Below are 114,672 nucleotides of genomic sequence, written 5' to 3' on the forward strand. Positions count from 1 at the left end.
GCGGTCTCCCCCGGGCGGGGCACCCCGCGCCCCGACCCGCGCGCCGCCGCGGGGGGCGCGGCGTGTGCCGCACCGGGGGGGGGGTGTCCCCGGGGGGCCCCCCCCCCCTGTGGGGGGGGGGCGCCCCCGTTGTACTTGCTGAACGCGGGTGTTGTGAACCTGTCTCCGGTTCGTGCAACCGTCCGGTTGTCAGCGGTGGAGAGCCGGGTTCACCCCTGTCCCCGCCGGCAGTCGCTCAACGCGTGCTCCGCCCTTGGCTCAGGCGGCGTGTCACCGTCACCACCGCTGCGTGCCGAGGTAGGGCTTCGCCTGCTCACCGAGTCGATGTGAGAGTTCGACCAGTTGGGCTTGCAGTTGAGGCATGTCGTCGGCCAGGTGGGCGACCGTTCGCAGTACGTCGGGGTGGAATCCGAAGCCGGCCTTCGCACGGTAGTTGGCTCGGCCGGCGTCGATGCGGTCGGCTCCGCTGGTGATGGCCCATCGGGCGGCTTCGCTGAGAAGCCAGGTGTAGGTCCTGCGGGCGCAGGGGTGGCGGTAATCGATTCCCGATGCCCAGAGGGACAGTGTGCCCCGGTAGAGCCAGCCGTAGAGGCCACCGACGAGCTCGTCGTTCTGGCGGGCCTGGAGGAGGACGGCTCCGGGAACGTCGGCGAGGACGTGGAAGTGGTCCGCGCCGTACAGGCGGGTTCCGTGGCGGTCGGCGGTGGTGTTGGCGAGGGCCGCGAACTGTGTCGCGAGGGGGTGTATGGCCTGTCCCGTCGCGGCCTCGAGGATCAGGCCCTCCTCGGTGCCCCGGCGCCAGATCCTGCGGGCCTCGCGCCGGGTGGAGTTGGGCATGCCGGCCCACCAGTCGTCGAAGGTGCGCCCGAGGTGCCTGGTGTGGGCGACGTCGGTGGCGAGGTCGAGGGTGTGGACCAGTTGCCCGTTCGCGGCTCTGGTGAGCGCGGTGGCCTGGTGGGGCCTGAGGCCGGGATGGACGACCGCGCACGCGTCGAGTTCCTTGGCCAGCGCGGTGCCGGCATGGACGGTGGCGGCGGCCATGGCGGCCCCTGTGGTGCCCGCGCCGTTGTACTGGGCGTGCGGGGAGCCCGCGTAGAGGACGGGTCCGGGCCAGATGGGCTCCATCCCGGCGTCCGCTTCCTGGCTGGCCCAGTAGGGGCTGCCGTTCGGGGGCACCAGGTAGAAGGAGACGGTCTCGGTGTGGACGTCCGCGGTGATCGTGGCGTGCCGGTGGTGGAGGACCTTCTCGGTGGTGACGGCCTGCCATGCCGTCGCCCACTGGCGGGTGCGCGAGGGGTGGCCGGGGGTGCGCGAGTCGGCGGGGGCGTCCTGCAGGCGGGTGTGCCAGTGGATGTCGGCCGTGAGGGGGCTGGTCATCGGGTGCGGACTCCGGGGGTGACGCGGTAGTTGAGGGCGGTGGCGGCGGTCGCGAGTCGTTCGCGGACCTGGGCGGGGTTCGACCCGGCGGCGACGAAGTGGGCGATCCGGTCGTCGATGCCGCCGTCGGGGGGCGGTGCGACGTGGTTTCCCGGGCGCTGCTCGAGGACGGCGCGTTCGATTCCGTCGATGTCGGTGGGGGTGAAGAGGAAGCCGGCCTCGGTGAGGGTCCCTGCGGTGGCGGGGTAGTGGAAGGCGACGCCGGCGCACTTGCGGCGGGTGGGCTCGAGGACGGGAGGCGTGCCGAGCGCGAGATCGACTGCGGCGGCGGCCATGTCGATGCCGGTCGCGAGGTGGACCAGGTGGGGGATCAGGTCGCCGCCGAGTCGGGGGTTGATCTCGATGATGCGCGGGCCGTGCGCGGTGAGGCGGACTTCGATGTGGGCGGCACCGTGGATGAGTCCGACGGCTCGCAGGGCGTCCTCGGCGACACGTGCGGCGGCTTGTTCGGCGCTGGTGGCCGCCGGGGTGATGAGGTGGCCGGTCTCCTCGAACCAGGGTTCCGGGCCGAGGCTCTTACGGGTGACGGCGACGATGTGGATGAGTCCGTGGTCGCAGATCGCTTCGATGCTCACCTCGGGCCCGGCGAGGTGCTCTTCGAGAAGCAGGCCGGTGCCGAGGGATGCCTGGGCGGCGAATGCCAGGGCTGCGGGCAGGTCCTGGGGCCGGTCGACTTTCACCACGCCGCGGCTTCCGGCGCCGGAGACGGGCTTGACGACGAGCGGGTAGCCGATCTCGGCCGCTGCCGCGGCTGTGGCGGCGGCCTGGTGGTGGGGGGCGACGCGGTGCCAGCGGGCGGAGGGCACTGCCGCCCGGTCGAGTGCGGTGCGCATCAGGCTCTTGTCGCGGCAGGCTGCGACTGCGGCGGGCGGCGGCCCGGGCAGGTCGAGGTCGTCGGCGATGCGGGCGGCGGTGAGGGCGGCGAACTCGTTCCACGTCAGGACGCCGCGTACGACGTACCGTTCGGCGACGAGCCGGACGGCGGCGCGGGTGCTGGCGAGGTCGGTGATGTCGGCGGTGGCGTGGCCGGCGAGGTAGGGCAGTTGCCAGGTGGGGGCGGCGGCGTCGAGGAGGACGAGCCGGTGGCGTCGGGCTGCCGCTTCGAGGGCGTAGCCGCGGTAGAGGCGGTCGCCTGCTCCGAGGAGCAGGACGCAGTCGGGGCGGCCGCTGGGGTTGGTCACGGGTTCTCCTTGGTGTCGGCGGGGCGGCGGAGGGTGCTCGGCGGGGTTCAGCAGGTGCCGGGTTCCGGGGCGAGCCAGTAGGCGGCGACGCCGAGCGCAGAGGTGAGGCTGTCGACCAACGGGGCTCCGGTATCAGCGAGTTCGCGGGCTGAGGAGGCCCCTCCGGTGTAGAGGACCACGCGGATGCCCGCGATCTGGGCGGCGAGCGCGTCGTCCGCTGTGTCGCCGATGGCGACGATGTTGCGTCTCGGGATGGCGAGGTGCTGGATGTGGGTGACCATCGCGCGGCTCTTGGTGCCACCGGTGGGGCCGAGGCGGCCGGAGATCTTGGTGAAGTAGTGGGCGATGCCGTGCTGGTGGAGTTCGTCGACGAGTTCCTGATGATGGTGGAGGGAGACCAGGGACTGCGTTCCTCCGGCCGAGCGCCAGCCTTCGAGGGCGTCGTGGGCACCGGGCATGAGGGTGGTGTGCTCGTGCTGGTATCGCCGGTAGGCGTCTTGGTAGGTGTGGTCGGCGAGTTCCCACTCGGCTCCGCTCAGAGGCCGGCCGATGAGTCGTGCGTAGAAGTCGGGCACGGGGATGCAGAAGGCGTCACGGTAGAGTGGGAGGTCGATGTGCGGCTGTCCGATCGCGGTGAGCGAGTCGTTGACGGCGAGGAGCCTCACGGATTGATCGTCAACGATCGTTCCGTTGAAGTCCCACAGGATGTGTGCCGGGCCGTTTCGGCGGGAGATCACTGGCGGTGTCCTTACGGAGTGGTCCGGGGCTCAGGGGTGATGGGCTGGGGGCCGCGAGCGAGGCGGCCGCGGTGAGCAGGGCGACGAGAGCGAAGCCCGCCGGAGCACCGGCGGTGTCGACGACGGGTCCTGCGAGCGCGCCGCCCGCTGCGGAGCCGAGGCCGATGGCCGCGATCAGCCAGCCGGCTGCCTCGGCGGCCGTTCCGCTGGGGGCGTGGTCGGCGCAGACCGCGAACGCGGCCGCCAGCGCGGGGGCGAGGGCCAACCCGGGCAGGAAGGCTGCGGCCGCTACCGCCGCAGGCGCCGTGTATGCCGCAGTGGCGACGGGCAGCCACCCGGCAGCACCGAAGGCGAGCAGGCGGCGAAGTCGTACGGCCGCTGGTACGCGCCAGGTGACGGCTGCTGTGGCCGTGCCGCCGATGAGGCTGCCGGCGCTGAAGGAGGCAAGGACGAAGCCCGCTTGCCCCGATGAACCGTGGGCCGTGGTGGCGGTGGCCGCGACAGCCTGGGCGCCGAGTGCGCCGCCGAGGAGGGCGAGCCCTACGTAGAGGGTCCGCAGACGGACGGAACGCAGCGGTCCGAGTGAGCCTCCGGTACGCCTGGCGGTTCGGTGGTGGAGGGCCGCGGGCGTGGTGGCGAGAGCGGTGACAGCTGCGGCTGATGCAACTGCGGTGGCGATGAGGACGAGTCCGGGCTGGGCGTGTTGGGCGGTGAGCGCGAGCAGCAGCGGGCCCGCGACGAAGACCACGCTCTGACTGGCTGCGTCCAGGGCGTAGGCGCTGGGGAGCAGGTCCTTGTCGACGGTACGGGGCCACTGGGCGCGCAGCACGCCTTCGACAGGCGGTGTGGCGAACCCGGCGAGGATCGCGGCTGCGGTCGCCGCGAGACCGACGCCGAGGAACGGTAGAGCTGTGAGTGCGGTGGTCGCAACGGCGGCGCAGCCGAGCAGCGGGGCGCGCATGCCGCGGTGGTCGGCCCAGCGTCCCAGGAGTGGCTGGCCCAGCGCGCATGCGATGCCGTAAGCAGCGGCGAGGCATCCGGCCCGGGTGTAGGAAGCCCCTGAGGTTGTGGCGAGAACGAGAATGGCGAGTGGTGCGACGCTGGTGGGAAGGCGCCCCATGAGAGCGGCGAGGATCATCCTGGGGACGTGCGGTGTGCACAGCACGCCGGTCAGGCCCGTGTGGTTAGTCCTGGTCTTGGTCGTGGGCGGTTGGTGGTTCATCGCTGGCTCCGATCGGCTCCGGGAGCAGGCGGGCTCTGCGGGCGGCTCTGAAGTCGGCCCAGGCCGATGGCGGCTGCGCCCGTGACCGCGGCATGGACGGCTGCGGCTGCAACCAGGAGGTAGGGCAGATGCTTGGGGTCGGTGCCGGCGGTCAGCAGGCCGCCGAGGGGCATCGGGAGGAGCAGGGCGAAGATCATCACTGCGACGGCGGCGCCGAACACGGACGGCGGTAGAAGGCGGACCCGGGTGGTACGGAGAACGACCAGGGCGACGCCCTCGGCGGCGGCCAGAAGCGCGAGCGCCGCGGTGAAGAGGGCGTAGGTGGGCGCAGCCGCTGCACAGGCTGTGGCAAGGGCTGCACCGGCGCAGACGGCCACGATCAGTCGGCGCGGCGCCACCCGGTCCAGAATCCGACCAGCGGCTGCGGCTGCGGCTATCGCTGCGGCTGCAGCCGCGCTCCAGGCGATGCCGACTGCTGCTGGGGACGTCGTCCAGGTGGCAACGAGCACGGGTGTTGCCGCCTGAAGAAGCGCGGCAAGGAGGTTCATCGACGCGAGGGCCGCCGTCATCCAGCACAGCACCGGCTGCTTCAGGACGGCCCGCACTCCGGCCCGCAGAGCTCGTGCCGGAGTGCCAGTGCTGCGTGCGTGCATGGGCCGGTGGGTCAGCGGCCAGGCGGCACCGGCTGCCATGGTCGAGAGGACCGCCACCATGGTGAACGCCCAAGCAGGTCCGGCGAGGAGCGCGGTGCCGGCAAGCAGAGGCCCCAGCAGGACGGTTCCCTGGTCGATCGCGGTCTGGGCCGCTTGGGCACGGGCACTCACTGCGACGGCGGCCCCGACCTTCTCCAACGTCAGGTAGCTGACCTCGTTGATCGCTCCGACAGCTGCACCTGCGGCGACGATGGCCAGTGGGCCGGCGCCCGTCATGAAAGCGGTGATGGTTGCGGCCGCCACCAGGACTCGGGCGCACGCGCTGGCGATGAGCAGTGTCCGCGGGTTGCTGCGGTCGATCAAGGCTCCGCCGCAGCTGATGGCCACGAGGCGCGCGGTCCACTCGAGGGCGAATGTGCTTCCGGCCCAGAGGGCGGATCCGGTGATCCGGAAGATGGCGACGGGGATCGCGGTCTGGGCCACGGACCCGGCCAGCGAGTCGCACGTTCTGATCAGGCCGATCTGGCGGGCGGTCCGCCGTGCGGCGGCGGCGCCATCCTGTTGGCCTTCGCTGTTCACGGCGGAGGGCATCACGAGTCGTCCGATCATCTGAGGGTGCCTGCTGCCACATCAGGCGCCTGTTGATCCACCCACAGGCGCTGGTGCTCGGACCGTTGCTGAAGCGTGGGAGGGACATGCCCGGCAGGTGTTGACGGGCGGCTCCTGCGGGCGGGTTCGTACCGCCGCAGCAAGATCAGCTTGAGCTCCCACGCCTGTGGATAAAGGTCGCGGTCGCACACCCATCTCAGATACGTAGAAAGGTTCGAGATTCTCAGCGATAGTTGGCCATTCTCAGCCGCAGTTGGCCGTGCAATAGCCTTCGCCTCTCCGGCCTGCACCGATGCACCAGGAAGGTTGAGAACAGGCGCGGTTGCGGCCAGCTACCCCTGTCAGCTCGACCCGCCGCCGGCTCCCGGCCCCGGTCGCCCGATCGAGGGTCCGCACGGCCACGGCAGACGGCGTCGCCCACCGCGCATCCGGACACTGTGGGACGGTAGGGACCATGTCCCCGAACGCGAACCGGCACCTGCAACCCGTCCCGGCCACCCGGCCGGTGGACGCCCCCGAGGCCCACGAGCTGTCCGGCCGCGACCGAGCAGCCGCCCTCGTGGATGAACTCCTCGCCGCAGCAGCCGAGTTGCAGTGCATGCCGGGCTACGTCAACGGCGACCACATGGACGAGTGGCATGTCCCCGCGAGCAAGCGCCTGCTGGAAGGCCTGGCAGAACTTGCCGCCGCGGTCCGCCGGCCCGAACTCGAGCTGCAACTGCGCCGGCTGGACAGCCCCCGCTGCTACCGCGATCCACACCCCGGGCGGCCGACGCGCGGCGTCCGGATCTGCGGACGCCCGGTCGACGCCTGGCACCAACTCTGCCCGGAGCACCAGGAAGTCGAGGACCGCGCTCGCGCGGCCCACCGCGCCCAGGCCGAAGCCCAGACTGAGCAGGCGCGGCTGCGACGCGCCGCGGAGAACCTGCGTGCCCTCCAGCGCCCCTGCCCCCGCTGCGAAGCCCGGCCCGGCAGCGGCTGCACCACCCGTAACGGCAATCCCTGCGACACCCACACCCCCCGCAAGCGGGACCGTCCGGCGACCAACCGGTAACCGAACCCCGATCTGCCGGGACAGCCAACGCTCCCAGGGGAGACCCCTCCGGCGCAGGCCAGCCCGAGCCGACGGATCAGCGCAGCCGGCCACCCGCAGAGATCCCCTGACGGACACGGCCGTCAAGTCCGCGAGTCCATTCTCACCCTTCTCGGGCAAAGAGGCCCGAACCGCGTCCTGGATCGGGCAGGATGACGCCATGCCTGCCCCGATCACCGCCCTCCTCCGATGCTCAGGCTGCGGGCGCAGCCACGCCGCGGCGAGCGATCAGTCCGAGTGGAACGGGGACTTCACCAAAGGTGTTCTCAGAGCGGTGACCTGCCCGGGGTGCCAGACCCCGGCGCAGTCGGTCGAGGCGCTGATCAACGCGGCGATGATCGACCCGAACACCATCAGCTACACCCCCGACGGGCGCGCACGGGCCCTTGAGCCGGGGATGTGGACCAGGGTCGAGGCCGCCTCCCACCCCCTTGTCGAGGACGATCCGGACGTCCACCTCGCCATGAGCGTGCGCGACGGCAAGCTGCTGATCTCCGTCGCTCGACACAGTGACGCCGCTCTCGTCTCCGCGCTCGCCCCCGGCCCCTGCGCGGACGTCGCCACGGCCGCGCTTACCGCAGCAGGCGCCACCCACACCGGACGACGGGTGACGGTCGCCGCCGAGGACGGCTTCCCGGCCGACACGGCGCTCCTCGTCGCCGACCACGCCACCCTCAAGGACCATGAGGACCGCGGCGAGCTGATCCTGCTCTTCAACCCCGATGTCGACCCGGCTCTGCTGCGCGCCGTCGCCCCCGACATCGCCGCCGCCATGCGCAGCCAGCTCCGCTCCACTGTCGGCACTCCGGACGGGCCCCGCAGCTTGCCCGGCCAACGGACTGACGGCACCGACCTGACAGCGGTGGGGCTGGCCACCAGCGGACCGGCCTGGCAGCAGTTCTGGTACGGCCCGGGCGACTCCGGCTTCGACCTGGAGGCCGGCCTGCGTGGCTGGACCGAGCGGGTCATGGCAGAGAGCGGCGCAACCGCCCTCCTGGCCACCCGGTACGGGCTGAACTGGGCTGAGCTGCCTGCCGACCACCGCGCGCAGCTCCACATCCCGGAGAGCGGCGACGGGCCCGGCCTCAGCCTGGCCACCCTGATGCTCGGCACCCGCGAGAGCGACTGGGAGTGGGACCGCCGCTTCGCCCGCGTCTGCCCCGACCGTCTCCCGTCCGACCTGCGCGGCCTCGTGCCCACTCACCTCAGCGCGCTCCGCTCCGGCCTCGTCCCTCCCGCTGCCTTCCAGCCCGACCGCCAGCGCAGCCCCGCCGCCCGCCTGGCCCACCGCGTTGCGGCGCTGGCCACCACCGCGGCCTACCTCGCCATCGACCACGCGCACTTCGTCCCCGCGAACCTCGCCCTCGACGTCGCCACCACCGCCGAGCCCGACCCCGGCACCCTCCGGGCGCTGCGCCTGCCAGGGCCGTGGAACCTGGTCCTCCACGAGCCGGTGCCGGTTCGGGCGATCAGCGCCGACGACGACGAGCTGGAGGTCATGACCGCCCACGGGGTGGTGCTGGGCCGCGAACAGGCCGTGCTCGGCGCGGTGCTCGCCGCTCACCCCGACCACACCGTCGACACGAGCATGGGCCTGGTCCTGGTCACCGACGTCGACGACCGCGGCACCCGCCGCTGGTACCTGCAGCCCGCCGCCTACGGCAGCCACCCCGCCGGCCGGCTCCTCTACTCCTACGCCGCCCAACTGGGCTTCGCCGCCTGGCTGAACGCGCCCGAGCCGCCTGCCCGCGGCACCTCTGGCAAGCCGGATTCCGCTAACCAGCTCAAGCGCCTGGCCAAGGACCCTGCCGTCAGGGCCGGCGCCCTGCACCGCATGCGCGTCCTCGACTACACGCCACCGCCGGCCGAGCCCGCCACGTCCCGGCCCTCCGGCGGCACCGGCACGCCGCTGAGCCACTCCGGCACCCGCCGCGCCTACTGGAAGCCCGGCGTGCGGATCGGCATCCGCGACGGCTCCGGCCGCAAGGTCGGCCCCGTCTACAAGGACGGCGCGATCGAGGGCGAGACCTTCACCCGGGAACGCCGGTGGATCCGCCGCCCCGACGCACGCCTGGACCTGCCCCCGCGTCCGGACCGCCACGTCTACGAGCTCACCGACAACCCGACCCCTGCCGACCACCGGCCGGCCGAGGGCGGCCGCGACCCCGACAGGCTCGCACCGTGACCGCCCAGCCCCCTCCCCCCCGAGGGCACCCTCCAACTGCCGGTCGACCCGGAAGCCACCGCGGGAGTCGACGCCTGGCTCAAGCCGTACGGCTGGTGCGTGGAACCCGATCCCGCGCAGGCCCGGCCCGGACACTTCCGCCTGCGCCCTCGCAGGACGGACCCCGACGACCATAACGGCGGCCTCACGCTGATTCCCGGGGCCACCATCCGCTGGACCGGCACCACCATCACCCGCGAAGCCACCACTCCCCCGGGCACCTCCGACCGCTGATCGCCTAGATCGGGAACTGGGCCAGCGTTACCCTCTGAAGGGGTTGATACAAGGTCACCAACGCTGTGCTGGGGGCGTCGCGCCTCTCGCACGAGAAGCTCTCCTGGCCGTTTTGCCGCGCCCGCAGCCGTCCGGCTGGCCTTACCTCCCGGTCCAGGTCGTCCTAGGTGGTGTTCGTTCGCGGTCAGGAGGTTGTTGGGAGGTCGGTCCACCGGATCCGGCCCGCATTCCGTCTCTCTGGCTCAGGTCACTCCAGTCGCAGAGGGGTTGGCCACTGCGCACCGCTTGCCTCGACTGCGGCGGTAGCCGCAGGGAACAGCCGTCCCGGCCACTAGAGTGGCACCGCACACTCGGCGCCACTCTGGCGGCTGTCCGATGCATCCGGTGCTGGGAGTCGGGCTGCGTGCGGCGTCCAGGGGTGCTCAGGCGATGGTGGCAACGATCCCGCTGCCGGCGAGGCTTCGGATGATCTCGGAGGCCGCGGGGACCGAGACGCCGGCCTCGGTGGCGAGGTCGCCGAGGGTTGCCACCGGATTCGCGAGCAGCGCGGTGACCACCGACTGCCAGCTGGCCGAAATCCCCCAGGTGCGGTTGGCGCCGTCGAGCACGAGCCCCTGCCCGGTCACGGACAGACGGGCGCGAGGCAGCAGGAGCCGGACCTGTTCGGTGCCCGTCGGTGCGGGAACCTGGGTAGGGGCCGGGGCGGGTATCGCGGTGGCCGCTCGGACCGGGGCGCAGCGGTCGCGGGCGGTGTAGTACCGGTCGAGGACTGCGGGGTTGTCCAGTGCGGCGGCGATCCGCTCCGCCAGGGCGGCGAGGTCGGTATCGGCGGTGGCAGCGCTGTGCGGCAGGTCGGCGCGCAGGACGTCGTGTTCGGGGTCGGTGGCGAGCCAGGTGAGCAGGTCGGTGGTGGTGTGGGGAGTGAGGGCGCAGGTGAGGTGGAGGGAGGGGCCGTTGGTGGCGGCGACCTCGTGCCACCAGCCGCGGGGGAGGTAGAGGACGTCGCCGGGGTGGAGGGTGAGCGTGCTGTCCGGTGGCCCGGCGGGGGCCGGGGCGTGGACGGCGTGGGTGGGCCAGGCGACGGTGGGCCGGGTGAGGGTCCAGTGCTTTGTGCCAGCTACCTGGAGGACGAGGACGGCGTGGTCGTCGAAGTGGCTGTTGAAGGCCTGGACCTCGGTGCGGGAGGTGTAGGCGGTGATGAGCACGTCGGTGCGCAGTTCGGCTTCGAGGACGGTTGCGAGGTCGCGCAGCGGTGGGTGGAGGTGGTCGATGGCGTCCAGGACCAGGGAGGCGCCAGCGTCGAGGAGTTCGGTGAGCTTGTCCGGTCGGATCTGGTGGCGGGTGGTGCCCGGCCGCAGGGTGAGGGGGGCGGTGTAGTCGGCCTGGGGCAGGAGGGCGCGGTCGCGGGCGAGTTGGAGCTGGGGCGGCTCGAGGTGGTGGTGGGTGAGGATGGCGTCGAGGTCGCGCCAGGCGAGCAGGTGCTCGGGCTGGGTGACGGCGGCGGGCAGGTGGTGCGGGCTGCTGCGGTCGGCGTTGACCGTCTCCAGGACGTGGTGGAGCCAGGCGAACGGTGCTTCGGTGGGGGCGGGTCGCCAGCTGGTGGTGGGCTGCGCGGTCACTGGTCTCCTCCGGAGGCGGTGGCGGGGATGGGAGCTGCGCACGCGGGGCAGGCCGGGTCGCGGGGGTGGGTGATGGTGCGGGTCCGGCCCGGCGTGAGCAGGTTGTGGATGTGGACGGTGCCCGGGGTGAGGGGGGTGGTGCCGGTGAGGTGGCTGATGGCGGCGTGTGCGGCATAGGTGCCGGACAGGGCCGCGGTGACGGCGCTGACGGGATGTCCGATCGCCTTCGGGAGGGCCTTGATGGCGTCGGCGGGGTCGGTGACGCCGAGGTCGTGGGCGCCGGCTTCGCCGGTGCGCAGGCACTGCCAGCAGGGTCCGCCGTGGTGGCCGGGCCGGTAGAGGGCGGTGCTGATGACGGGGCCGGTGTAGCCGCCGTCCACCCACGGGCGGCCGGTGGCGATGCTCGCCCGGTTGGCGGCCTGGCGGAGTCCGGCGGGCTCGTCGGCGCAGAGGACCAGGATGTCGGTGTCGGCCATGAGCTCGGCAATGCGCGTCTGGGAGGTGACCTGTTCGGCCTGGGCGGTGATGGCCACGTGGGGGTTTTGGGCGCGCAGCCGGGCGGCGGCCCGCTGCGCCTTGGGGTGTCCGATGTCGTCGGCGGTGAACAGGATTTGGCGGCCGAGGTTGGACTCCTCGACGGTGTCGTGGTCGACCAGGTGCAGGCGGCCGACTCCGGCGGCGGCGAGCAGGAGGGCCGCGTGGCTGCCGGCCCCGCCGGTGCCGAGGACCGTCACAGCGGCCCGGCGCAGGGCCAGCTGCACGTCCCAGGCGGGGCGGTCGGTCGGGTCCGTCCAGGACCAGAGTTCCACCGCCCGGCCGTAGCGGACGAGTTCGGCGGCCGTGAACTCGGCGGGCGGTGTGGCGGCGGCGTCGTCGAGGCGGCCGTTGGCGGCCAGGTCGGCGAGCAGGCGCAGGATCTGCTCGTCGGTGCGGTCCGGGTGGGCGGCGCGTACCGCGGCGCAGATCTGGGCGGTGGTGCGGGTGCCGTCCAGCTGGGTGAGCAGGGTCCAGCGCCATCCGGTGTGGTCGGGGATCTCGGCGGCCAGGCCGGGGATGCCGCCGCCGATGCGAACCGCTCCGGTGGGGGTCCGGTAGGGGGCGTGCTCGCGGCGGATGCGGGGTAGCTCCACGGGGTGCCTCTCGGTGGTGGGATCCGGACGCGGGACGGGCCCGGCAGTCTGCGCTGTCGGGCCCGTCGTGGTGTGTGGTACTGGTCAGCCGGAGACGTTGGTCAGGGCCGGGGTCTCGTCCTCGTGCAGCAGGCGGATGCCGGCCTCGGCCTCCTCCTCCGGGTCGACGGCGGTGACGGCGGTGTTCTGGGCGGCGTCCATGGCGGACTCCTTTCGTCGGTGAATTGCTGGGCCCTATCGAATCAGCCGACCTGGGGAATTGGCAAGTGATTCCCGGCCAGTTTCCAAAACCCCTTACCGGCCGATTGATTGCACGCTAAAGTGCGGTCCGGCCAATCCCGGAAAAACTGACCGGGGATGGCTTTACCGTCTGCGAAAGGAATATTTAGGCGTGTCTAAAATCGACCTCCGTGCCCTGGGACGACTCGTTCGGCGGGGCTTGGCGGCTCATCCGCCCGGCCGTCGGGTCCCCTCGGTCGAAGCTCTCAGCCGGCACATCAAGCGCCTGGCCGCGCAGGCGCCGGAGCTGTGCCGTCTGCGCCGGATCGGGACATCCCGGCGGGGCAGAGCGCTGGACCTGCTGTCGATCGGCCAAAGCGGCCGGGCTGTCCTCGTGGTCGGCGGCCCCCATCCGAATGAGCCGGTCGGGTACGCCACCATCGCGTTCCTGACGGACCTGGTGGTGGAGCGGCCAGAGTTGCGAAGCGGCGTTTCCTGGCACTTTCTTCCGTGTATCGACCCGGACGGGGCAGCACTGAATTCCGCCTGGACGGGCGAGGAGCCCGACCTGGCGTTGCAGCACCGCTTTTTCTTCCGGCCCGCGCTCGCCGAGCAGCCGGAATGGACTTTCCCGATCGCCTTCGGGGATGAGGTGTTCCGGTTCTCCCTTCCTGAGACCGATGCGCTGGCGGCCGTGGTCGACGAGCTGAGGCCCGCAGTCACGGTGTCGCTGCACAACTCCGACTTCGGGGCGGCCTTCTTCGTCCTGAGCCGCGACGAGCCGGACCTGGCCGTGGAGCTCTCAGCGGCCGCGGGCCTGTACGGGCTGAGCGGCGGGGCGGTGCCGACCGACACCCAGGACTGGGAACGGTGCGGCCCGGCCGCGTTCGTGATGCCGCCGGCCGACCGGCTGGTGATCCGCGGCCGCGACGGCGAGCGCCCTGGCCACGGTTCGCACCTGGGCCACTACGCCCAGCGGCACGGCACGCTGACCGTGATGCCGGAGGTCCCCCGGTGGCGGGTGGGTGCGACCATCCCCGGCGGGCGCCCCGCGCTGCTGCGAGCGGAGGCCGAACGGCTGGACACCCGGATGGGCGAACTCGCCGCTCTGCACCGGCTCGCCGGCAGCCCGACGCGGACAGCCTTCGGGCGGGCGCTGGAGGACACCTTCGCGGTGGCCTCCACGCTGGCCCGGTCGCTGGTCGAGCGCGCCGGAACGGGCCGGCCCGTCGCAGGGGAGGAGATGGCCGATGTGGTCTATACCCGCGTCCAACTCTCGCTTCGAGCCGCCGGAATGCTGTCGCGTGAGCTTGACGACCCGAGGGCCGCCGGCGTCGGGGGCCAATCGGCTCAGATAGAACGCCTGCTGACGACCTGGGCCGATGAGGCCCGACGCGACCTGGCGCTCGAGCAGCAGCGGCTGGCGGATCTGGTGGCGCTGCAGGCGCATGCGGCCCTCGCTGCGAGTCGGTGTTAGGCCCCGGCGGAGGATGACGCGCAGCCGCAGCGCTCCCTGCGCCAACTTCGCGGCCGGCTGCGCAGCACTTCGGTGGGGCGCGACGGGTGTTCCGCCGGGGCGCTGGAGCGGCATCCGGGCCGGGACAGCCCACCGTTGCCTCGGCCCGCTGTTGCGGTGGGACGCCACCTATACCTCCTTCGCAGCAGTCGAGTCGGGGCCGGTGCCAGCGGCAGGGGAGCGCCGCCGGCACTGGCACCTCGAGCCTGGCCCGGAACAGACGGCACCGCTACGCCGCCGATCCGCCACTTCCCCGCCACTTCCCCGCAGCTGCGGTTGGCGGACGCCATGGCGCATCTCGGATTTGGGACTTTCGCCCAGGTTTCATCAGGGGGCAGGGTAGGCCGGGCAGCTTGAAGTGGCGGTGAAGTGGCCGGACCGGCGCCCTGGCCACACCATCGCGTGCGGTGGATGCTGGGAGCACCACCACAGGACCGGTGTCCGACTTGCCCAATCAGGCCTGTTCGCGTGCGGCCAGCCGGTATCCTGTGGGACACCTTGATGGCCTGTCAGGCGGGCAACTCGCCCCGCCGATGGGGTAGTCGGTGGCGAGCGTGCCCGGTCGGTCGGAGCCGGCGCTCCCCGATCGGGTGAAGCGGAGTGTGGCCGGCAGGGCCTCTACCGGAGGGTCGTGAGATGACGCACAGGTTCCGTGAGGAGGTGCAGGCGCACCGCTGGCCGTACGAGGTGTTCTACAACCGGTTCCGGGCCGCAGCTCTCGAAGTGGCGGAGTCGGAAGGGGACCCGAGCATCGCGCAGGTATCGGTCTCCTCCCGCAGCTTCGAACGCTGGATGGCCGGTGATCTGAAGTCGCTGCCGCGGTACGAAACGGGCCGGGTCCTTGAGCACCTTCTGGGCATTCCGTTGAAGGTGCTGTTCGCGCGCGCCGACGATGCAGCGAGCGGCGTGGACGAGCAGCCGCCGCCGATGAGCGGCGGCGACCCTGCGGCTGCGGAGCTGGTGCCGGGGCGTACAGGAGCCCCCGATCCGGCCCTCGTGCCGCACTGGGCGACCCTGCTTCGCATCCTCGCCGAGGCCCACAACGCCATCGGGTCGGCGCACGTGCACCGGTCCGCGGTCACGGAGATGACGCTGATCCGCGGGGCGCGGCGCCAGGCGCGTGGTCACCTGCTGAGGTCTCTGCTCGGGATTGAGGCCCGGTGGGCCGAGTTCGCGAGCTGGACGGCCGAAACGCTCGGCGCGTCGGAGGACTCGGCGTACTGGCTCGACCGCTCCCTTCACCTAGCCAGAGAAGCGACTGACGGCACCATGACGGCCTACACCCTCATGCGCCAGGCCCAAAGCGCGATCGAGCGCCGGGACGCCGCGACCGCCAAGAGGCTTGCCGGCCTCGCCGTCCGGAACGGCGAGGGCGCCCCACGTGATCGCGCGCTGTCCGCGCTCCGCCTGGCGCAGGCCCTCGCTCTCAGCGGGGACGCCCATGGCAGCGAGAACGCTCTGCGCGCCGCCTCCCGTCTGGTGGATGAGGCAGACGAACTGGGACTCGACGACGACCCCGCCACCATCGGCCAGCACTGTCGGCAGGCGTACGTCCAAGCCCACCGAGGACACTGCCTCCTCCTGCTGGGGTGCCACGACCACGCTGTACGCACGCTGGAGGAGACCCTCGGCTCGTGGCCCCAGGAACTGCGGCAGGACGAGTACCTGACCCGGGCCTGGCTCGCCCTCGCCTACGCCGGCAGCGGGCGCGTCTGCGAAGCCGCCGCCACCGGAGCGGACCTCCTGAGCACCGCCCGCGGCTCCACCCGCGTCCTTCGCCACCTTCGCCAGCTCGACCGTTCACTGGCCTCCCACCCCGGCTCTGCGGCCGAGGTGGCCGCCTTCCGCACCGCAATGGCCACCTCGGCCCCCAGGATGTGAGCATGAACCCCCTCTCCAGCGCGACGATGACCGAGGTCCGTGACCAGGCAGCGACCGTCGCGGTCTTGCCCATCGGCAGCTTCGAGCAGCACGGCGCCCACCTTCCGCTGACCACCGACACCCTGGTTGCCAGCGGCATCGCCACCGCCGTGGCCTCGGAGCACCAACTCCTTCTCCTGCCGCCCGTGACGATCGCGTGCTCCCACGAGCACGCTGCCTGGCCCGGAACGGTGAGCATCAGCGCCAGCACCCTGATCTGCGTCGTGACCGACATCGCCCGCTCCCTGGAACGATCCGGCATCGACAAGCTCGTCCTGGTGAACGGCCACGGCGGAAACTACGTGCTCTCCAACATCGTCCAGGAGGCCAACGTCGACGGCCCGCGGATGGCGCTCTTCCCACGAGGCCAGGACTGGCAGTCGGCACGGCAAGCGGCCGGCCTGGAGAGCAGTGCCCACGACGACATGCACGCGGGTGAAGTCGAGACGTCGCTGCTCCTGCACCTGTGCCCCGACCAGGTGCGGGACGGCTTCGAGAAGGCCGACCACGTCGCGGATCGCCCACACCTCCTGGTCCACGGCATGGCCCCGTACACCGACAGCGGAGTCATCGGCCGACCCTCGCTCGGCACCGCCGAGAAGGGCGCCGCCGTCCTCGACACCCTGACCGCCAGCTTCACCGAGACCCTCGACGCGCTCACGACACCCCACGCCGCGCAGCGCTGACCCCACCCGGAGCGGAACAGCCAGATGGCCCAGACGATGATCCCCCGGATCAAGCAGCTCGCCGCCGAGGCCGGGTGGGGAACCTACGAGAAGTTCAGCATCCAGTACGCCTTGGCCGCGAAGCGGGCCGCCGTCCAAGAGGGGAACCACCGGCTCAATTCGGAGACCGTCCCGCGCCGCAGCTACGACCGCTGGCTCAACGCCGGGCTCAAGACCGCGCCGCGGGATGCGGCGTCGATCGTGCTCAGCCACATGTTCGGCATGCCGGCCGAGCGGCTTTTCGCGCTCGTCGAGGACACCCTCACCCCTGTGGTTGTGGAGGCGACGGGTCGCGGTGCGGCCCCCGGCGTGGAGTTGGACGACCCGCTGGAGATCATCAGCCAGGCTCGTGACCTCGTCTCCTCCAGCGTCCCCGACACCGTGATCGAGACCAGCTACATGGCGATCAACAGCGTCGTCGCACGGTACGAGAGCGCAGGCCCCCAGCACCTGGCCGCCGAAGTACGGCTGCTGCGCCGGATGCTGCACGGCCTGCTGAAGGGGCCGAGCGCGCCCCGCCAGCGGGCGGAACTGTTCCGGCTCACCGGCCAGTCCGCGGGCCTCCTGGGCTACATGGCTGTCAACGCGGGACAGCCCGATGCGGCACGCGCCTACAGCACGGAGGCCGATCTCCTGGCCGCCGCGGTCGGGGACACCGAGCTGCGCATATGGGCTCACGGCACCCAGTCGCTGGCGCTGTATTACCAGGGCCGCTACCGGGAGGCCGACGACGCGGCAAGGGCGGGTGTCGCCCTGGCCCCGGGCAACGGCCAGGCGATCCGCCTCCTGGTCAACGGGCAGGCCCGGGCACTGGCCAGGATGGGGCGCACGCGAGACGCCGAGGCGGCCATAGGCCGTGCCCTCGACCTGTCGGAGAGGTACCCGGTCCCGGACGGTCTGACCTCGTGCATCAGCTTCGAGCCGTACTCCCTGGCCCGGACGCTCGCGAACGCGATCACCGCCCACCTCTCCCTCGGGCGACCGGACGAGGTATTCGCCTACGCCCGCCAGATCCAGCCGCTGGTGGGCCAGTCCCAATCCGCCTGGAGCCGCGCCCTCGTAGGACTGGACGTGGCCACCGCGCACCTCCTCCAAGACCCGCCCGACGTGGAGCAGGCCATGCGGCTGGGAGTCCGAGCACTCCAGGCCGGCTCCGGTGCGCCGATCACCTCGGTGTGGAAGCGGGCCCAGGAGCTGTGCCAACAGGCCCAGCCCTGGCGCGGCGCGCGGGCCGTGGGGGACTATGCGGAGGAACTGCACCTGTGGCGCTCCCGCCCCCTGGCCGCCCAGATCGCCAGCGGCGCCCTCTGACAGCCTGCCCGCCGCAACCAAGAGGCCCCATGGACCAGCTCATCCCCGACACCAACTCCTTCCCCGCCGATCCGCCGTCCGACCTGGACGACGCGCTCGCCATCACCGACCACGACTGGGGTGCCTTCTCGGCGCTGACCCGGATGAAGAACCACTGGAACCGGACGGGCTGGGAAGACCCCAACCGCCGCGTCCTGTACTGGCTGCTCACCTTCGCCGGCCAGCCGGACCTGCTCGACCTGGTGCAGCGCTGCCAGCAGCCGCTCGAACCGCTGGGCCTCGACCTGATCGCGGCTGACGGCCTGCACGTCACCATGGTGCGCGTCGGAGACCGGCACCTGGTCTCGCCCTCTCGTGCACAAGATCTCGTCCGGGCCGTCGACGACATGGGCCTGCCCGCGTTCACCGTGCACGCCCATCCCCTCACCGGCTCCCGGGGCGCGGTCCGCTTCTCGCTGTCCCCGTGGACACCGCTGGTCCGCCTCCACACCGCTCTCACGCTGGTCGGCAGCTCCCATGGCGTGCCGGGCGGTTCCGACACCAGCAGCTTCCGGCCTCATCTCGGCGTCGCCTACAACCCCTGCGGCCGCGACGCCCGGCCCGTGATCGACACGGTCGCCCCGCTGCGCCGGCTGCCGCCTGTGGCCCTGAGGGTCGGCAGCGTCGACCTCGTCGAACTACGCCGTGAAGGGCGCAGCTACCGATGGGAGACCCTCGCCAAGGTCGCTCTCGCGGGCTCCGCCTGACGGCCGGCCGAACCAGTGACGCACGCTGCCCCAGCACCTGGTGGAGGTGCTGGGGCAGCGTCGCAGGCGCTGATGGGTCGGCTCAGGCCAGGGCGAGCGAACCGGCAGCCGAGAGCACGGCCAACTCGTCGCGCACGCTGCGGTAGACCTCCCCGACGAGGCCCAGATCACCCGCGCTCAGCGGAACTGCCAAGCTGTCGAAGTTCTCCGCAACCTGGCGACGGCTACTGAAGCCCGCGACCACGGCCGAATGCGGAGCTTGGCCGAGGCAGTACTGCAGGGCTGCGCCGACCACCGCCGCCGGGCCGCCCACCAACTGCGCGCGCAACCGGTCCAAGCCGGCCGAGACCACCGACCACGCCTGCGGGCTCAGCGCCGTCGCAGGGCCTCGGTCCCCGCCCCAGGCGAGGACTCCGCCCGCGAAGGGCGCGGCAAGAAGCAGCCCGATGCTGTTCTGCGCGGTGAAGGTGAACAGGTCCTGCCCGTCGAGCAACACGGTGGGGGTCAGCGCGTTGAACCGGGTCAGGACCACGTCGGGTTCGACCAGGCGCAGCAGTTGGAGGAACCGCCCGGGCTGGGCCGCCCCGTCGGTCCCCCTGGTGCAGGGGTCGGGGCCGCGCAGGCCGATCGCGCCGATCATGCCCACTTCCCGCAGGGTGTGCATCTGGTCGATCGCGGGCCGGAGGTAGCGGTCGTTGTCACCGAAGTCGAAGCTGGGCAGGACGTAGAGGTCCATCCGCTCCACGCCGAGGTTCTCGATGCTCTGTTCGAGCTGGTGGCGCAGGTGCGGGGCGGCGTACGGGTGCGGGGCGGAGCCCTGGTGGCCTACCTTGCTGCTGACCTTCAGGTCGGCGTGCGGGTAGCAGCGCAGCACTTGGCCGATGAGGCGCTCCGCCCGGCCCTCGCCGTAGGTGTCTGCGGTGTCGAACAGATCGGCGCCCCGCTCGACCGCTGTATGCAGGGCTGCGGTCCATTCGGCGTCGCTGACGGCGGGTTCCGATCCGATGCGGCGGCTGCCGACACCGAGGGGATGGGTAGTCAGGCCGGGTGCCAGGCGGCGGCGCTCCAGGTTCAGGGCGGTCACGATGCGGCGGCCTCGGGGTAGGCGAAGGCCGCCCGGACGGTCTTCCCGCCCGGGCAGCGCCTCACGTCCCACGCCGTCGCCGTCTTCTCGACCAGCAGCAGTCCCCTGCCGCCCTCACCGATGGCGGCCAGTACTGCGTCCACGCTCCATCCCTCCATGTCGTTGTCGCTCCTCACGGCCTGCTTGGCCCTGAACTGCAGGGTTTCGACGCGCTCATCGCGATCGCGTACCGCGACGGTGATCCCGTGGACGTGCCGGCACATCACCAGGTCGACCAGCCCGCAGCCGTGGATGGCGGCGTTGGTCACCAATTCGGCGATGACCAGCAGCACGCTGTCGAGGCACTCCGGCTCGGCGGATGCCAGGAAGACCAGAGCCGCATCGCGCGCAGCGGCGGCGACCTTGTCACCGAGCTCCGTGCCCGGAACTCTGCGGTGCTCCAGCCGGCGACCGAGCTTGACCTGGCCGAGCGAGCTTGCTGTGTCGGTCACCTTCGCCTCCTCAGGCGGTGGGCCGGGCCGCTCCGGCAGACCTCGGAGCCACTGCCAGCTTGGAGGACACGGAGCGGCGTATCCAGGCCGCGAGTCCGCCACTTCACCGCCACTTGCCCACTGCGGCGCGTGGCCCTCCGGCATCCAGATCCGGGCAAAAGGTGACGAAACAACTGGGGATGCCGACATCCACGCGGCACCGGAGCCGCCATGTGGCGGAGAAGTGGCGGACCGGCGGCCTAGTGGTGCCGCCGATCCCCAGCCACGGTAGAGACCTGCCGCCGACCGAACGCAGCGCTGCGGGCGGTCCGCACGTACTCACCCATCACGCCACGCAGAGACAGGAGTTGACCGATGATCACGCCAATGAATCCATCGGTCAGCCACCCGAGCCGATCCCTGGTTGTCACACCCCGGCGCCACTCCATGGGCGAGGATTTGCGCGGCGCGCGGCCTCGGGCGTCTGGGAACCGGCGCGGCGGTCTTGTGTCGAGCTCGGCGCACCTACGGACGCTTGTCCGCCCCCTCCCAGTAGGCGCTCCCGAGCATCTCGCTGGGCCAGGCCGGCTGGTGGACGGGACCGCGCGGCCCCATCTCCTTGAACCAGGGGCCGATGTCGAGCACGGGGGTGCCGTCGACCGCGTCGAGGTCGGTGACGTGCAGGTCCCGTCCATCGACTCCGATCAACCGCGGGTAGGAGACGGCGAGCTGGTTCGGTCGGCGGTGGTTGCGGTGGGCCAGGGTGCCGGTGGCGGGCCAGCGGGTGTCACCGCGCGGGTGGCGCAGGCCCTTCAGGTGGACATCCTCCGGGGACGCCTGGTCGAAGTGCCAGAGCACGGTCAGGTGGCTGAACTCCTCCAGGCCCACCGTCATGCTCTCGGGGAACCGGGCATCGAGCCTGATGATCGCCGTGGTGCCGCCCTGGTAGTCGTCGGCGACCTTTTCGTGTCCGCCGACCACGGTGGCGATCTGCTCGATGGTCAACTGCATGCGCGCTGCCTCCCCTACTACCCGGCCGGGGCGGCGCGGCGGCCGGCCCTTCGGGCGTTGCACGTCCTGGACGGCTCAGCCTATGGCCAGGAGCGCTTCGCGGGCACGGGCGTCGAGGGCTGCCGCCACGCTGCCGCCGCGTCCTCGCAGCGGGGAGAGCGCGCTGAGCATCTGCCGGACGACGCCTGCGGCGCGGTCGGAGCGGATGCCGGTCATGGCGTCGAGCGCGAGGTGCCAGGTCGTGCACGCCTCCTCTACACGCCCGCTCTGGGCCTGGACGGCGCCGAGGTAGCCGATGGTGACGGCGTGGGTGCGGGCGTAGGGCAGGGCGCGGGTGCGGACGCTGCGCCGCAGCTCCTTCTCGGCGCCGGGCAGGTCGCCCAGGGTCCGCAGGGTAAGCCCGGTCTCGTGCGCGAGAGCGGCCTCGCCGAAGAACGCCGCCCGGGCGGGCGCCTGCTCGCCGTCGGCCCGGTCGAGGTCGTGCTCCGCGCGGTGCAGGGCGGCAAGGGCGTCGCTCTTGCGCCCGGCGGAAGCGAGGGCCCGGGCGTGGACGACTCCGAACAGGGCGCGCTCGCGAGGGCCGGCCGCCCGATAGCGGGCGCTGTCCACGGACGCCTCGGTGTAGCGGAGCGCGATGCGGCGGTGGCCGAGGTCGCCCGCCTGGTGGCCTTGGGCGCGCAGGATGTGCCCGGCCAGCGCGGGGTCGTCGGCCTCGGCGGCCAGCGCCAGGGCCACGCCGAACGCCTTCTGGGCTCCGGCCTGGTCGCCGGCGTCGAAGCTCATCCAGCCGTACAGGTAGGTGAGTTCACCTGCGGCGGAGAGCAGGCGGGGGCGGATGTCGCCGCTCGCTGCGGTGAGGTATGCGGCCACGTCAGTGGCGAGGAAGGCGCGCAGCGCGGTCCGGCCGGTGCCGCCACCGAGCCGCTGGTCCTGGCCGGAAAAGTAGGCGGCGGCCTCGTGCAGGGCGTCCACATGAGCAGCCGTGACGCGCGGTGGCTGCTGCGGCGTGTTCTGCCGAGCTACTGTCGGGCGGCTGTCCCACCAGGTGAGGGCGGGGAGGGCGGCGGCGGCGGTGGAGTAGAGGAGTTGTCGGCGAGCGAACATGTCGTCCCTGAGCGTGGTGAGTGCGGTAGCGGGGTCGCCGGCCCAGGAGGGGCCGACGTGGGCATCGTGGTCGGCGAGTCCGATCTCGGCCAGGGTGACCGTGCGGACGCCTCGAAGGCCGCGGGTGAGTGCTTCGCACAAGGTAGCGGCCGCACTGGGTCCGGGGCGCGTTCCCTTGACCCAGTGGGCGATGTGCGAGCGGTCGAGTGCTCGGAGCTCGTCGATGCCGTTCTCGGCGGCGACGGTCTGCATCTCTCGCGCGACGCGGGGCTGCGACCAGCCCGTTTCGGCGATCACGCTGGCCAGTCGGGTGTTCCGCTCCCGGGCCATACGGCGCCTCCTGCTCTCGGAATGATCTTTCACGGCTTTCACGGGGTCCGCAGCGGCGGGCCCCTACCAACGGCCAGTGACAAGCGGTTTGCTCTCCGTCAAGACGATAGGCCGCGTTGGCCTGTGGAGATGGCGGAATCCGCGAGTTGCCCGTCGTCAAAACCGTTGCACCGCATGCGTCCTGACTGTCCGAAACCACACTGCGCGAACCTGGAGGAGACGATGACCGGCCCGAGTGGGACCGAAGGCGGCTGCGGCCACCGTCACGCCGCGTGGGAGGCCCGTCTCGCCCGTACCGTGGCCGACCACCAGCCCCAGGGGGCGGGTTTCGGCAACACCGCGGACCCGGTGCTCGCGATGCTGCACCCGGTGGCGGCCGAGACCGACCTGCCCGATCTGCAGGACGGATTCGCCCTGCGGGACCAACTGGTGCGCCTGGCGACGGAGGTCGAGCGTGCCGACGCCCTGGCGAGCGCCCGCGACAGCGAGGGCGCCCGGCAGGTCTACGAGGTCGAAGCCCGCCACGCGGTACGGGAGCTGGTGGAGATCGTCGGGCGGGGCGGGTGGCCCCGCAGTGCGCTGGTGGGGAACGCCGGCACCGCCGCCGCGCTGACCATCGCCTCGCACGCCGACCGGGACCAGCAGGTACTCCTGCTGCCCGCGCTGCGCACAACGGTGCGCAACGGCGGCGCCCCCGAGACGCACCAGGTTCGGCTGGAGGCCATGATCGCCGCCGCGCTGGGTGCCTCCCTGGACGACCTGGACCTCCTCCTGGACACCTGGGCCACCGCAGGAGCCGCCGCGTGAACGCCTGCGCCCGCGCCGACGGCGCCGCGAGCGTGCACGGCGGCCGCGAGGGGAGCCGGCGGTGACGATGTCCCTGGTCCAGTGGCGCGACGGTGCGGTCGACGTCGCCGCGGCGAGCGAACTCTCCACGGGTGAGCTCCTCGCCTTGATCCCGATCCTGCTGAGTCTCGCGGAGCAGGGCGAGGCACTGCCGGAAGGGCTTCCCCCCGAAGCCCTGCACGCCGCGCGGTTCATCGGCATGACCGTCGAGCGGGTCCGCCAGGCCGCCCGCCACGATGCCCTGGCCGGGGCACGGACGGTGCTGTCCGCTGTCCGGCAGCAGGGTCGCAGGCTGGCCGCCGCGCAGCAGGGCGTCGAGGACCCCGATGTGCTGCAGCACTTGCATGCCGTCGACCACGCGAACGCGGTCGCCGAGCGGCGGGCTGTGCGGCTGATGATCCTGTCCGGCGGCTGGCCGGCCGCCCGCACCGAGCCCGCGCCGCTCATCGATGTCATCAGGGCGGGCGCGGCGGCCGTGGAGGGCTACGAGCGGATCCTGTTCGGCGGGAACCTGCAGTTGCTGACGCACCCGCAGGCGGTGGGACCGCTGGTGGCCGCCGTCGCGGAGCTGGCCGAGAACGGGCTGCGGGCCGGTACCGGCCCTGTCGGTATCGAGGTCGGGGAGCGGACCGAGGACGGGTCGACCTGGCTGATGGTCACCGACCCGGGGCCCGGCATGCCGGCCGAGGTCCTCGCCACGGCCCGCCAGGTGCTGGCGGCCGGCGGCCGCCGACCGTCGGCCGCAGCGTGGCCCGGGCACGGACTGCGGCTGGTCGCGGCGGTCACCCGCGCACTGAACCTCCAGGTCGGCCTCGCCAGCTCCCCCGACCACGGCACCCGCGTGAGTGTGCTCCTGCCGCCGCACATCGTCGAGCACCCCGCGCTCGCCCCCGCTGCCCCCGAGCCGAACTGACCACGAAAGCGACACCATGTCCTGTCCCGAAACCACCGCCCGGCCCGATCTGCCCGGCGCCCTCCAGCTCGGCGCCGACGCCCTGAACGCCATGGTGGCACGCGTCCCCAGAACCTCCTGCCCTGTCCACACCGCACCGCGGGGCCTGCTCGCCGCTCCCTTCGGCCGCATCGACGGGCAGAGCGCCCGGAGCGCGGCCGCCAGGAGCACGGCGGCCGCCGCGGCCCAGGGCCTGGCCGCCGCGCGCTTCGGCAAGGCGGGTCTGCGCCCGCTCGGCGCCGGGTTCGGCCCGCGGCTCGCCGGCACCCGCCCCGCGCCGGCGGCGCTCTGGTGGGCCGGCCGATGCTGATCACCGAGATCGCAGTCGCCGCGCCGTGCGCAGCCGCGATCGGCGCCGGACTCCTGTGGCGCCGCGAACGCGCGGCACATCGCCGCACCGAGGCCGACGCCGCCGCCGGAACCGCCTTGCTGCACACCCGCGAAGCGGCGCTGCGGGACCTCGCCGACGGATGGATGCCGGCACTGGTGCGGGGGTGGGCGGAGCCGTTCGATCCGGCACTCGGTGAGCCGGCCGGTAGCGCCTTCGCGGCCGCCCTGGAGGCGATCGTCGCCAACACCCTGGCTCTGGAGCGCCAGCGCGCTCAGGAGCAGCGGACGGCGGAGCACTGGTACGGCCAGGCGTCGGCGGCAGCGCACCAGCTGCAAGAGTTCGCGACGGAGCAGCGCCAGCAGGCGGCCGCCGCCCAGTTGCCGGCGTGGACGGAGGCGCTGCTGCTGCTGGCGCGGCGGGCCCATCCTCTGGTGGATGAGGCGGTCAAGGGGCTGAGCGCGGCCGAGAGGGGCGTGGAGGATCCCGAACTGCTGCACGTGCTGTTCGGCGTCGACCAGCGCGCGGTGCTGCTGCGGAGGCTGATCGAGAACGCTGCGCTGCTGGCCGGGCAGGTGCCCCGGGGGCTGGCCCGCAGTACGCCGGTGGCCACCGCGCTGCGCACCGGCGCGGCGGAGATCCTCGCGTTCGGGCAGATCGAACACGTGCCGCCCCGGGAAGAGCTGTACCTTCCCGGCCATGTCGCCTGGGCGCTGATACGGATCGTGGCGGAGCTGGCGGACAACGCGACGCGCTTCTCGCCTCCCACGTCACCGGTCGTGGTCGATGCGGTGGTGGTCGCCGAGGGCCTGGTCGTGACCGTCCGAGATCGCGGCCTGCCCCTGACGGGGGCGCAACTGGACTGGCTGAACGGGGTCCTGGCCGGGCCCGAGGGCCCCTCGGCGGTCGAGCAGCTGCGCTCGGGCCAGCTGGGACTGCTGGTCTGCGCCCGGCTGGCGCGCGGCCTGGGGCTCTCCGTCTCCTTGGAGGCGGGTTCGCCGGGTGTGACGGCGAAGGTCTTCATCCCCGGCCAGTACCTGAGCGCGGACGCGCCGGCGGAGGCCGGCCGGCAACCGGCTGCCGCCGCGCACGGGCCGGCCGGGGCGCAGGCCCAGCCGGCCCTGGTCAGCGCGGTGCGGACGGTGCCGGGGCCGGCCGGTTCCGGGGCTCCTCCCCTGCCCCAGCGGGTGCGCCGGAGCACGGTGCCCGCGCAGCCGGCAGCCCGCGACCGGCCCCTTCGGGCAACCGAGCCGCCCGCGGCGTCGACCGCCCTGGCGGCGAGCTGGCTCACCGCCACGCGCCGGGCGGACTCGCACCACATCCAGCCTTCCGAGAGTTGATGGAGAGACACATGGACGAGCGCGAATTCACCCCCGAGGCCCTCGGCTGGCTGCTGGCCAACTTCGTCGGGTTGACCGCCGGCGTCGAGGACGCGGTCTTCGCGAGCATGGACGGCCTCTCGCTGGCCTGCACGCTGAACGACGAGACGGCCCGCGCGCACTGGGCCGCGCTGACCACGAGCGCCTACCTCACCATGTCCCGGCTCGGCGACGTCCGCGGGGTCGCCGAGCCGGGACGGCAGTGCGTCGCCGAGCTGGGCGACGGCAGTCTGGTGATGATCATGGCCGCCGGTGAGGGGCTGCCGCCGTGGAAGGTCGCCGCCGAGACCGGCAACGTGACCGGCTGCCTCCTGGGCGTGGCGACCAGCAGCGGCGCCGACCCCGGGGTCGTGGCTTACGCCGCGAAGCAGTTCGTGCAGAGCATCGCCCAGCACCTCGTCGTGCCCGCCCGGGCTGCGGGCTGACATGGCCGGCGCAGGCGCCGAGCCGTGGCGGCGCGACAGCGAGGGAGTGGTTCCCGCCTATGCCCTCACCGGTGGCCGAACCGCCCCCCGGCACCGGATGCGCTTGGAGACCCTCGTCGGCCGGGGTTCAGCTCTCGAGGAGCAGCTGCCCCACTGCGCGCCTGCCGAGCGGCGGCTGCTGGAGCTGTTCGGTTCCACGCCGCTGCCGGTGGCCGAGGCCGCGAGCCGGCTGCGGTTGCCGGTCCTGGTGGCGCAGGTCCTCATCTCGGACCTCATCGACTGCGGCGCCCTGTCGGTCGTCGCCTCGCCGGACGCCGCGCGCCCTGGAGTACAGATGTTGGAGGCGACCCTTGCCGGGCTACGACGCAAGTTCCCCCAAGCAGGCTGAACCCGTCACGGTCTTGAAGATCGTGGTCACGGGCGGGTTCGGCGTGGGCAAGACCACCATGGTCGGCTCGGTCAGCGAGATCGAGCCGCTGACCACCGAGGTGCCGCTGACCTACGCCAGCACGGGAAGCGACGACCTGGCGGGCGTGGAGGGCAAGACGACCACGACCGTCGGCCTGGACTTCGGCAAGGTCACCTTCGACGAAGAGGGCATGGCGCACCGGTTCGAGCTGTACCTGTTCGGGACGCCGGGCCAGCAGCGGTTCTGGTTCAGCTGGGACGACCTGGTCATCGGCGCCCTGGGTGCCGTCGTGCTCGCCGACACCAGGAAGCTGGCCGACGCCTTCCCCGCCCTGGACTACTTCGAGCGCCGGCAGCTCCCCTTCGTGGTGGGCGTGAACACCTTCGCCAACTCCCTCTACACCTACAGCGACCAGGACGTGCGGCAGGCGATGACGCTGCCGGACGAGGTGCCCGTGGTCTTCTTCGACGCCCGCGACCCCGACGCTTCGGCCCGCGTCCTGATGACGCTGATCGCCACCGCGCTGGATGCCGCCCGATCCCGTCCCCCCTCCCCAGGAGCGCTGCTGTGACCCCTTCCGAGCCGGCACTGAGCCGGGAGCAGTTCGAACGCGCCCGCCGGATCGGCGCCTTGGACCTGATGCAGATGCCGGGCCTGGACGACATCGCCGCGCGGATCGGCGTGGCGCTCGGCCAGCCGTACGCCATGGTCAACCTGATCACCAACGTCCAGACCTTCGCCGGCCTCTACAGCGCGCCCGGCATGCCCGCGATCGGCCGCACGATGCGCGTGGACCACGGCTACTGCCCGGCGCTGCTGGACCGCGACGCCGCGCTCGTGCTGCCCGACGTGCAGGCGTGGGCGCGCTTCTCCAGCAACCCCGTCGTGGACGGGGTGGGCATCAGGACCTACGTCGGCGCGCCGCTGCCCGACCCGGACACCGGCATGGTCCTGGGCACCGTCTGCGCGGTCGGCACCCAGGCCCTTCACCTGTCCACCGGCCGCCGTTCCCTGGCCGTGATCAAGGAGTTCCAGGCGGAGGTCACCGAGCTGATCGCCGCCCGCGCCCGCACGCACTGACCCACCACGCGAAGGAGCACGCAGGTGAGCACCGAACGTCACGAGCAACTACGCCGCACGGTACGAGAATTCGCCGCCTTGGAGGTGGCCCCCCGCGTCGCGGCGATGGAACGCGACCAGGCCGTGGACGGCGAACTGGCCTCGCTGATCGCCGCCCAGGGCTGGATCGGCGCCACCATCGATCCCCGGTGGGGCGGGATGGGCGCCGGCCACGAAGCCAAGACGATCATCGTGGAGGAGCTGTCCCGCGTCAGCGCCGCCGCGGGCGCGATCGCCCAGGCCTCCCAGCTCGGCGTCGCCAAGATAGCCCTGTTCGGCAGCCCGGAGCAGCAGCAGACCTGGCTGCCCGCGATCGCCGCAGGGAGCGTGCTGCCCACCATCGCGGTCACCGAGGCCGGATCCGGCGGCCATGTGCTGGGCATGCTCTCCACCGCCCGGCGCCGCGGCGGCTCCTACGTGCTGAACGGCAAGAAGTGCTTCGTCGGCAACTCCCACGTCGGCGCACTGCACGGCGTGGTGGTCCGTACCGGCCCGGGCTCCCGGGGCCTGAGCGCGTTCCTCGTGGAGGCGGACCGGCGCGGGGTGGGCCTGGAGCCGCACAAGCGGCAGCTGGGCCTGCACGGTTTCAGCTTCGGCACCATCACGTTCGACAACGTCGAGGTCCCGGCCTCCGCTGTCGTCGGCGAGGTGGGCGACGGCCTCGCCGTCGCCTACTCCTCCAGCATCCTGTTCGGACGCCCGAATCTCGCGGCGGTCGCCCTGGGCCTGCACCACGCGGTCCTCGAACGCACGACCGCGGAGACCGGGACCCGGGTGCGCTACAGCAGGCCGCTGGGCGATCTCCCGGTCGTCCAGGACAAACTCGGGCGGATGCAGGCCCGGCTGGACTCCGCACGCGCCCTCGCCTACAAGGCCGCCGCCCGGCTGGATCGCGGCCTGCCCTGCGACAGCTTGCTGATCGCCTCCAAGCACGAGGCGGTGAAGGCCCTGCTGGACTCCGTGCGCCAGGGGATGGAGATCCACGCGGCCGCGGCCCTCGACGCCGACAGCCAGATGGCGCGGCTGATGCGGGACAGCTGGTGCATCGAACCGCCGGCCGGAACCAGCGACGTGCAGGCGCACCGCCTCGCCCAACACCTCCTCCACCCCGGCCGCCACCCCGACTGGTCCGAGCGGTTCGCCGAACAGCTCAAGACCCGCGCAGAACAGGCCGGCGCCGACGCGCCCGCGCCGGTACCGGTCGCCGAGGGAGCCGGACGGTGAGGGAGACGCTGTGGCCCGAGGACGAGGAGTTCACGGACCCCGATCCGCGTCAGTGGCGGCCCGAGTGGGTGCCGCTGGTGTGGACGACGCGCCTGCCCGCAGGCCGCCACTGGGAGGCGATCCGCGTCACCGGGCCCGAGGCGCGCCAGACGCTGCACCTGCTCGGCGGCCGCATCGGCCCGGTGATCGTCAACCCGTACGCCCAGGTCGCCTTCTTCCTCCTCGACCGGCTCCACGGGCCGTGGCAGGCGACCCGCACCGCGCGGCTGCTGCGCCACGGCACCGTCGTCGCCGTACCGCAGTGGCACGTGCGCGGCGGGCGGGACGTGCACTGGGCCGTGCCGCCCGGGCGCGGGGAGACCGACCCCGGCGACCTGCGCGAGGCCCTGGCCGGACAGCCGCCGCAGCGCCGCCGGCCCCTGGCCGTACCCGCTTCGAAGCGGCACCCCGAGCCATAAACCGACGTCAGAAACGAGAGCCCCCATGTGTCAGCACAAGGTCGACTGCCCTTCGGCCGACGACCCGGCCCGCCAGGCCGCGGCCGTGATCAGCTCCCACCCCGACCAGGGCTGGAGCCTGCTGTGCAACGGTGTCGTGCTGTTCGAGGACACCGGCGCGGTGCTGCCCGACGGGCGCACCACCGCCCCCCACCGCGACGGCGCCCTCGCCGGAGCGAGCGCATGACCACACCCGACCCCCGCACGCCGTACGTGCGAAGCGCGCCGCTCTACGACCCGCACGCACCGAACGCGAACCCCCTGCAGCTGGTGGACTACCACTTCCACACCCTGGGACTGAGCAACACGTGGCCCACCAGGTGGTCGGGGGAGACCCTGTGCACCGTCGACCCCGCCATAGGCGATTGCAAAGCCGAATGGGTACCCGCGGCAGTATGGCCCGACGGCACCGACCTGTGCGTGGTGGTGAGCTGGACACCCCCCGAGGAACTGCGCCGCGACGGTAAGACCGGCGTGGTGCCGGCGGGCGCCGACGACCTCTGGCGCAAACGGACCGCCGCCACCGCCGACGCCCTGGAATCGCTGGGCTACGTGGTCGAGCGCAACGGGCCGCCCCAGTCCCCGCAGACCCACTGGGACGCCAAACTGCTGGTCTACCGGATGATTCCGGGCCATGCGCCGGTCCTCAACCACCCTGACGCGTGGGCGGGCCGCACGGCCAACCCGCCGAACTACCAGCGCCACGGCTGGGGGTTGGACCCGGACCCGTGCATGGACATCGAAGCGGTCCTGGCGGACGCCGGGGTCCTGGGATGGGACCGCTGGGCCCTCGGGCATCGCCGGCGGCCTATCCGCCCCGGCACCGGCATGTGCTCCTCGCACCCGCTGCGCCAGGTCCTGTGGCCTCCGCACGCCGACTCCTGCGTCGAGGTCACCTGGGCGGCCTGCGAAACTTTCCATCGCATCGGGCCCAAGGGGACCGGGCCGCTGCCGGCGGGCGCGGCCGAGCACTGGCAGGAGCGCATCTCCCTGGTGCAATCGGCCCTGGAGGAGGCCGGCTACACCGTGCGCTGGCCCCGCCGCCCCTGGGACCTGCAGACCGACACCTCCGTCTCCGCCATGGTCTACCGTCCGGCCAAGCCGTCGGCGCAGGGCGCACCGCCGGACACCGCCGCGTCCCCTGGCGGATCCGCGGCGCGCGGCGAAGCGCGCCATCCGTGGAGCCTGGCCAGCCTGGCTGCCCTCGACGCGGCAGCCCGCAGCGCGCATCCGTGCGCCGGCCTCGGGCACGACCGGGCGCGGTGGGCGCGCCTGCAGGGCCACCTGCTGGGCGGCGGCGTCCACTTCGCGCCGGACCGCGCCTTGGCGCAGGAGCTCACGGCCGCCGATGCGGGCATCCGGGCGCTGGCGCACGCGAGCCAGGTGTTCTTGACCTCCCGCGTCGCCGCGCTCGCCCGGCAGGGCATCGACCAGTACGTGGTCCTGGGATGCGGCTACCCGGCGCCGTCCTTCGACGCGCTCCACACCGCCGCCCTCGTCCACCGGCCCGCCGCCCGGATCGTGTACACGGACGCCGACCTGAGCGTGCTGGCCCACGCCCGGGCGCTGCTCACCGCCCCGGCCCCCGCCGCCATCGGCCACCTCCACCTCGACTTGGCCGAGCCGGCCGCCCTGGCGCCCGCGCTGCGCAGCCTGCCCGCCTTGGACCTGGAGCGGCCGGTGGCCCTGATCCTCGCGAACGTGCTGGAGCAACTGACCGACGAGCAGGCGCACCAGGGCGTCGCCGCGCTGCGTCGCCTCGTCGGCGCGGGCAGCGTCCTGACGCTCAGCCACCACACGCTGGAGCACGCCGACGGGCAGATCGGTCGGCAGGTGCGGCTCGCCTACCGCCGCGCCGGCATCGCCTACCACCCCCGCACCCGCGCGGGCCTCGCCGCGCTGCTGGAGGGCTGGCAGCTCCACAGCCCCCACATCACCGAACTCGCACCCCTCCCGCAGCCGGGGCCGGCTTCCGCGCGCGGCGCCCGCTCCTACGCGGCCACGGCCCGCAAGGGCGAGGCGGGCGCCTGGACGCCGTGTCGGAGGCCGCAGTGATCGCCCCGCCCCTGACCGGCCCGCACACACCGGCCGCCGTCGCGCCGCAGTGTCCCGACCCCGTGTACTTCCAGGGACTGCCGGTCCCGCTGATCCTGGCCTGGACGGGCGAGCAGCCACCGGAGCCGGCCCCGCCCCGCGCCACGGACCTCCGCTCGGTGGACGGCGTGCGGTGGGAGACGTGGAGCGGCACGCCGACCGGCGCACCGCGGTGGACGGTGCACCACCCCGCACGTCAGCTCGAACTCATGGACGCGCGGACCCGGTGCTCGGTCGGCGGCGGCCCCGCCCACCGCACACCGCGCGGGCTGCTGTGGCTGCTGCCCGCCGACCCCGCCCAACTGGGCCCGCGCGCCACAGTCGCCACCGCCATCCGGACCGCGAACCCGCCGCTGTGCCTGCGCCACGCCCACCAGGCACAGCGGCACTGCCGCCGCCTGGCCGTCGACTGCCTGGTCCTGGCCGTGCCGGAGGTCGAGATCGTCGCGATCCGCGGCACCGTGCACCGCCCCGGCGCCCATCCGTCCTTCGAAGAACTCGAACTCGACGATCCCGGCCTCGAGTTCATGGTCGGCCAGCAGCTGATCGCGGAACTGCGCCACCCCGTCGTCCTGGAGTCGCTGCCACCGCTGCCCGAGGCGCAGCACTTCGGCAACAAGCCGCCCGCCGCGCCGCCGCCTGCTGCTTGCGCACCGCCAAGCCGTCGCGGCTTGCCCGACTGGACCTGACACAGCCCTGCCACTGCCCGACTCCTTCCTCTTCCTGGAGAGCTTCTCGTGCCCCCCGTCCTGACGGCCGCCCCGGCGGCCCGCCCGCCCTCCGGCACCGTGCGCTTCCAGCGCGCCGCGCTCCCGGGGGACGTGACGGTGCCGCCGGAGGGCGCCGCGATGGCCCGTGCGCTGGCGATCGCCCCCACCACCGCCCGGCCGCACCTCGCGGCACAGGTCGCCGACGGCCCGGGGCAGCGGAACGGGTCGGGCAGCGCCGCGCGCCGCCGCCCGGAGGTACGCGGCGCGGGGCGGGAGACGGCCCGGTGAGCGAGGCGACCCGCAACACCGTCAGCGGCGGCGCCTACGTGGGCACGGCGGTGCAGGCGGGCGCGATCCACACCCTGCACCTCCACGCCCCGCTTCCGGCGCTCGCGGCGCCGACGCCACGCCAGCTCGCCCGTCCGGTAGTGCCGTTCGTCGACCGGACGAGGGATGAGGCCCTGATCCGGGACGTCCTGGATCGCCATGTCTACCCGGTGGTGCTGATCGTCGGTCCCGGCGGTATCGGCAAGACGGCCCTCGCCGAGCGGATCCTGCGCGAGCGCAGCGCCCCGGCGGACGCGATCCTGGCCGCTGACCTGCACGCCGGCAGCATCGGTGGCCCCGCCCGGCCCGAAGCGGTGCTGGCCCGCTGGCTGCGCGCGCTCGGCCGCCCCGGTCCCTGGCTCGACCTGGAGGACTCCGTCGCCCAGTGGCGCTCGGCCACCGCCGACGGGACGGTGGCCGTCCTGCTCGACAACGCGGACAGCGCCCACCAGGTCCGCCCGCTGCTGCCCGCCGCCGGCACCGCGGTGGTCACCAGTCGCGCCCTGCTGGCCGATCTGGTCCTGGACGGCGCCGTCCACCACCAGCTGGGGCCGCTGCCGGAACCCGCGGCCGTCGAACTCCTGCGCCACCTGGCCGGCGGCCGGCTCGGCGGCGAGGCCGGCCTTCAACGCGTCGCGGCCGACTGCGGCGGCAAACCGCTGCCGCTGCGCCTGGCCGCCCTGCGGCCGCAGGCGCCCCCCTCCGCGCCACCCGCCCACGGCGGATCCCAACTCCCCTCCCGCGCCATAGACATGGACGTGATCACCGTGCATTTCGACGCCAGCTACTCACTGGTCTCCTCCCCGGCCCGCGACCTACTGCGCGCGGCCGGGACGATTCCGCTCACCCAGTTCGACACCGGCGTGATGGCGGCCGTGCTGGACGCCGACGCCGCCCGGGTGCGAGAGAGCATCGCCGAACTGCGGGCGGCCGGGCTGCTCATCGGGGAACCCGGCGAGCGGTGGACCGGCCTGGTTCCGGGCCCGGAGAGCCGGGGCGCCGCGGCGGACCTGGCCATCGACCTGGACCGCCCCGCGCTGCGGGCCGAGCAGGTGCGGCGCGCGCTGGAAGCGATCCTCGCCTACGCCGGCCAGGTCGAGCGGATCCTGACCCCCCACCACCGCACCGATCTGACCAGGACGTTCCAGCTGGTCGATCCGGCCAGCCTGGCGGACCCGATCACCGACGAGAACGCTGCGCACGCCTGGCTGGAGTGGGCCGACGGCCAGGTCGAGACCGCGCTGGCCGCCGCCGTCGAGCACGACCACACCGACCTGCAGTGGCAGCTGGTGCACGCCCTGTGGCCGCTGTGGCACCACCACCGCGACTACCGGCAGTGGCTGGCCGCCCTCGCCATTGCCGAACGGGCCGCCCGCATCAGCGGCAACCCGCTGGCCCACCTCGAGATCCTCAACAACCACGGTGTCGCACTGCGCGGTGTGGGCCGCTTTGAGGACGCGATCGCCAAGTTCCGCGCCTCGCAACAGCTGGCGGCCGAGATCGGCGACGACCGGGCGCGCGCGCAGAACTCGAACGCCATCGGCAGCACCCTGGAGCGCACCGGCCGCCGCGACGAGGCCGAGCCCTACCTCACCGAGGCCCTGGAGCTGCGCACGGCGCTCGGCGACGTGCGCGGCTGCGCCCTGACCCGGCTGCTGCTCGCCCGGTGCGCCGCCGCGCGCGGCGAGCACGCCGAGGCGCTGGAACTGCTCGACGCCGCCCGGATCGACCTGCTCGCCGAGGGCGACGCCCTGAACGCGGCGGGCGCGCTCGCCAACAAGGGCCGGGTCCTGGCCGGTGACGGACAGTTCGAACTGGCGCAGAGCGCCCTGCTCATGGCGCTCGCCGAGGCCGAGGAGTGCAGGGCAAGGGGGTGGGTCGCGCGCTGCCACCTGTGGATGGCGGACATCGCGCGCGAGCAGGGCGCCACCGCGCTGGAGGCCGACCGGCTGGAGAGAGCGCTGGACGCGCACGGCTTCGACCCGGTCACCCGGGTCGAAGTGGAGGCCCGTCTCGCCGCCGTCCGCGCCGTGCGGGGCGACGCCGATGCCTAAGCCGCCCGCCGTCGAGCAGACCGGCCTCCCGCCGGCCGCAGCTCGCGTTCATCCGGAGGCCGGCGCGCACCGGCGGGCGGCCCCCCTCCCTCACCGTGAGGCGGTGGCGCGCCTGATGGCCGGCGCTGCGAAGAGCGTCGTGGTCACCGGCCGCCGCTCCACGCAGTTGGCCGCGGCGCTGACCGTCGGCGCGCTCCGGCACCTCGATCCGTCCTGGGATCTTCGAACGCCCCCGAAGGGGCTGGAGAGCGGGCACATGGGCAGCGGGAGCCTGCTGATCGCCGAGATGCCCGTGCCCGACCCCGCCGACCGGGTGCCGTACGCGCCCACCGTCCTGCTCGTCACCGGCCTGGGCGACGACCTCGATACCCACGACCTGGAAGACGACATCGCGGCCCTGCTGCCCCTCGCCCACCGGGCCCGGTGCGTGGTGGTCTGCGACTGGGACACCGGAGCCCGCGCCTTCGCCGCCCGCCTCAGCGCCCGAAACCACCCTCGGGTGGTCACCGCCGGCCGCGACCGCCACAGCACCGTGTACTTGGCCACGGCGGCACGCGGGAGCGGCACGACCCGGGCGGCCGTGGCCACCGGCGGCGCCGTCCACCCCTTCGAGCTGGCGGTCCCGGGACGGCGCAGCGCGCTCACCGCCGCCGCGGTCTTCGCCACGTGCCTGGAATTCGGTGCCCAGGCTGGGGAGATCGCGGCCGGGATCGGCCGCAGTCCGGGCATCGACGGCTACCTGAGCGTGTGCACCGTCGGCGGCCGGGGCCTTCCGGGGGTGGCGGTGCTGTCCTCCCTCGCCCAGCACACCGACGACGTCACCGGCGATCTGGAGGACGTCCTCGACCTGGTGGACGGCCGGGTCGTCGCGGTCGTCGACGTGGCCGGCTACGACGGCCGGGCCCGGGATCTGGGCCGCGCCCTGGCCGTGGCCAGCCACCTCGTCCTGGCCGGAGAGCCCCGCGACCGGGGTCTGCGCCGCGCGGTCGCCGACGCGGCCCTGGCGGACGGCCTGCCCGAGGACGCGCTGAGCATCGTCGAAGTGGAGCGGGAGCCGTACGGGCCCGCGCTGAGCGAGGCCCTGCGCGACCTCGGGATCGGCACCGGCGACCCCCACGGCGGCGTCCCGGGCGACGCGGTCCTGGTCCTGGGGCGGCAAGCGCCACTGCGCGGACGCCAGTTGGTCGCCGACCTGCGGGCCGTTGCGGCGGACCTGCTGGAGCGCGCGTACCTGGGCGGCGCCGCGGACCCGCTGATGGCCGGCCTCGCCCACTACCTGACCGGCTCCGGGCGGCCACCCGCCTTCCCCACCGCCGAACCGGACGGCGACGGCGCCGCGCCTGCGGTGCCGCTCGCCGCGCACCACACGAGCCTCGTCGTACCCGACGCCGCCACCGGCCACTACCAGGGGCTGCGCGGGCGGGCCGAGGAACTGGGCCTCCCGGTCCTCACCTACAGCACCGCGGCGGCGCTGCTGGCGGCCCGGGCGAAGCGCACACTGGTCGTCACCGGGACGGACACGACGCTGCTGGGAGGCGCGCTGGCCGTCGGCGCCCTGGCGCACCTCGACCCGTCCTGGATCGTGGAAGTCCCCCCGGACGGCCTGCCCGCCGGACACGCCGGCAGCAGCGGCCTGATGATCGTCACACTCCCCCTGCCCGCACCCGCACTGCCCGCGGCGGCCCTCCTGGGCCCTGTCGTGCCGGACGTGCTGCTGGTCACGGGCATGGGCGAAGAAGTCGACCTCCAGGCGTTCGAGGACCTGATGCCGCTGGCCCGGCGCTCCGGTCGAGTCGTCGTGTGCGAGGTGGACGCCGCAAGTATCGAGCTGCGGGAACGGCTGTTCTTGGAGGGCCACCCCGGGCTGGTGAGCGTCGGTTATGACGAGAGGGACCACGACATCGCCTTCCTCGAGGCCGCGCCCCGGCGCGGCGGGACAGCGGTACGGGTCAAGGTCAACGGGTTCTCCCATCGCTGGCACCTACAGGTGCCGGGCGAGGACAGCGCCTACGTGTCCGCCGCGGTCTTCGCGGCCGGCATCGAAGCGGGCGCCCGGCTCAAGAACCTGTGCGCCGGGCTCAGCGAACACTCCCGCGTCAGCGGCTACCTGACCGTGTGGAGCGACCCGGCGGCGGACACCGTCCCGCAGGTCCTGTCCAGCCTCGCCTGGCGGCCCGGCGATATCGCCAAGGACATCAGCACCCTGCAAGGGGAAGCCCGCGGCGGGCAGGTCATCGTCGTCGCCGACGTACCCACGGACGAAGCCGACGCGCAGAGCCTCGGCCGGGCCCTGGCCGGCGCCGACCGTGTCGTGCTGCGGCCCGCCGTCGACGACCTCGTGCAGTACGCCGCCGGGCAGGCCGCCGTCGACGCCCGGCTGCCCATGTCCGCCCTGACGATCATGCGGACCGGCTCGTGCGAACCGGACATCGCCCGCCTGCTCGCCGGCCTTGCCACCCGCCCCGGCCGCGACCAGATCCTCCTCGTCGCTCCGCACGCCCCCCGCCTCGCCCAGAACCTCGCACAGCGCCTGACCGCACTGCTGGGCAGTGCCTCCCAGGGGGAGGCGCCGTGAACCGGCCCGCACCCGGAACAGGCGGCACCGAGCTCTCCCACCGCAGCCCCCGCACGCCCGGGCTGCTGCTTCTGCTGGCCGCCGTCGCTCTCGGCATCGACTTCAAAGCGGTGATCGATCTGAGCCGGGGGCCGTGGGTGGCGGCCGGCGCGCAGGTGCTCGTCCTCCTTGCGGGCGTCGTGCTGCCCCTCGCCCTGACCCACCGCCAGGAGGCGTACTGCGAGCGGGGCGAGTGCCACCAGGGCGTCTGCTACCAGGCCGGGCCCGCCGCCGGGGAGGTGCCCGATGGCAGCTGAGGCACTGCGGCCGCTACCGGACGCCGGCCGTCTTGAGTACGGCGAGAGGGCCGGGCCGTACGACGTCGGCGCCTTGGTCGTGGGCACGCTGCTGTCCACCGAGCGCCGCACCGCCGAGGTCCGCCTCGCGGCCGCCGCCCGCGCCACCGGGCTCAGGGTCCGCGACCTGTTCGCCGTCGAAGCCGGCCACGCGCCGATCGACCCCTGGCACGCCGCGGCCCTGCTGGACGTCTACGGCACCGACGATGCCGAGCGCTGCGCGGTGCCCGCCCTTGCCCACCGCGTCGCCGCCGCCGGCGAGCGGCTCGACGTGCTGCCCGACCTGTACGCCGGGTGGCTGCGCCGCCTGCACCTGATGCTGTGGCAGGCCGACCGCGTCCGCGCCACCGCGACCACCTGGGTCCCCTTCGGCCTGCGCACCCACCGGTACGGGGCGGCCGCGGCCCTCGACTACAGCGGCCTGACCGCCGACGACCACCGGCTGCTGACCACCCCGGTGGTCCCCGCCCGACTCGCGGACCAGCAGTGGACTGTTCTGCTGGCCGGCCACGTCTTCGCCCGCGCCGCCGCCGTCCCCGGCCTCGACGAGCAGCTCGAGCACCTGCTGGCACTGTCCGGCCGTGGTGTCGACCTGCGGCTCGTGGCCGAGTACGACCTGCCGGGTGTCGACATCTTCGAACTCACCCTCCCCGGGCCGGGCGCCGAGACCCTGATCGCGGAGGTCACCGACCGCGGTGTTCTCTACCGGGCCGGCCCGCACGGCGGCGCCGAGGCCCTCACCCGGCAGCTCGACCACGCCCTGCGAAACGCTCCGCCCGCGGCAGCCGCCCGCGAGCACCTGCGGCTCCACCGCGCCGCACTGGCCAGCGCCGCACAGGCCGCCGCGCAGGCCGAGTCGGCCTGATCCCTCCGCCCCACCCACCGAACGGAACCACCGTGCCCACCGCCACCGCCACCGCCACCCCCGACACCACCGCCGTCGCGGCTTGCGCCGCTGCCGGCTACCAGTCCGTCCCCCTGGAAGACCTGGTCCCACTGGCCGACGGCCAGACGTCCGTCATGCTGTCCACCTCCGGCCGCGTCGTGTACGGCGCCGGGCAGTTCGGCGGACCGCTGCACTTCGCGGAGCTGCTGGGCACCGGCGACCACGGCTTCTGGCACCTCGCGCCGGCCGGTGCCCAGCGCGCCGACATCACCTACTGGGACGGGAAGCCGCAGGACGCCAGCGGGATCGTCCACCAGGAGTGGACCACCCCCACCGGCACGGTGCGGATCACCACGTTCATGCCGCCGCGCACCCCGTACAACACGGCCCCGAGCCGGCTGCACCAGATCGTCGAGTGCCTGACCGGCACCGTCACCCTCGCCTCCGTCTTCGCGCCCCGCTTCGAGGACGGCCGGCTGCCCGGGTTCGCCGAGATACTCCAACGCCCGGGCGGCCAGAGCGCGCTGAGCCTGTCCTCCGGGCCCGTCACCCTCACCCTCGACGGCCTCGAGCACCGGCAGGACGCGTACGGCCGGTGGACGGCCCAGGCCGAACTGCCCGTCGGCCGCCAGGTGGCGCTGACGCTGACCGTCACCGGCACCTGGCCCGCCGCGGCCTTCGGCGCGCCGTCCCCGCACGCCGACCTGGCCGCCACCCGCCGCGACGCGCAGCTGTGGGCCGAGCGACTGAACTACACCGGCGCCTGGCAGGAGCCGGTGCGCCGCTCCGCCGCCCTGCTGCGGATGCTGTGCACCGTCTCGGGCTCCGTCGCGGCGGCGCTGACCAGCAGCCTGCCCGAGGAGATCGGCGGTGGCCGCAACTGGTGCTACGCGGCGAGCTGGCTGCGCGACGCGGCCGAGACGATCCGCGCCCTGGTCCGCCTCGGGCAGCTGCGCGAGGCCGCCCGCTGGCGGACGTGGCTGCTGCGCGCGGTGGCCGGCGACGTCCGGCGCATGACGATCATGTCCCGGATGGACGGCTCCCGGACGCTGACCGAAACCGAGATGCCCTGGCTGCCCGGCTACGAGAACTCCCAGCCCGTGCGCCGGGGCAACGGCGCCGCCGAGCAGATCCAGCACGACGTGTGGGGCGAGGTGCTGGAGGCGCTGATCAGCGCCGAGAGCGCCGGACTCGCCCCGGACCCCGCCGCCGACCAGCTCATGGCCGAACTCGGCGAGCAGATCATCCGCGTGTGGCGCACCCCGGACGCCGGGATCTGGGAGGTCCGCGGCCCGCAGCGCCACTTCACGCACAGCAAGCTGATGTGCTGGCAGGGCCTGCGGCTGCTGGGCGAGTGGGCGCACCGCCGCGCGGCGGCCGGCCAGCCGGTCGTCGCCGAGGCCACCGCCACCCGCTGGGCCGCCGAGCGCGACCTGATCCACGCCGACATCTGCGCCAACGCCTGGAACCCGGCCGCCGGACCGGCCGGCGCGTTCACCCAGTACTACGGCGGCACCGAGCTGGACGCCGCGGTGCTGTTGATGGCCCGCACCGGTTTCCTGCCGCCCACCGACGAGCGCTTGGTCGCCACCATCGAGGCGATCCAGCACCAACTCGTCGACGAAGCCGGCTTCGTACGCCGCTACCTGCCCGACCCCACCGGTGCCGTCGACGGCCTGACCGACGACGAAGGCAGCTTCTTGGCCTGCTCGTACCACCTGGTCGAGGCGCTGGCGTACCTGCGCCGCGGCGACGAGGCCCGGGAGCTGTTCGAGCGGCTGCTGACGATCCGCACCCCGATGGGCGTGATCAGCGAGATGTGGGACGCCAAGCGCCGCCGCCTGACGGGGAATCTGCCGCAGGGCTTCAGCCTGTGGGCGCTGATCTTCGCGGCCCTCGCCCTCGACCGCCTCGACGCCGACAGGGACGACGCCGACCGCTTGGTCGCCCTTCCCGTGCAGCGCTCCGCCCAGCCCGCCGCGACCGGCGAGGCGGTGAGCGCCGCGTGAGCGCTACCCGTGCGCCGCGCGCAGCCTCCCGGCCCGGCCCCCCGGCCGCGGACCCGCAGGCTGCCACGCCCATGCCGGTGCGGGCCGAGGTGCTGCTGACCACCGCCTACGGGCACGTCGTCGTCACCGGCACCGGTCCCCACACCGCGCTTCCGGGCGGGCCCGTCCCGCCCGGCGAACCGCCAACGCAGGCCGCCCAACTGGTCCTCGACAAGATCGGGCTCGGCACCGCGGTCGGCCGACTGCTGTTCAGCGACTGGCCCGACCCCGCACCCCCGCCCGGCACCGTCCCCCCGCAGGTCTGCGTCTACGGCCACCGCCCGCTCACCGACGCCGAGACGGCCACCCTCACCGGCGCGGCGGCGGCCACCGGCCCGCGGCTGGTCGACCCCGCCGGCCTCGACCCCGCCGCGCCCGCCACCCGCCGGATCCTGACCGCGCTCGACGCCCAGGCCGCCCACAGCGCCCCAACGCTCGTCCCCGCGCCGCGCGCCGGCTGCTCGGTGCTGGCGCAGCTCCTGCTGAGCTGCCCGGACGGACGCATCGTCATCAGCCCAGCCGGGGCCCACCCCCAGTACGGCCTGCCGGGAGCGGAACCCGGACCCAGCGAAGCGCCGCACGCCGCCGCGGCGCGCGCCGGCCAGAGCGTCACCGGCCTGGCCCGCCTCGACCCGGGCCGGCTGCTGGCCACCGACTGGCGAGCGGGCGCGGACGGATTGGTCCTCGTGCACATCTACGACCACCCGGTGCTCACCGGCGGCCAGGCGGCGGCGCTGGCCGCAGACGCCGGCAACCCCCGGATCCCGCTCCCGCTGCGCCCAGGCGACGCGGCGCGCACGCTGCACGGCGCCGCGATCGGCGCGGCGCTGGCTGCCCGGATCGAGGGCCGCACCGCCGAACTGGTCGACGGGGTGCCACGGCACCCCGGAGTCCTGGACCGCTACCTCCTACACCTGCGCGAGCGCCCCGCGCCGAGGCGGACCCAGTGGCAGCATGGAGAACCGGAGCCAGGAGCGGGAGTGCGCGGCGCGCGAATGTGGCTGCTCGCATCCGACGGCCGCGTCGTCGTCCACCACCACCCGGAGACGGGCGCCACCGAGCTGCCCAGCCGCCAGCTGCACGGCGAGACGCCGGTGGAGACAGGCGCCCGCACGATGGCCGGGCTGGTCCTGGACACCGCCCCGTACGTGATCGGCCACCACCACGGCGACGGCTTCGACGACGTGCGCCTCGTCGGACCCGTGCAGGCAGTGGGGCCACTGCCCGCCGAGAGCGGCATTGTCCGGCTGCTGATGACACCGCACCAGGCCGCCGAGCTGGTCCACCACCCGATCGACCCGGGCGAGACCGAGACGGTGCGCCGCGCGGCCGCCGCCCTCAGCCTTCCCCCCGACCCAGCCCGGCAGCCCGTCACCGAAATCCACCCCGTCCCCCTGCCCCGGTGACCTCGGCGCGGCCCGGCGATAGCCGCCGGGCCGCCACAGGCAGCGCACCCGCACCACGCCCCCTCCCTCCCCCGAAAGAACCTGATGACGTCCTCTCAGAACACCCGCGCCAGCCGGCCCGGCCCCGCCGACGGCGGCACCACTCGCATGCCCGACCCGCCGGACCTGAGCACCGACGAGCTGGCCCAGCTGCGCTTCGCGTTGCTGCCCGACACAACGATCGCGCGCCTCGAAACCCCCGGGCTGCCCCGCTCTGCTGGGAAGACGGCCGCTGAGCGCGCGTGCTGCCTTCTCGGCGCGGCGAACCTCGTCCAAGCCGGCGCGCTGAGCGCCGCCTACCGGCTGTTCACCCCCGCCCAACTCCACATCAACGCCAACCAACTGCCCCGAACCTCCAACCGCCGCACCCAGGCCCTGGCGCATGCGATCGCAGGCCTCACCGCCGCGCAGAGCGCGACCCGGATGGACGTGAGAGAGGAGACCGTCATCCAGTACTGCCGCACGGCCCGCAGGCGCCTGGGCGCCAAGAGCCCGGGCCAGGCCGGATACGCGGCGGTCCTCGCCGGCTGGGTACCCCTGTCCGCCATCCGCCCCGGCTTCCCCGACCTGACGCTCGCCGAACTGGAGGCCCGACACACCCCGGCCCCGGCTGGCTCCAGCGAGGACACGCCGACCGGCCCGCCCGGATCCTGTCCAGCGCCTCTCCCCCAAGAAGGCCCAATGACAGCCGCAGCCCGACAGCCGCACCAGGCTGCTGCCACCGCGAACGAGAGTGCCTCGTGAGGTCCGCCCGCCCGTCGCGCGCCGCCGCCCCGCACTGCCCCCCGGCCGCAGACCCGGGTGCTGCGCAACCGCCCATGCCGGTGCGGGCCGAGGTGCTGCTGACCGACGACAGGGGACGCATCCTCGTCACCGGATCCGGCCAGGACACCGCCCTGCCCGGTGAGCCGGTCCCGCCCGGCGAGAGCCCGGCGCAGACCGCCCGCCTCGCCGCAGCCCGGCTCGGGCTCGATGCCGGACCCGGCCCGCTGCTGCTCGTGGACTGGCCCGAGCGCTCCCTCCCGCGCCCGCCCGGCGCCGAGCTCGTGCAGGTCTGCATCTACGGGCACCGCCCGCTCACCGCCGCGGACGTCCACGCCCTCACCGCCGATCCGGCCGGAAGCGGCCCGCGGCTGGTCGACGCCGACAGCCTCGACCCCGGCGCGCCCGCCACCGCCCGCATCCGCAAAGCCCTCGCGACCCGGGCCGTGCCCGCCGATGCGCCCCTGCCCGCACCGCCCGGCACCGGCTCCGTGCTGGCCCAGCTCCTGCTGACCGCCCCGGACGGACGCATCCTGCTCACCCCGCTCGGACCCTACCCGCCGCAGTACGACCTGCCGGGCGCCGCACCCGAAGGCGGCGAGAGGCCGACCGCCGCCGCCTCGCGCGCCGCGTCGGCGGCCACCGGCCTGATCGCCTTCACCCCGGGCCGGCTGCTGGCCGCGGACTGGCGCGAGAGCCCGGACGGCCCGGGCCCGGTCCTCGTCCACATCTACGACCACCCGCCGCTGAACCACGCCCAGGCGGCCGCGCTGGACGCCGACGTCGGCAACCTGCGCGCCCCGGTGCTGCTGCACCCGAGCGCGGCGGTGCACACCCAGCGCGGAACCGCGATCGGCGCGGCGCTGGCCGCCCGCACCGAAGGCGGCTTCGCCGAGCTTGAGTACGGGCGGCCGCGCAGCCCTGGAACTCTCGACTGGTACCCCCTGCACCTGCTGGAGCGCCCCGAGTCCGGCCCCGGCCTGTGGCGGCCCGGGCCGCCCGGGACAGACGCCGAGGTGCGGCAGGTACGGGCGTGGCTGCTGTGGCCTGACGGCCGCGTGCTGGTCGACCACCACCCCGCCAGCCGCGCCACCCACCTGCCCGGCGCTCCCACTGGCGGTGCCGGGGCGCAGGAGGTGTTCGACCGGGCGGTCTGCGGCCTGGCCCTGGTCACCGTCCCGCGCGTGATCGGCCACCACACCGACACCAGCGGCACCTTCGACCTGCGGTTCCTCGCCCCCCTCACCGCGGCGATCCCGCCGCCTGCCCAGGACGGCACGGTACGGCTGCTGATGACACCGCGCCAGGCCGCCGAGCTGGTCCACGGTCCGGTCGACCCGGTCGAGATCGAGACGGTGCGCCGCGCGGCCGCGGCGCTCGGCCTTCCCTCCGACCCTGCCCGGCAGCCCGTCACCGAGATCGCTGCCGGTATTCCGCCGTGGTGAAGGTCAGCGCGCTGCGCCCGGCACCGCCGGGCGGAGCGGCCCCTGCCCGCCGCCGACCCATCGCACCCAGGACGGACCCCTGATGACGACAACCACGCCACCCGGCACGGTGACGGTGCTCAGCTGGAACCTCCAGAAGGCCAGACGGCTCGACGCGATCCTCGCCGCGCTGCGCCGGCACTTCGTCCAGCACGGCCGCCCGGACGTACTGATGCTCAACGAGGTGCCGCCCCGGCTGCACCGGCGCATCGCCCGCGAGCTCGGCATGCGGGCCTACCCGGCCCCGGCCAAGTGGTGGCTGACCTCACGGGACTTCCGCCGCCGCCACCGCAACGTGATCCTCCTCGATCCGGCGGGGGCGCTGGTGCCCGAGCGGGGCCGGGGGCGCTGGCGCGTGCAGTGGCTCGGCCCGTGGCTGGTGCCCGCCGGCCTCAAGGTGCGCCTGTGCCTGCCCGGCGGCCACCTCAGCCGCCGCACCCTGACCCTGCTGTGCGTCCACCTCGCCTACTGGTCCGCGCAGCTGCGCCTGGACGAGGCGACGTGGATCGCGGCCGCCGCCGTCCGCGACGGCGAACTCACTCTGATCGCAGGCGACTTCAACAGCTGGACCGTCGAAGGCGCTCCGCTGTCGCTCGCCGGGGTGCGCGACCTCCAGCACGCGCTCGGGCGGGCGGTGGTCGTCACCGCGCCGGACGGCACCGTGACCTTCGTGCCCGACACCCGCCCCTACGCCGTCCTCGTCCGCCGAGGCCTGGCGCACCTTCAGCACCAGGCCGCCCGGCTCGACCTGGAGGGCGCCGACGACGGCCCGACCACCGGCCACGACCGGGACGCGGCCACCCAGCGCTTCCCCGCCGAGCACCTACCCCCCGGCGGGCCGGGCCCGATCGACTGGCACCTCGCCTCGGCCGAACTCGCCGACCCCGCGGTCCTGGTGGGCTCCACGGTTCTGCGCGACGCTGCCTTCGCCGGCTGCTCCGACCACCTCCCGCTGGAGAGCGTCCTGAGCGGCGCGGGCCTGGCCGCGGTGATGGACCGCAAGACGAAGGTGATCGACCGGTGACGCCCTACGGGTCCCCGCCCTTGGTGGCGACCTGGGGCGGGGTCCTCGACCACCTGGGCGGCGGGCACGAGGCCAACCGGCCCTGCCGCCGGGTCGCCCGGACGCTGATCGGCCTGCTGCCCGACGCACCGATGCTGGCCCTGGACGCCGAGTGGTTCATCCGCGGTGCCGTCACCACCCTGGTGAAGGAGCACGGCATCCGGCAGATCGTCCACGCGGATGCCGGCTACCCCCGAGACAGAGGCCACAACACCCACCAGATCGCCCACAGCCTCGCCCCGAACTGCCGCACCCTCTACGCGGACGCCGACGTCTTCGCCTTCCACGCCGCCCGCTGCTTCCGGGCCGAATCCGAGCAGGAAGCCGTCGTCCACGCCGGCCTCGCCGACGGCATCAGCGGCATCCTGGAGCACCCGGCCGCCGCCGCGCTGCTCGATGCGGCCCTGCCCACCGCGGTGCTGTGCCCGGCGGCCGAAGCCGTCCCCGACCACGTCCTCGCCCGGCTCCTCGACGACCTCGCCCGCCTGCTGCCCGCCGGCGGCTACCTGGCCCTCGGGCAGCTGAGCACCGACGACCCCGCCCTCGCCGCCCGGATCGACACCGCCATGGCCCAGGGCCTCGACGGGAACTGGGGCCGCCTGCGCACCCTCGACCAGCTGGCCGGCGTCCTGGGCGACGCCCTCACCGGCTCCCCGGAACCCGTCAAGGCCCCGAAACACGAGCACAGCACCACCTACAGACCCGCCGGGCCCCCGCGCGGCGCCCTGCTCGGCACGATCACCCGCATCGCCGCCGCCTCTCCCGAGCCCGGCCGGCGCGCGCCGACCGCACTGCCGCCAGGCCCGGGCGAGCCATCCGGCACCACCGCCTCCTGAACTGTCCGAAGATCCAGAGAGACCCATGCCTGCCCTGACCTCCCCCGTCCGCGACGCCCTATGCGGCCCGGCGACCTCGCAGCCGGATTCCGTGGCACCGCCCGGCCTGCCGGACACGATCGCCGTTGCACCGCCGCCTCCAAGCCGCGCACCGTCCGGTGTGCCGGCACTCGAGGAGAGGGAGCGGCTGCTGGCCGAGCTCGACGCGCCGACGATCGCCCGATTCGACCTGTTCGGGTTACGCCCGCACCAGAGGGTCGCGGTGGCCGCGTCCCTGCGTACCGCAGCCGACCATGACCGCTTCGTCGTCACCCAGCCCTGCGGCACCGGGAAGACCCGGGAGGCCGCGGCCATCGCCGACCTCCTGATGCCGCCCCTGGGGGGCCGGCTGCTGCTGGCCGCCCACACCGTCGATGTCCTCGCCCAGACCGTCGAGGAGTGGATCGGTACGTGCGGCCGGGAGTGGCTGGGGGACATCGTGGCGGTGTGCGGCAGGCGAGAGGTCCTCAAGGAGCAAGCCCGCATCAGGGGGTGGGGCGCGTGGATCACCACCGACCCGGCCGAGATCGCCCGCCTGGTGGCCGGCGGGCGCCGGACAACGATCCTGGTCACCTACCAGAGCCTGCCCAAGGTCATCGACGCCCACCGGGCGCACGGCATGCCACCCACCCACGTCGCGGTCGGCGACGAGGCCCACCGGACGGTCGGCACCACCACGTGGTCCGACTTCCACGACGAGGCGCTGCTGCCGGCCGGCAAGCGCATCTCGATGACGGCAACCCTCAAGGCCGTCCCCAGCGACGACGACAACGCGATCAGCCTCGACCGCCCCGAGCAGGTCGGCCCGATCGCCTACAACCTGCTGTTCGACGATGCGGTCGGCCAAGGGCTGATCACCGACTACCACCTCCTGATCGCCGCAATCGGTGACCGCGAACTGCGGGACATCGTCGCCAGCAGAGCGCACCTCCCGCTGGGGGACGACGACGTCGAGGCCGCGACGTTCGCGAAGGCCGCAGCCCTGCTGCGCGCCGCCCATACCTCCGGCAGCCGCAAGATCGTGACATACCACTCCACAATCCGCGAAGCGAGGCGCTTCACGCGGGTCCTGACGGCCGCGCAGAACTGGCTGCCCGCCCGCGAACGACCGGCCTCGCTGTGGACCGGACACGTCAGCGGCGCCCAGCCGCCGGCCGCACGCGAGCGGATCGTCAACCGCTTCCGCAAGGGCGACCCGGACGGGCTCGCGGTCCTGACCAACTCCAAGATGCTCACCACCGGCTGGAACGTCCCCGAGGTCGACGGCGTCGCGATCCTGGATCCCCGTCACTCCGTGGTCGAGCTGATCCAGATCCTGGGCCGTGCCATCCGCCTCGACCCCTCCAACCCCCGCAAGCGCGCTGCCTTCATCGTCACGGCGATGACCGACGCCACCGACGGCTACGCCGAGACCGTCTCAGCCGTCCTCGCACTGGCCGCGACCGACGACCGGATGGCCAAGGACCTCAAGCGCCTTCGCACCGCCCGTCACGCCCCCCACCATCCAACGGGGCCAGGCAGGCTGCCCCAGCAGATCGCTGTGGTCGGCCATGACGTTCCCGCCCGGCTGGTCGACGCAATCACGGTGCAGGTCCTGGCCTCCACCGCCAGCGACCGCGAGCACCACCTCGAAGCTCTCGACGCCTACTGGGCCGAGAACGGCACCCTCGCCACCGTCCCCGCTGACTGGGTGAGCCCGGCCGGAGTGCACGCCGGCCGGTGGCTGGAGAACATCCGCGGGCGCCAGCGCGCGCTCCCCTCGACGCTGCGCGAGTGGCTAGGCGAACGCGGCGTGGTGTGGAACAAGTACGAGCAGGCGTGGAAGGAGACCCTCAACTACCTCATCGCCTTCCACGCCCAGCACCACCACCTCGTGCCCGTCAAGGGCACCGAGTTCCAGGGCCGGGACATCTCCGCCCTGATGAACAGCCTGCGCAGCCGCTACCCGGGTTACTCCAAGGAGAGGCGCGAACAACTGGCGAAGATCGGCTTCGTCCCCAACGTCCATGAGGCGCGGTTCGAGGAGAACATGCTCCTCTTCGCCCGACATGTCGAGACCACCGGCAAGACGCACATGCCGGAAGACCACCTCATCGACGGCGTGAAGGTAGGTGCCTGGTTCAACGAGATCCGCGACGCCGCCCTGGCAGGCACCCTGCCAGCCGCCCGGCGCAAGCGGTTCACCGACCTCGGCGTCACCTTCGTCAGCACGCAGGAGATCAAGCGCGAGGAGGCGTTCGCCGACTGGATCGACCTCGGTACCGCCTACCTCAAGGAGACCGGCAAGGCCACCATCTCGACGAAGGCGCACTTCCGCGGCAAGCACCTGGGGCAGTGGTACAACAGCGTCCTCCGATACGCCCGGCAGGGCACACTCACGCCGTCGCGTCGCGCCGCGGTGCAGAAGGCTTTCGGCGTGGCACTGCCCGAACCGGCGACCACCCCCGCAAACGGGTGCCCGCCCGATCCGGGCCGCGGCGAGAGCACCGGGGCGCCCGGAGCCGTCGCGGGCCCGGGGCGACCGGCTGCAGCCGCCGTCCCAGAAGCAGCCCACCGCCGGGAGCCGAAGCGGTGAGCGCCGCCGCCCGCCCGCTGCCGCCCTCCTCTCCTGCCGCCGGGGCCGGCAGCCCGATGCCCGGCGGCGGGGCAAGTACGGATCGAGATCCCGCCGACGGCCAACCGCGCTGGACCGGGCCCGTGGCCGCGGCGTGGGTTCTGGGAGCGCTGCTGCGGGAACTGCGAGAGCGGCGAGGTCTGACGCTGGCCCAGGCGGCACCGCTGTGCCGCGCGAGCACATCGAAGCTCAGCAGCCTGGAACGCGGTCGGCGCCGGCCCCTGCCCCAGGACGTGAGCGACCTCCTCAGCGCCTACAAGGCCGACGAGGCCACGCGCGCCGACGCCGTCATCTGGATGACGATGGTGCGGGCCGGACCGGACGCGGACGCCCACCTCGACGTCGAGCCCGGCTGGCAGCGCCGGCTCACCCTCTTCACCGCCGCTGCCACCCGGGCCGAGCACTGGGCGGGCGTCGTCCTGCCGCCCCCGCTGCAGACCGGTCGCTACGCGAGGGCGCTCGCCGACGCCCTGCTCCTCCCGGAGCCGCAGCGGAGCGGGTACGTGCGCCAGCGCGCGCGCCGGGCCGGCCTCATGGCCCAAGAACCCGGCGGGACGACCGTGCTGCTGGACGAGAGCGTCCTGCACCGGCCCGTCGGCGCAGCGGAGGTGATGGTCGAGCAGTTGATGCACCTGCGGCACTTCGCCGCCCGGGGTGTCGACGTGCGGATCGTCCCGGCCGCCGGCGCTCTCACCGTGCCGCCGACGGCGATCACCCGCCTGGTCTTCGGGCCGCCCGGCCCCGACGACGTGGTCTGCCTGGAGAGCGGCACCAGTGCGTTCTACCTGACCAGCACCGCCGACACCGTCCCCCACCAGGAGGCTCTGCGCCGCCTGGCCCGGCACGCCGTCGGCCACGACGCCGGCGTCCGGCTGGTCGACGAGGCGATCCGGCTGCACCAGGAGCGCCTCCCGGACGGCCCCGGAGACAGCCGGTGACCTTGACCCCGCCCCGCCGACGACGAGTTGGAACACCATGATCACCACAGGAGACGCCAGGAGCGCCGGCCCGATGGAGCTGGTGCTGGGCCTGCACCTGCTCCACCTGCGCGAGAGCCGGCAGTACACGCTCGACCAGGTCGCCGAGCGGGCCGCGAGATGGCTCGCGGTGACCAGCGGCGACCTGGAGGCCATGGAGGCCGGGCACGGCACGGCCCTGCGCGGGCTGCTCGGCAACGGCCAAGGCCCGGCCCTGGCCTGGGCGTACGGCGCCAGGCAGCGCGAAGCCGACGACTGGCAGCACTGCCTGCGGCCCACCGGCGGCGACCCGCGGCAGTACGCCGACGACAGCGGACCCGGCTACGCACACCGCTACCAACTGCTGGAGCAGCGCGCGCAGCGGGTGCTGTTCACCGCGTCCCTCGCGGGCGGACTGCCGTCCGCGCTGTTCAGCGCCGGGATGCGGGAGGCCATGGCCCCGCCGGGTGTGCGCCGCCGGGCCCTGGCCGGTGAACCGCGGCGGCTCGGTGCCCGACAGAAGCCGGTGCAGGGCCTGTCCGGGCAGGACTGCGCGCTGTGCGAGCTCTACCGGGGCCCGCTGCTGGACGCCCCGCTCCACGACGAGCAGGTCTGGGAGTGGGAGGCGCACGCGGGCCGGGCCCGGGCCGCCGTCCTTCTCCAGCGCCCCCGGCAGCCCGGCGCCGACGCGGTGACGCTGCTGATCTCGGAGTGGGCCGTGGTGGAGCTGAGCCGGGCCGAGGCCGGCCCCGGGCAACTGCGCCACCTCCTCGACCTGGCCCAGCGGGGAGCGTTGAGCGTACGGGTGCTGCCGTTCCAGACACCTGCGCAGCTGATGGTCTCCCAGGTGCTGGTCGTCGTCGACGGCATGGCCCTGCTGACCGTCCACGGAGGACGCGGCGTCACCTACACGCCCGCCCGACAGGACGACTTCGACCCGCACCTGGGCGCGGCGCTTCCCTGCGACGGCAGCCTCCTCATGCTGCGCCGCGGAGCCGCGCAGGCCCTGCCCCGCCCGTGGTGAGGCGCCCGGGAACCAGGCGCCACCGTCCCGTGCTGCGCGGTGAGCGCGCCCGAAACGCGAGCGCGCCTTGGCGTCCGTACGAGCGCCATCCCCTTCAGCCCCGTCCTGCCCAGGAGGTCTGACCCGTGTCCCACCTCACCGATGTGCCGCCCGGCCTGCTACAGCAGGTCCTGGGCCCGTACCTGGCCCACCTGCGCGCCACCGGCCCCCACCTGCGGCCGGCGCTGCCGCCCCGCCTCGACCCCGGGAAGCTGGAGAGCGTCCGGGGCAGCGCGCTTCACGAGGCGATCAAGGGCGGAGACCTCGAGGTGATTGCGCACGCCTACGCCCCGGGCGACAAGGAGCTGAAGGCGTGGTTGCACGCGGTCACCACTGCCCCCGGCTACGGCTGGCTGAGCGACACCGGCCCCGGTGCCGATCACCGCTACCAGGTGCTGGAGGAGTCGGCCGACAGCGTGCTGATCACCACTCCGAGCATCCACGACCTGCCGGTGCTCACCGACCGGATGCGGACGTGGCTGCACCGGGAGCGCCGCTCGGTCAAGCGCCTGCTCGAAGCCGGCGAGAGCGCGCCTGCGGTGCCCGGCTGGGGACCGGTCCCCGACGTCTCCCCGGCTCAGTGCCTGCTGTGTGCGCTGCTGCGCCGGTGGCTACTGCGGACAGATGCCCGGCCCGAGCACGAGCGGGAGTGGCGCGGCCGGGTCGCCACCGCCCGCGCCGAGGCGTTCTTGGAGCGTCTCGGCCGCGCCGGGGCGCAGGTGACGATCGTCATCAACGAGCGGACGGTCCGGGAGCTCAGCCACATCGAGGAGCACACCGGGCAGCTGGGCCACCTCGCCCACCTCGCGGCCGACACCGCGCTGGAGCTGCGCTGCGCGCGGCCCAGCCAGCCGGTGCTGAACTGCCTGAATCTGCTCGACCTCGACGGCACCGTCCTGGCCGCCAGTTGGGCGGCGGGGGCCGTCCTCTACGAGCCGGCGCTCCCCGGCGATCTCGACTACCGCACGCAGCGGGCGCTGTCCGCCCAGGACACCCTGCGGCTGGTGCGCCGCGCCGCGACCGGACCGCTGCCCGAACCCCGGTGCCCCCCTGCCCCAGCCCGCCGTACGACCCGCACATCCCCGACCCGAGGACAGCTCCCGTGACGTTCCATCCCCGCGACGAGACCGACATCTCCATCGCCAGCAGTGCGCGCATGCAGAGCGTCCTGCTGGGCGGCCGGCGCCACTTCGACGCTGACCGCGCCGCGGTGGAGATCCTCGCCGAGCGCCTGCCGGACGCCGCCGTGCTCGCCCTCGGCGCCCGCGCGTTCCTCGAACGCGCCGTCCACGCCCTGGCCGCCGGCCACGGCGTCCGGCAGTTCCTCGACCTGGGATGCGGCCTGCCCCTGCCCCCGAGTGCTGGCCGCACCGTCCACGAGATCGCGCAGGCCGTCGACCCGCGCTGCCGCGTCGTCTACACCGACACCGACCCGATCGTGCGCATCCAGGGCCTGGCCTTCGACGACGACGATCGGACGGTGCTGCTCGCTGTGGACCTGACCGACACCGACACCCTCTTCGGCCACCCGGACGTCCAAGACCTGATCCGTCCCGGCGAGCCGCTCGCGGTGCTGCTCAGCGCGAGCCTGGAGTGCCTGCCCGACACCTACCTCCCCTGGCAGGTCCTGCACCGCACCGCGCAGCGCATCCCCCCGGGCAGCTTCGTACTGCTCAGCCACCTCGTGTCCGACGACCCGCGCCTGCGCGCGGACGTCACGGCGATCATGAAGGACCAGACGAACTGGCGATGGGGACGCGTGCGCGAGCGGTGGGAGATCGACGAGGCCGTTGACCGCCTCCGGCGCCACCTCGGTCTGCAGATCATCGCCCCGGGCCTCGTCGACGTCCGCGACTGGCGCTGCGACGAGCTGTCCCGGCGCCGGAACCGGCACTCCGGCGCCTGCCAGTACTACGGCGGCGTGCTCCACAAGCCCGCCGGCCCGGCCGCCAGCGAGCAGAGCGCGCGCACCCGATGGTGACGCGGCCGCAGGCCCAGCGGCGGCTCCGCACGCTCCTGGCGCGCGCACCACAGCCCTGGACAGCCGGCCCCGTCCTCGCACCCCGCCCCGCCGAAAGGTGTTCCTGAATGTCCCAGCAGGACTTCGTGTTCGTCGCCGACCACCGTCCGCTCGCCGAAGCCGCCCGGGAGATCGCCCGCGCCGTCGGCGCCCGGGTGGACCCGGAGCACTCCCGCCCGCAGCGGGTCTCGCTCGTGCTCAGCAGCTCCTCCCCCGGGCCCGAGGTCGAGGTCAGGTGCCACGTCGAGGCCAACGAGTTCGCCGAGCAGGACCCGCCGCCGCAGGAGGTCAACGCCTACGACGGGTACCCCGTCCTGCTGGACGTCTGGCTTCGGCGCCGCGACGACCGGCGCCAGCAGGCCGAAGCGAAGGCCCTGTTCGAACTTCTGGCACGGGCCAGCCCGACGCCGACCCTCCTGGTGCAGGAGCTGGGCCTGCTCCTCGCCGCCCACCTCCCCGCCCGGGGGGTCCACGAGTTCCCCCCCGACACCACGGTGGACGCCGAGGACCGGGGCGTCTGGGGAGACTGGGTGGTGCCGGTTCGCGTCGGTCGGCCGGACCGGGCCACCAGCCGGACAGTCGCACCGCCGTGCGCGTCGGACGCCGACCGGGAGGAGCGGTGGTGACTGCCGCCCGGCTCGCGCCCGCGCCGCCCGCCCGCACCGCCGCCACCCTGCACCCGGCCGGGGCGGGCACCCCGCTCGACCTGGCAGGCCTGCCCGCCGACGATCCCTCCGTCCTTCTGGTACGGCGCCTCGCCGGCGCGGCCCGGCTGCGCTCGGTCGGCCAGCACCCCTCCCTCCTCACCCCGTTCGAGCTCTACGACCGCCACGGGGTGCACCGCACCGGGCTGGTGGTCCTCTACGCCCTGGCCGGGCACGTCCGGCGCGCGGACATCGGCGCCCGCCGAGGGGCGCTCGAACGCGCCGAGGTCCTCGACGCGCACGCCAGGGTGCTGCTGCGGCTGCTGGCCGCCGGGCCGAGCACCGCCCGCCTCGCGCTGGTCCTCGGGATCTCCCTCCCGGCGGCCCGTGAGCGGATCGCGCAGCTCATGGAGACCCTCGGGGTGCAGCGCCGCCACCAGGCCGCCGCCGTAGGGGCCCTGGCCGGCATCGTCACCGCCGACGACGTCCGCCCCGCCGCCGAACCGCCGGCCGACGCAACCCTCCCCGCCTGGGCAGACGGCCAGGAGGCGTCGGCGCTGCTGAAGGAGCTGGGGCGCGGCCGGGCCCTGGCCGTCGTCCCTCACCCCGGGCAGCAGCACCTGGTCGAAGCCGTCGTCGCGGCCACCCGCCCCGGCCGGGTGCTGGTCGTGGCCTCCGGCGACGCGGAGTGGGCCCACACCGCGGCCCGGTGGCGGGCCACCGGGCCCCAGGGCGTGCCGGTGGTCGCGGTGCTGGACACCGCCGACCGCACCCGGCCCGCCGTACGCGCGCTGCGCGTCGGGGCGCCGCTGTCCGTCGGCGCCGACAGCGCCCCCCGCCAACTCGCCGACCGCCGACCGCTGATCGCCGTCGCCACCCCCGCCGGGGCCGCTGCCCTCGCCCAGGCGCACGAACGCTGCGCCGGGGTCGGCGTGTGGGACCTGCTCGTCGACCTCAACCCCCTCACCCCCGGCAGCGGGCACGCGCACACCGGGCGGATCCCGGCGTGGTCCCGGCTGACGGTGAGCGCGATCGAGGACGCGGCCACCGCGGACCGGCTGCGCCGCACCCAGCTCACCGAGCACGTCCCCCACCCGGTGCTGCTGCGCGCCACGCCCCGTCACCTGGCCGCCGCCGGAGCCTGCCGCCCGCACCGGCTGATCGCCGCCGCCCCACCTCGCCGGGGCAGCACCCCGCGGCAGAGCCTGCACCTGCTGCTCGCCGACCTCGCCGTGCGGTACAGGCTGCGCCGGATCCTGCTGCTGTGCTCCAGCCCCCCGGCCGCCGCCGACGCGCTCACCGGCTTCGGCACCGCACCGGGGCCCCGGGAGTCCGGTCGGCCGGCCACCTGGTGGGCGGAGCCGGTGCCCGTCGACGCCGACCGAAGGGCCCGGGTGCTGCAGCAGTTCGCCGACGGCAGGCGGGAGCTGCTCGTGCTGGCGACACCCGGCCCGCTGCCCGGCGTCACGGCGGACGCAGTCGTCCACCTCGCCCCCCGACTGGCCACCGCGCACACCCTCGACGTCCTCGGCCACGCGCTTGCCGCCGGACCCCAGGACGCCCGCCTGCTGCTCGTCGCCCCCGTGTTCACCGCCCCGGCCGCGCCGCCGGTCGTCGACCACCTCGACTCGCTCTCCCGCGCCGTCGCCGCGCTCGACCCCGACCACCGCGAAGCCCTGCGCAGGGCCCGCCGCCTGGGCCGTTACACCGGCCAAGAGCCATGGCTCGAACACGCCACCACGGTCCCCGCGGCGATCCGAGGCGTGCTGGCCCGCGCCGCGGCCTGGGCGGACACCACGTTGACCCAAGCCGAGCACCGGCCGGTGATGACGTGAGCGATCGAGCCAGAAGCCCGCCAGCGGCGCCCGGACCACCGAGCCGAGGACACCCGGCCGCCGCAGGCCCGGCCCTCGCCCACCGCAGAGCACCCGACGAGACGAGATACCCGCATGAACCTGCCCCACCGGTCCGCCAGCAAGTACTGCCCGCACCGCCTGTGCCTCCCCTTCCACACCGCCGCCCTCACCGCCATGGCCGCGGCCACCGTCCGCGCCCTGCTCGACCTCCACGGATGGGGACCGACCATCGTCACGCTCGCCGCCGCCGTCGTGGCCGTACCGCTCCTGACCGCACTCGCCCTGCGGATCAACAGCCGCCAGGCCGGCGGCGGGAGCAACCCCGTGCAGGTCCACAACGGCTGGGCACGCGCCGCGCTCTGGGTGGACACGCTCTACCTCGCCGCGGCCGTGCTGCTCGCCGCCCGGCCGCACCCCGCGGCCGGTGCCCCGGGCGCGACCCGGCAGGGCCTGGCCCACGCCGGGACCACTCTCGGGCTCTCCCTCCTGGTCGTCGTCGGGCTGGCGGCCCTGTGGGGCGGTGTCCACCTCGCGGCGACCCGGACCTCCCGCACCGTGACGAAGCCGGCCGGCCAGCCGTCCTGACCCACCGTCCCGGGTGGGCGCGCCGAGGCGAGCGTCCTCGGCGCGCCCACCCGGGCCCCGCCCGATCACCCGTCCCGCGACCGACCTTCTGCGAGCTGATCATGAGCGAACGCTCCACACCCCGCCCTCCACACGTCCGCTCCGCACCGTTCGGCAGCCGACCCAAGAACCGCCGACCGCGATCCACCGCACGCCGGACACCGCACGGGTGCAGCAGGCGAGCGGCCCGGATCGAGGTCGGTTGAGATGCCGCAGTCATCGTCGGGCCCGCGGGCGCCGCACTCCAGCCCTGCCTCGGCCCGTCCGGGCCAGGAGGCCGTGCCCGCCCGATCGGGGCGAGCACGCGGAGGCGACGCTCGCGCGGGTCGGGCGCGCCAGTTGTCCGGTGGCCGGTCTCCATCCGAGAGCGCGGGCAACGCGCGCCTTGGCGCGCTGGTCGACGAAACGGGCCTCTCACGTGCGGAGGTGGCCCGCAGGATCAACGCCAAGTCGCCCGCAGCAGGCCGGCGCAGCGTCTACGACCACACACACGTCCGCCGCTGGATCGAGGGGACGGCTCCGAAGAGCGAGGCCGTCGCGCTGAGGATCGTGGAAGTTCTGGGGGAACTGCTCGGTCGTGTTGTCACCCTTGAGGATGCCGGACTCGGCAAGGCGCCCCCGTCGACGGCCAGGGTCGGATTGGATTTCCCCGAGGACCGCCGAGCCGCCCTCGCGGGCGCCGAAACATGCTGGAGCACCGTGCACCGTCGTGAATTCCTCCGTCTGCCCGGCGCCGCGGCGTTCACCACGCCGACGGTGCGCTGGCTGGCCCGGCCCGCTGACGATCCCGAGGCCCAGAGCGGCGGCGTGCGGGTGGGCCAGCGCGACGTCGAGCGGCTGTGGGCCGTCTCGGCCGAAGCCCAGAAGTGGGACTCCCGGCACGGCGGTGGCGACTGGCGCTCCAGCCAGGTTCTGGCCTGCCTGCAGGGCGCGGCCCCGCTGCTGCGCGGCACCTACAGCGCCGGGACGGGCCAGGCGCTCCACGCCGCACTGGCCGAGATGTCCCGGGTTGTGGGCTGGGCGGCCATGGACGCCGGCCACCGTGGGGCCGCGGACCCGCTGCTGGTCCAGTCGCTGCGGCTGGCCCGGGCCTCCGGCGACATCGAGATGGGCAGCTACGTCCTGGCCACGATGGCGCTCTCCGCCATGCTGGCCGGCCGGGCCGCGGAGGCCGTGGAGATGGCGTCGGCCGCCTACGAGCGCGGACGCGGCCACGCCGCACCCCGAGTGCTGGCGTTCGCCAAGCTGGCCGAGGCCCGCGCCCGCGCGAAGCTGGCCGACGGTACCGGTGCCGGTGCGGCGCTGGCCCGGTGCGAGAGCCTGCTGTCCGGCATCCGACCGGGCAGCTACGACCCTCCGTGGATCGCCTACATGGGGTGGGAGAGATGCGCGACGGACAGTGTGGAGATCCACCGCGACCTGGGGCTGACCCGGGTCGCGCGCGGCTGGGCTGAGCCGGCCGAGGTCATGCCGGTGGACCGTTTCACCAGAGCGGTCGGCATCCGGGCAGCCGTGCTGGCGAGTACCTACGCGATCGACGGCGAACTCGAACCCGCGGTCGCCGGCGGGCACCGGGCGGTGGGCGTCCTCACCGCGGTGCGCTCGCCGCGAGCCCACTCCTACCTGCACGACCTGGTGGCGCGGCTGGAGCCGTGGAGGGACGACGTGCGGGTGCGCGACCTGGCGCACCGCGTGCGAGTGGAACTTCCTTCACCAGCCTGACCCTGCCGCCGGCGCGCCCGGGCCGGGTGCGCCGTCAGCAGGCGATACCGATCCGCCGGGCGAGTTCCCGCGCGCCGGATGTGGGCATGGGCGCGTACACCAGCGCGGTGACCATCGAGCGCAGGGCCGGGCGCCGGACCTCCTCGGGGGCGACGCGTTCCACGAACTGGAGCGCGGCCAGGGTGCGGGGGCCGTCGCCGAGGGCGTGCCACATGCGGGCGGTGTCGGTGCCCAGGCGGGCGCGGCGTTCGGCGGTCGGCAGAACAGCGGGGTCGATGCGGGCGGCGTAGCGCACGGCGAGGTCGGGGTGGCCGAGGGCGGTGTGGATGCCGATCCGGTAGAGGTCGGCCTGTGCGGGGGTGGCGTCGACGGTGTACAGCTGCTGGGGCGGAAGACCGGTGGGCAGGCGGTCAACGGCTTCGGCAGCGCCGGTCATCAGGTCGTGGGCGCTGGAGGCGTCGTGGTTGCACGCGGCGGTGTAGGCGGCGGTCATCCACAAGGTGGCGGCGACCGCGCGGGCGGCGGGCCCGGGGCGGGTGTCGAGATCGTCGGCGGTGCGGCGCAGCAGGTCGACGGCGGCGGCGGGGCGGCCGGCGCGGCGCATGGTGATGGCCAGTACGCGGACGGCTTCGCCGACGACGGCCGGTTCGCCGCTGAGCTGGGCGGCCTGCACAGCCCGGTCGGCGGTCGCCCAGGCCAGGTCGCTGTGGGTCTTGGCGGCGAGTTCGGTGGCCAGGACGTAGCCGCGGGCGGTGGCCGCGTTCGCGAGTTCGCGCTCCCGTCCGGTGCAGGAGCCGCGCAGGGCCTCGGCTGCGGCGATCAGGTCCGGCAGTGCTGTCCCGAGTTCGTGGTAGGCGGCGGTGGTGAAGCGGGCGCGGGCGGCGGCCAGGGAGCGCTGGAGCGCTGTGAGGGGCAGCTGCTGGGGCACCGGCGGTGTGAACAGCAGGCGTTCGATGTCGGGGGTGGCGTCGTAGGGCTCGCTCTCGCGGCCTGCGGCTGCGGCGGTGCGCGGCAGGGCGAGCGCGGCGCCGGCGGCGACGGCTCCGGTGAACAGGGTCCTGCGGCGCATGGCGTCGTCCTCCTCGTGCCTCGCCCTGCCCGCCACCATAGCGCCGGACGAAGCCAGTGTGGCGCGATGAGCCACCAACAGCCCTGCGAGGCTGGTGAGTCCGAGCGCGTCGAGATCGAGCGCCAGTACGGTCGTGATGCGTTCGAGCGATTCGAGTGGGGGCTGCAGCCGGCCGGCTTCGATCCGGCTGATGGCCGATGCCGAGTACCCGCACTCGGAGCCGAGTTCGGCCTGAGTCCACCTCAGAGCGGCCCGGGCAGCGCGCATCGCTGCTCCCAGCAGGCGGTATTCCCCGGTTGCGGCAGCCATCGGCGCACCTCCAACTCGCCTTCGCATCAAGGCTACTGGCGTCCGGATGGGTATGGGCCGAATCACAGGATTTGCGGGCTGCGCACACGGCGTGCGGGGTGGGCCGCCGACACTTTCCGGCGCTCTCGGGTCGGCGCTTCCATGAGGGCGGGCACCCGTTCCCGGCGCTACAGCGCGTGGAAAGAAGTGGAGTCAGTCAGTCCGGAAGTGCGGGAAAGAGCCCCCGAAAGCGCCCTGGTGGCACCGGATCGTTCGGTGTGTTCTTGTCCCCCGGCCGCGGAGCACCGAGGCCGGGCCCATCGTGCAGGTCCGTGAAGGAGGAGGTCCGATGCCCGTGCTCGCCCGTGCCGCTCTGTTCGCCGCACTCTTCCCGGCCGAAGGCGGGTCAGTTCGCGGCCGGCGTGCCGAGCAGGGTGTGCTGCCACTGCGCCGGGTCCATGGCGATCGCGGCGTCCGCCAGGCGGCGTGCGGAGTCGGTGACCAGAGCGGCCCGGCACCGCTCGGCCTTGTCACCGCTGGGGTAGCCGACGGCCTGGTACTCCAGGGCCCGCAGGAGGCAGTCCAGTTTGTCGGCGTCCCGGGCGCATACGGCCTCCGGGCTCTCGCCGGCCTCGAACTCCTCGACGGCCGCGGCCACCATGGCCTGGAGGGCCGGGTGGGTGCCGAAGACCTGGTCGGCGATCACCTTGCGCGGATCGGCCGTGCTGACGTAGCGGCGGGTGATCGGCGTCTGGTCGCCGAGCCGGGTCTCGGGGACGTCGTGGTACGTGCACAGCAGGGTGGTGCGCGCGGGGTCGGCGCCCTCCAGTACGGCCAGCACGGGGCCGATGACGGCCGTGCGGTGGCTGTGCTCGGCGACGGTCTCGGGATCGGGGATGAGGTCGTAGCGCCAGCCGGTACGGGGCAGAGCTCGCAGGGTGCCTGTCTCGAAGAGGAAGGCGACCGCGGCGGCGCTCTCGGAGTCGGTCAGCTCGGTTCGGTTCACGGTGGTGCTCCTGGCGGTGTGTCAGTTCATCTGCTGGAGACGGTAGTGGACACGCCCCAGGTCGCGCCGCGATACCGGGGACAGGGTGGCGGCGTCGAGCAGCTCGGTTCCCCGGCCGTGCAGGTGCCGGGCGGCGGCGGGGTCGGCCTGCGGCAGCCACGGGTGGAGGTCGAGCAGGGTCGTGAGGGAGTGCACGTACAAATCAACGGTGCCGGGCGCGTCGTGGAGCGAGCCGACCAGCTGCTGGAACAGGTGCAGCGGGTTCCAGGCGGCCGGGTCGGGCTGGTGCAGGAAGCCGTCGTCGCTCTGGTCGGCGGGCATGGAGCCCAGCCAGTACGCCCAGTAGGACAGGTTCGCGAGTTCGCTGTGCTGGTCGCCGTCCAGCGTGGCGACGAAGTCGTGCAGGAGTTCGGGGTCGCCCTGGCGGGCGGCGACCGTCGCGGCGGTGCGCGCCTCGATCCAGCGGGGCGTGTACCCGCGCAGCGCCAAGGCCGGGCGCATGGTGCGCAGTGCCTGCTCGGCCCATTCCTCGGCGTCGTCCGCCGGGTCGTAGGAGGCGAGGTAGAGGCTCTGCCGGCGCAGGAGCTGTCCGCGTTCCCCCGCCCGGACGGCCAACTCGGCGGTTCGGCGCAGGTGGGTGAAGAAGTCCGCCCGGTCGGCGGCCGCGAGCTGGGGGCCGGCGGGGGCAGGGCCGCGGCGCGGCCGGGCGGCGGCGGCGAGCAGGGCGGGCGGGGTGATACCGCGTACCGCCCAGGCAAGCAGTTGCGCGGTCTCGCGGGACTGCACCCAGCCCGCGAGGGGGTGTCCGGTCGGGTCGCCCGGTGGGCGCAGAACGGCGGTGAGGATCCGGTCAGCGTCCAGCGCGGCGTCGAGCCAGCCGAACAGGGTGCTGTCGGCGCCGAGCAGGACGAGGGTGCGGCGCAGCCGCAGCAGGTCCGCGGCGCGGACGTTGCCCAGCGGTCGGCGCCCGCTCTCCCAGCCCTGGAGGGTGCCGAGGTCGACGCCCAGGTCCTCGGCAAGGCCGGTCTGCGGCCGGGGGATGCTCTCGCGCAGCAGCCGCAGGAGGAACCCCGAGACCGTACCGATCTCCGACCGGTCCCCGATCCCCATCTCCATCCCCGCCTCCCCGTTCCTGCGTACGAGGGGAAAACCCGTACCGGCAGTGAGTCTTCCTCAAAAGGTGGTTCTTCTAGGCTAGTTCGGCGAGCCGGGCTCCAGCGTCCGCTCGGGGTATCGGCGGGGAGATCCGGCGCGCCGCCGATCCGCCGCACACCGGCCGCCTTCCGCTCCCGTGCCGCACCACCGGGCCGGGACGTACGTGCGCACCGGCCGAACCGTTCGATTGTTCGAGAGGAGATCGACATGCAGTTGTCGTTGGACCGGGCACGCCCCGCGCCGCCCGCGGCCGCCGGACCCGGTGCCCAGACCTGGCTGGTGACCCCCGGCATCACGCCCACGCGGTTCGCCTCGGCCGTCGGCTCCGGTGCCGAGGCGGTACTGCTCGACCTGGAGGACTCGGTGCCGGCCGAAGCCAAGGCCGGTGCGCGGGAGTCGGTCCTCACCTTCGCCGGCCGGTGCCCGCCGAGGGGCGCAGGGCCGCTGCTGGGCGTGCGGATCAACTCGGTGGACACCCCCGAGGGGTTGCGGGACCTCACCGCGATGGCCGACCGGGGTCTGTGGCCGGACCTGGTCGTGGTACCCAAGGTGGAGTCGGGCGACGTCGTGGCGAGCGTGGTGCAGTCCGTCCACGCCGCAAGGGCGGCCACGCGGGTGTGGGCGCTGATCGAATCCCCGCGGGCGGTCCTAGCCCTGCCCGACATCGTGCGGACGCCGGGCCTGGCGGGGGTGCTGTTCGGCGCCGCGGACTACGCGGCGGCGGCCGGGTGCCGCATCACGCCCCGGGCGATGTGGTATCCGCGCTCGCAGCTCGTCACCGCGGCCGCCGCCGCCGGGATCCCGGCGGTGGACTCGCCGCACTTCTCCCCCGACCCCGGCGAACTGAGGCGGGAGACGCTGGAGGCGGTCGAACTGGGCTTCGCGGGCAAGGTCGCCGTCCACCCGCGCCAGCTGCCCGTCATCGCGCAGGCGTTCGCCCCGAGCCCGCAGGAGCTGGAGACGGCCAGGGCAGTGCTCGCCGCGGCCACAGGGGCCGGCGGGCGCATCACCACGGTGGGCGGCGCGATGGTGGGGCCGCCGCTCGTCGAAGCCGCCCGCGCGGTTGTCCGCCGGGCCGAACGCGTCGCCGGCCTCACCGCCATCCCGACCACGGAAGCGAGCTGACGATGCAGCAGGCACAGAGGGTTCCTGCCGGGTTCCGGCCGGTGGAGGACGGGCGGATCAGGGAGGTCGTCGGCCTGGGCCTGGACGACCTCGTCCCCGGTCTGGCCATCGAGCACCGGCCGGCGCGCACGGTGACGGAGACCGAACACGTGCAGGTCCTCGCGCTGATGGGCAACGAGGCACCGATCCACTCCGACACCGAGTACTGCCGCCGCACCGGCCACCCGTGCGTCCTGGTGTGCGGGATGCTCACCCTCAACATCGTGCTCGGCATGACGGTGCGCACCACCAGCGGCATGACCTCCGGCAACCTCGCCCTGGACGAGGTCAGGTGGAAGACGCCCGTCCACGTCGGCGACACCCTGTCCGCGCGGAGCACCGTCCTGGCCGCCCGCCGCTCCAGCAGCCGCCTCGACCAGGGCATCGTCACCTGCCGGGTCGAGGGGTTCAACCAGCACGGCGAGGTGGTCGTCACCGGCACCCGGACCTTCTTCGTCCCCGCCGACCCGGCTGCCCACCGCGACGCCACCGGCTACTAGAAGTAAGAGGGGACAGCGGAGCATGGACGTGGAGTTCACCGAGGCCGACGACGGCCAGTGGGAGCAGTACGGGGCGCTGGCCTGCCGGGCGTACGGCCAGCCGGTGCCGGACATCGAGCGCCTGGGCCCGTACGCCGACCGGCGCGTGGCGGTGCGAGCGGGCCGGGTGGTGGCCGGGGGCCTGGGCCTGCTGGTGCCGCAGCACTTCGGCGGCCGGCCGGTGCCCGCGGCGAGCCTGGGCTGCGGCTGCGTCGCCCCGGAGGAACGCGGCGGCCGCCTCGCGGCCCGGCTCGTCGAGGAGCGGGTGCGCGCTCTCCAGGAGCAGGGCGCGGTGCTGGCCACGCTGTGGACCGCCTCCACCGGCTACGTGCGCCGGCTGGGGTGGCAGGCCCCGGCGCAGGTGTTCTCCTGGGCGGTGCCGACCGCCGCCCTCAAGCAGGCCGCCGCGGACACCATGGAGATCACCCACGGCGACACCGGGCAGCTCGCCCGACTGCGCGACCGCCTGGCCGGGCAGTGGAACGGGACCTGGCAGCGCCCGCCGTGGTGGGGAGCCTGGCAGCGGGAGCAGCACCCGGGCCTGGAGACCTACGCCTTCGCCGCCCCGGGGCGGGAGCCGACCGGAGTGCTGGCGCTGGCCACCGAGCGCACCCCTGCCGGGCGGCAGCTGGTCGTCCACGACTTCTGGGCCGCCGACGCCGACGCCGCCGACGCGATGCTCGCCTTCCTCGGCCGCCACCACGGCCGCATCCCCACCACCCGCTTCGAGCGGACCGGCCTGCCGCCCGGTCCGCTGCTGCAGCACCGCCTCGCCAACGCCGGCACGGCGGCGGCCACGTCCTGGCACCCCTGGATGCTGCGCGTCCTGGACCCGGTGCGCGCCGTCGCACTGCGCGGCTGGCCCGAGCACCTGGACGAGGAGTTCGTGCTCGACCTCGCCGACCCGGACCGCGCCGGCACCGCCCGGTACACCCTGAGGGTCGGCGGCGGCCGTGCCGAACTGGCCCCCGGCTCCAGCGGTGCCCGTGACGCGGACATCACCCTGACCTCGGGGCAGTTCGCTCTCTGGTACGCGGGCGGCTACCGCAGCCCGGCCGCCGCCGCGCTGGCCGGCGTGCACGGGGAGCGCGCGGCGCTGACCCGGCTGCTGGCCGCCACCGCGGAGCGCGAGCCCTGGCTCGCCGACTACTTCTGACACACCGACACCCCGCCTGCCCCCGGGCCGTTGAACCGGGGGCAAGACGCGGACCGGACCGAAGCCCGCCTGCTCCAAGCCCTTTCGGAGAACCGCCACCATGACGCCCACCACGCCCGACAAGCCGTTCCCGCCCGAGCTGCGCGACTGGGTCGCCGGCCACCTGCCCCACCCGGCCGCGATCGAGGACCGCTCCTGGCCGCGCAGCACCTCCCGCGTGTGGCACGTGCACACCGAGGACGGCACCGGCGGCGCCTACGTGAAGATCAGTCCCAGCGCCGGCGAGTTCGAACGCGAGGTGGCCGGGTACGCCTACGCCGCCGCGCACCTGGACGACACCCAGGCCCCGCGCCTGCTGGCCGCCGACCTGGGCCTGCTGGCGATCCTCAGCACGCCGCTGCCCGGCCGCGTCGTGCGCGACCTGCCCCTGCCGGCCGCCACCGAGCAACGCCTGTACGAGGACGCCGGGCGCCTGCTGCGCCGCTGGCACGACGCCTCCCCTCCCGGCACCGGCGCCGACCGCGCCGCGGTCCGCGCCGACCTGGATGACCAGGCCCGGGAGGCCGCCGACTGCCTGGAGCCCCTCGCCCCGCACCTGGCCGCCGACCAGCTCGCCCTCATCGAGGCCGTGGCGAAGGAGCTGGTCGGCCTCGCCGAGCAGCTGCCGCTGGTCTACCGGCACGGCGACTACGAGACCCGGAACTGGCTGTACGACGAGGCCACCGGCCGCCACGGCCTGATCGACTTCTCCACGGCCGCGCACGGCGTCGCCGCCGCCGAGTTCGTGTGGCTGTTCGGCGCCGTCTGGGCCGAGCGGCCGGAGCTGCGCGACGCGTACTTCACCGGCTACGGGCGCCCGCTGACGGGCGACGAGGAGCGGCTGCTGCAGCTGCTGACCGTCCGTCTCGGCGCTTCCTACCTGCGCAACGGCCTGATCAAGCAGCGCGAGGACCTCATCGCGCGCGGCCACCTCGTCCTCGACCGGATGGCCGCCCACCGGCCGTAGCCTGCGGCCGTGCGCGGGCCCGCCCCGAGCGCGGGCCCGCGCACCCTCCCGACCGTCCTTCCGCCGCACCCCGGACAAGGAGTGTCCCGATGGCCCTCGCCCCCGATCTGCCCGGCCTCGCCGCGCCCACCGGGTGGAGCGGCGTCCCGCAGCCGCTGCGCGCCGCCGTCGAAGCGGTCGCCGGCCCGGTCCTCGCCGCCGCCGAGGTCCCGGCCGGCCGCACCGCCCGGCTGCGCCTGGTCCTGGACGTGCCCGGCCGGAGGGTGTTCCTCAAGGCCACCCCCATCTCCCACCGCCACGCACCCACCCTGGACGTCGAGGCGAACATCGCGCCCGCCGTCCGCTTCTTCTCCCCGAGCCTGCTGCACCACGGCACCGCCGGCGGCTGGCGGTGGCTGCTGTTCGAGCACGTGCCCGGCCGGTGCGCCGACCTGTCCGAGGGCTCGGCCGACCTGGATGCCGCCGCCCGCGCCCTTCGGCACCTCGCACGCCTGCCGGCCCCCGGTGCCGCCGTGCTGCGGGCCGATGAGCGCTGGGCGCACCTCGGCGCCGGCCTGGATCTCGGCCTGCTGGCCGGGGACCGGCTCGTGCACACCGACCTGAACCCGGGCAACATCCTCATCCGGAGCGACGGCGGCGCCGTCCTGCTGGACTGGGCCCGGCCCGGGCGGGGTGCCGGCTGGCTCAGCTCCGGTTTCCTGCTCGCCCAGGTCGTCGACGCGGGCACCCGCCCGGCCGACGCCGAGGCTTGGGCGAGCCGGGCGCTGCCGGGCTGGGCCGCCGCGCCCGCCGCCGCGGCCGACACCTTCGTCACCGCTCTCACCCGGCGCCGCGCCGAGCAGGCCGCTACCTGCCTGCCCGGCCGCCGCGCCGAGCGGGAGGGCCAACTGCGCTCCGCCATGGCCTGGTACCGCTGGCGCACCCGCACCTGACACCCGACCAACTCGCTCCGTCCCTCTGCCGACCGGTGCCCGCCACGGGCCCGGTCCCCTCCTTCGCCATGCCGTCGAACGGGAGAGCCATGCCCAACGCCGCCCCCTCCAACCGCAGCCCCGCCCCCGCCGAACCGCCGGGTGTGCGGGTGCCGATCGCCGACCTCGCGGACCTGATGGTGCGAGGGTGCGCGGCCGCGGGCGTCCCCGACAGCGCCGGGCGCCGCGTGGCCGAGCACTTCCTGACCGGGGAGCTGCGCGGCAAGTCCTCCCACGGGCTGGCGAAGTTCGCCTTCGAGTCCCGCTTCTTCCCCCAGCGGCAGGCAGCGCCCGAAGTGGTGCGCGAGCGCGGCGTGTTCGCGGTGGTCGACGCGCACCGCGAGATCGGGCCGCTCAGCGCCGACTTCGCCGTCGCCACCGCTGTCGAACGGGCCCGCCGCTTCGGCGTCGGCCTGGTCGGGATGATCAACACCCAGCGCTACGGCATCCTTGCCGCGTTCACCGAGGCCATCGCCGCCCACGGCATGATCGGCATCGCCGCCAACACCTCCCGGCCCGAGGCCCTCGCGACCGGCGGCCGCACCCCCCTCCTCGGAGTCAACCCGCTCTCCTACGCCCTGCCCACCCTCGGCGAGCCGCTGGGCGCGGACATGTCCACCACCCTCGCCCCGATGGGCGTGCTGTGGGAGCACCGACGCACCGGCCGGCCGCTGCCCGAGCGGTGCTTCGTCGACGCGGAGGGCAACGCCACCCGCGATGCCGACGCCGCCCGCTCCGCGATCGTCTTCGGCGGCCACCGCGGCTTCGCGCTGTCCGTCCTCCTGCAGGCCCTGACCGGCTCCCTGTTCGGCTTCCCCATGGGAGCGGACGTCCTCGACACCTGGACCACCGGCTACGCCTTCGTCGCCATCGACCCCTCCTTCGCCGACCCGAACGGCCACGCGGCCGCCGCGAACAGCCGCCTGGCCGACCAGCTGCGCGCCGCCGCGGCCGCCGACGGCACCTGGCGCCTGCCCGGCGAACGGGGCCGCGCCCGCGAAGCCGCCACCCGCAAGGCCGGCACCCTCTCCGTTCCCGAGCCACTCCTTGTCCGCCTGCGCGCCCGCGCCGCCGGCGACTTCTCCTCCGACTGACCCCCAGGAGCCCTCCCTTGAGCCCCTTGACGTTCCACTGGTTCCTGCCCACCGGCAGCGACGGCGCCACCCTGATCACCGGCACGCGCGCAGTCCACGGCCCCGGCCACGACACCACCGCCGCACCCGGAGCCGGCCGGCACCGCGCGCCCGACCTGCGCTACCTCGCCCAGATCGCGAGGGCTGCCGAGCAGATGGGCTTCGACGCGATCCTCACCCCCGCCGGCACGTTCAACGAGGAGGCGTGGATCACCTGCGCCGCCCTCACCCAGCACACCGAACGCCTGAGGTTCCTGGTCGCGCAGCGCCCGGACTCCATATCCCCGACGCTCGCCGCGCAGATGGCCGCCACCTTCCAGCGCCACAGCCGGGGCCGACTGCTGCTGAACGTCGTCACCGGCGGCGACCCGGCCGAGCAGGCCCGCTTCGGCGACCTGCTCGACAAGGCCGCCCGGTACGAGCGCACCGACGAGTGGCTGACCGTCCTGCGCGGCGCCCTGGCCCCCGAGCCGTTCGACCACGCCGGCGCCCACTACGACGTGCGCGGCGCCACCGTCTTCTCGCCCCCCGACCCGCTGCCCGGCGTGTACTTCGGCGGCTCCTCCGACCAGGCGCTGCCCATCGCCGCCCGGCACGCGGACGTCTACCTCACCTGGGGCGAGCCGCCCGCCGCCGTCGCCGCCAAGCTGGAACGGGTGCGCACCCTGGCCGCCGAGCAGGGGCGCCGCGTGCGGTTCGGGATCCGCTTCCACGTCGTGGCCCGCGACACCAGCGAGCAGGCGTGGGCCGCCGCCGAGCGCCTGCTGACCGGGATCGACCCCGCGCACGTGGCCCGGGTGCAGGCCACCCTCGCCGCCGGCGAGTCCACCGGCCAGGCCCGCCAGTCCGCCTTGCACGCCGACTTCCGCGGCAGCGGCCGCGCCGCCGACCTTCAGGTGTATCCGAACGTGTGGGCGGGGGTGGGGCTGCTGCGCGGCGGCGCGGGTACCGCGCTGGTCGGCTCGCACCGCGAGGTCGCCGACCGCATCACCGAGTACGCGGCCCTGGGCATCGAGGAGTTCATCCTGTCCGGGTTCCCGCACCTGGAGGAGGCGTACGAGGTCGGCGAGGGCGTCCTGCCCCTGCTCGGCGCCGGCGCCGGCACCGGGTGTGCGGCGGTGGCCCGGTGAGCGCCCCGGTGAACGTCCTGGTGATCGGGGCCGGGCCGCACACCCGCCTCAACCACCTTCCCGCGCTCGCCGCCGCGCAGGACGCGGGCCTGGCCGGGACGGTGACCGGCGTCGACCTGCCGCACGTCGCCGCCGCGGTCGAGTACGGCACACCCGGCCGGCCGCGGCGGATGCCCGTCGTCCCGGTCGAGCCGTTCCCCCTCTCCCGCCGCACGCTGCCCGGCGCGGTACGACGCGCGCTGGAGGACGTGGTGGAACGTGAGCGCGTCGGCGCGGTCGTCGTGGCGAGTGAGCCGTCCGTGCACCTGCCCTACGCGCTGTGGGCGATCGGGCGGGGCCTGCCGCTGCTGCTCGACAAGCCGCTGACGGTGCACCCGGGCGCGTCCACCGACCCGGTGGCCGCGCAGGCGATCGCCGACGACTTCGAGACCCTGCTGGACGCCTACCGCCAGGCGCTGCGGCGCGATGAGCGGATGGTGGTCAGCGTGCTGGCCCAGCGCCGCTGGCACCCGGCCTTCCGCCGGGTGCGGGAGCTGATCGCCGAGGTCGCCGAGGCCACCGGCTGCCCCGTCACCTCGGTCCAGTCCAGCCACGGCGACGGCCAGTGGCGCCTGCCCCACGAACTCGTCGACCTCACCTACCACGGCTTCACCAGCGGTTACGGCAAGGCCGCGCACTCCGGCTACCACCACGTCGACATCGTGCCGTGGTGGCTGGCCGCCGGCGAGCGCCCGGGCAAGGAGATCGACGAGATCGAGGTCCACGCCGCGTGCACCCGCCCCGGCGACTTCCTCGCCCAGCTCACCGTCGCCGACCACGCGCGGCTGCTGCCCGGCTTCGCCGAGCGCAACCCGTACAGCGAACAGGACCTGCTGGAACTCACCGCCGGCTTCGGCGAGGTCGACGTGCACCTGAACGTCGCCTACCGTAGCCGCGGCCGGGTGCTGGCGCTGGGCAGCCACACCCTCGCCCACACCACCTTCTCCCAGCGCGCCGCGCTCGACCCGGTCCCCGGCAGCCTCTACAAGGGCAACGGGAGGATCGGGCAGGAGAGCCACATCATCCAGCAGGGCCCGTTCCAGGCCGTGCACCTGCGTATCCTGCAGACCCTGCACGGCGGCGGGGAGGGCGTCGACCCGCGGGCGGCGGGTGGCGCCGACCACATCGAGCTGCACGTCTTCCGCAACGACCGGTTGAACTTCGGCTGGGAGCGGCACCAGATGCTGGGCTTCGCCGACCTCGTCCAGGGCAGCGGCCCGGGCGCGGTGCTGCCGACGCAGCGCTCGGCCCGCAACTGCGCCGTCACCGAGTTCCTCTCCTACCTGGCCGGCTGCCTCCCGCGTACCGAGCTGGCCTCCGACCTGGCCGACCACCGGCGCCCGGCCCGCCTGATGGCCGCCGCCTACCTGTCGCTGGCCCGCCGCTGGGCCGCCGGCGACCGGCCCACCGCTCCGGCGGTGCTCGACTTCCACCCCGTCCCCGCCTCGGCGGAGCCCGCCGGGCGGGCCCTCGCCGCTTCGGGGGTGGCGTGATGACCGCACCGCTGGCCACCCACCGCACCATGCCCGACCTGGCCCAGGTGCTGGGCCGGCACCTGTTCACCGTCCTTGCGGCGTGCCGCCCGCACGCCGGCCGCCTCACCCGCGTCGACGCGTGCACCGGCGGCAACGTCAGCCACGTCCACCGGGTCTGTGGCGAGGCGGGCAGCGTCGTCGTCAAGGTCCGCGGCCACCGGTTCGCCAGGATCCCGATCGCCACCGACCCGGCGCTGATCGCCGTCGAACACCGCGCCCTGACCCTCCATCACGCCCTGCTGCCCGACCTGTTCCCGCAGGTCCTGGCCTTCCTGCCCGAGGCGCACGCCATGGTGATGACCGACGTGTTCCCCGACCGCCGCACCTGGCGCGAGCACCTGGACGAGCGCGGCGCCACCGCCGAGGAGTGCACCCGCCTGGGCACCGCGCTGGCCCGCGTCCACCTGGCCACCGCAGGTCTTCCGCCGCTGCGCGAGGGCGACGGCGACGACCTCTTTCGCTCCGAGCACGCCTACGGCTACTGCCTGCGCGCCGCCGGGCACCACGCCCTGGACGAGGCGTGCCGCCGCCTGGACGCCCGGCCCGGCCGCCAGCTCGTCCTGGGCGACTTGAGCCCGAAGAACATCAGCCTCGCCGCGGGGCGCACCGCGATCGTCGACCTCGACAACGTGCACACCGGCGCCCCGCTGTTCGACGTCGGCTACCTCCTCGCCCACCTGGTCCTGCACCACCTGGCCCGGCCCGAGCACCTGCACCCGCTCACGGCCGCGCTCCTGGACGCCTACGCCCCGGCGGCGGCCGGGTGGTGGCGCGGCGACGACCTCCTCGCCGCCGTGGCGGCCGGGGTGCTGCTGTACCGGCTGGAGGCCCGCACCGTCCCCTACCCGCCCACCGCCCCGCCCGCCACCGCCGACCGGGTGCGCCGCGGCCTGCTGCGGCTGCTGGACACCGGGCCGTTCACCGTCCCTGAACTGCTGCAAAGCGCACGGCAGGTGGCGCAGTGAACTTCCCCCTCGCCCCGGCGGCCGGCGACCGGCCGGACCTGGTCGCGCTCGCCGAGCTGAGCGCCCGCGGCATCCACGCCCCCAGCGTCTCGTCACTGGCCCGCGACCAGAGCCCCTTCGCGATCCCCACCCCCGCCTGGACCCGCACCGTCGCACCGGGCATCCACCTCACCGCCCGCCCCGTCGACCTGGGCGGCGGCCGCTTCACCAACACCTACACCCTCGACCTCGACCTGGAACGCGCCCGGTGCCGGCCCGTCTCCGCCCCGGCCGGCTTCCACCTGCGCCGCCTGGTCACCGGCCCCGCCGTCGCCGCGGTCTCCGGTGCCTTCGCCTACATCTCCGACGACCCCGCCTACCAGGCCGCCGAGCCCTGCCTCGACCTCGCCGTCCGCGACCACCGTGCCGCCAGCCTGCCCACCGCCGCCAAGCCCGCCCTGCTCCTGCGCCGCGGCCGCCTCCAGGTACGCGCCCTGGCCGCCGCCGGCACCCTCACCGTCGCCGGCCGCCCGCACACCTGGAGCGGCTCCAAAGAGGCCGGACCCGACCCGGCCCCGCCCGGCCACCTCACCGTCTTCGGCGCCGCCAACTGCCGCATCCGCTACCGGGACGACCCCCGCACCGGGTTCCGGCGCGACGTCGATCCGGCCGCCAACACCACCCCCCTCGACCCGGCCGTCCTCGACTGCACCGTCACCCCCACCCCCGACGGGCCCCGGATCACCGCCCTGCACCCCGGCGGCGGCGCCGACCTGTTCACCGGCGCCTACATCCTGCGCACCCAACGGCCCTGGCCCGCCCACCTCGCCCTCGGCGCGCCCGTGGACGTCACCACCCTCGACACCCTCCCCGTCGCCGACATCGACAGCGCCCTGTCGCTGGGCCCCTCCGCCGCCGACGCCGCCGCCGGGCACACCGCCGCCTGGGACCAGAGCCTGGGGACCTCGCCGTTTCGGCCCGGCGCCCGCTACGCCCGCACCCTGCTCGCCCTCGACGGCCGGCACCTGACCCTGACCGTCCTGGACGGCGCGCCCCTGGCCCCCGGCTTCCAGGGCGCCACCGCCCAGGAGACCGCTCAGCTCATCGAGCAGGCCGAGCACGACCCGGCGAAGGTGTTCCACCTCGACGGCGGCCAGACCTCCAAGATTGCCTACCGGCACGGCCCCCGCCAGGTCGACGCCGTCGGCAGCCTCCACTACCTGCGTTGGCCCCAAGGCGAGCACGAGACCTTCCGCTGGCAGGGCCTCGACGGCCGCCTCCTGCACAGCGCCCTGCAGATCACCACCGAGGAGCCCTCGTGAACGCCCCCCGCACCGGCCGGTCCGTCTTCGCCGTCGTCGCGCACCCCGACGACGCCGAACTCGCCATGGGAATGCGGCTGCTGGAGCACGCCCTGGCCGGCGACCGCGTCCGCGTCCACTGCCTGAGCGCCGGACGCCCCGGGAAGGACGACGGCCAGGTGCGCCGCGCCGAGTGCCTGGCCGCCGCGAAGATCCTCCACATCAGCCGGTACACGTTCAGCCCGATCCCCGACACCCGCTTCACCGACCACCGCGGCGCGATCAACGCCGCCCTCTTCGACGCCTTCGCCGAGGAGCGGCCCGACATCGTCTACACCCACTACCCCGACGACCAACACCTCGACCACGCCGTCACCGGCGAAGAGGCCACCGCCGTAGCACTGCGCGAAGCCGCCGACCTGGTCTACTGCCGCTCCCCCTACAGCCGCAACTTCGAACCCAACATGTTCTTCGTCGGCACCCCCGAGCACCTGGCCGCCAAGCAGGAGGCGCTGGCCTGCTTCGCCTCCCAGCAGCAGCTCGACATGGACACCTTCACCGGCCTGAACACCCTCGCCTACCGGCAGCACGTGCACCACCGCGTCGTCGAACGCTTCCCCGACGGCGCCCACGGCGCCGAGATGTTCCGCACCGCCCGCCAGATCGTCCACGCCACCCACCCGGACGCCACCGCCCGGCCCTAGCCGAGGCACCGCTGCGCCCCTTGACCTCCACCACCCCGCCCACCACCTCGACCAGACAGGCACACCCGATGACCAGCACCCTCACCCGCAGCGGAGAGGAAACCCTCCCCGCCCTGCGGGAGGCCGGACTCCTCGCCGGCTTCGACACCGCCGCGGCGCAGCTGATCCGCGCCCTCGACAACGGCGTCTGGCGCCTGAGCGGCGGTATCGTCGCGCGCGTCCACCAGCCCGGCACCGAGACCAGCGCCCGCAACGAGATCCGCGGCACCTACTGGCTCTACGGCCACGGCATCCCCGTCCCGCTGCCCCGCCGACCGACACCCGTCATCGCCGCCGACCGCCCCGTCACCTTCTGGACCGACCTCGGCCCCGGCAGCCCCGCCAACCCCGCCGACACCGCCCAGATGCTACGCACCGTCCACCAGCTCCCGGCCCCCGCCGACTTCACCCTGCCCACCCACAACCCCTTCGCCCGCTTCCCCGCCCAGATCGCCGCCGCCCACACCACCAGCGAGAACAAGGACTGGCTGACCGCCCACGCCGCCCGCCTGCGCGAGCAGTGGCTCACCCTCGACTGGCCCACCCACAGCTGCGTCATCCACGGCGACGCCGGCCCCGGCAACACCATGGCCACCGCCGCCGGGACGTTCCTGATCGACTGGGAACGGATCTCCATCGGCCACCGCGAATGGGACCAGGCCACCGCCGCCTGGCACCGCGACACCTTCGGTGCCAGCCCCGACGACTACACCGCCTTCGCCCACGTCTACGGAAGCGACGTCACCACCTGGCCCGGCTACACCCTCATCCGTGACGTCCGCTCCCTGTGCACCACCCTGTTCGCCCTGCGCCACGCCACCGCCAGCCCCGAGGCCCGTACCGAAGCCGACCACCGCCTGGCTTGCATCCAGGGCACCGCCGGCCCGACCCCGCGCCCGTGGGCGGCCCGCAAGTGGACCTGGACCCCGCCCACTCGCGCCACAACCCGCCTGGCACTGGTCAGCTGACCCCGCCTCCGGCACACGAAGCACCACTTCTTCCCAGGTCACGGCGGCCCGCTGCCGTCCTCCGATCCCCGATACGAAAGGGCGTCCACGATGCGAAGGACCAAGCCCGCCGAGCAGCAGGATGCACGTGGCCCCGACCCCGGCACCGATGCCCAGGATGTCCTGGCGGCCCATTCGACCCCGCTGCTCAGCGTCCGCGCCCTGGTGCGCGATAGCCAAGGGCTGCTGCTGGTCATCGACCGCGGTGAGCAGGGCGGCTGGGGCCTGCCCGGCGGCCTGGCGGGCAGCGAGTTGCCCGCCGCCGTGCTCGCCCGTCACCTGCGCGAAGCCATCGGAGTCGAGGCCGGAGCCGGACGGCTGCTGACCGTAGACACCGTGCCCTCCGACCGGTTCGGCCAGCCGCTGCTGGAGCTCCTCTTCGCCGCGCACCTCCCCACGGCTGCGAGCACCGTGCGGGCGGAGACCGACGGGGTCCGCTGGGTCGGCGAGGCGCGGGCGCTCGAGCTACTGGGCCCGGGCGCGGCGGCACGCTTGCGGGCCGCGCTGGGCGCGGAGAAGGGCGCGCACACCGCGCTGCTCCACGACGGCGAACCGGTTGAGCCGTCCTCGCAGGACCACTACCGGCAGTTGCCCTCGCCGATGATGGCCGCGACCTGGCTGGTCCGCGACACTGCCGGGCGGGTCCTGGTGCTGGAGCCCACCTACAAGTCGCACCTCGAACTGGTCGGCGGCATGGTCGAGGCCGGCGAGGTGCCCGCCGAGGCGGCTGAGCGCGAGGGCGCCGAGGAGCTCGGACTGTGCCGGCAGTCCGGGCGGCTGCTGGTGGTCGACAACGTCCCGGCCCGCCTGACCGCGTACGGGCGCGCCCTGGTCGTTCACGTCTTCGACCTGCCGCCGCTGAGCGCCGGCGAGGTCGCCGCTCTGGTGCTCGACCCGACCGAGGTGCGCTCGGCCCGGTGGCTGCCGCCGAACGAAGCCCTCGAACAGCTGCCGTGCGTCTTGACCGTCAGGCTGGCGGCCGCGCTGCGCGCGTTGGAACGCGGCACCGTCGAAGTCCTGGACCACGCCGACACCGTCTCGCTCGAGGACCCGGCCCGGAGAGACGCCGAGTGAACGCGCCCGGCCGCCGGAGCGGCCGGAGCGATCCTGCTGCCGGGCCGTTCCCCCCGCGCCGGTCCGGCAACAGGATCGCTCGAAAGAGTGAACCGCGCGGCCGTCACCGCAGCCGCTGCGCCCCACCTCCCGGGAAGCCCTGGAACCGCTCGCACCGGGACCGCGAGATGGGTTCGAACAGGCTCTCGCGGCCTGCGCACCGGCCCCACCCACCCGGCAGAACGTCGACTCAGATGGCCGCCGGAGCGCTGCCAAACCCCCGGGGCAGTGACCGAAACATCCCTTTCGACCAGGGCGCGCCCAGGAGAACGCCCACTTGAACACACCCTCCGAACAGCACCATCATCGGACGTCGCCTCACCTACAGCCGACACCAACTCTGCCTGAAAGGAGACTAGTTGAACCCGTTCAGTGATACCTCCGTGCGGCACGCCAGCCCCGATGCGGACGCACTCGCCACGCCGGTGAGCGATCCCGTCACCCTGGCCGTCGGAGTCCACCTCGTCCTGACCGACGCCGAAGGCCGCGTGCTGCTCGGCCGCCGCCGCAACACCAGCTACGCCGACAACCTGTGGCACACCCCGGCCGGTCACCTGCTGCCCCGCGAATCCATCACCGCCGGCATGGCACGCGAGGCGATGGAGGAGCTCGGCATCACCATCGCCGAAGCCGACCTCGACCTCCTCCACACCCTGCACCACTTCGACGCCGACGACGGCCGCAGCCGCGTCCAGCTCTTCTTCGGCACCTCGCACTACGACGGCGCGCTCCGCAACGCGGAGCCGCACAAGTGCTCCCAGCTGAAGTGGTGGCCCACCGACTCCCTGCCGGCCGACACCGTCCTGTACACCGCGCACGCCCTCGCCGAGATCGCCCGGGACAGTCGGCTGTCCGTCGTCGGCTGGCCCAGCACGGCCACCTAGTCCGGGGCGGCAGGCGGCACCGAGCGGCTTCCGCACCCGACACCGACGCCGGAGCACCCGCCAGAACCATACGGAACAGCAACCGCGCCACCGCACTCCCGACTACGCCGACACCACGGAGGCCGGCAACCGCGGGCCCCGCCCGGTCCGGAACCAGGAACCAGGTACTCGCCAACACGGAGGAGAGACATGGCACAGCACGTCACGATCGGTACCGCCCAGCGGCCGGGTACCAAGTCCCCCTGCGCGGACGCGTACGGCGTCGTACGCACCGGCACCCGGGTCACCGCCACGGTCGTGGACGGCGCGGGCCATAAGCCGGAGACGGTGCGGTTCGTGCAGGCCGCCGCCGAGACGATCACCCTCCTGGGCCCGGACGTCGGCGGCCTGGCCGCGCTCGTCACCGCCGGACGGATGGCCAGGGCCTTCCCCGAGCCGAGGCCGCACGCCTCCGCGCTGTGCGTCCGGACCCTGCCCGGCCTGCCCGTCCTCGTCCACTGGATCGGCGACTGCACCGTCCACGGCTGGGACGGCGCCGAACTCCTCCCGTACAGCACGCCCCAAACGTGGGGCGAGTACCTGCGCACCTACGGCAAGATGCCGGTCGAGGTCGGCGCCCGCTACGACGACTGGCCGCGCTTCGGGCTGGCCCAGGCGCTGGAGACGACCTGCCGGGAGGCGGAGATCCCCGAGCGCGTCCGCCTGGTGATGCTGTGCACCGACGGCGTCTCAGGCCAGGTCGACCCCGCCCGATGGCGGCAGCTGTGCGCGGAGCACGAGAACGACCCGCAGGCCCTGGCCGACGCGCTGGTCGCCGCAGCCGCCCCCGACGCCGAGGGCTACCGGGACGACGCCACGGTCGTCGTCCTGCGGATCGTCCCCGACCCGGCCGCGCATCCGTCCGGCTGACACACCGCCACCTCACGCCGTCGCCCGATCCCGTCCGGGAGGACCCAGTTGCCGCACCCCGAGCACGACGTCGAGGACCGTTCCTGCGACTGCCGACCGGCCGCCGCGGCGGCCGTGGCGCTGGCCGCGTTCCCCGCCGCGGTCGCGGCGGATCCTGACGGGCCGGGGCCGTACGACGCGCGGGTGCTGTCGACGATCGGCCGGGTGCCAAGGCACGTGCTGGTCCTGCGACTGCTCGCGCCGGTCGGCCCCGAGCGGCTGGCGCCCGCTCGACCTGGAGCAGCACCCGGCCCAGCACCGGGCCCACTGCTACGGGCTGGAGCAGATCCTGGTGGAGCTCGACCAGCCGGATGCCGTCCCGGTGGGCGGAGCTGTGCACGGGGTGCCGACGGCCCAGAGCTCGACAACCGGCCTGATCGCCGCCGCCCTCACCGGCCTGGCCCCGGCCCGGGGGAAGCGGCTGGTGGAGGTCGGGGCGTACACCGGCTACCTGGCCGCTCTGGCCGCCGACCTGACGGGGCGGCAGGTGACGGGGGCGGAGATCGACCCGGGCCTGGTGCGGGCCGTCTCGCCGCGGCCGGTGTGGACGTGCGGATGTCGGTGCGGGACAGGCTGCGGGGCCTCGCGGGCTGGTGGGAGGTGATCGCCGTGTCCTACACAGTACGGGGCCTGCCCGCCGCGTGGAGCGGTGCGCTGGCACCGGACGGTCGGCCGGCGGCCACGGCGCCGGTCTGTGCGCCGGGCTGGGGCGCGAGCGCGCTGGTGCGCCGCGGCGAACACGGGACGTTGTCCGGCCGGTTGGAGTGCGGGCGCTGGAGGCATGTGCCCGACCGCGCCGGCGGGTGGCTGTCGCTGCCGCAGGACGCCCCGGGCGGGCCGGGGCGCCGCCGCACCTCGGTACTCGCGCCGCCCGGGGAGGAGCCCGGCTTCTGGGTCGCGGCCGCGCACCCGCTGTCCGGGGTGCGCCGCCACTACCGCCGGCCCGGCGTGGAGCCGGGCGCGGTGGTCCTGGTTGACGACGCGGGCTCGCGCGCCGAGGTCGTCGCGGACGGGTCAGTGATGACCGAGTGGGGCCCGCAGGCCCTGCGGGCGGAGGCCGAGGCGGTGCACGCCCGCTGGGCCGCGGCGGGCCGCCCCGCCGGACACGACCTCGAGTTCGGTCCGACCGGGCCGGTGCGGGCGGTGGGCGGCCCGGGCCTGTCCTGGGAGCGGCCACCGCTCTGACCCTTGATCGCGTCCCCTTTCCCGTCCCGTGTCCGTGCCGACCATCGGAGGCTCCGCTTGACCGACCACACCACCACGACCGCCCCCGTGCCGGGGCCCCGCACCCCCGACTTGCCGCCTCCACCTCAGCGGGTGCGGGAGGTGCCCGCCGACGGCGACCTCGGCGGGCAGATCACCCAGGGCTACTGGGAGACCTTCGAGGGCGAGGCGTCCCGGACCGCTCTGGTGACGATCGCCCGCCGCCTGCCGGCCATCGTCATGCAGGTGTGGGGCACCGCGTGGCGCGCGGACGCGCGGGCGGCCGTCCTGGTCGCCGTGCTGCAACTGGCCTCCGCCGCGATGGCGTCGGCCGGGCTGATCGCCAGCCTGGGCGTGCTGCAGAAGGTCTTCGCGGGCGGCGCGACCGGGCAGCGCATCCGCGCGGCGCTGCCCGCCCTGGCGGTCGTCGCGGCGCTGCTGATGCTCCGCGGCCTGGTCGACGCCGGCATCTCGCACTGGCAGGCCAGGCTCGGCCCCCGGGTGCGCCAGCAGTTGGAGGCCGACTTCCTCGCCCTGACCAGCCGGGTCGAACTCGCCGCCGTCGACGACCCGACCTGGGCCGACGAGGTCCGCCGCGCCAACGACCGCGGCCTGTACTACGCCAAGAACTCGATCGACAAGACCATCGAACTGGCCAGCGCCGCCCTGGCGCTGCTCGGCGCGGCCGGCGTCCTCGGCATCCTGCACCCCGTCCTGCTCGTGCTGCTGCTGGCCGCCGTCGTGCCCAAGGGCGCCGCCTCCGTCCACTCCATCCGCGCCGGCTACCTCTCCGCGGTGCGGCAGAGCACCCTGCGCCGCCGGATGCTGCACTTCTCCTGGGTCCTGTACGAGCGCAACACCGCCGCCGAACTGCGCGCCTCCAACGTCCAGCAGGCCCTGCTGGACGAGCACCGCACGCTGTCCGCCAAGATCACCGACGAAGAGGTCGCCCTCGGCGAGCACCAGAGCCGCGCCGCCCTGCTCGGCCGCGCGCTCGGCGGCCTGGGCATGTTCGCCACCTACGCCGCCCTCGCCTGGATGCTCGGCGCGGGCTGGATGCCGCTGGCCACCGGCGGCGCCGCCTACCTCGCCATCCAGGCCAGCCAGAGCGCCCTGCTGCGCCTGGTGATCGCCGGACACCAGGTGTTCGAGCACGCCCTGTGGGTGGAGGACCTGAAACGCTTCGAGGACAGCTGCCGGGCCCGGCTGCCGCGCACCGGCGCGCCAGCGCCCGCCGCAGTCCAGAAGATCGAAGTGCGGGACGTGCGCTTCACCTACCCGCAGGGCACGCAGGCCCTGCGCGGGGTAAGCCTGACCCTGCGGGCCGGAAGGAAGTACGCGTTCGTCGGCGCGAACGGCTCCGGCAAGTCCACCCTCTCCCGCATCCTGGCCGGGCTGTACGAGCCGACCGGGGGCACCGTCCACTGGGACGGCGCGGACGTGCGGGAGTTCGACGCGGCGAGCCTGACCGGACGGGTCGCCCTCGTCCTCCAGGATCCCGGGCACTGGCCGCTGCCGGCCCTCGCCAACATCACCATCGGCTCCGGCACCCTCACCACCGCCGACCCCGAACGGGTGCTGCGGGCCGTGCGGGCCACCGGCGCCGACCGGGTGATCGCCGGGCTCGACCGGCAGTGGCACACCGTGCTGAGCCCCCAGTTCGAGGGCGGCGCGGAACTCTCCGACGGCAACTGGTCCAAGATCGCCTGCGCCCGCGGCCTCTACCAGCAGGCCCCGGTCCTGGTGATGGACGAGCCCACCGCCAGCATGGACCCGCTCGCCGAGGACCAGCTCTTCCGCGCCGTCCTCGACGAGTACGCGGGCTCCGACACGATCACCGTCCTGGTCTCCCACCGCCTCGGTCCCGCCGTCGCCTGCGACCGGGTGTTCGTCTTCGACCAGGGCCGGATCGTGGAAGCCGGCAGCCACCAGGAACTCATCGCCCTCGGCGGCACCTACGCCGAGATGTTCGAGACCCAGGCCGCCGCCTACCGCACCAGCACCCGGCCCGGTCCGGCCATCTCGGCGGCCAGGGACGGAAAGAGCGATATGTGAGCGTCTGGATCAATGAGACCCTCGACGGCGGCCTCGCCCCGCATCAGGTCGCGAACCGGGCCCTGGAACTCCTCACACCCGAGCCGACCGGCGGCCCGGAAGCTGGTGGGCGGTGACGGGCCGTCACCGGCGGCCACCGGAGCCCGCGCCGCCGGAGCCCGCGCCGCCGGAGCGCGCCGCCGCGCTGCTGCACGCCGCCGGCACCGGCCGGGCCGTAGAGGAGGAGGGCGTCGTCGTCTTCGACGGCAGCGCCGTCCCCTACGCCTACCGGGACGTGCACCACCCCGACGGCCGGTACGAGCGCCACCTCCAGCGTCTGGACCCGCCGCCACCGACCCTGCCCCTGTGACCCGTGCCCCGTCCGCGGGGCACCCCGCACTGTGCCCCCTGCCCCTGCGGCACGACCGGAAGAAGGAGTCGACGACATGATCGAGGGCTGGACCACGCAGGAGTCGGTGGAGGTCTTCCGCGGGCAGCGGGTGGTGGTGCGCCGCGATACGGTCCGGCGGGCCGACGGCAGCCCGGGTACCTACGAGTACATCGAGTCGGTCGACGGGGTGCGCGTCGCGGCCCTCGACGACGAGGGCCGTATCGCCTTAGTGGCGGAGAACGTCCACGTGTGCGGGCTGCGGCTGCTCATGTGCCCCGGGGGCGGGTGCGGGGCGGACGAGGACGCGGAGGCGGCCGCGCGGCGCGAACTGCGGGAGGAGGCCGGTATCGAGGCCGCCCGGATCGAGCCGCTGACGACGATGTGGCGGATGCCCGCCGGCGCCCGGACCCGCGAACACCTGTACCTCGCCACCGGCCTGACCGTCGGCGAGCACCGACGGGAGCCCAGCGAAGCCGACATGGAACTGCACTGGATCCCGCTGGTCGAGGCGGTGGCGATGTGCGGCGACGGCCGGATCACCGAGGCCGGCACCCTCGCGGCCGTCCTGCTCACCGCGCAGCGCACCACCGGCCCGCTGCCGCACCAGGCCACCGACCGCGCACCGTCGCACCCCGCAGCCCGCTGACCGCCCCTCACCGGGACCACGCAGACCGCACCGCGCACCACTCGGCCAGCCCGAGTACGACCTCGAACGTCCAGAAGCACCACCACCGCCCCAGGAGGACCGCCCCATGCAACGCCCCGAGCTTTCCGTCCCCGCCGCCGGTACGGCGGTGCGCACCGGCGGCTGCCTGTGCGGGGCGCTCCGGTTCACCGTGGCAGGCGAACCGGTGGACCCCCACGTCTGCGGGTGCGCCCACTGCGCCCGCCGCTCCGGCAGCCCGTTCCAGTGGTGGACCGCCTTCCCACTGGCGGGCCTGTCCTGGACCGGCGAGCACGGCGAACCCGCCTGGTACGACACCCACCCCGGCCGGGCCCGGCGCGGCTTCTGCTCCCGTTGCGGCAGCCACGTCGCCGCCCTCGACCACGGCGACCCGGCCGAGGTCGGCATCCTCGTCACCGCCCTCGACGACCACCGCGGCGCCCCTGCCCTCGTCCCCCTCAACCCGAACCGCCTGAACGAGGCCGCACCCTGGCTCGCCCCCGCGCAGGCCCGCCACCAGGTCCCCGTGGACGTCCACCTGCTTCTACGCCGCGACGGCCCCGCCGGCCCCGAGGTCCTGCTGTCCAGGCGCGCCGGAGCCGTCTACGCCACAGGACTCCTCCACGCCCCCTCCGGACATGTCGACGGGCCCCACGAGGACGCCGTGCAGGCCCTGATCCGCGAGACGGGCGAGGAGACCGGCATCGCCGTCGACCCGGCCGACATCGTGCACGCAGTCACCGTCCACCACCGCTCTCCCGGCGGCCCGGCCAGAATCGGCCTGGTGTTCGAGGTGCGGCGCTGGCACGGCGAGCCGGCCATCATGGAACCCGAACTGTGCGACGCCATGGACTGGTACCCGTTGGCCGACTTGCCGGCGGGGATGGTGGCCTACTGCCGGGCCGCCCTGGACGCCTACCGCGACGGCCACCGCTTCGCCGTCCACTTCCAGCAGCCGGACGACACAGTCGCGTTCGACCCGGCGGCCGACCGGCTGCGCACCCTGCCCTCCACCGGCACGGACGGTCCCTGTCCGGCGGTGCGGGAGTTCGCCGAGCGGGCCGTGGGCCGCATCGCCTCCTGGACAGACGTCTCCTGGGCCCGGCCGGGCAGCCGGGTGTGGCGGGCCACCGGTGCCGGGGGCGGCCAGTGGTACGTGAAGGTGCACCGGGGCGCGCGCTTCCACGCACGGGAGGTCGAGGCGTACCGCAGCTGGGTGCCGGGTCTCGGGGCGGCCGCGCCGCGCCTGGTGGCCGCCGACGCGGACCTGCCCGCGATCGTCGTCACCGCGCTGCCCGGCACCTCCCTGCACGGCGCCGTCCACACCTCCGAGCGGCAGTGCGAGATCTTCCGCCGGATCGGGACGCTCGCCGCCGCAATCCACCAGCCCGCCGTCGGGCCCGACGACACCCTGCCGGTCGCGCTGGCCAAGCTGGAGCGGCACCTGGCCGCCGCCCGCACCCGCCTTGCGCCCGGTGACGCGGACTTCGTCCGGGCGCTGGTGGCCCGCGCCGAACTGCTGCCGCGGCCCGAGACGGTGCGTACCCACGGGGACCTGCAGCTGCGGAACCTGCTGCTCGACCGGTCGGGCGAGCTGTACGTGATCGACTTCGAGCGCGCCCAGGTGGGCCCGGCAGTCCGCGACCTCGTCCGCCTGGCCGACCTCTGGGCGGGGCGCCCAGACCTGCGGAAGGCGCTGGCCGACGGCTACGGCCGCCCCTTCACGGCCGCAGAACTCGAGTACCTGACGGTGCTGGAGGCCCTGGACGCGGTGTCCGGCATCCAGTACGGCGCCACCGTCGACGATCCCGAGCTCCTCGAGCGCGGCCTGCGCACCCTCACCCGGCTCCGCGCCACGGCCGAGGCAGCGAACCCGCGGGGGGACACGGCGTGACGGGGCTGCTTCGCGATCCTTCCCTCGCCGCCCTGACGTTGGTGGTCATCGACTTCGAAGGGCTCACCCCCGCCGGGCGTCCGGCGGAGCCGACCGAGATCGCCGCGCTCGCGCTGCGCCCCGAGCGCGGGCGCCTGGTGGAGGTCGGCCGGTTCGAGTCCCTGATCCGGCCGCCCGCCGACGTCCCGGTCACCGCCCGAGACGTCGTGCAGACCGGTATCACCGCAGCGATGCTCGCCGGCGCGGACCCGGCCGCCGCCGTCATGGCCCGGCTGGACGCGCACCTGAGCGCACCGCCGTACCGGCTGATCGCCCACCACGCCCCCACCGAGGCCGGGATGATCGCCCGTCAGGCCGAGCACTGCCCCCGGCTGGCCGCCGTACCGCTGCTCGATACGGTCCGCCTCGCCAGGGCGCTGCTGCCCGGCCTCGGCTCCTACCGCCTGGACCACCTCCTGGCGCACTACGCGATCGCCCGCCCGGCCGACCGGCACCGCGCGATGCCCGACGTCACCGCCACTGCTCGGCTCCTTGAACTCCTACTCAACGAGGGGTGCGCCGCCGGCCGGTGGCGCACCCTGCTCGACTTGGACGCGGCCGCCGGGCTGCCGCCCAAGCACCCCGCTCCCCACCGCCCCGGGCCGCAGCAGCACGCCCTGTTCTAGCCACCCGACCCGTCCCTCTCCCGCTCGGAACCGCCGTCTGTCCGCCACCGAGCACGCACCCGACGTGAGGACCCACGTGACCGCACCCACTCTCACCGCCGAACACTGGAACCGGAGCTACACCGACGGCGCCGCCTTCAGCCCGCTGCGCCCGCAGGAGGTCGCCGCGCTCGCCGAGCACGCACCCGCCCCCGCCGGCGGCGGCCGGGCCCTGGACGTGGGCTGCGGCCTGGGCGACCTCGCCGCCCACCTGGCTTCGGAAGGCTGGACGGTGGACGCCGTCGACCTGTCCGGGGCCGCTCTGGAACGCGCCCGCGCCGCCCACCCCGAGGCCGCGGTGCGGTGGCTGGAGGCGGACGTCGAGGACGCCGACCTCCAGCAACTCCTGGGCGATGCGCCCTACCACGTGGTCACGCTGCGCCTGTCCGTGGCGTTCCTCGCCGACCGGACCGCCACCCTGCACCGGCTCGGCCGGCTGCTGGCCCCCGGCGGCACCCTGCTGATCACCACCCCGCTCGCCGCCGCCACCCCCGCCCAGCGCAGGAACACCGCCCTCGACGAGGACGAGATCGCCGCCCTGACCTCCGGCTGGAGCGACGTGCTGCGCCTGGACGCCGGCGGCCTCGGCGTGCTGGTGCTGCGCGGCCCCTGCCGCGACACCGCCGCCACCGAGCGCAGCGCCCCGGCCACCGGCAACGTCGCGGTCGCCGGCGCGCTGGCCGTCGTCACCGACGACCGCGGCCGGGTCCTGCTCGGCTGGTCGACCCGGGGCATGTGGGAGCTGCCTGGCGGGAAGATCGACGTGGAGCCCGCGGCGGACGGCGGGGCGCGGGCCGAGAGCCTGGAGCAGGCCGCGGTGCGCGAACTCGCCGAGGAGACCGGGCTGCGGGCCGGCGGCGCGGCGGTCGTCACCGTCCTGGTCGACCACGCCCAACGGGTGCCGAGGATTACCGCCGCAGTTCGCGGCTGCGACGTCACCGGCACCCCGGCGGTGCGGGAGCCGGACAAGTTCGTGCGCTGGGAGTGGTTCGACCTCGACGCCCTGGACTGCCTGGGACCGGTGTTCGCGCCCGCCGCGCAGGCCCTGAACGCGATCTGGCCCGGCACGGTGGGCCGCCTACCGGCGGTCTCATCCTACCCGCACGACGCCCCGGCCCCGGCCGTGCCTGGCGACAGCCCGGAGGCCGCCAGGCGCCGCACCGCGATGGCCGCCCAGGTCGCCGCCGCCAACCCGCACCTGCCCGCCGAGGTCCTGGCCGCGCTGCGCACCGTCGAGCGGCACCGGTTCCTGCCCGAGGCCGGCCTGGCCGCCGCCTACGCCCCGGCCCGCGCGTACGTCACCCGCCGCGGCGCGCACGGGCAGGCGACCAGCTCCGTCTCGGCGGCCGACATGCAGGCCCTGATGCTCGCCCAGGCCGCCGTCACCCCCGGCGCGCGCGTGCTGGAGATCGGCAGCGGCGGCTGCAACGCCGCCTACCTCGCCCACCTCGCCGGACCGACCGGCCACGTCGTCACCGTCGACCTCGACCCGCACATCGTGCACCGCACCCGCCGCGCCCTCGCCGAGACCGGCACCACGAACGTCACCACCCTCCTGGGCGACGGCAACCACGGGGCGCCCGCCCACCTGGTGCCGCCCGGCGGTTTCGACGCGATCGTCGTCACCCACGCCGCCCGCGACATCGCCCCCGCCTGGCACGGGCAACTCGCCGACGGCGGCCGCCTGGTCCTGCCGCTCGACCTCCACACCTTCACCTGGTCCCTCGCCCTGCAACGCCACGGCGACCGGCTGGCCAGCACCGGCCCGTGGATCAGCTGCGGCTTCGTCCCCGACACCACCGCCGGCCCGATCCCGCACACCCGCCTCGCCGACGACGTGCTGCTGTGGCACGCCGACGGCCCCGTCCCCGACACCGACGGCCTCGCGCAGGCCCTGCACGGCCCCGGCCACGAACGGCGCACCGGCGTCCAGGCCGAGCTCGGCGAGCCGTACGACTCGCTGCACCTGCACCTGCTGACCACCCTGCACGGGCACGGCGGGTGCACCCTGCTCCAGGACCAGAACACCTCGGGCCTGACCCGGCTGCCCGCCGGCCACACCACCCCGGCCCTCACCGCGAACGGCTCACTCGCCTACCTGCTCCCCGAACCCACCCGGGACGGAGTCGAGTTCACCGTCCACGCCCTCGGTGAGCACGCTCCCGCGCTGGCCGAACGGATGGCCACCGCCATCCGCCACTGGGACCGCCACCTGCGCGATGGCGGCTACCCCCGCCTCACCGTCCACCCCGCCCACACCCCCACCCCGCCGACCGGCACTCCTTTCGTCCGCAAGCGCGACGTCCTGCTTACCGTCGGCTGGCCGGCCACCGCCGAGAGCTGAACGGCTTGAGCACCCGCTCCGCCTCCAAGCCGAGTACCGCAAATCCGGCATCGAGGCCCAGGTCCGCACCCGCGAACAAGTCCACGCCCTCTTCGACGGCTGGGACCTCCTGCCACCCGGCCTGGTCACCACCCCCCGCTGGTGCCCCGACCCGGACGCCGGTCAACCGCCGACCGACGCCCAGGCGTCCTGCTACGCCGGAGTCGCCGTACGCCCCTGAACCACCCGTACTTCCAGCATGGCAGGACCGCGGGCCCGAAATGACAAGCCCGACCGGGAGATCCTGGCGTCCTCAGGCAGAGGGCCGCACGGCCCGGCTCGGCCGTGGCCGGGAAGGCCGAGCCGCCGCGAAACCGTACCGGCGGCTGCGGCGGCGCGCGCGAGCACCGCCCCCGGGCCACGCCGCCCCGGCACCGGACCCACCGACCGGGCGCGCGGTCCCTGCCGGGCGATTCGGGGGTTCGGCCAAAACGGGTGACAGCGAGGGCGCCCACGGCTATGGTCTGCGCACGACCTGCTGATCGTGGTGTACCCGGCAGGTTCCGCACGATCCCCGCCTCCGGTGACCCACACTCGCCGCACGGGGCGGTGCGGCCGGTGAAGCAGCACCCGGCCGGTGCCGGCCCCGGGGCGTCCAGCCCCTCCTGCCCTGGACGCCCCGGGGCCGGTCCACGTCTTACCGCAGCGATCACCGCCGCGGGCGGCGCCCGGTACCCGCGGTGGGCCGCACCCGCCGCCCTTGGAGCGGGTCGCGCCGCTCGCCCGTGAGGATGCCGTGCACGACGGCGGCGACCTCCACGGCCCCGCCGTCGACGATCGGCGCGTACACCGGGATCACCGGGGTGCCGGGCCGGTTGACCGTCAGTTCCCAGGTGCCGCGCGTGCGCAGGCCGACCGTGATGCCCGGCGGGGCATCGGGCATCCGGCCGGAAGAGGGGAGCACCGCGTTCGCACCGCTACCCGGGCTGTCGACGGCGGCGGCCCGTGGGAGCCGAGCGGCGCGCGGAGCGGGCGAGCAGCAGCGCCGCCTGCTCGCCCGTCCGCTGCGCTGTCGCCTCCGCCCGGTGGCCGCCCGCCACCTACGCGACCGCGAGGCTGGCCAGCTGTTCGAGGGCGCCCGCCTGGATGCGGCGCTCGTCCGGGTCCAGCGCGCACGCCAGCGATGGCGGCCTCGGCTGCGGCGATGGCCGCGAACAGTGTCGTGTGCATCGCGAACGCCTGGTGGAGAGCGGAGTGTTCGTCGGATGCGGGGGACGTGGTGGACGTACTGGACACGGTCCCTTCGGATGCGAAAGAGACATGACTGTCCGTCAGAAGACCAGCTTAGGGCGGGGAGTCGAGGCTGGTGTCCACACCTGGTCAACGGCATGGGGTTGATGCGGCGTTCGCCGGGCGGCCGGGGCGCGCCGTGTTCCGGGCGGGGCCGGGCGCTGGGTGTTCACCGCCCCCAGATCCGGCAGTCGGGCCGGTGCAGGGTCGTCAGCATCACTGTCCCTCCCAGCGCCACCCGGCGGGTCGTCGTGGTCATGCAGCACTGCGGCACCTGAGCGTCCGCCGCCGCAGCGGTCGCAGGTTCAAGGCGGTGCTCCACGCCGAGCCGGTGGGACTCGATGCGGCGCGGTGGAAGAACGCGTGGCGTGGTGCCTGACTGCCGGGCGCGTGTGCGGCGCAGGCTTCTGCGGGTGGCCATCGCCCCAGGATGCCGGGGACGGTTGCGAGCGCCGCCCTGACACGCCGGTCCGGACGGCGGCCCCGGCGGGAGCGACTGCGCAGGCGTCCACCGGGTGCCGGCCCTGTCGGACGCCGACTCGTCTTGGGCAGAGGCGGGCGGCATCGAAGATGCCGGTGGCCACGCGTGCTCGTGCTGCATCCGAAGCGCAGGAGCAGGATGCCGTTCGCGCTCGAAGCCGCGCTCTGGGATCAGGTCGCACCTTCCGGCGCGGGCACGATCCGCAGTCCCGCGCTGCGGGCCCGGGCGGGGCCGGGCGGTTGCGGGGGAGGGGCGTCGACGGGCTCGTAGGGCTCCCACAGTTCCGGGTCGGCGTGGCCGCGGTGCCGGTTCGGGGCGCCGGTGAGGGCGACGATCCGGTGCCAGGGGATGTATACGGTTCGGTGCCGGCCCCCTGGGTTGAAGCCGAGGCCATCGGCGGTGGCGGACTCCAGGGTGCCAAACAGGCTGGCCCACGATCCGGCCTCCTCCGCAGTGCCGCACAGCACGTCGACGCACAGGGTGCTCCCGCGCAGCCACGAGGTCAGCTTGCCCAGCTGCTCGACTTCCTCGGGGCTGTCCGGCACCCAGCAGTAGTACCCGCCGGTCAGGCTGTCCGCGAGCTGGTAGAGCCGCTCTTCGAACCCGGCCAGGCGCAGGCCGGACCCGGCGTGGCGGGCGCGGCGCTGTTCGGCGACGGCCCGGCAGACGACGGGCGGCTCGTCGGCGCCGTCCCCGGGGAGCAGCGGGAAGGCGGCGCGCAGCAGTTCGAGGGCTGCGCCCAAGTCGGCGGACGTGCCGGTGACCTGGGCGCCGGCTGTGAACCGCGGCTGGTAGGGGGAGGGCTGGGCGGCCTGTTCCTTTTCCAGCTTGGCGACCACGTGGGTGGGGGCCGCGATGACGGCGGCGAACGAGGGGCCCGGTTTGTCGCCGTCGCTCCAGGAAGCGCCGTTGTTGTACTCGCGGTAGCCGTACGGGACCAGCGGGCCGACGACCGGAGCGGCTGCGAGGTAGGCGATCGGCGTGTCGCGGGCGCAGGTCAGCGGCCAGTCGTACACCAGGAGCAGCCGGGTCGTGGCGTCGGCGGCCTCGGCTTCGAAGTCCTCCTCGAGGCGGGCGCACATCGCGGCGACCGCGTCGGGCCACCACAGCGCGAACTCCCCATTCGCCCAGGCCGCGGGGTCCTTGTAGTCGCCGCCGCCGGTGCGCGGCGGCGGCAGTCGGGTGACGTCCACGACCCGCGCACCGGCCAGTTCCTCGCCGGCCGCAGCCAAGACCAGGTCGGCGGCCCTGCGTGCGGAGCGGCCGCGCGAGCGGGCCGCCAGCCATACCCCGCACACCAGTGCTCTGACGTCAAGTTCCGGCGGCGGTCCGTAAAGCCGCTTGTGGGCGCGGGAGATGGCGCCGACGGCCGCGCTGACCTGGTCCAGCTCCCGGCGCTGTGGGGATCCGGTCGAGCGGCGCACCGCGTCACGGGCCGCGTTGTACGCCTCGACTTCGGGGCAGTCGGCGGCGTAGGCGTCCAGGAACCCCTGGTGGTCGTGGGCGAGCTGGCGCCAGGCGCCGGCGAGGGTCTCGGCGTCCGCGGTGAGCGCGGCATCCCTGCGTGCCAGCTCCAGCAGCAGCTCGAGCTGTTCGTCGTCTGCGGGGTCGTGGCGGGCCGCGGCGCGGGCGTAGCCGAGCCAGGTCCTGGGGGCGCGGTCCGCCAGCGCTTGGTCGAGCCGTTCGCGGCGACGGGCGGCGAGCGCGCTCGCGCGCCACAGCGCGTCGGGCCCGGACGGCAGGACGATGGCACAGTTCTTGCAGACCCGCTCGAAGACCTCGAACAGGCGGTGAGTGGCGGCTTGGTCGGCCGGCTTGGAATGCCGGCAGGCACCGTGGTGGTAACGGCTCAAGTCCGACGGCGGAACGTGGAACTTGGCGTTTCCACGGCCGCCGATCAGAGCGATGCGGATCTCGGCGAGGGCCGGCAGCGCGATGTCCAGGTTCGCGAAGCCGCGCGGGGAGATCTCCGGGAGGGAACGCTCCACCCCTCAGCCCTCCACCAGCATCTGGGCGCGCGGAAAGGCCCCTGGCCGGGTCGACAGCGACGCCGTCCACCTCTCGGCGAGGAACGTGGGCACCTGCTCCTCACCCGCCAGGCCCCGCAAGCCGCGGGGAAGAGCGTGGGCGAGGCCGTTACGGGCGGTGTCCGCCAACTCCCTCCGCTTCTGGCACGACCGACGCCGCAGGCCGTCGACTGCTGCGGCCGGGCGACGGCATGCCTGCCCCGCCAGCCCGCGTTGCACCCGATCGGAGAGGGCGGCTCCCAGCGGTGGAAGGTCGACGGTTGCCTCCTTCACAATCGCCGTGGCGTCTGCGCAGGTTTCGGCGCCGGGACGCAGCATGCGAGCGTCGTACACGAGCCGGGCGAGCTGCGGCAGATCGTCGAGCACGGGAGAAGCGGTCACCTCCGCAGCCTAGCGGCGCGGGACGCCCGCCTGAGCCGTCCCTGAGCAGCTGGTATGAGCGGAGCGCTCGACCTGCGGTCACACCGCTCGAGCACCACGATCGTGCCTGCCCCGCGGGCACCCTGGGCCCGCCCCTTTCTGCCTTCTGCGCAGGCCCCTACAACGCCAAGGCGGGCCGCCCTCGCCGCCCGGCTCTCTCGCGGCTCCGCCTGGAGAAGCACCGCCGAGCTGCCCGCCACAACCTTGATGTGATGTGAGTCACAATTCATTCGATCCCGGGATCGGACGGCACGGTCCGCCGACCGGCATGCTGCCAGAAGGCTCGTAGCACATTCCGGCCGCCAGCGGTCTGTCCATCGGAACGATGGGACAGTCCCCTGGGGCGGCACACTGTCTTCACGCCCAACTCACCGGAGGAATAAGCATGTTCAACATGCCCTCGTCCCTGTCGGCCGTGGTGCCCACGTTCGTGTCGGGCGCAGGCTCGCGCACCATCAGCCCGGTCGGCGGCCGCTACGGCGCGGCACCAGACTCTTCGACACTGTCGAGGACCCGGGCGCACGGGGGCCCGGCCGGGTCGGCCGCCACCGCGAACCTCGCCCTCCTCGGCGCGCTGGTCGGCCTGTTCGGCGAGCTGCACCCCCTGTTCGACCAGTGGGCACAAACCTCACGCGATGCCTCCTGTAAGGGCATGTACGGGCGGCACCGGGTCTACAGCGACGGCACTCCCGTAGGGCAGGACGCAGGTCACCGCGCTGACGAGCCGACCATGACCGCCAGCACGCTCGGCCGTCTCAGCGCCGCCCGCCATGTCGCCACCTACACCGCAGGGCAGGTGGGTGCAACGGTCGTGGTGGCGCGGATCTTGGGCTGCCGCCTTCCCGCGAAGGCCCTGCTGGCCGGTGCGGCGATCAACGCGGTGACCCATGTGGTCATCGACCGGCGCGAACCGCTGCTCTGGCTTGCCCGGAAAGCGGGCCAGGCCGGATACGTCGAGCGTTGCGCCGCGGCCCGTGTCAGTGAAGACGGAAGCGTCCGGAGGGAGTTGTCGGGGCCCGGGAGCGCGCTGATGGAGCTGGACCAGTCGCTGCACCGGGCGATCGGCGTCGCTGCGGCGGTCGTCACCACGTGCATCGCAACGCGACGGGCTTGCCGCGGGTAGGTACCCGCCGAATGCTTCTGGCGGCGCCCGCCCGGCCGACTCCAGCAAGGTTCACCGCTGTGCCGACCGGAGGCAGCCCGGCATCGACGAACCCAGTGCGCACCACGCGTAGCGGGGTTTCGGATGTGCCGCTACCACCTTCCCGCGCGGGGTGCCTCAGGCATCGGATGGTCGGTACGCCGTTGCAGGGCCTGAAGGTCCAATTCAGCCGCCGCGGCCTCGGCCCGGACCTGCAGTTCGGTCCAGGCTGCGGGCGGTTCCGGTTCGACGACCTGCTCGCCGTCCCAGACCGGTCCGGGTGTGTGCAGCGCCTGGAGCTGGGCGGCCAGGTCCCGTTCCTGTTCGCCGGTGGCCCGCACCAACTCCCGGGCCCCGACCCCTTCGGCACGTACGGCCGTGATGAGCCGGCGGCCGAGCAGATGCGCCAGCCGCACCTCCCACCAGCGGCAGTCCTGGTGAGGCTGACTGAACGGGGCCCGGGCCAGGTCCAGGGACGACAGCGCGCCGTGCTCGACCACCAGGGCCAGCAGGTCGTGGTGAACGGCTGTCAGCCGCGGCAGCTTGCGTGCCCGCGCGGCGACGGGAACCTCCGCGGCACCGGCCTGTCGGCGCAGCAGGGCGTGCATGCCGGCCAGGCAGGCCGCCTGGTGACGCGCGCACCACCATCCCGGGCGGTCGGGGCGGTCCGCGAGCTCCAGCAGCCCCGAGCAGATAGTGCAGAGGGAGAGGGTCAGCGGTTCGACGCCACTGTCGATCGAGCCTTCGTACGGGTCGGCGGGCCACCACTGCTGCTGGAGCGCCTGCTGGTCGCCGCACAGCACGCAGCCGTCGGCGTGCCGGGGCTCGTCGGGCAGGGTACGGCGCAGGTCGCGAACCGCTCCCCACGGCCATACAGGTCCCGAGCCCTGGAAATGCAGGTCGTCGGTGCAGCCGAGGGCCAGGCACTGCTCGCACAGTCCGATGGGTGAGCAGGCCAGCGGGGTGCCGCGTTGGGCGACCCGCTGGGCGGGCACGTCGCGCCGGCACCAGGAGCATGCCGTCAGCGGCTGTTCGGCCGGGGCCCGGTAGGGGGCGGTGGTGGCGATGGTGACGGTCAGGTCCCGTTCCTCGGCGAACAGCGGCTCGCCTGGCAGGTGGTCTGCGGGTCGGAACAGCCGGACGAGCTTGCTGTGGCCGGCGAGGCGGAGCCGGGTGAGGTGGTGTCCGTAGCCTGTCATGTCCCATCCGCGCAGGCGCTGGCCGCGGTCACGGGCCTCGTCGCGCAGGCGGCGTTCTGCCTTGCGCTGTTCGGCCGGGTCGGCCAGGCGCGGGCGGAGGTCCACGGCGAGGTCGACGTGCAGCAGGGAGGTGACGTTCGAGTCGGCGTAGGGGCCGGCCGCTCGGATCGACTTGACCCACCACAGCGTGGCGTCGGGGTCGCGGTTGACCTCTTCGGCGGCCTTGAGGACCTTGGCGACCAGCGCGTCGGCCTTCTTGCGGGTGGAGGGCTTGCGGCCGGAGGCGTGTGCGAGCGAGCGCCCCGCCGGTGTGAGCGTCCAGGTCCGCCAGTCGTGGTATTCGCAGCCGTCGGTACGGCAGTCGTGGCAGTACCGCTGCTCCTCCAGGTCCTCTGGCGCGGTCAGGTAGCCGCTGTCCACCACTGCGGCGAGCAGCGCCAGGCACTGGTTGCGGTCGAGGTGTACGGCGCGCTGGGCGTCCTTCAGGTGCAGGCCGAATGGGTCGGCGCGTTTGAGCAGGTCGCGGATCTCGCGGGTGGTGTGTCCCAGCAGCGGCGCGTCGAGGTCCACGATCCGCTCGCCCTCCCGTCCGCCGTCGCCGCCCAGCACTAACAGGGCGGGGCCGCGGTCGTCGTCCTCGCGGGGGTAGCGGGCGGCGAGGTCCGCGAGCATGCTCGTGATCCCCCCGAAGTCGTCGGTGCTCCCCATGATCGTTCCTTTCGGCGCCGTGCTCGGCGGGTGCGGGGCTCGGCTGGCCCGCACCGTTGTCGGCGCGGGCCAGTCCGTGGCGGTCAGGACTGTGGGAAGTCGGGCCGGTGCAGGTCGAGGAGTTCCGCGATCAGGGGAACGCCAACCGACAGGGTGAACGCCGGTCCGAGGGGGTCCGTGTCCAGGATGCTGCCGATCTCCTCGAAGCAGTCGGCCAGGTTTCCTTCTTCGAAGCCGTCGCTGAGCAGGTGCCAGGGTGAGTGGCCGCGCGGACGTTCGGCGGCCTGGGTCGCGGCGGTGACGGCGTAGCAGATCGCGGCTGGCAGCAGCTCCTCGACGAGATAGTCGGGCGCGCCCTCCTCGTCGTCCTCTTCGTCCTCCAGGATGTCGGCCAGGCGGGCACGGAAGCGCTCGCGCAGGTCCGGGTGGTCTCTCTCGACGGCGTCCACGAGCTTGGCCAGGCTCGTTCCCGGGCTCAGCGGCTGCAGGGCGGCCGGGAGGTTCCCCGGCGGGAGCCACACCCACACCTGGCCCGGGTCGAACCAGTGCGGCAGGGGAACGGCCAGGGTCTCGACGCTCTCGAGCCGTTCGCGGAGGTCGGGTCCCGCAGCGCATGCCAGGAGCGCCGTCACGGCAGCCCACCCGGCGGGCACCGCCGCATCCTGAGAGCTCAACTCGTCTATGAGGTAGGCCAGGAACAGCGGGTCTGCACCGAGGATGTCGCCGTCGAAGACGCAGAACGGGCACAGCAACAGGCGGTCGTTGCCGGTGGCCGGGAGGAGGTGCGCCTTCGGGTAAGGGTCGCCGCACAAGGAGCATTCGGTGTCCTGGACGAGACAGCCGACCGCGGCCGCGCGGGCCCGGGCGAGCTCTTCGGACACCGCACGAACGAGGCGGGCACCCGAGGTCGTGGCGGGAAGGGTCACCACCATCGCCTCCCCGGTGCGCAGCGGGATCCGGGGGGTGATGAACGTCAGCTCGGGGACGGTGGTGAGGTCGTAGTGGTCCGGATCGTCCGGGTCCGCCTCCGTGTCCCCCCGTCCGGGGCGTTGCAGGAGGGACCACACCGGCCCGAGCCAGCCGGTCCACGTGCCGCCATCCGGGAAGCCGTCGCTCTCCACAGGCCAGCCCGCCGCCGCGAAGGCGTCGATCAGCTGCCGCTGGACATCGGCCGTCAGGACCACCCCCGGGCCGGGGGTGTGGAGGCGGGCGGCGCGGGCGTGGCTGCCGCCAGCGGCCTCGGCGCGGACGGCCAGCTTCTTCTTGCGGTTGCTCGTCATGGGTGGACGTCATCCCGTGCAGGCCCACGTCCCGCACTTCGTCGAGCGAGCACGGAAACAGATCGGTGAGATTCGACAGAACCTTGTCCGCCGGCGCCGCCTGTCACGTGGGGACACGGCGGCATCGGAATCGGGCGGTCACCAACGCCGCGCCGACCGTAGCGCGCACACCAGGTTCCGGGCAACCGGCCTCCCCGCGGCCTGCCTCCGGTGCGGTCCGGCCCGGGGCAGCTTTGCAGCGCGACCGCTCGTTGCATTCGCCCGGCGTCTGGCGGCCCGGTCGCGGTGTTGACGGACCGTCCGGGTGCCGCTGTGCGGAATCGGCCGCCCCGGCGGCTGGCCTGGAGCGGAAAAACGATCGGCCCCGGTCATGCCGCGGCTGCACAGTGACAGTTTCTGCCAGCAGCTCCCCTTCCTCGCTCATTCCGCGACCGGGTGTGCGGCAAGGCAGCCGGAGCGCAATCGAGGGCGGCTACTGGTCCAGCTTCGCCCCCACGATGCGGGAGCGCTGCCGCCGTCGCAAAAGCGCGGCTGCACGGCCACAGGGCGGGCCTGGGGATCGGGTTGGCCGGTTTCATCGGCGACTTCGCCCTGGACGGGGACACCGGCCGGTTCATCATCGACCACGTCGAAGCCAAGAAGTACTGAGGCTCTACCCACGTGCGCTACTCCCAGGACGTGTTGCTGCGGCGCCCGCCTGTACCGGGGCGGTCCTGGGCGGCGCCCCGTCTTCACCCGGTCGAGTGGCACCGTTCGCGCGCGGGCGCGGGGCGAGATTGAGAGCCGGTATGGTGCGGCGAAGGCAGGAGGCGTACGCCAAGGTCGAGGCCCCGCACCCACGCACTCCGGGGCGCATATCCGATCAAGGTCCCACCGGCACGATCCGGCAAACGGGCCCGCCCTCGGTACCCCCTGCCCGCACAGCACACGAACCCGGGCCGGAACGCGTGGGGTTCCGGTTCGAGAAAGCACGTGTGATGCCCAAGGACGGCTCCGCCTCCCACAAGTCCCGCGCCCGCGCGCTCGTCCGCCCGGACCGCCCCTACACCCAGGCCCTCCAGTTGCGCGACGCCCGCCGAGCCGCCGCCCGCAGTGCCACTGAACACCCGGGATTCGTCGTGCAGTTCGAGGGCGTCGACTGCGAGAGCGTCATCGCCCACATCGCCGCCGCGCTCGCGGCCGACGGTGCCCGGGTCCTGACCGTCCACCTGGTGCAGCGCGCAGGCAGGCCGAACTGGGGTGCTGGGGAGCGGCCGGCTGTCTCGGCCGTCGAGCGCGTGCCTTTCGCAGGCCCGGGTGAGCTGCACGAGATGACCATCGAAGAGGGCGCCTTCCACGACGTCCTCGGGGACGGCCGTGGTACGGAGCTGTCCGCCACGCTCAGGGGCGGCTTCGACGTCATCCTCGTCCTGCACCCCGTGCTCGGCTCCCTCTCCCAGCGCGCAGGCGACCTGCGGATCGGCGTCGTCGAGCAGGTGCACCTGCCGCACGCCGCCAGCTCGACGCTCATCGACAACGGCAGGGCGGTCAGGACCGAGACTCCGCTCACCGCGGCCCAGGCGGTCTACGCCATGCACTGGCGCTACCCGCTCCTGTTCGGCTTCGACCTCCTGGCCGAGACCTTCCAACAGCACCCGGACGCCTTGATCGTGATCGGACGCGCCTACGAGGAGCCGCTGCCCGCGCTGTTCCGCGAGCAGCTCGACCTCCATCTCGCCCAGCAGCGCATGCCCGTCCTCGGGCATGTCGAGCTGCCGCCCCCCACCGGTCGCAGGCCCGTCCTGCCCGACGCCGTCACAGACCCCGGCGGCCACCGTGCTGCCGCCTGGCGCAGCACCGCCGACGCCCTGCACGCCCACGCCACCGGCGAAGTCGCGCCCTCCTCCCGGCGGCGCCCCCGGTACGCCGCCCGGTCGACGCGGCGGCCCGCGCAGGTCGTTGGCCTCCTGCCGGCCGACCATGCCGACATCGGCGCGGCCGCCCGGCAGTTGGCCGATGCACTGGCCGACCGGGGCGCCAGGGTGCTCCTGACCAGCGCCTCGCACCATCACCGCGGCAACACCCCGCACTGGCCCTCCACGCCCGTCGGCCCCGGCGTCCACGAGGTTGACTGCGCCCTTTCCCGCACCGTCCTCGAAGGCCCGCTCGCCCGGGCCCGTACCGTCTTCGACACGGTCCTGCTGCACACCGACGAGCGCCACGACAGCGCGCTCTACCTGCACGGTCTGGCCGACACCCACGTCGTCGTGGCCCGTGCCCTGCACCTGCCGACCCATGAACCCGTCGCCGCCGCCTGGAGCGAGCAGGGCCCGGTCCACCTGTGGATCGACCGGCACTGGTCCCGGCAAGGCCGCCGCGACCTCCCTGCCACCGCCGACGACATCACCGGCTTCACCGCCAGCCTCGAGGAGGAAGGACACAACCGGTGGGGCGGACGCTGGCCGGCGGCGGCCGCCACCTGGCAGCCGAGGACCGGCTTGGAGCCCCGCCAGCCTCGTCCCCGCCTTCGGCCGCTGTCCCCCGCAGCTGGCGCCGCGGTGCTGCGCGAGCGCTACCTCCGCCACGCCGGCGGGCCGCTCACCGTCGTCACCGCCGGACTGCTCCTGCAGAGCGACGCCTGGCCGGATCCCAGCTGGCTGGCCGCGGTGCACGCCGAGATGGACGACGCCGGCACGCCGCTGCTGGGCCTGCTGCCCCTCGCCGCGCCGCCCGCCGACCGGCTGGCGGTCATCGCCGCGCGGCTCGCCGCCGCACTCCACCTTCCCCTGCCCGCCCCGCACCCGAGTCGGCGGTGAGGGGGCTGGCCCGAACAGCGACAGGGCCATCCCCCGTATCTCCGTTCGGTTCCGGCGAACTGCCCACCACAGAGGAGCAGCAATGAAGCAGCGCGTCCGCGCCGTCCTGATCAGCCGTCACGGCACCGCCTTGTTCATGAAACGGGTCCGCCCCGGCCAGGCTCCGTACTGGGTCCTCATCGGCGGAGGCGTCGAAGGCGGCGACGCCGACCTCCACAGCGCCCTGCTGCGCGAGATCCGCGAGGAGATCGCCGGCGATGCCCGGATCGTGCGGCCCTTCCATCGCCTCGACCACTCCGACGGCACCATCGAGCACATCTTCCTCGCGCATGTCGACAGCTGGGACTTCTCCGCCCGGACTGGGCCCGAGTTCCAGGACGAAGGCCGCGGCGAGTACCACCTGGAGGAGGTCGCGCTGACCGCCGACGCCATCGGCGCCCTGAATCTCCTGCCGCCCCAGGCCAAGGAGGCCCTGTGCGAGGCGATCGACGCCGGGCGCCTCCTGGCTGGCTGACAGCGGGCGGCCGGTGACGCTCCCTACCGGGCCGGGACCGGAGGGGTGGGCCAGAGCCTGATGTCGGACAGCTTCATCGGCCCCGCACCCCGGGTGCGCCGCCACGCCGCCAAGGTGCGGCGGCGCACCGCATCGCGGTCCAGCGGCCCGGGGCCCGCTTGGCCCCCTGCGCCCGCTGGCGGGCCAGCCCGGCGGCGATGCCGCTGCCATGGGCTGCCCGGATCGCCTTGCTCTCGGCCGTGCTGCGCCGACCGGCCGCCTCGCCCTCAGCGGGGCGCATCAAGGACGTCGAGGGTGTGCCTCCGGTGTGTCACCGGCGTACGCCGTACCGATTCCCGCCATTCAGGGTCGAGCGCCCTGCCGCGTCACGTCAGGGCATCCGGGCAGGCCCGAGCCTCCGGTGCCGGGTACGTCGGAGGATTCTCCCGCCGCGGCACGCCGGTACGCCCTCCGAAAGTGATTCGAACACGCAAGGTCGTGCCCGGTCCGCCCGGGAGGGCGCACACGCCGCCCTCCCGGGCCCGGGAGTGTCCGGAACCCGTCCGCGGCCGGGGCCGTCTGCCGACGATCCGTCAGTTCCTGTCCTGGGCCGCTGGTACATCAGTGGCCAGACGGGCCGCGCCGCGGTCCGCCGATGGGAGGGAACGACCCCGATGACGGTACCGCCGGGCTACCACCGCGTCCGCAGCCACATCCGCCGCAACCCCGGTCCGCGCACGGGCGCCAGGAAGATGAGCGGGTGGACGATCGCCGGGCTCTGCGCGCTGGTGTGGCTGTGGGCCCACTTCTTCGGCTTCGGCGACAGCGGCACCACCACGCCGCCCGCCCCGGCCGTCACCGCTCCTGCGGCCCGCTGATGGCCCGCAGGGAGCGCCGGCTGCGCCGTCCGCGCGGCGCGGTGGAAGTCCTCGCGGCCGCGGCCGTCGGCGCGGCCGCGCTTGTCGTGCTTGCCCCGGCGGTCGCGGCAGCCGGCCGGACCGTCCTGCGCGGCTGGCCCGTCCTGGCGGCCCTCGCCGGGACAACGGCCCTCGGTACGGCCGCCTGGTGGGCACGGCGCCGGGCAGCCCGGCGGGCGGCCTCCGCGCGGCTGGCCGCGCTGCGCCTGAGCCTGGCCGGCATCGACGCCCTGGGTGACCAGGAGTTCGAGTTCGCGCTGCGGGACCTGCTGGTGCGCGACGGCTGGAGCGCGCGGCAGGTCGGCCAGCAGGGCGACCAGGCCGCCGACGTGATCGGCCAGCACCCCGTCTTGGGCCGCATCGTGCTGCAGGCCAAGCACACCAAGGTCGGCGCGAAGGTCGGCTCCCAGGTCATGTACCAGGTCAAGGGCACCGCCAGCCCCGTCCACGGCGCCGACATCGCGGTCGTGGTCACCAACGGCGGCTTCACCCGCGACGCCAAGGCGTGGGGCGAGCGGCACGCCGTGCACTGGATCGACCGCGACCGGCTGCGCCTGTGGGCCGAGCACGGCCAGGCCGTCCACGAGCTGCTGCGGCTTCAGGCACCCCGGGCTCGCCGCAAGCTCGGCCGGTCCGCGGCCTGATGCCCGCCCCTCACCAGAACGAGAGAAGGGAAGGCCGTGCTACGTGAGGACGGCACATTCGACCCGATGCTCAAGCGCATCGTCGGCGTGGTGGTCGCCCTGGCCGTGGCCAAGGTGGTGTGGCAGTGGCTGCGTACGACGTTCTGGCGCTGGATCACCCTGGATGTGTGGGGCTGGATCGCCGCGCACCCCTGGTGGTGCTCCCTGGCCGCAGCCCCTCTGGTCGCGGCCGCCGGCTTCGCACTGCACCGAGTTCTGGCACCGCATCTGTACATGTACAGCGGGGGCGGCGGGTACCCGGCATATGACGACGCGGAAGATGAGGACGAGGAGGAGTTGTTCGGTCCGGTCTACCGGATGCGCCACCTCGATGTGATGCACCCGACCGAGTTCGAGAAGGCGTGCGCGGCCCTGCTCGCACGGGACGGCTTCACCCGCGTCGTGCACTCCGGCGGCTCCCGCGACCTCGGGGCGGACGTCGTCGCCTACGATACGGACGGCCGCAAAGTGGTTGTCCAGTGCAAGCACTACGCTAGGCCGGTCGGTTCCCGGGACGTGCAGATGTTCAACGGCACCGCCCGGCCCGTGCACCACGCCGATGTGCCGGTGATGGTGGGCCTCAACGGGTTCACCGCGGACGCCCAAGCTCTCGGCGACCACCAGGACCTGGCGCTGATGGGCCGCCAGGCCCTGAAGCGGTGGGCCCACGGCACACACCTGTACGACGCTCTCGGCGCCGGGTCGGACGAGGATTGCACCGCCGCCTGAACTCCGCCGCAGGACAGGCGCCAGCGCACGGAAGCGGTCGGCCGAGGATTATCGCTGGCGGAATCAAATTGCCGACCCCTACCATGCGTTAACGAACCAGTTGCTCGCGATGGAAGATCGGTCATGGCACAGCGAATTCAGGTCCTCTTGGAGGACGACCTCACCGGCGGCACCGCCGACGAAACAGTCCTTTTCGCACTGGACGGCCAGTGGTATGAAATCGACCTTTCCAGTACGAATGCCGAGGAGCTGCGCGGAAAACTGGCCCCGTTCACCTCCCGCGGCCGCAAGGCCCGCGGCCCGCAGCAGCGGGCCGGCCGCCAGCGCGCTGCCCAGCCCGCCGCGTTCATCCCGGACGCCCGTGCGATCCGAGTATGGGCCCGGGAAAACGGTCACAAGATCAGCGCACGCGGACGCCTGCCGCTCTGGCTCGTCCGGGAGTACAACACGCGCTCCGCGTGAAACCGGCCGGCCAGCGCGCAGGAGGACAGGCAAAACCGCTTCCCCGTAGCTGCGCCTCCGCTTCCGGGCACCTCGTCTTGGTGCGCGTCGGTCCGGACCGGTGCCGAGCGAGGGCTTGCGGTCCGCTGCCAGGCCGTTTCGGCAGAAGATGTCCGCAAGCTGCCAACGCTGCCGCAGCGGGCCGCGTTGATCCATCACAGGAAGGTGTTGCCTCATGCGGGCGCGGCATGGCCTGGCCAGCCATCACGTCCTCCTTGGAAAATGGGCGAGGTGATGGCGTGTGCGTGGACGGCCGAGTCAGTGGCCGGCGCCGCATCGGCGGGCAGGTGCAGGCACAAGTGCAAGTGCGGACGTCGGGAGGGATCCGGCGCGGGCGGGTGGGCGAGAACCGGCTCGGGAGTGGGGAGTTTGAGGCGCACGGCGAGTCGGGCGAGGTCGGAGAGCGGTTCGCCGAAGGCGGCGAGCTCCCAGTCCAGCAGCAGCCGATGGCCCTGCGGCGTGCCGGGGAGATGTCCCGCTTGCAGGTCGTGGCGGAGCAAGTGCGGCTCGATGCCGAGGTTCATCCGATCGAGGTCTCGCGCACGCGGCGCACGACGCCGACGAGTTCGGGTGCTGCACGTACATGCAGATTCGGGCGGCCGGTGAGGTAGGTGCGCCAGGTGAGATGCCGGGCGGCGCCGACGCGGTCGAACGTGGTCAAGGTGACGTCGCCCTTCGCGTAGGTTGCGGCGATCAGGTCGCGCAGTCCCTGCGGCAGCAGGTCCAGGCCCGGGACCTTCTCCAGTTCCACCCATTGCAGGCCGATCTGGACTTCGTCCTGGGCGTGGTTGCCGAGTTGGTGCGGGTCGCTGTCGAGACGGCACAGGAAGGTCGCCTCGACGCGGTGGTCGGCTGGATCGCCGTCGTGGTGGGCACCGATGTACTCGCGCAGCCACAGCAGGCGCTCGGACATGACGTCCAGGCCCGTCTCCTCCCGGAGCTCGCGGCGGGCGGTGGCGTCGAACGTCTCACCGGGTTCTGGCCGCCACCGGGCAGAAAGTCTCGGCCACTCCAGCGGGCGTACTGGAGCAGGATCTGGCCGTCGGGACGACGGCCTTGGCCGCGTTGCGGATGACGGGGCGATGGATTAGGCCACGGTGCGCTCCGGCTTCTGATGGGTAGTCAGGTTCAGCGTTCAGACTTGCCGAAGCCGGGGCGGCGTTCGGCCGAATTGGCCCACATCAGCCGCCAGGGACCCGCCGGGTGTCGCGTTGCCCGTCAACGCTGCCTCCCGCAGGCCACGCCTTCTGATGAACCCCGAGCCGGTGCGGCCGCTGCAGAGCTTCGGGCCGCGACTATGACGCTTATGCCGACCCGCCCCCGCCCGGTAGCGCGCACTGCCACTGCGCACTCGACCCCCTGCCGCACCGAACCGGTGATCACCGAGACCACCGGTTCGGCGGCGCACGAAATGCGCCTCCACCCCGCTCTCGCGGTGCCGGCCAGTGTCTTCTTCCTCGCCTACGCCGTCATCGCCGGCATCCTGCTGGTCCACGCGACCCGGACAGCCTTGCCCGGCCTTGGCGAGAACGCCCTGTTCATCGGCGGGTTGCCGGTGGTGCTCGCTGGAGCCACCGACGTGCTCTCCCAGCTGCACTTCGTGCCGATCCTGTGGACCCGGATCGGGCTGGCAGTGTGCCTGTCCGGGATCGCGGCCATGGTCGCCCGCAGCGGCGATGTCCTATCGTTCGACGGCATCCTGCTGACGGCCACCTTGCCCCTCGTCGAGACCGGCACGTTCATCACCCCTCTCATCGCGGCCCTCGCCATCTGGCGCGCCGCCCTCCTGCACGCCTGGTACGCCCGCGGTCACCGGGCCGCCTGAACGACCCGGCAGGGCTCGATGCCGTCGGGGCCGGACGAAGGACGGCGGCCTGACCTGCGCAGGGCCGGTACGGTCCGCAAGCGTGCGATCGCTCCTCCCGCAGTCAGGCTCTCGGCAGCCACACCCGGCACAGGCTTCCCGCCGCTGCCCTTCCAGGGAACGGAATCGTTGCCGCGCTCGCGGGTCAGCCCGATCCGATGGCCGCCGCCCCGGGGTCGGTGGGAAACTGGAGCGTGTCCAGAAACTGGAGGCGGCCATGACCACGCGGCAGGCCCGCGCCTACTGCAAGCGCTACCCGCAGCGGGCCATCGACCCGGGGCGGGTCGCCGACGCCCTACGGATTCCCCGACGGGCAGTGCCCGAGCGGGTCCTGCCGATGACCGGGAGCGAAGTCCTAGAGGCCGCGCAGGACCCGCCGTCGTGGCTGGTCGACGCCCAGGACCGCGCCGCGGACGCGTCGGCGCGCGCTCGATCGACTGGACAGGCCAGGGAGGCCGCCCGAGCCGCCGCGTGGACCCGGCAGGACCTCGCGGACGTCTACTACGTGCGGGCAGTCAAGGACGGCATGGCGCCGAGCGAGGCGAAGGACGAGGCGCTGCGGGCCGCCGCGGAGTCGATCCGCCTCGTCGGGCCCGAGGCTGTGGGCGTCCTGCCCTTCGAAGAGTTCCAGGACCGGGCCGCAGCCCTCGAACAGGCACGGACGCCGAGGTCGGCGCTCTGAGCGATTTCCGCGCCGGGCTGCCGGACGTCGGCGGCCCCGATCGCGGTCTCCCGCCCCGGCCCGCAGGCGCATGCCGGGGACAGAGCTATGGGCCTGCGGGGCGGCGACCTACTCACCACTCACCCCCTGTCGATCGCCTGGACCACGAGCTCTACCCAACCGCATCCTGGTGCGCCTGGACTTCACCTGAGCGCCTTCGTTCGCGGTGTGACGTCGTGGAGTCGGTAGATCCGGGGCAGGCCGCAGCGTAGCGTCAGGGATGAGGTCCCGCCGTATCCCACGTCGGCGGGACCTCCCTGGTTCCGGCCGATGGCGGCGCAGGTCCCGCTGCTCCGTTCGTCAGTCGCGAGGCTTGGGGCCGACCTCCGTCACCAGGGTGATGCGTTCGGCACAGACGGACGCGTCTCCCGCACGGTGCCCCGGCTCGAACACCGCGACGGTGTAGCTGGCGCTCCCGGCGGGCAGTTGCAGGAACATCTCATTGAGGCGCGCCTTGGTGTCTTCCAGAGCGTCGGATGCATGAGGCTTGTCGACGGTCAGCATGCGCGGGCCGATCCCGGGGATGTCCACCTCAACTTTCCACTCCATGCGGCCATCCTGGCAGAGCCGGGCGACATAAGCAGGCGGGGGCGCGGAAGACGCATCGCTTCCTCTGATACGGAAGAGGGCAACCGCCGACTGGCTGTGTTCACGAGTGAACACAGCCAGTCGGCTGAAGGATGACCTTCTTCAATGCCCGGTTGATGTCGGGGTTGCGCCCGGGGACGTACGAGCGGACCGGCGTGTAGCCGACTGCGGTGTACAGGGCGAGGGCGGCGGTGTTGTGGACGCCTGTCTCCAGCAGGACCTCGGTGTGCCCGCGGCCGAGCGCGTCCTGTTCCAGGGCGGCGAGGATGCGGCGGCCGAGTCCTTGTCCGCGGGCGGCGGGGGCCACGTACATCCGTTTGATCTCGGCTGTTGTGGGGCTGAGGGCGCGCCAGCCCCCGCAGGCCAGGGGTGGTCCGTCTGCGAGGCGGGCGAGGAGGAACTGGCCGTTGGGGGCGTCGAATTCCGCGCAGTCGGTGGCCTCGGGGTCGTCGGCGCTGCCGTAGGTGGCCAGCTGCTCCTGGTGGAGGGCCCGGGTGAGGGTGCGGGCGTCGGCGGCGCGGTACGAGACGGCGGTGAGCGTCCACTGGGGGGTGGCCTGGAGCAGCGTCATGGTGTCGATAGTGCCGTGCGGAGGGCGTCCAGCGCATCCCCGTGCCCGGCTGCGCGCAGTTGGCGGCGGGCGGCGGTTCGGACGGTGGTGAGGAGGGTGCGGCACCGGATGGACTGCACCTTCGGGAGGGTCGGGGCGAGGGCGGTGATCCAGTGTGCGGTTGCCTCGGCGTCCCGGGCCCCGATGCTGGCGCGGACGAGGTGGATTCCGTGGAGGAGTCCGGAGCGGCGGTATCCGGTGGCTGTTCCCTGGGCGGCGATGGGGCCCAAGAGCTGGGCGGCTTCGGTGAGCAGGAGGGAGCGGCGTCCGCGGGTGTGGGCGGCGAGGTCGACGAGCGCTTGGCCTGCCTCGGCGTCGACCTGGTGGGAGGTGAAGTAGTACAGGGAGGGTGGGTCGTCGCCGTGGCGCTGGCCGATCAGCTGTCGACATCGGTCGGTGGCGCGGCGGAAGGCGTCGAGGTCGCCGGCGGCGGCGTGGGCGGTGGCGAGCCGTCCCCATGCGCGGGCCTGGACCAGGGGGACAGCTTTCGCCGAGTGCTCGACCGCGGCGTGCGCGAAGCGCAGGGCCAGCCGCGGGTTTCCGCCGGCGGCGTGCTGGTAGGCGAGCATTCCGAGGGCGTTGGAGACGGTGTTCGTGTCGCCGGCGGCGCGCGCGATCCGGATGGCCAGGAGCTGGTAGCGGTGGCCTGCCGGGTCGAGGCCCGCGTCGAAGCTCATCCAGCCGGCGAGTTGGGAGGCGCTGGCGGCGTGCCGAAGGAGGCGGTTGCCGGTGGCGGCGTCGTAGCGGCCGGTATGGATGAGGACCAGCGACTCGTGCAGGGCGATGCGGGCCTGGCGCTGGCTCAGGGGGCTGCCGCCGGTGCGGTCGTCGAGGCGGCGCAGCGCGGCGAGCTGCTCGAAGAGCATGTCGGCGAACTCCGGTGCGACGTAGTCGCCGTCGCCGTGCCCGGGGGTGGGCGGGGCCGGGGGTTGGCGGGTGGCGTCCCAGACGGCCGCGGTGAGGTACTCGGCGGCATCCGAGTGGACCAGCGCCGGTTCGACGGATCCGCTGGTCCACTGGGAGGCGGTGCGCAGGACATCCCCTAAGGGGAGGGGGCCGAGGAGTTCCTCGGTCTCGGCGGTCTCGGCGGCGGGCTGGTCGAGGCCCCACAGGTGCGCCGAGGTGTAGCGCCGGCCGGTCGCCTCGGTCAGGACCACCGCCGCGACGTCGCGTACGGCGGGAGAGCGGGGCAGGTGCCCGCGCAGCCATTTGTAGCCCGCGGTGAGGTCCACCGGGGGATGGCCCATGGCGTTCAGCCGCGGGTTGATGGCCTTCACCAGCTCGCGGGCCGACCACTTGGCGTGGTCCAGGGCGTCGGCGAGTACGAGGTGCGCCTGCTCGGGGGCGAGATCAGTCACCACGGCATGACGTTAGGTCACAATCGGTCGGGGTGGGGGGTTTCACGGGATTTCACGCTTGCCGTGCCCACTTCACGTCCTTCACGGCGCGGGGCGCTGCCGGGCACCGGGTGGTGGTGATGGGCTGGGCGGGTGCCCCTCTTCCTGCTCCTTCACGTTCTACGGTGGCTTTCATGATCCCTGCCTACGTTGCCGCGCTGCGCGCCCTGGTGGGCCCTGACCACGGGCTCTGGCTGCCGGGGGTGAACGCGGTCGTCCTGGATTCGGGGCGGGTGCTGCTGCACCGCCGCTCCGACACCGGGGAGTGGTCGATCCTCAGCGGGATCCTCGACCCGGGCGAGGAGCCGGCCGCCGGGGTGGTTCGCGAGGTGCTGGAGGAGACGGGCATCACCGTGGTGGTGGAGCGCCTCGCCGGGGTGACGGTGTCCCCCGAGGTGGTGCACCCCAACGGGCACCGGGCGCAGTACCTCCAGTTGGTCTTCACGTGCCGGCCCGACGGGGCGGGCCAGGTGGCCCGGGTCGCCGACGACGAGTCGCTCGAGGTGGCCTGGTTCCCCGTGGACGCGCTGCCGCCGATGCGGGAGCGCACGCGCGAGCTGCTCATGATCGGCCTGGAGGAGCGGGAGCGGGCCTGGTTCCGACCGGCGTGACGGTGTGGCGGACCACCTCGAACGCCTCGGCGGCGTCGTGGCCGATCTGGGCGCCGCGCAGCCGGGCCGCGGCCAGGACCGCTTCGGTGGAGCGGGTGTGCGGCCAGGGCCGCATCTCCGAGGCGTACACCGCCAGAGCCTGCTGCTTGACGGCCAGCGCGGCGGGGGTCAGGGGCTGGAACCAGGTGGGACGGAAGGGCCGCTGGCCCCATTCGGTGGCGGAGCGGACCTCCCAGGCCAGCACGGTGGCCACCGGGTGGCCGGGCTGGGGCCGGGTGGCGGCGGCGACGGCCTCGGCGGTGATGCGGTGGTCCAGGGACAGGTCGGCGCTGCTGTGGGTGTAGACGATCGAGGGCCGCCAGCGCCGGATCGCCGCCTCGACGGCCTGGGTGACGGTCAGCCGGGGCAGCGTGTCGAAGGCGTTGTCGGGCAGGCCGGCGATCTCGACGTCGGCGCCGTAGAGGGCGGCCGCCCGGTGGACGCAGGTGCTGCGGTGGTCAAGGTCGTCGTGGCCGGGACGGCTGGTGGAGCTGGCGCTCAGGACCAGGACGTGCACCTGGTCGCCGGCGGCGGCGTGCTCGGCCAGGGTGCCGCCGGCGCCCAGGCTCTCGTCGTCGGCATGGGCGGCGACGGCCAGTACGGATCGGGGCATGTTCACGGCGCTCCTCTTCGAGGGGACGGTCCGGGCCGCGGAGCCCGGTGACAGGAAAGGGAGTTGATCGCATGGCGATCGCAGAGTTCCCGGGGGCCGATGTGCGGGCCGGGAGGGCGCGGATCGGCCGGGGTGTGCGGATCGGGGAGGGCACGGTGATCGTGGCCGACGACCTGGTGCTGGCGGAGGGGGCGGTGGTGGGGCCGGGCTGCGATCTGCGCTCGGCCTGCCTGGAGCTCGGCGCGGGCGCGCAGGTCGGTGCCGGCGGCCGGTGGTGGGTCGCGGACTCGGCCCGGCTCGGGGCGGGCTCGGTGGTGGACGGCGGCTCGGACGCGGTGTGCCGGGAGCTGACGGTCGGCCAGGGCACCTACCTGGGGCAGCGGCTGCGGATCGGTGCGGGCGCGACGATGGAGGAGCGCTCGATCGTGCGGATCGGCGACGGCTGCCAGATCGCGCCGGACGTGACGCTGAACTGCACCGAGCCGGTGCTGATCGGCGACCAGGTGGGGATCAGCGCCGAGGTTGCCGTCTTCACCCACGGGTACCACGCCGGGCACCCGGTCCGGGACGGGCACGGCGCGTCGTTCGCGGGTGTCGAGCTCGCCGACGCGGTGTGGCTGGGATTCCGGTCGGTGGTGCTGCCCGGGGTGCGGGTGGGCGAGGGCACCGTGGTGGCCGCGAGTGCCACGGTGACCCGGACGCTGCCGGCCGGGGTGCTGGCGGCCGGGGTCCCCGCGGTGGTCAAGCGTGAACTGCGGCCGCAGGCCCTGGACGAGCGCGGTCGCCGCGAGGCGGTCGCCGCTCTGGTGGCCGCCTGGCTGGAGCGGCTCGCCTTCAAGGGCCTGAGGGTGTGCGAGCAGCCCGGCGGGGCGGGATGGGATGTGTCGGGCCGGGGCGGTGGCTGGCAGGTGCTCCTGGACACCGTGGCGGTGTCGGTGGAGCTGCGGCCGCGGGGCGGCAGCGCGGCGGTGTTCTCCTTCGCCGAGCCGTTGGCGGTGGTGGGTGTGCTGGACGAGGTCGGGCACGATCTGCGGGACTTCTGCCGCCGGGCGACGTGGCTCTTCCCGTACGAGGCGAACAGCCGGGGCCTGGTGCCGGAGCGGTTCGCCCGGCTGCTGGACGGCGGGGCCGGGGCTGGTCATGGGCGGGATTCGAGGTAGGCGGCGAGTGCGGGGGTGATCCGGCCGGCCTGGGCGGCGCCGGCCATGCTCTCGGCGAGCTGGGGGCGGGTTCGGGGGCCGATGACGGGGATCACCGGGGCCGGGCGGTGGGCGCGCAGGTAGGCCAGGGCCAGGCCGTGCGGGGTCATCTGCAGCGCGGCGGCCGTCTGGTGGAGCCGGTCGCGGCGCCCGCGCCCCAGGGCGGTGTCGTAGGTGCGGGCGTGGTGGTGGGTGTGCCGGCCGCTGTGGCGGGCGGCGAGGTAGCCGGCGGCGAGGGTGCGGTAGGGGACGACGGTCATGCCGTGCCGGGCGGCCATGGCCAGGTGGCCGGGGTCGGCTTCGACGAGCCAGGGCTCTTCGGGCGGGTCGGCACGGGGGATGAAGCTCCACAGCGGGGCGGTGACGGTCGGCGCGGCCTTGCGGGCCGCGGCGGCGTAGCCGGCCCAGGCGGTCAGGCGGGCGGCGGTCCAGTTGGAGGCGCCGACCTGCTCGGCGACCCCTTCGCGCACGGTCCGGTCGGCGGCGTCCGCGATCTCGGCGACGGGCACGGCGGGGTCGTCGCGGTGCAGCAGCAGAACGACGGGCCGGCCCAGGCGCTCGGCGCTGCGCCGGGCGGAGGCGAGGATCCGCTCGGGCCGCAGGTCGCCTTGGTGGGGGCGGGCGGGGTCGAGCCCGGCCTTGGTGATCACCCGCATGCCGGTGGCGCCGGCGGCGCGCAGCCAGGCGCCGATCAGGGGTTCGGCGCGGAAGGCGCCGTCGGCGGGGCCGTAGGTGGGGGCGGTGTCGATGAGTCGGCCGCCGAGCTCCTGGAAGTCGTCGAGGAGGAGGCGGGCCCGGTCGTCGGGGATCGCCGGGGTGCCGAACTCGAAGGTGCCCAGTGCCGCCACGCCCGCGAGCGGGGTGGCGGCACTGGTGGAGGGGAGGGTCACCGGGCGGCTCCGGCCGGGGTCCAGGACAGGGCGCGGAGGCGGGCGGTCTCGGCGAGGAGCTCTGGGAGCGGGCGCTGTCGGGGCAGGGGTCCGTAGGTGGCGGTGAACAGGCTGGTGTCGGCGGTGAAGGAGCGGATCTCGTTGGGGCGGGGTGGGACGTGGGTGATGGTGCCGCGGCCGGTGGCGCGGATGACGGCCCGGGCCAGGTCGAGGACGGTGGTGGCCTGTCCGGAGCCGATGTTGACGACGGGCAGCAGCTGGTCGGCGTCCAGGATGCGGCCGAGCATGGCGGTGGTGGTGTCGATGTGGGTGAGGTCCCGGGCCTGGGTGCCGGTGCCCTCGATCGTCAGTGGCCGGTCGGCGAGGGCGGCGTCGATGAAGGCGGGGACCACCGCGTCGGGGTCTTCCCACGGCCCGTAGGTGTTGAAGAAGCGGGCCACCCCGATCTGTCGGCCGGGGCCGAGCTGCGGCCGGTAGATGTCGGCGAGGTGCTCGGTGGTGGCCTTCCCGGCCGCGTACGGGGAGCGGGGCCGGTGCGGGGCGCTCTCGGCGAGCGGTCCGCGCTGGTCGCCGTAGACCTCGCACGAGGAGGCGAGGAGGAGGCGGTCGGCGCCGGAGGTGGCGAAGGTGTGGATCAGGTGCCGGTCGGCGGCCGTGTTGTGTTCGAAGCCGCCGACCTCGAACGAGCGGGGCACGGACTTGTGGGCGGCGAGGTGGATGACGGTGTGGAAGCCGTCCAGGTCGCCGGCAGTGAGGGTGCGGACGTCGCGCTGGAGGAGGTGGTCGGGGTGGGGGCGGGGCGAGTGGACGGACAGGTCGTCCAGGGCGGTGACGGTGTGCCCGGCGGTGCGCAGGGCGGTGGTGAGGGCGGAGCCGATGAAGCCGGCCGCGCCGGTGATCAGCAGGTTCACGAGCGGTCCTTGGCGGTGTCGAGGGTGTCGAGGAAGGCGGCCAGGGCGGCGGGGTCCTGGTAGGTGTGGGCGCGGATCCCGAGTGCGGTGGCGGCGTCGGTGACGACGGCGATGTCGTCGACGAGGACCAGGTCCTTGCGGCGGGCTCCGTGGGCGGCGGCCACGTGGTCGAAGAAGGCGGTGCCGGGTTTGGTGGCGCCGATCTCGTGCGAGCAGTGCACCGCGTCCAGCACCGGTAGGTCCTCGCGGTACAGCTCGCGCCAGAAGGGGGCGTGCAGCGCGTTGGTGTTGGAGACGCCGACGACGGCGTCGAAGCGCCCGCGCACCTCCGGGCCGGCCAGCAGGGCGAGCAGGGTGGGGTCGGTGGTGCCGTAGATCGCGTTCCAGCCCGCCGCCAGCTGCTCGTCGTCGAGGTCGACGGCGAGTAGGTGGCGCAGGTGCTCCAGGTAGACGGCGGGTGGGATCTCGCCGCGCTCGAAGGCGTCGAAGGGGGCGTCGATGAGCCAGCGGTCGCGCAGCTGCTGCGGGTCCTGGCCGGCGGCGGCGGCCCACGCGTCGATGGCCTTGAGGAAGGAGTAGTCGAAGAAGACGCCGCCCATGTCGATGAGCAGGAGGCGGCGGGGTCGTCGGTCAGGCGAGGGCACGGGTGGTCTCCGGTTCGGGGAGCAGGTGGCTGTAGTGGACGGTGATCAGGTCGCGGCGGGGTTTGCCGGTGGAGGTGACCAGGAGGAGTTCGGGCCACCGGTCGGGCAGGACGTGGACGGCGGCCAGGTCGCAGTAGGGCAGCTCGCCGCTGCGCCGGGCGGTCTCGACGCCGCGGTGGAGGTCGCCTTCCAGCGCGGTGACGTCGGCGGGAAGCCAGTTGGCGGTGGAGGGGGCCGAGACCAGGGCGACGGCGCGGGGCAGGCCGGGGCCGAGCAGGCACGCCGCGTCGACCCGGGGGTGGGTGAGCAGGTGGGCCTCGATGGGCTCGGGGTGGATCATCTCGCCGGATCCGGTCTTGAACGCCGACCCGATCCGGCCGCTCAGCCGCAGCCCGCCCGCCGCGCTGTCCTCGCGGCTCACCCGGTCGCCGGTGTGCAGCCAGCCGTCGGGGCCGGTGACCGGGACCAGGTGCGGCCACCGCGCGACGTACCCGGCAGCCACATGCGGCCCGCGCAGCAGGAGTTGACCGTGGTCGTCGATCCGGTGCTCCACGCCGACCGGGCGGCCCAGCCCGGGGGTGGCGGCGTCGTCGTGGTGGAAGGCGGGCACGGTGGTCTCGCTCGCGCCGTAGGCGCCGCTGATCCGCAGGCCCGCGTGCCGGTGCAGGGCGCCGGCGACCGCAGGGTCGAGGGCGGCGGCGCCGTTGACGGCGGTCCCGACCCCGGCCAGGGCCTGCCGCAGCCGGCGGCCGTCGTCGCCGGGCTGCTCGCAGGCGGCGGCCAGGCGGGCCCAGATGTGGGGGACGCCGAGCAGGGTGTCCGCCCGGTGCCGCAGCAGGTCCTCTTCGAGGCGCTGGGGCGTGGAGGTGATCTGGGTGGTCCCGTACAGGCACATCAGGGTGTGGCCCATGATCCGCTGGGCGACGTGGGAGACAGGCAGGTAGGACACGGTGCGCGCCGGGCGTCCGTTCCACAGGCCGGTCCAGGTGTCGGTGCCGCGCACCAGCGCCGCTTCGGTCAGGGCCACGGCGCGCGGCACGCCGGTGGTGCCGGAGGTGAAGACGATGGCCGCGGTCTGCTCCAGCCGGCGCCCAGCCATGCGGCGGGCCACCGTGCGCCACTGCGCGGGGGTGCCCAGAGGCCGGGTGCTGCGCTCGTCCACGGCGTGCACGAGCGTCCCGGTGCGGGCGGCGACGTCGGCGAGCGCCCGGTCGCCGACGGTGTCGAGGACGGCGGCGGGCTCCACCACCGGCCACAGTGCGGCGAGCTGCTGCGGGGTCAGGTCCGGCAGGACGGCGGGCACGGCGCCGGCCAGGAGCACGGCCAGGTCGGCGACGCTGAACAGCGCGCCCGGCCCGGTGCGCAGCAGCACGACGCGCCCCGCCACCTCACCGGTGGAGCGCAGTTGCCGGGCGAGGGTCAGCGCCCGACCCAGCACCTCGTCGAACGTCCAGACGGAGCCGTCCAGGGCGACGACGGCCGGCCGCCTGCCGGGGTGGTCGAGGAAGCGCGGCAGGATGCGGTCGCCCATCACAGTTCCCCGGCGGTGGTCGCGGTCAGGTGGTGGGCGCCGGCGAGCTGGCGGCCGCGGGCGGCGACCAGCGCGTGCCGGGAGATCGTCATCGCGTCGCGCCAGCAGCCCTCCAGGCCCGCGGCGCGGTGGATCGCGGCGGCCCCGGCGGCGTCGAACAGGGTGCGGCACGCGGCCTCGGCGGCCTCGGCCATCTGACTACAGGCGGTGCGCAGCAACGCCCGCTGCCCCGGGCTGACCTGTCCGGCCAGTGCGCTGCTCCACGCGGCTTCGGTCGCCGCGTCCAGCAGGCCGGCCGCGGCGTGCAGGCGGCCGTCGGCCTGGTCGAAGGCCGCCTGGACCGCAGGCTGGTAGGCCATCGGCCCGCTGCCGTAGCGGCTGGCGGTGGTCGAGGCGAGGGTGGCGAACGCGGCCAGGGCCCGCTCGCCGCTCGCGCGGGCGACCTCGGCGATGCAGCCGGCCAGCAGCCCGTAGAGGGGATAGCGGTACAGCGCCCCGTCCGCCAGCGGCGCGTCGGTCAGGCTGATGCTGTGCGCGCCGGGGACCAGGGTGTCGCAGGCCACGGTGTAGGAGGCGCTGCCCCGCAGTCCGAGCGCGTCCCAGTCCTCCTCGACGCTCAGCCGGTCGCGGGGGACGAGCCACCAGCGGGTGCCCGGCGCCTTGTGGTGGTCGGCGGGGGCTGCGAGGGCGGCCAGGGTCATCGCCGGGGCGCCGGTGACCAGAGGCCAGCGTCCTCGCAGCCGCACCTCCTCGCCCTCGGGCTCGGTGCGGCCGACCGGCACCGAGGAGCCGGCGACCACTGGCGCGTCGCCGACCAGGTCGCGGGCCGTCTGGGCCGGCAGGCGGGACAGGAACGCCCCGGCCGGGCCGTGGATCGCGGCCACCCATCCGGCGGCGGGGTCCGCGAGGGCGACCTCGCGTACCGCGGCGAGGATCTGCGGCGGGTCCCACTGCAGGCCGCCGCAGTCGGCGGGCACCGCGGCCCGGGGCAGCGGGGACGCGGTCAGCGCCTGCCACACCGCGGGGTGCAGCGTGCCGTGCCGCTCCCCGAACTCCCGGTGCTCGCCGGCCGCGCGGCTCAGCTGCCCCACCGCCACGAGGGCGGGCTGGTCGTGGACGAGGGTCATCGCGATCTCCAAACGGGTCAGGTCGGACGCAAGGGATGAAGGCGCCGTCGGCGGCGGCGCAAGCAGCAGGGGTGCGGGTCAGTGCGGGCCGGGGCCGGCGATCAGGTCGCGCAGCGCGGGGGCGAGGGCGTCCAGGAGGTCGCCGGTCAGCCAGCCCGGTCCCGCCGTCCGGGCCAGCACCTCGCCGGCGGTGCCGACCAGGTGGCAGGCCAGCGCCGCCGCGTCGGCAGGCGGCAGTGTCTGGGCGAGCAGCGCGGCGGCGACCCCGGCGAGCACGTCCCCGCTCCCGTGCCGGGCCAGGCCCGGGTGCCCGGCCGCCACCAGGCGGGTCTGGACGCCGTCGGTGATCCGGTCCGTCTCGCCCTTGGCCACCAGCACCGCGCCGGTCTCCCTGGCCACCTCGGCCAGCGCCGCCCGGTCGGCCGTCTCGCCCCGGACCGGGCGGGCCGGCAGGCCGGGGGCGGCGAGGAGGGCGTGGGCCTCGGTGCGGTTGAGCAGCACCAGGTCGGCGCCCAGGCGCCGAAGGCGCTGCCGGGCGCGCGGGCCGCCGCCCAGCGAGCCGTCGACCACCAGCGCCGCGCCCCGATCGCGCTCCCGGGCCTCCTCCAGGGCGTCGAGCACCTTCCCTGCCAGCGGACTGCCGCCCAGCCCCGGACCGACCAGCCACACCACCCGCCCCCGCGCCTGCGACTGCGCGAGACCCCGGGCCATCCGCCGTGACACCTCGGCCACCGCGTCGACGGCTGCCGGGTCCAGCTCGGGCCCCAGCCCCGCGAGCAGGTGCGCTTCCAGCGCCACCTGCTGCGCCGCCGGGGCGGGCGGCGCGGCGAGGCGTACGCCGTGGGCCCCGGCCCGGCGGGCCGCCAGCGCCGCCACGTACGGCGGCGCGGGGTACTCGCGCGAGCCGCCGATCACCAGCACCAGCCCGCCGTCGCCCTTCACTCCCCCGCCGGCCACCGCGGCGGCCCGCAACGCCAACTCCCGGGCAGCGAGGGCGTCCACGCGTAC

At 74.1% G+C, this 114,672-nt stretch carries 106 protein-coding genes and 2 pseudogenes; 76 read left to right on the forward strand and 32 right to left on the reverse strand.

Features of this window, described 5'->3' with window-relative positions; translation table 11 throughout:
• Positions 1-276: 276 nt before the first annotated feature.
• From ACIP60_RS24205 to ACIP60_RS24225, 5 genes are read right to left on the reverse strand one after another with little or no spacing between them, the layout of a single operon-like run.
• Positions 277-1,377: a GNAT family N-acetyltransferase gene (locus tag ACIP60_RS24205; protein ID WP_400687643.1), complete on the reverse strand. Its 1,101-nt coding sequence runs from the start codon at positions 1,375-1,377 to the stop codon at positions 277-279.
• Positions 1,374-2,618 carry an acetyl-CoA carboxylase biotin carboxylase subunit family protein gene (locus ACIP60_RS24210; RefSeq protein ID WP_400687645.1) on the reverse strand — a complete coding sequence of 415 codons (1,245 nt, stop codon included), beginning with the start codon at positions 2,616-2,618 and terminating at the stop codon, positions 1,374-1,376. The genes ACIP60_RS24205 and ACIP60_RS24210 overlap by 4 nt, the downstream gene beginning before the upstream one ends.
• A 47-nt stretch (positions 2,619-2,665) precedes the next feature.
• On the reverse strand, positions 2,666-3,283 hold the full coding sequence (locus ACIP60_RS24215; RefSeq protein ID WP_400687647.1) for an HAD family hydrolase: 618 nt from the start codon (positions 3,281-3,283) through the stop codon (positions 2,666-2,668).
• A 10-nt stretch (positions 3,284-3,293) separates the two neighbouring features.
• The gene (locus ACIP60_RS24220; RefSeq protein WP_400687649.1) at positions 3,294-4,577 is read right to left on the reverse strand and encodes an MFS transporter; all 1,284 of its coding nucleotides are present in this window, start codon (positions 4,575-4,577) and stop codon (positions 3,294-3,296) included.
• Entirely contained in the window at positions 4,574-5,839 is a 1,266-nt protein-coding gene (locus ACIP60_RS24225; protein ID WP_400687651.1) for an MFS transporter, read from the reverse strand. The genes ACIP60_RS24220 and ACIP60_RS24225 overlap by 4 nt, the downstream gene beginning before the upstream one ends.
• 454 nt (positions 5,840-6,293) lie before the next feature.
• On the opposite strand from ACIP60_RS24225, the gene ACIP60_RS24230 reads away from it, so the two are divergent.
• The 3 genes from ACIP60_RS24230 (at position 6,294) to ACIP60_RS24240 (ending at position 9,390) form a co-directional block, all read left to right on the forward strand.
• Positions 6,294-6,893, forward strand: coding sequence for a hypothetical protein (locus ACIP60_RS24230; protein ID WP_400687653.1), 600 nt, complete (start codon positions 6,294-6,296; stop codon positions 6,891-6,893).
• A gap of 313 nt (positions 6,894-7,206) precedes the next feature.
• The gene (locus ACIP60_RS24235; protein WP_400687655.1) at positions 7,207-9,117 is read left to right on the forward strand and encodes a hypothetical protein; all 1,911 of its coding nucleotides are present in this window, start codon (positions 7,207-7,209) and stop codon (positions 9,115-9,117) included.
• 99 nt (positions 9,118-9,216) lie between these two features.
• A complete protein-coding gene (locus tag ACIP60_RS24240; RefSeq protein WP_400687657.1) occupies positions 9,217-9,390 on the forward strand; it encodes a hypothetical protein in 174 nt (57 codons plus the stop codon).
• A gap of 422 nt (positions 9,391-9,812) precedes the next feature.
• Here ACIP60_RS24240 and ACIP60_RS24245 read toward each other — a convergent pair whose 3' ends face one another.
• Together ACIP60_RS24245 and ACIP60_RS24250 are read right to left on the reverse strand one after the other, a co-directional pair.
• Entirely contained in the window at positions 9,813-11,009 is a 1,197-nt protein-coding gene (locus ACIP60_RS24245; RefSeq protein ID WP_400687659.1) for a JmjC domain-containing protein, read from the reverse strand.
• Positions 11,006-12,139, reverse strand: coding sequence for a HesA/MoeB/ThiF family protein (locus ACIP60_RS24250; RefSeq protein WP_400687661.1), 1,134 nt, complete (start codon positions 12,137-12,139; stop codon positions 11,006-11,008). The genes ACIP60_RS24245 and ACIP60_RS24250 overlap by 4 nt, the downstream gene beginning before the upstream one ends.
• 391 nt (positions 12,140-12,530) lie before the next feature.
• Between ACIP60_RS24250 and ACIP60_RS24255 the strand changes: the two genes are divergently transcribed.
• From ACIP60_RS24255 to ACIP60_RS24275, 5 genes are all read left to right on the forward strand, one after another.
• A complete protein-coding gene (locus ACIP60_RS24255; protein ID WP_400687663.1) occupies positions 12,531-13,835 on the forward strand; it encodes a M14 family zinc carboxypeptidase in 1,305 nt (434 codons plus the stop codon).
• A 675-nt stretch (positions 13,836-14,510) separates the two neighbouring features.
• Positions 14,511-15,755, forward strand: a complete 1,245-nt coding sequence (locus ACIP60_RS24260) for a hypothetical protein (RefSeq protein ID WP_400687665.1) — start codon at positions 14,511-14,513, stop codon at positions 15,753-15,755.
• 2 nt (positions 15,756-15,757) lie between these two features.
• Positions 15,758-16,480, forward strand: a complete 723-nt coding sequence (locus ACIP60_RS24265) for a creatininase family protein (RefSeq protein ID WP_400687667.1) — start codon at positions 15,758-15,760, stop codon at positions 16,478-16,480.
• Between the two features lie 24 nt (positions 16,481-16,504).
• Positions 16,505-17,830 carry a hypothetical protein gene (locus ACIP60_RS24270; protein ID WP_400687669.1) on the forward strand — a complete coding sequence of 442 codons (1,326 nt, stop codon included), beginning with the start codon at positions 16,505-16,507 and terminating at the stop codon, positions 17,828-17,830.
• Between the two features lie 29 nt (positions 17,831-17,859).
• On the forward strand, positions 17,860-18,576 hold the full coding sequence (locus tag ACIP60_RS24275; RefSeq protein ID WP_400687671.1) for a 2'-5' RNA ligase family protein: 717 nt from the start codon (positions 17,860-17,862) through the stop codon (positions 18,574-18,576).
• A gap of 82 nt (positions 18,577-18,658) precedes the next feature.
• Here ACIP60_RS24275 and ACIP60_RS24280 read toward each other — a convergent pair whose 3' ends face one another.
• From ACIP60_RS24280 to ACIP60_RS24295, 4 genes are all read right to left on the reverse strand, one after another.
• Complete coding sequence (locus ACIP60_RS24280; RefSeq protein WP_400687673.1) at positions 18,659-19,660, reverse strand: aldo/keto reductase; 1,002 nt, start codon at positions 19,658-19,660, stop codon at positions 18,659-18,661.
• Positions 19,657-20,151, reverse strand: a complete 495-nt coding sequence (locus ACIP60_RS24285; RefSeq protein WP_400687675.1) for an ATP-binding protein — start codon at positions 20,149-20,151, stop codon at positions 19,657-19,659. Before ACIP60_RS24285 ends, ACIP60_RS24280 begins: the two co-directional genes overlap by 4 nt.
• Before the next feature lie 504 nt (positions 20,152-20,655).
• Positions 20,656-21,141, reverse strand: coding sequence for an SAM-dependent methyltransferase (locus ACIP60_RS24290; RefSeq protein ID WP_400687677.1), 486 nt, complete (start codon positions 21,139-21,141; stop codon positions 20,656-20,658).
• A gap of 75 nt (positions 21,142-21,216) precedes the next feature.
• On the reverse strand, positions 21,217-22,575 hold the full coding sequence (locus ACIP60_RS24295; protein ID WP_400687678.1) for a Tat pathway signal protein: 1,359 nt from the start codon (positions 22,573-22,575) through the stop codon (positions 21,217-21,219).
• A gap of 222 nt (positions 22,576-22,797) precedes the next feature.
• Here ACIP60_RS24295 and ACIP60_RS24300 point away from each other — a divergent pair, with 222 nt between their 5' ends.
• From ACIP60_RS24300 to ACIP60_RS24460, 33 genes are all read left to right on the forward strand, one after another.
• Positions 22,798-23,382: a hypothetical protein gene (locus ACIP60_RS24300; protein ID WP_400687680.1), complete on the forward strand. Its 585-nt coding sequence runs from the start codon at positions 22,798-22,800 to the stop codon at positions 23,380-23,382.
• A gap of 67 nt (positions 23,383-23,449) precedes the next feature.
• Positions 23,450-24,334: a sensor histidine kinase gene (locus ACIP60_RS24305; protein ID WP_400688157.1), complete on the forward strand. Its 885-nt coding sequence runs from the start codon at positions 23,450-23,452 to the stop codon at positions 24,332-24,334.
• 16 nt (positions 24,335-24,350) lie between these two features.
• On the forward strand, positions 24,351-24,683 hold the full coding sequence (locus ACIP60_RS24310) for a hypothetical protein (protein WP_400687682.1): 333 nt from the start codon (positions 24,351-24,353) through the stop codon (positions 24,681-24,683).
• On the forward strand, positions 24,677-26,041 hold the full coding sequence (locus ACIP60_RS24315) for an ATP-binding protein (protein ID WP_400687684.1): 1,365 nt from the start codon (positions 24,677-24,679) through the stop codon (positions 26,039-26,041). The genes ACIP60_RS24310 and ACIP60_RS24315 overlap by 7 nt, the downstream gene beginning before the upstream one ends.
• An 11-nt stretch (positions 26,042-26,052) precedes the next feature.
• Entirely contained in the window at positions 26,053-26,505 is a 453-nt protein-coding gene (locus ACIP60_RS24320) for a roadblock/LC7 domain-containing protein (protein WP_400687685.1), read from the forward strand.
• A 97-nt stretch (positions 26,506-26,602) separates the two neighbouring features.
• Entirely contained in the window at positions 26,603-26,893 is a 291-nt protein-coding gene (locus ACIP60_RS24325; RefSeq protein WP_400688159.1) for a DUF742 domain-containing protein, read from the forward strand.
• Between the two features lie 13 nt (positions 26,894-26,906).
• On the forward strand, positions 26,907-27,485 hold the full coding sequence (locus ACIP60_RS24330) for a GTP-binding protein (protein ID WP_400687687.1): 579 nt from the start codon (positions 26,907-26,909) through the stop codon (positions 27,483-27,485).
• Positions 27,482-27,994: a GAF domain-containing protein gene (locus tag ACIP60_RS24335; protein WP_400687689.1), complete on the forward strand. Its 513-nt coding sequence runs from the start codon at positions 27,482-27,484 to the stop codon at positions 27,992-27,994. Before ACIP60_RS24330 ends, ACIP60_RS24335 begins: the two co-directional genes overlap by 4 nt.
• A 24-nt stretch (positions 27,995-28,018) precedes the next feature.
• Positions 28,019-29,257, forward strand: a complete 1,239-nt coding sequence (locus tag ACIP60_RS24340) for an acyl-CoA dehydrogenase family protein (RefSeq protein WP_400687691.1) — start codon at positions 28,019-28,021, stop codon at positions 29,255-29,257.
• Complete coding sequence (locus tag ACIP60_RS24345; protein WP_400687694.1) at positions 29,254-29,715, forward strand: hypothetical protein; 462 nt, start codon at positions 29,254-29,256, stop codon at positions 29,713-29,715. The genes ACIP60_RS24340 and ACIP60_RS24345 overlap by 4 nt, the downstream gene beginning before the upstream one ends.
• Before the next feature lie 25 nt (positions 29,716-29,740).
• A complete protein-coding gene (locus ACIP60_RS24350) occupies positions 29,741-29,941 on the forward strand; it encodes a DUF5999 family protein (protein WP_400687696.1) in 201 nt (66 codons plus the stop codon).
• The gene (locus tag ACIP60_RS24355) at positions 29,938-31,809 is read left to right on the forward strand and encodes an SAM-dependent methyltransferase (protein ID WP_400687698.1); all 1,872 of its coding nucleotides are present in this window, start codon (positions 29,938-29,940) and stop codon (positions 31,807-31,809) included. The genes ACIP60_RS24350 and ACIP60_RS24355 overlap by 4 nt, the downstream gene beginning before the upstream one ends.
• Positions 31,806-32,537, forward strand: coding sequence for a hypothetical protein (locus tag ACIP60_RS24360; RefSeq protein ID WP_400687700.1), 732 nt, complete (start codon positions 31,806-31,808; stop codon positions 32,535-32,537). Before ACIP60_RS24355 ends, ACIP60_RS24360 begins: the two co-directional genes overlap by 4 nt.
• 48 nt (positions 32,538-32,585) lie before the next feature.
• Positions 32,586-32,846 carry a hypothetical protein gene (locus ACIP60_RS24365; RefSeq protein WP_400687702.1) on the forward strand — a complete coding sequence of 87 codons (261 nt, stop codon included), beginning with the start codon at positions 32,586-32,588 and terminating at the stop codon, positions 32,844-32,846.
• Complete coding sequence (locus ACIP60_RS24370; protein WP_400687704.1) at positions 32,843-34,939, forward strand: tetratricopeptide repeat protein; 2,097 nt, start codon at positions 32,843-32,845, stop codon at positions 34,937-34,939. Before ACIP60_RS24365 ends, ACIP60_RS24370 begins: the two co-directional genes overlap by 4 nt.
• Positions 34,940-35,042: 103 nt before the next feature.
• Positions 35,043-37,514, forward strand: coding sequence for a hypothetical protein (locus ACIP60_RS24375; protein WP_400687706.1), 2,472 nt, complete (start codon positions 35,043-35,045; stop codon positions 37,512-37,514).
• A complete protein-coding gene (locus ACIP60_RS24380) occupies positions 37,511-37,810 on the forward strand; it encodes a hypothetical protein (RefSeq protein ID WP_400687708.1) in 300 nt (99 codons plus the stop codon). The genes ACIP60_RS24375 and ACIP60_RS24380 overlap by 4 nt, the downstream gene beginning before the upstream one ends.
• Positions 37,800-38,714 carry a hypothetical protein gene (locus ACIP60_RS24385; protein ID WP_400687710.1) on the forward strand — a complete coding sequence of 305 codons (915 nt, stop codon included), beginning with the start codon at positions 37,800-37,802 and terminating at the stop codon, positions 38,712-38,714. The genes ACIP60_RS24380 and ACIP60_RS24385 overlap by 11 nt, the downstream gene beginning before the upstream one ends.
• 32 nt (positions 38,715-38,746) lie before the next feature.
• Entirely contained in the window at positions 38,747-40,744 is a 1,998-nt protein-coding gene (locus ACIP60_RS24390; RefSeq protein WP_400687712.1) for a glycoside hydrolase family 15 protein, read from the forward strand.
• A gap of 71 nt (positions 40,745-40,815) precedes the next feature.
• The gene (locus ACIP60_RS24395; protein WP_400687714.1) at positions 40,816-42,189 is read left to right on the forward strand and encodes a hypothetical protein; all 1,374 of its coding nucleotides are present in this window, start codon (positions 40,816-40,818) and stop codon (positions 42,187-42,189) included.
• 84 nt (positions 42,190-42,273) lie between these two features.
• Positions 42,274-42,972 carry a hypothetical protein gene (locus tag ACIP60_RS24400; protein WP_400687716.1) on the forward strand — a complete coding sequence of 233 codons (699 nt, stop codon included), beginning with the start codon at positions 42,274-42,276 and terminating at the stop codon, positions 42,970-42,972.
• 74 nt (positions 42,973-43,046) lie between these two features.
• The gene (locus tag ACIP60_RS24405; protein WP_400687718.1) at positions 43,047-44,435 is read left to right on the forward strand and encodes a hypothetical protein; all 1,389 of its coding nucleotides are present in this window, start codon (positions 43,047-43,049) and stop codon (positions 44,433-44,435) included.
• An 82-nt stretch (positions 44,436-44,517) separates the two neighbouring features.
• Positions 44,518-45,498 carry an endonuclease/exonuclease/phosphatase family protein gene (locus tag ACIP60_RS24410; RefSeq protein WP_400687720.1) on the forward strand — a complete coding sequence of 327 codons (981 nt, stop codon included), beginning with the start codon at positions 44,518-44,520 and terminating at the stop codon, positions 45,496-45,498.
• Positions 45,495-46,373 (forward strand): SAM-dependent methyltransferase, encoded by an 879-nt coding sequence (locus ACIP60_RS24415; protein WP_400687722.1) that lies wholly within the window; start codon positions 45,495-45,497, stop codon positions 46,371-46,373. Before ACIP60_RS24410 ends, ACIP60_RS24415 begins: the two co-directional genes overlap by 4 nt.
• 160 nt (positions 46,374-46,533) lie before the next feature.
• Positions 46,534-48,987, forward strand: a complete 2,454-nt coding sequence (locus tag ACIP60_RS24420; protein ID WP_400687724.1) for a Helicase associated domain protein — start codon at positions 46,534-46,536, stop codon at positions 48,985-48,987.
• Between the two features lie 56 nt (positions 48,988-49,043).
• The gene (locus ACIP60_RS24425; protein ID WP_400688161.1) at positions 49,044-49,964 is read left to right on the forward strand and encodes a Scr1 family TA system antitoxin-like transcriptional regulator; all 921 of its coding nucleotides are present in this window, start codon (positions 49,044-49,046) and stop codon (positions 49,962-49,964) included.
• Positions 49,965-50,001: 37 nt separating this feature from the next.
• Positions 50,002-51,006 (forward strand): Scr1 family TA system antitoxin-like transcriptional regulator, encoded by a 1,005-nt coding sequence (locus ACIP60_RS24430; RefSeq protein ID WP_400687726.1) that lies wholly within the window; start codon positions 50,002-50,004, stop codon positions 51,004-51,006.
• A gap of 125 nt (positions 51,007-51,131) precedes the next feature.
• On the forward strand, positions 51,132-52,151 hold the full coding sequence (locus ACIP60_RS24435; protein WP_400687728.1) for a hypothetical protein: 1,020 nt from the start codon (positions 51,132-51,134) through the stop codon (positions 52,149-52,151).
• Positions 52,148-53,026, forward strand: coding sequence for an SAM-dependent methyltransferase (locus ACIP60_RS24440; protein WP_400687730.1), 879 nt, complete (start codon positions 52,148-52,150; stop codon positions 53,024-53,026). The genes ACIP60_RS24435 and ACIP60_RS24440 overlap by 4 nt, the downstream gene beginning before the upstream one ends.
• Positions 53,027-53,133: 107 nt before the next feature.
• Entirely contained in the window at positions 53,134-53,691 is a 558-nt protein-coding gene (locus tag ACIP60_RS24445) for a hypothetical protein (RefSeq protein ID WP_400687732.1), read from the forward strand.
• The gene (locus tag ACIP60_RS24450) at positions 53,688-55,544 is read left to right on the forward strand and encodes a hypothetical protein (RefSeq protein ID WP_400687734.1); all 1,857 of its coding nucleotides are present in this window, start codon (positions 53,688-53,690) and stop codon (positions 55,542-55,544) included. The genes ACIP60_RS24445 and ACIP60_RS24450 overlap by 4 nt, the downstream gene beginning before the upstream one ends.
• A gap of 114 nt (positions 55,545-55,658) precedes the next feature.
• A complete protein-coding gene (locus ACIP60_RS24455) occupies positions 55,659-56,150 on the forward strand; it encodes a hypothetical protein (protein WP_400687736.1) in 492 nt (163 codons plus the stop codon).
• 738 nt (positions 56,151-56,888) lie between these two features.
• A complete protein-coding gene (locus tag ACIP60_RS24460; RefSeq protein WP_400687738.1) occupies positions 56,889-57,911 on the forward strand; it encodes a sporulation protein in 1,023 nt (340 codons plus the stop codon).
• A 34-nt stretch (positions 57,912-57,945) separates the two neighbouring features.
• On the opposite strand, the gene ACIP60_RS24465 is transcribed toward ACIP60_RS24460, so the two are convergent.
• From ACIP60_RS24465 to ACIP60_RS24480, 4 genes and pseudogenes are all read right to left on the reverse strand, one after another.
• Entirely contained in the window at positions 57,946-58,980 is a 1,035-nt protein-coding gene (locus ACIP60_RS24465) for an XRE family transcriptional regulator (protein ID WP_400688163.1), read from the reverse strand.
• 117 nt (positions 58,981-59,097) lie between these two features.
• A pseudogene (locus tag ACIP60_RS24470) lies at positions 59,098-59,316 on the reverse strand (helix-turn-helix domain-containing protein); the annotation flags it as partial.
• A gap of 358 nt (positions 59,317-59,674) precedes the next feature.
• Positions 59,675-60,274: an HD family hydrolase gene (locus ACIP60_RS24475; protein WP_400687740.1), complete on the reverse strand. Its 600-nt coding sequence runs from the start codon at positions 60,272-60,274 to the stop codon at positions 59,675-59,677.
• 21 nt (positions 60,275-60,295) lie between these two features.
• Positions 60,296-61,390, reverse strand: coding sequence for an XRE family transcriptional regulator (locus ACIP60_RS24480; RefSeq protein WP_400687742.1), 1,095 nt, complete (start codon positions 61,388-61,390; stop codon positions 60,296-60,298).
• Between the two features lie 246 nt (positions 61,391-61,636).
• On the opposite strand from ACIP60_RS24480, the gene ACIP60_RS24485 reads away from it, so the two are divergent.
• The 24 genes and pseudogenes from ACIP60_RS24485 to ACIP60_RS24600 form a co-directional block, all read left to right on the forward strand.
• Positions 61,637-62,554, forward strand: a complete 918-nt coding sequence (locus ACIP60_RS24485) for an HpcH/HpaI aldolase/citrate lyase family protein (protein ID WP_400687744.1) — start codon at positions 61,637-61,639, stop codon at positions 62,552-62,554.
• Positions 62,555-62,556: 2 nt separating this feature from the next.
• Entirely contained in the window at positions 62,557-63,093 is a 537-nt protein-coding gene (locus ACIP60_RS24490; protein ID WP_400687746.1) for a MaoC family dehydratase, read from the forward strand.
• 22 nt (positions 63,094-63,115) lie between these two features.
• The gene (gene eis, locus ACIP60_RS24495) at positions 63,116-64,288 is read left to right on the forward strand and encodes an enhanced intracellular survival protein Eis (protein ID WP_400687748.1); all 1,173 of its coding nucleotides are present in this window, start codon (positions 63,116-63,118) and stop codon (positions 64,286-64,288) included.
• Positions 64,289-64,388: 100 nt separating this feature from the next.
• Positions 64,389-65,294 carry an aminoglycoside phosphotransferase family protein gene (locus tag ACIP60_RS24500; protein ID WP_400687750.1) on the forward strand — a complete coding sequence of 302 codons (906 nt, stop codon included), beginning with the start codon at positions 64,389-64,391 and terminating at the stop codon, positions 65,292-65,294.
• A gap of 89 nt (positions 65,295-65,383) precedes the next feature.
• Positions 65,384-66,226 (forward strand): hypothetical protein, encoded by an 843-nt coding sequence (locus ACIP60_RS24505; protein ID WP_400687752.1) that lies wholly within the window; start codon positions 65,384-65,386, stop codon positions 66,224-66,226.
• Positions 66,227-66,315: 89 nt separating this feature from the next.
• Positions 66,316-67,359, forward strand: coding sequence for an Ldh family oxidoreductase (locus ACIP60_RS24510; RefSeq protein WP_400687754.1), 1,044 nt, complete (start codon positions 66,316-66,318; stop codon positions 67,357-67,359).
• A 26-nt stretch (positions 67,360-67,385) separates the two neighbouring features.
• Positions 67,386-68,528 carry an LLM class flavin-dependent oxidoreductase gene (locus ACIP60_RS24515; RefSeq protein ID WP_400688165.1) on the forward strand — a complete coding sequence of 381 codons (1,143 nt, stop codon included), beginning with the start codon at positions 67,386-67,388 and terminating at the stop codon, positions 68,526-68,528.
• Entirely contained in the window at positions 68,525-70,060 is a 1,536-nt protein-coding gene (locus ACIP60_RS24520) for a Gfo/Idh/MocA family oxidoreductase (protein WP_400687756.1), read from the forward strand. Before ACIP60_RS24515 ends, ACIP60_RS24520 begins: the two co-directional genes overlap by 4 nt.
• A complete protein-coding gene (locus tag ACIP60_RS24525; RefSeq protein ID WP_400687758.1) occupies positions 70,060-71,067 on the forward strand; it encodes a phosphotransferase in 1,008 nt (335 codons plus the stop codon). Before ACIP60_RS24520 ends, ACIP60_RS24525 begins: the two co-directional genes overlap by 1 nt.
• Positions 71,064-72,368 carry a hypothetical protein gene (locus ACIP60_RS24530; RefSeq protein WP_400687760.1) on the forward strand — a complete coding sequence of 435 codons (1,305 nt, stop codon included), beginning with the start codon at positions 71,064-71,066 and terminating at the stop codon, positions 72,366-72,368. Before ACIP60_RS24525 ends, ACIP60_RS24530 begins: the two co-directional genes overlap by 4 nt.
• Positions 72,365-73,051: a PIG-L deacetylase family protein gene (locus ACIP60_RS24535; RefSeq protein WP_400687762.1), complete on the forward strand. Its 687-nt coding sequence runs from the start codon at positions 72,365-72,367 to the stop codon at positions 73,049-73,051. The genes ACIP60_RS24530 and ACIP60_RS24535 overlap by 4 nt, the downstream gene beginning before the upstream one ends.
• Positions 73,052-73,119: 68 nt before the next feature.
• Positions 73,120-74,058 carry a phosphotransferase family protein gene (locus ACIP60_RS24540; protein ID WP_400687764.1) on the forward strand — a complete coding sequence of 313 codons (939 nt, stop codon included), beginning with the start codon at positions 73,120-73,122 and terminating at the stop codon, positions 74,056-74,058.
• Positions 74,059-74,148: 90 nt separating this feature from the next.
• Positions 74,149-75,171 (forward strand): NUDIX domain-containing protein, encoded by a 1,023-nt coding sequence (locus ACIP60_RS24545; protein WP_400687766.1) that lies wholly within the window; start codon positions 74,149-74,151, stop codon positions 75,169-75,171.
• 398 nt (positions 75,172-75,569) lie between these two features.
• A complete protein-coding gene (locus ACIP60_RS24550; RefSeq protein WP_400687768.1) occupies positions 75,570-76,094 on the forward strand; it encodes an NUDIX domain-containing protein in 525 nt (174 codons plus the stop codon).
• Positions 76,095-76,283: 189 nt separating this feature from the next.
• Complete coding sequence (locus tag ACIP60_RS24555) at positions 76,284-77,003, forward strand: SpoIIE family protein phosphatase (protein ID WP_400687770.1); 720 nt, start codon at positions 76,284-76,286, stop codon at positions 77,001-77,003.
• Positions 77,004-77,334: 331 nt separating this feature from the next.
• Positions 77,335-77,646 (forward strand): hypothetical protein, encoded by a 312-nt coding sequence (locus tag ACIP60_RS24560; RefSeq protein ID WP_400687771.1) that lies wholly within the window; start codon positions 77,335-77,337, stop codon positions 77,644-77,646.
• Positions 77,647-77,651: 5 nt separating this feature from the next.
• On the forward strand, positions 77,652-78,227 hold the full coding sequence (locus tag ACIP60_RS24565; protein WP_400687773.1) for a hypothetical protein: 576 nt from the start codon (positions 77,652-77,654) through the stop codon (positions 78,225-78,227).
• A 57-nt stretch (positions 78,228-78,284) separates the two neighbouring features.
• Positions 78,285-80,300, forward strand: a complete 2,016-nt coding sequence (locus ACIP60_RS24570; protein ID WP_400687775.1) for an ATP-binding cassette domain-containing protein — start codon at positions 78,285-78,287, stop codon at positions 80,298-80,300.
• A gap of 112 nt (positions 80,301-80,412) precedes the next feature.
• Complete coding sequence (locus ACIP60_RS24575; RefSeq protein WP_400687777.1) at positions 80,413-80,649, forward strand: hypothetical protein; 237 nt, start codon at positions 80,413-80,415, stop codon at positions 80,647-80,649.
• A gap of 76 nt (positions 80,650-80,725) precedes the next feature.
• On the forward strand, positions 80,726-81,316 hold the full coding sequence (locus ACIP60_RS24580) for an NUDIX domain-containing protein (protein ID WP_400687779.1): 591 nt from the start codon (positions 80,726-80,728) through the stop codon (positions 81,314-81,316).
• Positions 81,317-81,422: 106 nt separating this feature from the next.
• Positions 81,423-83,228, forward strand: a complete 1,806-nt coding sequence (locus ACIP60_RS24585; RefSeq protein ID WP_400687781.1) for a phosphotransferase — start codon at positions 81,423-81,425, stop codon at positions 83,226-83,228.
• Positions 83,225-83,893 (forward strand): PolC-type DNA polymerase III, encoded by a 669-nt coding sequence (locus ACIP60_RS24590; RefSeq protein WP_400687783.1) that lies wholly within the window; start codon positions 83,225-83,227, stop codon positions 83,891-83,893. Before ACIP60_RS24585 ends, ACIP60_RS24590 begins: the two co-directional genes overlap by 4 nt.
• Before the next feature lie 76 nt (positions 83,894-83,969).
• Positions 83,970-86,276 (forward strand): methyltransferase, FxLD system, encoded by a 2,307-nt coding sequence (fxlM, locus tag ACIP60_RS24595; RefSeq protein WP_400687785.1) that lies wholly within the window; start codon positions 83,970-83,972, stop codon positions 86,274-86,276.
• A 34-nt stretch (positions 86,277-86,310) separates the two neighbouring features.
• Positions 86,311-86,496: pseudogene (locus ACIP60_RS24600) on the forward strand (SAM-dependent methyltransferase); the annotation flags it as partial.
• A gap of 468 nt (positions 86,497-86,964) precedes the next feature.
• On the opposite strand, the gene ACIP60_RS24605 reads toward ACIP60_RS24600, so the two are convergent.
• The 3 genes from ACIP60_RS24605 to ACIP60_RS24615 form a co-directional block, all read right to left on the reverse strand.
• Positions 86,965-87,198 carry a hypothetical protein gene (locus ACIP60_RS24605; RefSeq protein WP_400687787.1) on the reverse strand — a complete coding sequence of 78 codons (234 nt, stop codon included), beginning with the start codon at positions 87,196-87,198 and terminating at the stop codon, positions 86,965-86,967.
• Positions 87,199-88,196: 998 nt separating this feature from the next.
• Complete coding sequence (locus ACIP60_RS24610) at positions 88,197-90,014, reverse strand: hypothetical protein (protein WP_400687789.1); 1,818 nt, start codon at positions 90,012-90,014, stop codon at positions 88,197-88,199.
• Positions 90,015-90,017: 3 nt separating this feature from the next.
• Positions 90,018-90,434 (reverse strand): hypothetical protein, encoded by a 417-nt coding sequence (locus tag ACIP60_RS24615; RefSeq protein WP_400687791.1) that lies wholly within the window; start codon positions 90,432-90,434, stop codon positions 90,018-90,020.
• A 424-nt stretch (positions 90,435-90,858) separates the two neighbouring features.
• Here ACIP60_RS24615 and ACIP60_RS24620 point away from each other — a divergent pair, with 424 nt between their 5' ends.
• Complete coding sequence (locus ACIP60_RS24620) at positions 90,859-91,596, forward strand: hypothetical protein (RefSeq protein WP_400687793.1); 738 nt, start codon at positions 90,859-90,861, stop codon at positions 91,594-91,596.
• Positions 91,597-91,727: 131 nt separating this feature from the next.
• Here ACIP60_RS24620 and ACIP60_RS24625 read toward each other — a convergent pair whose 3' ends face one another.
• Together ACIP60_RS24625 and ACIP60_RS24630 are read right to left on the reverse strand one after the other, a co-directional pair.
• Positions 91,728-93,521 (reverse strand): hypothetical protein, encoded by a 1,794-nt coding sequence (locus ACIP60_RS24625; RefSeq protein WP_400687795.1) that lies wholly within the window; start codon positions 93,519-93,521, stop codon positions 91,728-91,730.
• An 83-nt stretch (positions 93,522-93,604) separates the two neighbouring features.
• A complete protein-coding gene (locus ACIP60_RS24630; protein WP_400687797.1) occupies positions 93,605-94,801 on the reverse strand; it encodes a hypothetical protein in 1,197 nt (398 codons plus the stop codon).
• Between the two features lie 977 nt (positions 94,802-95,778).
• Here ACIP60_RS24630 and ACIP60_RS24635 point away from each other — a divergent pair.
• The 6 genes from ACIP60_RS24635 to ACIP60_RS24660 all read left to right on the forward strand — a co-directional run bounded on the left by ACIP60_RS24635 (position 95,779) and on the right by ACIP60_RS24660 (position 100,880).
• Complete coding sequence (locus ACIP60_RS24635; RefSeq protein WP_400687799.1) at positions 95,779-97,596, forward strand: hypothetical protein; 1,818 nt, start codon at positions 95,779-95,781, stop codon at positions 97,594-97,596.
• Positions 97,597-97,678: 82 nt separating this feature from the next.
• Positions 97,679-98,110 carry an NUDIX domain-containing protein gene (locus ACIP60_RS24640; RefSeq protein ID WP_400687801.1) on the forward strand — a complete coding sequence of 144 codons (432 nt, stop codon included), beginning with the start codon at positions 97,679-97,681 and terminating at the stop codon, positions 98,108-98,110.
• Between the two features lie 653 nt (positions 98,111-98,763).
• Positions 98,764-98,967: a hypothetical protein gene (locus ACIP60_RS24645; protein ID WP_400687803.1), complete on the forward strand. Its 204-nt coding sequence runs from the start codon at positions 98,764-98,766 to the stop codon at positions 98,965-98,967.
• Positions 98,967-99,650, forward strand: coding sequence for a restriction endonuclease (locus ACIP60_RS24650; RefSeq protein ID WP_400687805.1), 684 nt, complete (start codon positions 98,967-98,969; stop codon positions 99,648-99,650). The genes ACIP60_RS24645 and ACIP60_RS24650 overlap by 1 nt, the downstream gene beginning before the upstream one ends.
• Positions 99,651-99,716: 66 nt before the next feature.
• Positions 99,717-100,418 carry a restriction endonuclease gene (locus ACIP60_RS24655; RefSeq protein WP_400687807.1) on the forward strand — a complete coding sequence of 234 codons (702 nt, stop codon included), beginning with the start codon at positions 99,717-99,719 and terminating at the stop codon, positions 100,416-100,418.
• Positions 100,419-100,541: 123 nt separating this feature from the next.
• Positions 100,542-100,880, forward strand: coding sequence for an Lsr2 family protein (locus ACIP60_RS24660; RefSeq protein ID WP_400687809.1), 339 nt, complete (start codon positions 100,542-100,544; stop codon positions 100,878-100,880).
• Positions 100,881-101,092: 212 nt separating this feature from the next.
• On the opposite strand, the gene ACIP60_RS24665 is transcribed toward ACIP60_RS24660, so the two are convergent.
• Together ACIP60_RS24665 and ACIP60_RS24670 are read right to left on the reverse strand one after the other, a co-directional pair.
• Positions 101,093-101,443 (reverse strand): hypothetical protein, encoded by a 351-nt coding sequence (locus tag ACIP60_RS24665; protein ID WP_400687811.1) that lies wholly within the window; start codon positions 101,441-101,443, stop codon positions 101,093-101,095.
• Positions 101,440-102,003: an NUDIX domain-containing protein gene (locus ACIP60_RS24670; RefSeq protein WP_400688167.1), complete on the reverse strand. Its 564-nt coding sequence runs from the start codon at positions 102,001-102,003 to the stop codon at positions 101,440-101,442. Before ACIP60_RS24670 ends, ACIP60_RS24665 begins: the two co-directional genes overlap by 4 nt.
• Before the next feature lie 291 nt (positions 102,004-102,294).
• Between ACIP60_RS24670 and ACIP60_RS24675 the strand changes: the two genes are divergently transcribed.
• Positions 102,295-102,744, forward strand: a complete 450-nt coding sequence (locus ACIP60_RS24675; RefSeq protein WP_400687813.1) for a hypothetical protein — start codon at positions 102,295-102,297, stop codon at positions 102,742-102,744.
• 256 nt (positions 102,745-103,000) lie between these two features.
• Positions 103,001-103,465 (forward strand): hypothetical protein, encoded by a 465-nt coding sequence (locus ACIP60_RS24680; RefSeq protein WP_400687815.1) that lies wholly within the window; start codon positions 103,001-103,003, stop codon positions 103,463-103,465.
• A gap of 339 nt (positions 103,466-103,804) precedes the next feature.
• Here ACIP60_RS24680 and ACIP60_RS24685 read toward each other — a convergent pair whose 3' ends face one another.
• The 3 genes from ACIP60_RS24685 to ACIP60_RS24695 all read right to left on the reverse strand — a co-directional run bounded on the left by ACIP60_RS24685 (position 103,805) and on the right by ACIP60_RS24695 (position 106,063).
• Positions 103,805-104,053, reverse strand: coding sequence for a hypothetical protein (locus ACIP60_RS24685; protein WP_400687817.1), 249 nt, complete (start codon positions 104,051-104,053; stop codon positions 103,805-103,807).
• A gap of 100 nt (positions 104,054-104,153) precedes the next feature.
• The gene (locus ACIP60_RS24690) at positions 104,154-104,663 is read right to left on the reverse strand and encodes a GNAT family N-acetyltransferase (RefSeq protein WP_400687819.1); all 510 of its coding nucleotides are present in this window, start codon (positions 104,661-104,663) and stop codon (positions 104,154-104,156) included.
• Positions 104,660-106,063 carry a hypothetical protein gene (locus ACIP60_RS24695; protein ID WP_400687821.1) on the reverse strand — a complete coding sequence of 468 codons (1,404 nt, stop codon included), beginning with the start codon at positions 106,061-106,063 and terminating at the stop codon, positions 104,660-104,662. Before ACIP60_RS24695 ends, ACIP60_RS24690 begins: the two co-directional genes overlap by 4 nt.
• A gap of 170 nt (positions 106,064-106,233) precedes the next feature.
• Between ACIP60_RS24695 and ACIP60_RS24700 the strand changes: the two genes are divergently transcribed.
• Entirely contained in the window at positions 106,234-106,710 is a 477-nt protein-coding gene (locus ACIP60_RS24700) for an NUDIX hydrolase (protein ID WP_400687823.1), read from the forward strand.
• On the opposite strand, the gene ACIP60_RS24705 is transcribed toward ACIP60_RS24700, so the two are convergent.
• Positions 106,661-107,362, reverse strand: a complete 702-nt coding sequence (locus ACIP60_RS24705; protein ID WP_400687825.1) for a PIG-L deacetylase family protein — start codon at positions 107,360-107,362, stop codon at positions 106,661-106,663. The genes ACIP60_RS24700 and ACIP60_RS24705 overlap by 50 nt on opposite strands.
• Positions 107,363-107,433: 71 nt before the next feature.
• On the opposite strand from ACIP60_RS24705, the gene ACIP60_RS24710 reads away from it, so the two are divergent.
• Positions 107,434-108,522, forward strand: a complete 1,089-nt coding sequence (locus ACIP60_RS24710; protein WP_400687827.1) for a hypothetical protein — start codon at positions 107,434-107,436, stop codon at positions 108,520-108,522.
• Here the strand turns inward: ACIP60_RS24710 and ACIP60_RS24715 are convergent.
• The 6 genes from ACIP60_RS24715 to ACIP60_RS24740 form a co-directional block, all read right to left on the reverse strand.
• Entirely contained in the window at positions 108,501-109,451 is a 951-nt protein-coding gene (locus ACIP60_RS24715; protein WP_400687829.1) for an aldo/keto reductase, read from the reverse strand. The genes ACIP60_RS24710 and ACIP60_RS24715 overlap by 22 nt on opposite strands.
• Positions 109,448-110,362 carry an NAD-dependent epimerase/dehydratase family protein gene (locus ACIP60_RS24720; protein WP_400687831.1) on the reverse strand — a complete coding sequence of 305 codons (915 nt, stop codon included), beginning with the start codon at positions 110,360-110,362 and terminating at the stop codon, positions 109,448-109,450. Before ACIP60_RS24720 ends, ACIP60_RS24715 begins: the two co-directional genes overlap by 4 nt.
• The gene (locus tag ACIP60_RS24725; protein ID WP_400687833.1) at positions 110,359-111,006 is read right to left on the reverse strand and encodes a hypothetical protein; all 648 of its coding nucleotides are present in this window, start codon (positions 111,004-111,006) and stop codon (positions 110,359-110,361) included. Before ACIP60_RS24725 ends, ACIP60_RS24720 begins: the two co-directional genes overlap by 4 nt.
• Positions 110,993-112,537 carry an AMP-binding protein gene (locus ACIP60_RS24730; protein WP_400687835.1) on the reverse strand — a complete coding sequence of 515 codons (1,545 nt, stop codon included), beginning with the start codon at positions 112,535-112,537 and terminating at the stop codon, positions 110,993-110,995. The genes ACIP60_RS24725 and ACIP60_RS24730 overlap by 14 nt, the downstream gene beginning before the upstream one ends.
• A complete protein-coding gene (locus ACIP60_RS24735) occupies positions 112,537-113,664 on the reverse strand; it encodes a hypothetical protein (RefSeq protein ID WP_400687837.1) in 1,128 nt (375 codons plus the stop codon). The genes ACIP60_RS24730 and ACIP60_RS24735 overlap by 1 nt, the downstream gene beginning before the upstream one ends.
• A gap of 78 nt (positions 113,665-113,742) precedes the next feature.
• Complete coding sequence (locus tag ACIP60_RS24740) at positions 113,743-114,666, reverse strand: NAD(P)H-hydrate dehydratase (protein WP_400687839.1); 924 nt, start codon at positions 114,664-114,666, stop codon at positions 113,743-113,745.
• Positions 114,667-114,672 lie beyond the last annotated feature (6 nt).

It is taken from the genome of Kitasatospora sp. NPDC088783, from assembly GCF_044750705.1.
Classification (GTDB): domain Bacteria; phylum Actinomycetota; class Actinomycetes; order Streptomycetales; family Streptomycetaceae; genus Kitasatospora; species Kitasatospora fiedleri.

Bases quoted from the DNA above. Each gene is read 5' to 3' on its own strand.
- ACIP60_RS24310 (WP_400687682.1), top strand. From the start codon at position 24,351: ATGTCCTGTCCCGAAACCACCGCCCGGCCCGATCTGCCCGGCGCCCTC.
- ACIP60_RS24405 (WP_400687718.1), top strand. From the start codon at position 43,047: ATGCCGGTGCGGGCCGAGGTGCTGCTGACCGACGACAGGGGACGCATC.
- ACIP60_RS24320 (WP_400687685.1), top strand. From the start codon at position 26,053: ATGGACGAGCGCGAATTCACCCCCGAGGCCCTCGGCTGGCTGCTGGCC.
- ACIP60_RS24270 (WP_400687669.1), top strand. From the start codon at position 16,505: ATGGCCCAGACGATGATCCCCCGGATCAAGCAGCTCGCCGCCGAGGCC.
- ACIP60_RS24690 (WP_400687819.1), bottom strand. From the start codon at position 104,663: ATGACGCTGCTCCAGGCCACCCCCCAGTGGACGCTCACCGCCGTCTCG.
- ACIP60_RS24290 (WP_400687677.1), bottom strand. From the start codon at position 21,141: ATGCAGTTGACCATCGAGCAGATCGCCACCGTGGTCGGCGGACACGAA.
- ACIP60_RS24260 (WP_400687665.1), top strand. From the start codon at position 14,511: ATGACGCACAGGTTCCGTGAGGAGGTGCAGGCGCACCGCTGGCCGTAC.
- ACIP60_RS24625 (WP_400687795.1), bottom strand. From the start codon at position 93,521: ATGGGGAGCACCGACGACTTCGGGGGGATCACGAGCATGCTCGCGGAC.
- ACIP60_RS24655 (WP_400687807.1), top strand. From the start codon at position 99,717: ATGCTCAAGCGCATCGTCGGCGTGGTGGTCGCCCTGGCCGTGGCCAAG.
- ACIP60_RS24620 (WP_400687793.1), top strand. From the start codon at position 90,859: ATGTTCAACATGCCCTCGTCCCTGTCGGCCGTGGTGCCCACGTTCGTG.
- ACIP60_RS24665 (WP_400687811.1), bottom strand. From the start codon at position 101,443: ATGAACCTCGGCATCGAGCCGCACTTGCTCCGCCACGACCTGCAAGCG.
- ACIP60_RS24735 (WP_400687837.1), bottom strand. From the start codon at position 113,664: ATGACCCTCGTCCACGACCAGCCCGCCCTCGTGGCGGTGGGGCAGCTG.
- ACIP60_RS24555 (WP_400687770.1), top strand. From the start codon at position 76,284: ATGGCACAGCACGTCACGATCGGTACCGCCCAGCGGCCGGGTACCAAG.
- ACIP60_RS24265 (WP_400687667.1), top strand. From the start codon at position 15,758: ATGAACCCCCTCTCCAGCGCGACGATGACCGAGGTCCGTGACCAGGCA.
- ACIP60_RS24395 (WP_400687714.1), top strand. From the start codon at position 40,816: ATGCCGGTGCGGGCCGAGGTGCTGCTGACCACCGCCTACGGGCACGTC.
- ACIP60_RS24445 (WP_400687732.1), top strand. From the start codon at position 53,134: ATGTCCCAGCAGGACTTCGTGTTCGTCGCCGACCACCGTCCGCTCGCC.
- ACIP60_RS24630 (WP_400687797.1), bottom strand. From the start codon at position 94,801: ATGACGAGCAACCGCAAGAAGAAGCTGGCCGTCCGCGCCGAGGCCGCT.
- ACIP60_RS24660 (WP_400687809.1), top strand. From the start codon at position 100,542: ATGGCACAGCGAATTCAGGTCCTCTTGGAGGACGACCTCACCGGCGGC.
- ACIP60_RS24540 (WP_400687764.1), top strand. From the start codon at position 73,120: ATGACCAGCACCCTCACCCGCAGCGGAGAGGAAACCCTCCCCGCCCTG.
- ACIP60_RS24455 (WP_400687736.1), top strand. From the start codon at position 55,659: ATGAACCTGCCCCACCGGTCCGCCAGCAAGTACTGCCCGCACCGCCTG.
- ACIP60_RS24430 (WP_400687726.1), top strand. From the start codon at position 50,002: ATGATCACCACAGGAGACGCCAGGAGCGCCGGCCCGATGGAGCTGGTG.
- ACIP60_RS24305 (WP_400688157.1), top strand. From the start codon at position 23,450: ATGTCCCTGGTCCAGTGGCGCGACGGTGCGGTCGACGTCGCCGCGGCG.
- ACIP60_RS24400 (WP_400687716.1), top strand. From the start codon at position 42,274: ATGACGTCCTCTCAGAACACCCGCGCCAGCCGGCCCGGCCCCGCCGAC.
- ACIP60_RS24425 (WP_400688161.1), top strand. From the start codon at position 49,044: ATGCCCGGCGGCGGGGCAAGTACGGATCGAGATCCCGCCGACGGCCAA.
- ACIP60_RS24300 (WP_400687680.1), top strand. From the start codon at position 22,798: ATGACCGGCCCGAGTGGGACCGAAGGCGGCTGCGGCCACCGTCACGCC.
- ACIP60_RS24485 (WP_400687744.1), top strand. From the start codon at position 61,637: ATGCAGTTGTCGTTGGACCGGGCACGCCCCGCGCCGCCCGCGGCCGCC.
- ACIP60_RS24705 (WP_400687825.1), bottom strand. From the start codon at position 107,362: ATGCCCCGATCCGTACTGGCCGTCGCCGCCCATGCCGACGACGAGAGC.
- ACIP60_RS24500 (WP_400687750.1), top strand. From the start codon at position 64,389: ATGACGCCCACCACGCCCGACAAGCCGTTCCCGCCCGAGCTGCGCGAC.
- ACIP60_RS24355 (WP_400687698.1), top strand. From the start codon at position 29,938: ATGACCACACCCGACCCCCGCACGCCGTACGTGCGAAGCGCGCCGCTC.
- ACIP60_RS24315 (WP_400687684.1), top strand. From the start codon at position 24,677: ATGCTGATCACCGAGATCGCAGTCGCCGCGCCGTGCGCAGCCGCGATC.
- ACIP60_RS24385 (WP_400687710.1), top strand. From the start codon at position 37,800: ATGGCAGCTGAGGCACTGCGGCCGCTACCGGACGCCGGCCGTCTTGAG.
- ACIP60_RS24510 (WP_400687754.1), top strand. From the start codon at position 66,316: ATGCCCAACGCCGCCCCCTCCAACCGCAGCCCCGCCCCCGCCGAACCG.
- ACIP60_RS24635 (WP_400687799.1), top strand. From the start codon at position 95,779: ATGCCCAAGGACGGCTCCGCCTCCCACAAGTCCCGCGCCCGCGCGCTC.
- ACIP60_RS24230 (WP_400687653.1), top strand. From the start codon at position 6,294: ATGTCCCCGAACGCGAACCGGCACCTGCAACCCGTCCCGGCCACCCGG.
- ACIP60_RS24275 (WP_400687671.1), top strand. From the start codon at position 17,860: ATGGACCAGCTCATCCCCGACACCAACTCCTTCCCCGCCGATCCGCCG.
- ACIP60_RS24700 (WP_400687823.1), top strand. From the start codon at position 106,234: ATGATCCCTGCCTACGTTGCCGCGCTGCGCGCCCTGGTGGGCCCTGAC.
- eis (WP_400687748.1), top strand. From the start codon at position 63,116: ATGGACGTGGAGTTCACCGAGGCCGACGACGGCCAGTGGGAGCAGTAC.
- ACIP60_RS24295 (WP_400687678.1), bottom strand. From the start codon at position 22,575: ATGGCCCGGGAGCGGAACACCCGACTGGCCAGCGTGATCGCCGAAACG.
- ACIP60_RS24585 (WP_400687781.1), top strand. From the start codon at position 81,423: ATGCAACGCCCCGAGCTTTCCGTCCCCGCCGCCGGTACGGCGGTGCGC.
- ACIP60_RS24730 (WP_400687835.1), bottom strand. From the start codon at position 112,537: ATGGGCGACCGCATCCTGCCGCGCTTCCTCGACCACCCCGGCAGGCGG.
- ACIP60_RS24710 (WP_400687827.1), top strand. From the start codon at position 107,434: ATGGCGATCGCAGAGTTCCCGGGGGCCGATGTGCGGGCCGGGAGGGCG.
- ACIP60_RS24525 (WP_400687758.1), top strand. From the start codon at position 70,060: ATGACCGCACCGCTGGCCACCCACCGCACCATGCCCGACCTGGCCCAG.
- ACIP60_RS24410 (WP_400687720.1), top strand. From the start codon at position 44,518: ATGACGACAACCACGCCACCCGGCACGGTGACGGTGCTCAGCTGGAAC.
- ACIP60_RS24225 (WP_400687651.1), bottom strand. From the start codon at position 5,839: ATGATCGGACGACTCGTGATGCCCTCCGCCGTGAACAGCGAAGGCCAA.
- ACIP60_RS24205 (WP_400687643.1), bottom strand. From the start codon at position 1,377: ATGACCAGCCCCCTCACGGCCGACATCCACTGGCACACCCGCCTGCAG.
- ACIP60_RS24505 (WP_400687752.1), top strand. From the start codon at position 65,384: ATGGCCCTCGCCCCCGATCTGCCCGGCCTCGCCGCGCCCACCGGGTGG.
- ACIP60_RS24325 (WP_400688159.1), top strand. From the start codon at position 26,603: ATGCGCTTGGAGACCCTCGTCGGCCGGGGTTCAGCTCTCGAGGAGCAG.
- ACIP60_RS24220 (WP_400687649.1), bottom strand. From the start codon at position 4,577: ATGAACCACCAACCGCCCACGACCAAGACCAGGACTAACCACACGGGC.
- ACIP60_RS24490 (WP_400687746.1), top strand. From the start codon at position 62,557: ATGCAGCAGGCACAGAGGGTTCCTGCCGGGTTCCGGCCGGTGGAGGAC.
- ACIP60_RS24545 (WP_400687766.1), top strand. From the start codon at position 74,149: ATGCGAAGGACCAAGCCCGCCGAGCAGCAGGATGCACGTGGCCCCGAC.
- ACIP60_RS24580 (WP_400687779.1), top strand. From the start codon at position 80,726: ATGATCGAGGGCTGGACCACGCAGGAGTCGGTGGAGGTCTTCCGCGGG.
- ACIP60_RS24605 (WP_400687787.1), bottom strand. From the start codon at position 87,198: ATGCCCGATGCCCCGCCGGGCATCACGGTCGGCCTGCGCACGCGCGGC.
- ACIP60_RS24350 (WP_400687696.1), top strand. From the start codon at position 29,741: ATGTGTCAGCACAAGGTCGACTGCCCTTCGGCCGACGACCCGGCCCGC.
- ACIP60_RS24680 (WP_400687815.1), top strand. From the start codon at position 103,001: ATGACCACGCGGCAGGCCCGCGCCTACTGCAAGCGCTACCCGCAGCGG.
- ACIP60_RS24465 (WP_400688163.1), bottom strand. From the start codon at position 58,980: ATGCGCCGCAGGACCCTGTTCACCGGAGCCGTCGCCGCCGGCGCCGCG.
- ACIP60_RS24650 (WP_400687805.1), top strand. From the start codon at position 98,967: ATGGCCCGCAGGGAGCGCCGGCTGCGCCGTCCGCGCGGCGCGGTGGAA.
- ACIP60_RS24685 (WP_400687817.1), bottom strand. From the start codon at position 104,053: ATGGAGTGGAAAGTTGAGGTGGACATCCCCGGGATCGGCCCGCGCATG.
- ACIP60_RS24640 (WP_400687801.1), top strand. From the start codon at position 97,679: ATGAAGCAGCGCGTCCGCGCCGTCCTGATCAGCCGTCACGGCACCGCC.
- ACIP60_RS24645 (WP_400687803.1), top strand. From the start codon at position 98,764: ATGACGGTACCGCCGGGCTACCACCGCGTCCGCAGCCACATCCGCCGC.
- ACIP60_RS24480 (WP_400687742.1), bottom strand. From the start codon at position 61,390: ATGGAGATGGGGATCGGGGACCGGTCGGAGATCGGTACGGTCTCGGGG.